The sequence below is a fragment of the Prosthecobacter sp. Pr1 genome, assembly GCF_057652315.1.
In genome coordinates this window covers 114486-229828 of record NZ_JBYFBS010000008.1, presented here as the reverse complement: position 1 = coordinate 229828, position 115343 = coordinate 114486, and the positions used below count along the sequence as shown (strand labels likewise).

The following is a 115343-nucleotide window of genomic DNA, read 5'->3' as shown; positions in this document are numbered from 1 at the left end:
GCGTCTGCGCCACATCCAGCGCCATCTCCTTCAGCGCCGCCCGCAGCACCGGCCGTGCGTCCGTGTCATTCAGAAACGTGTTCTCCGCGCTGATGCTCTTGCGCTCCTCGCTCAGGTCCAGTTCACGCTCATCATTCCCCAGCGCACGCTGCCGCAGCTTCGCCGCAAACGAACCCGCCACCGCCTCCAGTCCCTGCGTCGAGTCCTGCAGATCCCCGATCGTCCGCAGCCCCAGCGCCTCCAGTCCCTGCGCCGTCACCGGTCCCACCCCATGGATCGCGCTCACCGGCAGCGGTCGTAAAAACGCGATCTTGTCCCTGTCGAGAATCACCGTCAGCCCGTCCGGCTTTTGGAAATCACTCGCCAGCTTCGCCAGAAACTTGTTCGCGCTGATCCCCACACTCGCCGTCAGCCCGCACTCCTCGCGGATGCGCCGCTTGATCTCCGCCGCCATCGGCCGCGCCGCCTCGATCGCCGCATCCACCTCCAAATCAGGGTCCGCATGCGCGCTCACATCCAGGTACGCCTCATCCACAGACACCTGCTCGATCATCGGCGTAAACTCCTGCAAAATCTCCATGATCCGCGCCGACTCCGCCCGGTACACCTCCATGCGAGGCCGCACAAAGATCCCCGCCGGGCACAGCCGCCCCGCCGTCCGCGAAGGCATCGCCGAGCGCACCTTGAACTTCCGCGCCTCATAGCTCGCCGCACACACCACCCCCCGCTGATCCGGCGGCGACCCCACGATCACCGGCTTCCCCCGGTACTCCGGATTGTCCCGCTGCTCCACCGATGCAAAAAACGCATCCATGTCCATATGCATGATCACTCGTGGCATGGCCTTAACGTACGGCAGAAAATGGAGGTTGGATGTTCATTCAAGAGTCTCGCCCAGCATTCGCATTCAATGTCCAGCATTCAATGTTCGATGCCACAAGTCTCCTTCGCCCCACGCCATCGCAAACCCAGCGTACGTATTGTAGTCCCGCCTTTAGGCGGTTCCGGACGAGCGTCCCCAAACTCCCGCCACTCAGGCACATATCGCATTCACTGTTCACAGTTCGATGCCACAAGTCCTCTTCGCCCCACGCCATCGCAAACCCAGCGTACGTATTGTAGTCCCGCCTTCAGGCGGTTCCGGACGAACGTCCCCAAACTCCCGCCACTCAGGCACAAATGGAACTTTGCACCTGATGTCAGTCGATGGCGCAAATCACCACAGTTTTCCGGGCACCACCGCTCCCACACGCCCGATCTTCTTTACTGCGCGTGCAGCTTCAGATTCGCATACGCATCCTTCGTCTCCTCATAGCGGTACTCGTGGGCCTTCTCACCATCATGGGCCTGCCGCTGACCTTCAAAGATGATCTTGTCCTTGTCCGTCAAAGCTCCGCTCACCACAAACAGATCCTCCAGTTCCTCCAGCACCTTGATCTTCACCTGCTTGATCACGTCATCCTTGTCCACCGTGTAAATGTACTGCTCACCCCCGAGCTCAAACGTCGACTTCTGCGGCACCAGCAGCGCATGTTTCAGCGCCCGCTGCATGCGGATGTTGCCCGTCTCCCCGTGGCGCAGCAGACCCTTCGGATTCGGGAAGTCCGCGCGGAAGGGGATCGTGCCCGTCTTGTTGTTGAACTCACCCTCGATCACATTCACGCGCCCCTTTTGGTCAAAGAGCTTCCCGTTCGCCATCACCAGGCTCACCTTCTTGCTGTCCTCAGACTGCTCCGTGGAGGCATACTCCAGGTAGTCCGCCTCAGGCACATTGAAATAGATCCACATCTCGCTGTTGTCAGACAGCGTCGTCAGCAGGTCGCCCACCTCCACCAGGCTGCCGTTTCGCAGCCGCAGGCGGTCCATCAGTCCCGTAAATGGCGCCTTGATCGTCGTGAATCCCAGATGCGTCTGTGAAAGGTTCACCTCCGCCATCTTCTGGTCCAGCTTCGCCTTCGCCATCGTCAGCTCCTTGTCAGACACCACGTTGGTGTCCAGCAGCCGCTTCGTGTTTTCATACTCCACCCGCGCCACCTGCGCCTCCGCCTCCGTGCGTTTCACCACAGCACTGTACACCCGCGGCAGGATCGAGAACATCAGGTCCCCCTCCTTCACCAGCTGCCCCTCCTTCACGCTCACCACCTCCAGGTAGCCGCGCTCCAGCGCGCGGATCTCAATGTTCCGGCAGGACCGGATCTGGCACACATAGTCACGCGAGATCACCGTGTCCCGGACGATCGGCTTCGTCAGCACCAGCTGGGACTCCTCTGCCTCCTCACCCTCATGGTGCGCCTCCTTGTGGTCACAGCTGCTCAGCGTCATCGCCGCCAGCCCCGCACACACAAACGCCGCCCACCTCCCAGGCCGCAGTTCACGGGCCTTGCTGATCTCAGGAGAGTGAAACGAACTGAACACGGAAAGGTGGTCTCTGTAACTCATAAGGGGTTGTTAAAATACTAGGTGCGGAGGCTCCAAAGTAAAGCATCGCCATGCATGGAAATGAAAACAATACGTCCGTCATATTCGGCAAAGATAAGTCCGATTGTAAGTAGGATAACCCGCCTTGAAAAATAGGCTTGAAACCTATTTCATAAAACAGTCTTCCCCAGTGAACGTGCCTCCAATCCGCCTTCCGGCCTGCCGTTGAGAAGCCAGGGCAGAACAATGTCCGAAAATCAAGAGTAGGTAAGTTCATTACCATGGATAGCCCCCTGAAACCATGCCTTCCATCCCCTCAATCCGTCTCCCATTTTTCACCACCGCCGCCCGCTGTGCCCGGCACCACATCATGTCAGCACACACCCGCAATCTCGCACCATCGCTCCAAGACATCGCAAACCCAGCACACGTATGGTAGTCCCGCCTTTAGGCGGTTCTGGGCGAACGTCTCCAATGCCCCGCCACTCAGGTCACAACCATCGCTCCAAGGCATCGCAAACCCAGCACACGTATGGTAGTCCAGTCTTTAGGCGGTTCCGGGCGAACGTCCCCAATGCCCCGCCACTCAGGTCACAACCCTCGCTCCAAGACATCGCAAACCCAGCACACGTATGGTAGTCCCGCCTTTAGGCGGTTCTGGACAAACGTCTCCAATGCCCCGCCACTCAGGCGCCCATGGGATGCTGGATCTCAACTCAGTCCAAGGCGCAAACCTCTCAATCAACCTCTTCGCGTTACAGCCCCGCCTTCGCTGCTCCTCAGCCAGCCCCACCCACTCCTCTCCCTCCATCACCCCATCAACAATCCTGAAATCCCACCATCCTGTAAATCCTGTCCATCCACCCCGCCAACCACACCACGACCGCACACTCCATCACTCCATCACTCCATCACTCCATTCCCGCGCACTCCACCACTACTCCCCTTGATCTTCAAATGCGCGAACGCCTTCTTCGGCGCCTCAAACTCCGCCCCCTCCGCCTTCGCCCCGTCCTTCGCCTGGCTCAGTCCCGCAAACACGATCGTGTCATCCGCGCCCACCCCCTCGCTCACCACATACAAATTCTCCAGCTCCGCAGAAATCTGGATCTCCCGCTGCTGCATCACCTGATCCTTCCCCACCACAAACACATAATGGTGGCCACGTTTTTCAAACGTCGCCTTCTGCGGCACCAGCACCGCCTGCTTGATCATTTTCCACACGCGTACGATCCCGCTCTCACCATTCCTCAGCAGGCCCGTCGGATTCGCAAAATCCGCACGCATCGGCGTCAGGCCGCTCTGCTCATCCGCCTTTGCCTCCGCCACGTTCAGCCTCCCCGGCTGCTCAAAAATCTTCCCATTCGCCAGCACCAGCGTCACCTGCTTGTTCTCCCCCGACTGCGCCTGCGCCGCATACTCCCGGGACTCCGCCTCAGACACATTGAAAATCACCTGCATCTCGCTGTTGTCAGACAGCGTCGTCAGCACAGCACCCTGATCCACCAGGCTCCCTTCCGCCAGCAGCAGGCGGCCCATCAGTCCTGAAAACGGCGCTTTGATCGTGTTCACGTCCGCATCATTCTGCGCCACCTTCACCAGCGCCAGCTTCTCATCCCATTGGGCCTTCGCCTCGCTCAGTTCCTGCTCGGTGGCCTGCTGGTTCTTCAGCCGCTGCGCCGTGTTTTCAAAGACCGCCTTCGCCACCTGCTCCACAGCCTCCGCCCGGTTCAGCGCCGTCCGGGTGCTCCCCGGCACAATCTTGAACATCACATCCCCCGCGTTCACATGCTGGCCCTCCTTCAATTTCCCCAGCTCCAAGTACCCACGTCCCGTCGCCAGCACCTTGATGTTCTTGCACGAGTTGATCTGGCAGGCGTACTCACGCGAGATCGTGGTGTCCTGCTGCAGCGGGTGCGTCAGCACCATCACCGCCGCATGCCCGCCCTTTTTAGAATGGCACGCCCCCAGCGTGAACGCCGCCATCAAACACGCTCCCATCTGCAAAGCCCGCATGGCCGTCCGCACCCTCTGATCTTCACAAGTTCCAGTGAATTCAAACAACCTCACAACCGCGGAGCAGGACTCAAATCTCATAAGATCACGATGCTAGACACCCCGTTTTTAAAGTAAAGCCAAGCTAAATGGGTATATGTCCTAGACTGCATGGAACACCTCTGAAAACCAGCAAAGCTATGCAAATCGGATAGTGTAAATAGGCTCGTGGCCTATCTGCTGATAAGCAGTCGTACTTACTGGCGCGATCAGAAGCTGTCCCAACCAATCACACGAACTCCCGCACACCCGCGTTCAGCAAATCAAGGTGTCTCATAAAACACATTTCAGAATAGCGCCTGTCCACTTCTGATATGGACTGCGGTCGCGCAGTGAGGAACGAACGCAGCTGCCGCTTTCGCCGTCCTCGGTGACACACGCATACCACAAACCACCCGAAAGCGGCAGCCGACAATCCCTCACAAGCCCCGTCACCCCACGCCAGCCAATCGCCGCCGCACAGCGAGAAACAAACGCATCCACCGCCCATCCAGCATCCGCCATCCAGCATCCGCCATCCAGCATCCGCCATCCAGCATCCGCCATCCAGCATCCGCCATCCAGCATCCGCCATCCAGCATCCGCCATCCAGCCTACACCCCCACCATCTCCTCCGCTTCCTCCTCCTCGCCCGCCTCAGACGCCACCACCGGCGCAGGCAGTCCCAGCGGCCGGTTGCTGATCGCGCTCACGTCCATGCTCAGGTCCGCACCCTTCGGCTCACGTCCCGTCAGGCGGCAGAAATCATGATAACTCAGCACCTCAAACGTCCGGTCCAGATGCTCCACCACCACCGTCATGCTCTCCACCCAGTCGCCCGAGTTCAGGTAGTGCACATCCTCGATCATCTTGTCCGCCGGCGTGTGAATGTGCCCGCAGATGATCCCGTGGCAGCCCTTCCACTTCGCCAGCTTCTGCAGCTGCTCCTCGTAGCGCCCCACAAAGCTCACCGCGCCCTTCACCTTCATCTTCACCCACCGGCTCAGAGAGAAGGCCTCCTTGTTCCGCCAGCGCAGCCACGCGTTGTACATCCGGTTCAGGCGCAGCAGCAGCTCATAGCCCACCGCCCCCACCTTCGCCAGCCACACATGGTTCGTCGTCACATGGTCAAACCCGTCCCCGTGCACCACCAGGTAGCGCCCGTGCGGCGACTCATGAATGTGCTCCTCCACCAGCGACAGACCCGCCAGCTTGAACGGCAGAAACTTCTCCAAAATGTCATCGTGGTTCCCGCGCAGGTAGATCACCTCCGTGTCCTCCTTCTCCATTTTTTTGAGCACCGTCCGCACAAAGTGCGTGTGCTCCTGCGTCCAGCGCCCCGATCCGCTCAGCGCCCACGCATCGATGATGTCCCCGTTCAGCACCAGTTTCTCGCACTTGCAGTGCCGGATCAGATGCGCCGCCTGCACCGCCTTCGAGTCCGCCATGCCCAGATGCACATCGGACATGAACAGCGTCTTGATACGAAGTTTCGTTTTCATAGAAAGCAAAGAAGAGAAGGGGAGAGGTCAGGTTTCCGCCGCCACCATCCACCCCCGCTCAACACGCGGACTCACTGTGAATAGTAACGACCTTGTCACCAGACATCGCCCTTCACCGCCCGCTGCGAAACACACCAAGTAAAACGTTTTTGTCACGAGCCCAGCCCTCACGCCACCGCCTCACCCATTCACAGCTTCACATCCTCGGCATCTTGGACGCCTGCAGCGTGCGGTCCAGCTCCTGCATCCGCTTCACCTCCACCGTCGGCGCGCTCTCCGGCTGCGCCTGCCGGCTCTCAAACGCCCGCCACACCGACCACAGGCACGTCACAAACAGCCCCACCGCCATGATCGGCCCGCCATGATGGCGGATAAAGCGCGTCTGCCGGCGCCATTGGAGGAAGCACTGAAGTTCGTTATGTCGTGGCTTGAACATGCCCCATCATTGAGACGAGCCCCCTCTGCCTCAAACACTACCTCGTCACAATACTGTGACCACCCTGCCATCAGCAGTGATCAATCAGCTCAACAGGCTTGGCAGGCACCCGCTGACTTGTGGGTGATAGTCAGGCTGTGCCGGTTCTGTGACATGGAAGGCGGTTAAAAAAGGTGCGCCGTCCGTGGGTGTCGACAGCGCGAGGTCGGCAGGCATGGTGGTAGGACATGGTATTGCGGGGCGGTCTTGAGCGGCAGCGGACTCAAAACGGCGGATGCACCTCCAGGTCGGGCTTGGGGAAGAGGTTGTGTCGCAGGCTGGTGGTGGATTCCTCATCCAGGCCGGTGGTGCAGTCGTTGAGGTCCTTGATGGGCGTGCCGTCCGTGCGGTGCAGGCCGGTGAATGTGTAGATGTCCACCGTGCACCCCGCCTGGTGCAGCTGCGCGGCCCACAGGCCGGCGTTTTTGACACCGCCGCCGTCCGCATCGTTGTGGGGGTAGATGCGCACGCGGCGGCCGCGCATGAGCTCCAGCGCCGTGTCGTCGATCCGCGCGCCCGTGCCGCGTCCCAGCATGGCCACGGGCAGCACATCCCAGCGTTCCAGCTCATGCGCAAAGTGCAGCGCCGCCAGGTAGTCCGGCCCGCCCTCCACCAGCAGCAGCGTGCGGAATTGCGGCAGGCGGCGCAGCACCGCCGCGCCCAGCGGCCAGTCCTTGCGGGAGCCGCGCAGCGTGTGCGCCTTCCGCCGGCCCAGCGTGCCGCATTCTGTGAAGGGCATGCCATCCAGCCGCCGCGCCTCCACGCAGCGCTCCTCCGCATCCACCAGCAGCCAGCAGCGGTAGCCCTGCACGATGGCAAAGGTGAGCGTGCGCAGCGCCAGCGCCAGGGAAACAGCCTCCGGCGTGATGCTGCGCGACTCCGCCACCAGCAGCCGGTCCGCCTCCGTGCCGTTGTGCAGCGGCACGCGGAGGGGCTCCGGCTGCGGCGGCTCCTGCGGTGGCAGCAGCGCGGTGACCTTCTCCTTGAAGGACGTGCCGCGTGGGGAGCCCGCGTGCGGCGCGTGGCCGGGCCTGGAGGGCGACACCCCGGCCAGCTCCAGAAAGACCCGCAGCGCCTCCCCGGTGCTGATCTGCCGCGCCATGGCGATGAAGTCGATCACGTCCCCGTTCTGGCCGGTGCCGTAGTCCTTCCAGCGCTTCCCGTCCTTGGAAATGGAAAAGGAGGGGGGCTTGTCCTCGCGAAAGGGGGAGAGGCAAGTCTGTGCCGGCTGTCCCTCCAGCCCCAGCTTCCGCCACACCTCCGGGATGAGCAGGCGTTCCTTCAGGGCTGGTATGTCATGGTGGTTGGGTGGGCGTGTAGTCATAAAAGGGGAGGTTTGCAATGGTTGGCCATGGTTTGCGGTTGTTTGCAGTGGTTGGCCGGATCGTCCTCGTCCTCGATCACGGCGAGTCGCAGGCTGAGAGGCGTAGGCGATTGGAAAGGGGGAGGTCGGTGGGCGGCAGACCGCGCTGGGAGGAAGAAATCTACGGACGCGCACAACGCGTCCCTGCCACCCGGCGCGCCGCTCCGGGGTGGTAGGGAACCGCTGTGCGGGTCCGTGGTTTCGGGTCTGCCGCTTCGCAGGCGCTCAAAAAGGTGCGCCGTCCATGGGGCTTCCGACAGCGGCAGGGCAGGGGGCATGGTGGTGATCGAAAAACAGGAGTTGGCAGACGCTGGCAAAGCGGTGCAAGAGTGCTAGAGCATGGTGGTAACTGGTATTAGAAGACCGCAGCCATCCCGGTGGAATCGCTCAGGACGGGTGTGGCGGAAGCATCGGCAGCGGAGGAAGCCGCCGTGGCCGGCTTCCCATGCGTGCGCAGGGCCTCCATCACCTGCTCCAGGTCATAGCGCCGCGCATGGCGCACGCCGATGGAGGGGATGAAGCTGCCGCGGTTCCACTTCTTCAGCATGCGGCGGCTGATGCCCAGCGCCGCCATGAGCTGGGCGGAGGTGAGCAAGGCCGGTGGAAGTGAAGGCGGAGCCGGGGGCGCTGCGGCCGCCGTGGAAGGCGGCGCGGTGTGGGTTGCGGCAGCAGGGGCGCGAGTGACGGGCAGGTCGGAGGTCGTGTTCAGTGTCATGGTCAGGAAGATCAGGTTCTGGCATCCCCCGCACGGGCCGCAGGAGACCTGCGATCCGTTCGGGTGAATGGAAAAAGTCTTGGGTCCAGATTTTAAAAGTCAACGCGCTTTATGGAAAAAGATGAGGAAAGAGGCTGTGGCGTGGCAGGGTGTATATAAACGTGGTAGGACGTGGTAGTATTGAAATCACCTGCGCACACGCGCGGAAGCACCGGGAGGCGGGCGCGACGATCCCCGTATTTTCACCGCCCCAAGGACGGCGCACCTTTTTGAGCGCCTGAGACATCGCAGACCCATGATCACGGACCCGCACAGCGGTTCCCTACCACCCCGATGCACCGCGCCGGATGGTAGGGACGCGTTGTGCGCGTCCGTAGAATCCTTCGTCCCAGCACCACCTGCCACCTCACCGCCTTCCCCCTTTTCCAATGCTACCGCTCTCAACGCGTACGATTGCTCCACCGCTTGCGAATGCCGAGGGGCCCCGCATGTTCACCGCCGCAAGGACGGCGCACCTTTTTGAGCGCCTGAGACATCGCAGACCCATGATCACGGACCCGCACAGCGGTTCCCTACCACCCCGATGCGGCGCGCCGGATGGTAGGGACGCGTTGTGCGCGTCCGTAGAATCCTTCGTCCCAGCACCACCTGCCACCTCACCGCCTTCCCCCTTTTCCAAAACTCCCGCTCTCAACGCGTGCGAGTACTCCACCGCCCGCGAATGCCGACGATCCCCGTATTTTCAATGCCGCAAGGACGGCGCACCTTTTTGAGCGCCTGCGGAGCCGCAGACCCGAAACCACGGACCCGCACAGCGGTTCCCTACCACCCCGATGCGCCGCGCCGGATGGTAGGGACGCGCTGTGCGCGTCCGTAGAATCCTTCGTCTCAGCGTGTGCGGGTGAGGCACCGCCTTCCCCCTTTTCCAATGCTCCCTCATCTGGTGGCTGCGGCACGGAAGAATCGAGGACCCATTCTTCGCTAAAGCTTCGAAGGGCAAGCCGAGCAGGAGGGCGGAGCTCTCATGCGGTGGGCCTTCCCTGACCAATGCCGTCACACACCCTCCCTTGCCACCCGCCGCATTTCCGTCTAAGCGAAGGCATGGCCCTCAAAGCAATCATCTACAAAGCCAAGGTCTCCTTCTCCGACCTCGACGCCAACCGTTATGCCGACCACGAGCTCACCCTCGCGCGGCATCCGTCGGAGACGGAGGAGCGCATGATGATCCGGCTGCTGGCCTTCGTTCTCAATGCCCCGGAGAACAACGACCTCGGCAAGCTCGAGTTTGGCAAGGACATGTGGGAGGCGGATGAGCCCGCGCTCAGCCAGCATGATCTCACCGGCCTGCTCATGCACTGGATCGAGCTCGGCCAGCCCGACGAGAAAAAACTCGTGCGCCTCTGCGGCCGGTCCAAGAAGGTGAGCGTCTACAGCTTTGCCAGCAACGCCGCCACCTGGTGGGCCGCGCTCGCCGGAAAATTCACCCGCGTGAGCAACCTCACCGTCTGGCAGATCCCCGCTGCCGAGAGCGAGGCCCTCGGTGCCCTTGCGCAGCGCTCCATGGACCTCACCGTGACGCTGCAGGAAGGCATCCTGTTCGTCGGGGAAGGGGACCGCACCGTGGAGATCAAGATGGTGAGGCTGTGTGGTGCGGAGTAGGAGCTCCGTAGAGAAATCTTCCTCTTGCTCGACCCTGGAGTCATCGGAGGCTGAAGACATCTTCGAATCAACCGCAGAGGGGCAAAGGAGCAGAGGTGGCAGAGTTCAGATTCAATCTCTGCTCCCTCTGCCCCTCCGCACCTCTGCGGAAAATCGAACGTCTCCAGGCTGGCTGCTGAGAGGCTCGGCTGTCCTCGGCGAGAAGTTCAGATTCTAACCGCTGATGAGACGCTGACATGACGCTAATAATCCAGAATGTCGGACCTGAAGTTCCAAGCCTGAAAAAAGGAAGGCAGGGGCTCAGGAATCAGAGGGATCTACTGGATTCCTCATTCAAAAACCCTTTTCTGATTTGGATTTATCAGCGTCTGATTAGCGTCATATCAGCGGTTAAAAAATCTGTTCATCACACCGCCACATTCGTTTGTTGGACGCGCCCGGTTGAAAGCTTGGACTGAAACTGTTTGCCCCTCTCCCGTCACTGGCGCAGGGACAGCGCCCATGCTTTTCACCCGCTCCGCACTGCCCCGCATGCTGCGCCATTTCACCATGTTCCTCGCCCTCGCCACGGCGACGGCAGCCCTCGCGCAAGACCTCCGCCCCAGCAAAGAACTCGTCTCCGCCATCGACCGCCTCGTGGCCAAAACCGGCATCGAGGAAAGCAGCCCCGGCGTGGCCATCTGCATCCGCGTGCCTGGAAAGCTGCATTTCCAAAAAGGGTACGGTTTGGCCAGTGTGAAGGACGAGGCACCCATCACCCCCGCCACGCTGTTTGAGCTCGCCTCCTGCTCCAAGCCATTCACCGCCACCGCCCTGCTTATTCTGGTGGATCGTGGTATGCTCACGCTCGACGACGACGTGCGCGACCACCTCCCCGAACTGCCCGAATACAGCCGCGACAATCCCATCCTCATCCGCGATCTCCTCCAGCACACCTCCGGCCTCCCCGAGTACTTCGACTTTGATGATGAAGGCGTGCCCATGCGCCACAAGACCTACGCCGTGAACGAAGACTACCTCGGCATGTTCGCCAGGTTGAAGAAGGATTACCCCCTGCAGTTCCGCACCGGCAGCAGGTTTGAGTACACGAACAGCAACTACCTCCTGCTCGCCAGCATCGTGCAGCGCGTGGCCAAGAAGCCCTTCAGCGAATTCGTGCGTGATGAGATCTTCCTCCCCGCCGGCATGCAGCACACCTTCATCTGCCAGAGCCCCAAGTCCGTGCCGCAGACCGAGGACGATGACAAATACAACCGCGCCTTCGGCTACGAGTGGCGTGAGAAGAAGGAAACGTGGAAGCCCAGCTGGGGCACCCCGCCCGAGTGGCCGCAGAAAGTCATGGTCGTGGGAGACGGCGGCGTGTGGTCAAACCTCGAAGACATGGCCAGATGGGACGCCGCCGTGCGAGCCAAAAAATTCCTCAAACCCGCCACCTGGAAAGAAGCCCTCACGCCCGCCACCACCCGCAAAGGCAAGGCCTTCGACTACGGCCTGGGCTGGACCCTCTACACCGATGACGACGGCTCCGTGCATGCCTGCGGCCACGACGGCACCTGGGCCGGATTTGAGAACAGCTACTACCGCGACCTCGCCGGCAATCGCAGCACCATCATCCTGAGCAATCGCGACACCCTGGACACCGATGAGCTCTACCAGGCGCTCGATGCACTGGTGGACAAGCATGTGGAGGAGTGAGGGCCGGAGCACGTCTATTTCTCGTCCTCATAGAACAAGTCACCTTCCGCCCCTTCCGGCATGCGCGTCTCTGTGAAGTAAAGCACCTCGCCGCTGCGTGGCAGCGTGGTGGTGATGGAAGGCTGGGTCGAGCGTTCGCGAAAATTGGTAAACTCATCGCTGCGGACGCAGCGATACCTTCCGCGCACAAAGCGAGTCAGATGTCGCGTGTAGAAGCCGCCACCGCCGCGTCCCCAGATCTCCAGCTGCGGATGGCCTTCAAACGACGTCAGCCACCGCACGCTGACGCTTTGGTTGTAGAAGACCTGCTTCCATCCGCTCTTCTCATTCAGCACGGTGAAGTTCAGCATCGGCCCGCCGGAGCCGCCCATTTTGCGGATTTCCGGATCACCCGGCTCGCTGATGGAGATGCGAAAACCGCCCTCCGTCAGCGTGCAGGGACTCTCAAAGGGGAACTCACGCACCACCTTGGGCCACGGCTCCGTGGCCAGATCCGCACGTGCCGTGAGCACCGCCACCACCAGCCCGAGAAAGAGTGTTCGTCTCAAAGTCCTCATGCTGCATGATCATTCACAAATCCGTTCGCTTGTCATCACTCATGTTTGCTCACGGCATGGCATCGCACGAAGCGCGGAGCACTACACGCCGCAGCCGGAGATCGACGCCTCTGAGCCGCGAGCCCAGCATGTGGCATTCTGTGCAGCCGCGCAGCGGTGACAAAGATGCACCCACCCCCACGCTTCCTCATTGACGCCACCCCACGCCTCCCGCTAAAACGGTGCCATGAACACTCGCGCCTCGATCAGGTCCTGCATCGCTGTCGCATCGCTTCTCGCGTCCTGCGCCCCCATCCGCACGGAGACCGTCTCCGTCCATCACGCGCGCTCTTCACTGCTCAACAACACCGTGGACTTCGGCAGAGACGGCGGTGCGGTCCGCTGCGATCTGCTGCGCCGCATGGGCGTGGAATTGATGATCCACCGCGCCACCCGTGGCGGCACGAAGACGGATGCGGACTACGCCTGGCGCGAGCATGCCGCACGCGTGGCCGGGCTGAAGTGGGGCGCGTATCATTACGTGAACCGCGCCGGAAATCTGCAGGTGCAGCTGGACCGCTTCATTCGCGTGGTGGCCGCCACGGCGCATCGCCATGGCACGGCGGGGCATCCGGTGATGATGGTGCTGGACAACGAAGGGCAGGACCGCGTCTCGTGGTCGCAGCTCGCCTGGGGCGCGCAGCACGTGCGGGCGCGCACCGGCGCATGGCCGCTGCTCTACTGCAGCGTGCCACTTCCTGGTATGCCGGGCTTTGACCAGCAGGTGCGCGAGCTGCAGGCGCTCACTCCTCCGGAGCGCACGGTGCTCAAGGCCTGCGGCCTGTGGATCCCGCGCTACGGCGAGCAGTCGGCCATGCACATGACCTTCAGCGTGCCGCGCGTCTTTGGCACCTGGAGCTTCTGGCAGTACTGCGGGGACATCAGCGGCCATCCCAAGACCGCGCTGCTCGGCCCGGAATTCACCGGAGACGTGGGCGGCGCCTACACCCGTAGCGGCGGCCGCGCCACCCTGCGGCATTTCTGCGACCGCACCTTCTTCCACGGCTCCCACGCGGCGTTTGAGGAATTTTACCGCACGCATTCCTCGGCGGTGAGTGCGTGGCGGTGAGGGGCAGGGGGGATTTGGAAAGGGAGGATGTGAGATAATGCCAGTTCACGCTGGGACGAAGGATTCCACGGACGCGGCGCAGCCAAGCAGCGCGGCGCGTGAAGGCTGGCAGGGACGCGCTGCGCCCTAACGATCACCCACCACATGAACCAGCTTCCCGGTTTCGTTCATGTCGTGGAGATCGTGCCGCCCCCGCCAGAGGATTTCCATGCCTGGCGGCGGATCGTTCTTGCGATCCAGGCAGCCTCCCAGCCGCGACGTGCGACATCATTCCCAAAGGAGCTGCGCATCCTGGCGAAGAGTTGCCGCGTGTCCTACGAAGCTCGCAGAGCGAAGGAGGAAGCCTCAGCGAGGCTGCCCTGGTACCACCGCCCAAATCCGGAAAGCAAGCCCAAGGCTCCGCCACACGCCCCGCCGCATTAACCCATCACTGCGCAACCAGCAACCAGCATCCAGCAACCAGCATCCAGCATCCAGCATCAGTCCCCGCCAATGCAACATTAAGCCCTCCGCCTATTCAAAGTAGCGCCCAAGGCCACCGCTCCATAAGCCCGCCACACCCCGCAAAACCCCACACCCATTCCCCCCTCGCCAGCACATACGCTTTCCTTCGCCTCCTTCCGCAACGAATCCGTCACAATCATCTCCCCCCTCACACTCTGCGACGAGATCGTAACATGCTTGTCTTTGGCAGCGCTCCATTCCTGCCGTCACAGTCTCGTCACCCAAACATGAGCAGAATCCTGGTAGTCGATGATGAGAAGGATATTGTCGAACTCGTAAGCCTACACCTCCAGCGTGAAGGCCACGAGGTCGTCTCCGTGGGCAATGGCCTCGCAGTTCTCCCCATGGCCGTCAAGACCGCCCCCGACCTCATCGTCCTCGACATCATGCTCCCCGGCATCGATGGCGTCCAGGTCCACCGCCGCCTCCGCGCAGACACCCGCACGCGCCACATCCCCGTCATCATGCTCACTGCCCGTGCGCAGACGAATGACCGCATCGCCGGACTTGAGAGTGGCGCAGACGACTACCTCACCAAGCCCTTCAGCCCCCGCGAGCTCATGCTCCGCATCGGCGCCGTCCTCCGCCGTTCGCAAAAAGTCGTCATGCTCGCAGAGCAGCGCATCGGCGAGTTCCTCCTCGACCGCAAGAACATGTCCCTCTCCATCAGCGGCAAGCTCGTCGAGCTCACCATCACCGAGCTCAAGCTCATCACCACCCTCATGGCCAATCCGGACGTGATCCACTCCCGCAGCGAGCTCCTCAGCGCCGTCTGGGGTTACGCAGACGACACCCACTCCCGCACCCTCGACACCCACATCAAACGCCTCCGCGACAAACTCGGAGACCACGGCCGCCACATCGGCACCCTGCGCCGCCAGGGTTACCTCTTCCAAAGCGTCGTCCAAGAGCTCGCAGACGCAGACGCATGACCAGTGAGGTGATGACCGCCCCGGCTCAGCCAGGAATGAATGCACCGCGCGCGGACACCGCCTCCCCCATGTGCATGCAGGATGACTGCCGCCTCTTCGGCACCCTCCTCAATGAAGCCCCCCAGGGCATCCTCGTCGTCGATGACGCAGACACCATCGTCTTCGCCAATCTCGCCATGAGCGTCATGCTTCTCCCGCATTCCCTGGAGGAAGGCCGCCCCCTTGGCAACGCACCCAGCCTGGAGGCCATCACCCGCATCATCAAAGACGCCCGCAGCCGCCGCACCCGTGTGGAGGGGGAGCTTCGCCTCCCGCTCCCCCACTCCTACGCCGCCGAGTGGAGCCATGAGCGCCACTACCACCTCTCCGCCTCCCCCTGGAGCGAAGGCCCCCGCACCGGCATCTGGGTCATGGTCGAAGACCGCACCGAGCACGACACCATCGCCCAGACCCGTCAGGATTTCGTCACCAGCGCCGGGCACGAGCTCCGCACCCCGCTCTCCCTCATCCACGGTTACATCGAGACCCTGAAAAGCGGCATGATCAAAAACACCACCTCCTTGGTGCGCTGTCTCGATGTCATGGAAAAGCACTCCCGCCGCATGATGCGCATCATCGACGACATGCTCACCATCTCCCGGCTCGAAGGCCTCGAAGAACCCCTCAAGACCGAAACCTTCCTCGTCCGCGCCTGCGTGCATGATGCCATCGAGCATCTCACCCCCCTCATCGAAATCCGCCAGCCCGTCATCACCCTCGACTTCCCCCCCGACGGCGGCATCCTCAGCGGCGATCGCTTCTACTGGGATCAGATCTTTTCCAATCTCATCGAAAACGCCCTCAAAGAAAATCCCCGCACCGGCCTCCGCATCACCATCACCGGCCGCTGGACCCAGCACGAGTGCATCATCACCGTCACCGATGACGGCATCGGCATCCGCCCCGAAGACGTCCCCTACGCCTTCAAGCGCTTCTACCGCGGCGTCCAGGAGTCCAAAGGCACCGGCCTCGGCCTCTCCATCGTCAAACGCGCCGTCGAAGTCCACGGCGGCACCATCGACCTCGAAAGCCACCCCGGCCGCAGCACGTCATTCACCATCCGCGTACCCTTGCCCGGCTAAAGTATCGGGGCATTCCTGCCCCCCTCTTCCAGCTCGTCCTCGATCCTTCCGCTCCGCAAACACTCAGCCGCCCTGCGCCCGGAGTTTGCAGTGGTTGACGGTAGTTGACCGTTGTTTCCCAGACGCTCCGCTCACCCCTCTCTTCGTATTGTAGTACCGGCTTTAGCCGGTTCCGGTTTTGCCGGGGGATGTGACTTGGAGTCTTCGGTCTTGGGTTTGATTAGCTCCCTGATGTCAGTGCCGCCCGGCTCCTTTTTGAAATGGTCCAAAGCCATCTCCAGAGCATCATCAAAGTGACTCATTGGCTGCTCATGCACAGGAGCCATCCAAAAGTACTCAAAACAAAAACGGTATTTGGGGGCCAGATGCGCTTTCTGAATGGAATGAGGCGCCGGGAATCTGGGATCCACCCGAACGAGACGTACACCAGCCGGATAAATCTCCTGGTTTAACTTCTTCATTTCCTCAGTCTGCGGATTCTCAGCGATGTAGGCCTGACGCATCTTTTCAATCTCAGCTCCGCTGGGATGCTTCACATAAGTTTTGTAAATCTCCTCAAACAGGTCCCGGTGCTGAAAGCGGTAAAGCGCAATCAGTCGGATCCTGTCTGCGCAAACCGCGGGATTCAATCGGCCGCTCTCATTCCGTTTGAACTCCTTCTCGCCAATGGCCTCCATCAGTTCATCAAACCTCTGTCCGTGGTCCCGCCAATGTTCATCGCTCAGGAGGTTCTTCTGGTTCTTCAAGGTGAGATTCGTGATCTCCGAAACCTGAGGGTCATCCGCTCGGCATAGGATTCCGCACATGAGCATGACTGCTGTCACCATTGGTTTGATCATGGCTTTAAAAGGTTGGAATTTTTTCCACCGTTAACAGAATGATATGCTGTCCACGCTGGAGCCGCAATGCATTTATCTGCTCAGCAAATGATGGCTGTGAATGTCAGGCATGAACGGTTCCCCTCACTCCGAAGCCGCCCCAATAAAAATCGACTCCACCTTGCCCTCTTCAAAACCAAAGATCACCCCACCCACCGTCGACCCCGCGATAAACGTTTTCCCCGCCTCGCTCTCATCACCCCTCAGCTTCCCATAAGCCTTCGCCACCTCCTCTTCACTGCTCCCAATGTGGATGCCATGGGTCGTGCTCAGCTTGCACCGCTTCGTGGCCTTGATCATATAAACCGTCTGCACCCCGTCCTTCTTTTCAGCCGCCATCTGCAGCTCCACTCCCAGCTCCGGATAGTCCCACTGCTGCACATAGAGGCCCACGCCCTCCCAGTTTTCCATCTTGCCTTTGGCCGTGGCCTTCCCATAAGCCTTCACCACCTCGCTCGCCTTCATTTCAAAGCCCAGCTTCCCCAGCAGTTCCGTCTTCATCAGCTGAAAGCCAGCCTCCGTCTGCTCATCCGCAGTCGGCCGTTTCTCCTCCGCTTTCTCCGCACCCAAAACCAGCGGCGTCGCGACAGCCGCGAAGATGAACAAACTCAGAATGACAAAAGAGGATTTCATAGTCTTGGAGGCGCTTGAGGGCGCGTGCTTCTCTCAGCAGTGAAGATCGAAAGGGTTGCGTGCGCCAACTCTTTTTCAAGCCACCACTCATCTCACGATCCTCTGAAAACCGGTCTGTCTCCCAACCGGTGAAGCCGAAGCACTCGAAACCACTTACGGCACTTTTCAGATCCAGATGACAGGTGACAGAAAGCCCACGCTGGGACGAAGTCGTCCAGGGCCGCGCACACCTCATCCCCACCCTCCAGAGCAGCGCGTGCCGCAGGGCCGGTAGGGAACCGCTGTGCGGGTCCGAAGCTTCGGGTCTGCAGCTTCGCTGGCGCTCAAAAAGGTGCGCCGTCCTTGCACTTTGGCAAGGCAGGAGGGCAGGGCGTTTGCCGCGACGGTTTCCAAGTGTGATATTATGCCACCATCGTTGGAAACAGCCCAACCTCTCCGCTTGAGGGAGCATCAAGACTCCTTTTCAACTGCTGAGGGTATCATCAATGCACCGCCACCGCTGCGCACTCATTTTCCCGCTCCCTTGAGCCAGGCTTAAAGCTTCCGCGTCCCGCCCCTCACAGCGCCCGCATCAAAAACACCTTCTCCTCCTCCAGCAGCAGCGCCCCCGGAATCTTCTCCGCCAGCACAAATGCGCGGTCCGCCTTGCCCACCAGAGACAGCAGCCCCGCAGCCACCGCACGCGGGCCGGGGGACAGGCTCTCGCCACGGGGCAGGGAAGCCAGATGCTTCACCATCCCCTCACGATCTCCCATTCTGTAAGCGGACAGCGCCAGCAGCAGCGGCGGCGGGATCCGTTCCAGAGTCACACTCACCGCCGTCTTCGCCTCAGTCTCCGCCATCAGCGCCTTCACATCCACCGTCTCCATCTCCACCCCCAGCACCAGCCGCAGGTACACAAACCGGTCCGCAAACACCGCGCTGCTCGGGCTCAGCACATGCAGCCGGCGGGACACCTCCAGCAGCGTCTCCGTGTCCTTCGCACGCAGCGCCAGCTCCACGCTCTTTTGCAGGTTCTGCAGCGCCGCCTCGCTCGCATTGTTCTCCGCAGATCTCATCCCCGCCGCCTTGTACGCCTGGCAGGCCACATCCGCAAAATTCAGCTTCTCCGCCAGCCCCGCCGCCGCCTGCAGCGTCCCCACATCCCCCGCCTGCGCCGCATTGATCACCGTCCCCTGCAAAATGCGGCGGGACTCCCGCATGTCCGGCTGCACATGGCTCAGCACCTCCGCCATCGCCAGATCCAGCAGCGTCGCAGACACCGGCGGATTCGGTATCTTCAGCACCCCTTGCAGTTCCTCCCAGCGCTCCGCCTGAGACAGCGTCTGCACCAGGATCGGGTACAGCTCGCGCGACTGCGCCGCCAGCTCCTTCGGCACCAGCTTCAGCAGCTGATCATTCAACTTCTCCCGCATCAGCCAGTAGGCCATGTCCTCCAGCCGGCCGTTCTTGGTCTCAGTTAAGCGCCGCACCTCCGCCTCCGCCAGCTCCACACGCCTTTCCGGCTGCAGCCGCATCAGCGCAGACACCACCATCAGCCGCGCCCCCATCGCCTGCAGCGGGTGCTTTTCCTCCATCACCAGCAGCTGGTTCGCCTGCGGCAGCGTCAGCCCCGGGCTCCCCGCCAGTTGCAGGATCGCATCCATCCCCGTCTGCGTGCTCAGTTCAGCCAGCTGCCACAGCTGCTTCACCGCATGGTTTTGCACCTCCACATAGTGGCTCCCCATGTCAGACACCGCCGCCTTTATCTGCGTCTCAGGCGTCGCATCAGCCTTGCTCATCACCACCGCACGTTGCTCGATTTCCGCCGCCTCCTTCGTATGCCCCTCCGCGTTCAGAATGCTCGAAAGCAGCTCCAGCCCCGGCTGCTGCGTGCTCTGCTTCAGCGGCAGCTTCTCATAAACCTCACGCGCATCCTTCGTCTTCCCGCTGCTGATCAGCGCGCGCCCCAGTGTAAGCTCCTCCTCCGCCGTCAGCGGCCGCTTCACCTTCAGCCGCTGCAGATACTGCGCCAGTCCGCCAGGGTCAGAGCCCGTCGCTTTCAGAAAATCCACCATCGCCAGGATCACCTCCTCATCCTCAGGTGCCCGCTGCCGCGCCAGCGTCACCGCCTGGTGCGCCTTCACCCAGTCCTTCGCCGCCGTCGCCTCCCGTGCCTCCTTCGCATTCCGCCGCGCCAGCACCCCGCGCACCGCCGTCGCCAGCGGGTGCCAGGCAAACAAGCTCACGATCAGCAGCACAAACGCCCCGAGCACCAGCAGCGAAAACTTCCCGATCCGCTCCCTCGGCGGCATCTGGTCAGGGATCTTCTTCTGCGAATCGGAGTCAAATTGGAAAGCCATGGTCTCTAGGGGTGCGTGGGGGCTACATTACTCGCCCGGCTGGTCACTTCTACGTTTACGTTCATCATCCCCGCCATCGCCACCACCGTAGCCAATCACCTGCACCGTGATGAACGAAGGCTGGTCCTGTCCCATGGCCTGCTCCTCCTTGTCCTGCTTCGGCACCTGGTTGTTCGCCGCCGAAGTCCCCGCCGCCGCGCTCGAAGAAGCCGCCGCCAGCCCGCCCAGGCTCGGTGCCGCCACGGAAGGCGCCGCAGGCGTCCCCGCGCTCGTCCCACCCACGGCGATGTTCGCCGAATTCAGCACGATCGTCGCCGCGATGTTCAGATTCCCCGTCGCACGAATGCCCGCGTCACCCGCATCCACCGCACCGATCGGCGCGATCAAGTCCACATTCCCCGGAGCCACACCCGCCACCGTCGCCAGCACGCCGATGCCACCCCCCGTCGCCAGACCCGCAAGGTCCGTCGCCACGTTCGCGCTCTGCGGGTCAATCAGCACCCGCGTCGGCGGCGCGGACTGCACCGTCTTCGATGACGACCCCGCCGCGATGTCTCCCGTCGTGGACCAGATCATGATGTCGCCGCCCTTCAGGGTGAAAATACGCGAGATCCCGATGTCCACGCTCTTGCCTGCAAAGATGTTGATGCTCCCGCCCCCTTCCGTGATGATCCCCGGTGGTGCCAGCGTGCTGCCGATCGTTGTGGAGGCCAGTTGCAGCCCCCCTTGCGGCGCCAGAATGCTGATGTCCCCGCCGCTCCTCGTGCGGATGTCACGCGCCTGCGTCTGGATGCTCCCCTCGCTGGTCGTCGGGAACAGCTTCGCGATGGCCGCATAGCCTTCCGCATAAGTCCCCACGTTCGGACTGTCCGGATCATTGTGGTCACGCCCTGCATCACGCAGCGCCAGGTAGAAGACCGCCATCGCCAGTTGCTTCTGCTCGTCCGCCGTCAGCAGCGGATCATTCAGATTCACCGAAGCCACGCCCAGGATTTTCGCCAGCTCCGCCAGATAACGCGCACCCGTCGCCGTCGTGGAGATGTAAGTGATGAACGCCCCAAAGTCCGGTGTCCCACCGCCGATGCCCGCCGCCGCCGCCCCCATGCCCGCCCCCACGATCACATCCGATCCCGCAAATGGCAGATAAGGATTGCGCCCGTTGCCGATGCTCGTGATCCCCACGCCCGTTCCGTCCTTGTCGTTCGATCCCGTGCCCAGATTCAGATTCCGCCCCGCCAGCACCTGCAGTGTCCCCGGTCCGCTGATCTGGATGTCGCCCGATTTCGGCGTCTCGCGCGCGTTCGGCAGGTTGCCTTTCGCCACCGCCAGGGAGCGCAGCGCGGAGTTCGCATTGTAGGCCACGATGTCACGCCCGCTGGACACCACTGAGACGTCCGTGGTCTGGGTGTTCTGGATGTAGAAGGCAATGTCAGTGATGTCACGTTGCGCCAGGATTTGCGCCAGCTTTCCAGAGAACAGCGTCAGACCGGAGATGTCGCCCCCGGTTGCATAAACCAGCAGCGGGTTCGCGTCGTTCGCATGCAGAAGTCCTGCCGCATGCAGCGCCTGCTTCGTCTGGGTGGATGCATAGATCCCGGACGTCGATCCCGATTCGGCAAACAACGTGTCGATCGTCTGCAGAAAGGTGCTTCTCGTGGTTTGGGCAATGGGGTTGTTGACGGCAGTCGGCGCGGCCGGGTTGAAGTAGGTTTGATAATAGGCATACGGCGTCAGCACTCCGGGAATGGATGCCGGATTGGCATCCGAAAGGTTCACCGAGGCGGAAGTCCACACCGTGGTCTGGCTGTTGGAGATGATGCTTGTCGAGACGCCATTGGGCCGCAGGCCGTTCACCGCGCCCGCTGCCAGCAGTTCCAGGGTGCCCGTGGCCGACGGCGAGAGAGTGAGGGTGCCCGTCAGATTGATGTCTCCAGAGAAGGCCGCTGCCTTCAGGCTGCCAGGCATCAGTGTGGTCAGCGTGCTGAAGGGGTCCACGTTGGTTTCCGCCAGTCTCAGCCAGGGCTGGTAGTACGCCGCCGAGCTGGCGTTGAGCAGCAGCGAGTTACGCAGCCACAGGCTCAGCATGCTTTCCGGCGTGGTGGAGTCCGGCACCGTTGCGGCCTGCCGGATGGTGATGTCGCCCCCCAGCGAAGTCACGGCCACACTGCTGTCGGACGCATAGGTGGAGAAGTACGTCTTGTACCAATGTCTGTTGGTCACCCCTTGCGGCATCAGGAAGGTGTTTGCCACGGGGCCCAGCAGCACATCGCCACGCGCGCTGACTGTAAAACTGCTTTTGCCCACAAACAGGGTGGTGGGCAGCCAGGTGGCTTCAGGGTAGATGCTTGCCGCCGACCCCAGGAGGCCCAGAGAGGGGGAACGCGTCGAATTGGTGGTGATCTCTCCTCCTGCGCTCAAAGTGCCGGTGCCGCGCTCCACGTAGTAAACGCCGCCGTCAATGTTGCGGCCCGCCTGCACCACCACATCCCCGCCGCCAAGCTCCAGCAGAGTCGCCGCGCTGGGCGTCCCCCTCGCCGCACGGGCGTTGGTGGTCGCGTGCGCGCTCACATTCTGCACATCATGCCCTGCCTTCAGCGTCACATTGCCACCGCCCAGCGCGGCCACGCCGTCAAAGAAGTTGCTGAAGTTGATCCACCAGGTCGTGGACGAAGCCACGTCATTGACGGTCTGCACCGCGCCGTTGGAAACCCGCGTGGTTCCATAAATTCCCGCATCATTGACATACCCTCGGCGCATCAGCCAGTTGTTGGGCAGTTGACGCTGCGAATCCATGATCAGGTTGCCCTGCGAATCCTTCGTCAGATGGATGATGTCCCCCTGGGCTGACACATCCACATTCCCCCCCGCCATGCTGTATTGGGGGGCGTAGAGCTGCTGCACTGCGCCCAGCGAGGTCTGAGGCAGCGAGGTCACAGTGACGATGGGAAGCACAAAGTCACCTGCGGCGAACACCGTCGTCGCCGCCGCCACCGCCACCCCTGCGGTGTAGATGGTGGCAAACTGGTTCAAAAGCTGCACATCCCGTCCGGCGGCGATCTCAATGCTCCCCGTGCCCGTCCGGATCACCTGAAAGCGGTTGCTCGTCGTGGTGTCCGTCGTGGTGGAGGTGCTGTTGTTGGGATTGATGGCCAGCCGCGTCACGGCGCTCTCACCGGGTGACGAGTTGAGCCCGGAGCTGGTGGGAATGGCCTGTCCCGCATCTTTGCCCAGGAGCACAGATCCCGAGTTGGCTCCCAGGCTGCTCAGCGCCACGACTTCGCGGAAATTCGATGCCGAGAAATCCGCTCCCGCCGCCATGCGGTAGGACCACGACTGGTTGTTCAGCGGGCGCAGGCCGCTTTGTGCCATCAGCGTGGCCATCCACATCCGCTCGACGACAATGCCGGTGGTCGGCACCTGAAAGCCATCGCTCAGCGTGTTGTAGAATTCCAGATTGCCCGCCGCACGCAGCGTCAGCACGCCCGCCGCACTCTTGGGGCCATAGCGAAAGGTCGCAAGGTTCCAGTCCTCCGCAGCCGCCGAGGTGGCAGTTCCCAGCGTCAGATTGCCGGTGCGGTTGATGATCTCCGCCCCCGGCGCCAGCACATACACGGAGGACAGCCCTGCATTGTTCGCCAGCAGCCGGTTGGTGATGCTTGTATAAGTGGCCGAGGTGCTCCCGGACGCGCCCAGAAATGCCTGCGAATTCGTGTTGATGCTCGTCTGCGTTGCAGAGGAAATCGCCACGCTCGCTCCGCTTGCGCCCGTCAGATCATAGATGCGGTAACCTTCCACCGTAATGCTCGATGCGTCCACGATGCTGCCGTCCAGCGCGCCCACGAGAATGTCGTTGATGCTGCCGGACTGCGAGTTGTTCGTCGTGTTGATCTGCGGCGCACGGATGTGCAGCGTGCCGCTGAATTTCCCCTGAAACGCGCTCGATCCCACCACCGTGGCAGCACCCGCCACCTTGGAGGCCACCGAGAGGTCGATCAGCGTCCCTGCCAAAATCGTCACCTTGTCAGCGGCGTTCACACTGTTGGCGTTTGCCCCGCCCAGCACACTGCTGGTGCCGATGTAGCCATTGCGGTCCGTGCCGGATTCCAGCGTCACAGATCCTCCCTTGCCGGCACTGTTAAAGTCGGCCGCCGCCACGCTCAGCCGCGCCCCAAAGACCAGGCTCGTGCTCGCCGGCACGGCCGCCGTCACATCCTGGCTCAGGGTCACCTGATTGCCATTGATCGCGGTGACGTAGGTCCCTGCGGCAATGTTCGTACCGCTCACCGACTGCCCCACGGAGACTCCCGTCATGTTGCTCACCGTGATGCTGCGGCTGCTTCCCACCACACTGCCACCTGTCCCGCTCAGCGTGTTCAGCGTGAGGCTGCCATTGGCAGACAGTCTGATCGTGCCGCCCGTCGCCCCGGAGGCGTCGATGGCGCCATTCACCGTGATCGATCCCTGATCCGCTCCCAGATAGAATTCGTGCGCGGTCACCAGGCCCTCAATCGTCACATTCCCGCTGCGCACACGCACATCGCGCCTTTGCGTAAATGACCCCGCGTTGAGCTTGTCATTCAGCGCACTGAAGGAGGGCAGGGCGCTCACATCGATTTTGGCGGAGCCTGCCGTGCCTGCGATCCCCGCCTGTCCCGTCAGGGCTCCGTTCAGACTCACCTGCCCATGGACGGCGCTGGCGGTAAACGTCCCCCCGCTGCCGTAGGCCGCCGCTGCCACATTGATGCTCCCGAACGAGTTCAGCGTCACGTTGCCGTTGTCCGCTGTCAGGATCACCTGTCCCGCATCCGTGTAGCGTATCTGGTCAAAGAAATGCCTCACACTGCCGCCGGCGTCCAGCCTGCCGCTCACACTCACATCTCCCGTTCTGGCATGCAGGGAAATCTGGCCGCTGGGCAGCAGGATGGCCGTGCTGGCCGTCACGCTCGCTCCTTCAAACGTCACCTGCGCACCGAGTCCCAGGCTCGTCGGCGTCGCCAGCGGGCCCGTCGGCTGCGTCAGGCTCAGGCTCCCTCCCGCCACCAGCCTTTGCGTTGCGTTGCTGCCGCCGGTGATGAATGGCGTCACGGCGTTCAAGTCGCCCTGCGCGGTGAATGATCCCGCTCCCTGCATCAAGATGCCGCCGGAGGCATTCAGTGCCACCGTCGAAAACTGCGCCACCGCCAGCGCGTTCTGGCCGATCGTGATCGTCGCGGCCGTGATATTCAGCTCGCCTGACATCGTGCCCGCCGTGCCGGCCGTGCTGTTCGCACTGTTGTCCAGCAGGATGGCGGATGCCGTCAGGTTGATGCTGTCTGCGCCTTGGTTGAAGCCGCGAATTTCACCCGCATGCAGCGCCAGGGTTCCCGTGCTGGAAAAGGTGCCCGTGCCATACAGGTCGATGGAGGTGTAGCTCAGCAGCGAAAGCGCTGCGGTGTTTTGCAGGCCCGCCAGGGTGGTGCCACCCAGCACCAGGCTGCCGGTGGTCTGCAAAGCGCCGGGGGTGGTCAGCAGCACGGAGATTCGGCCGCTGTTCAAATTCACCGCCTGGGAGGTGAGGCTGGCGCTGTTGTCCAGCGCGGTCACATTGCTGGAGTCCAGCGTGATGCTCGCACCACTGATTCGCACGCCCGCCGCCACGTTCAGTTGCGGCAGTGCCGAGGTCGTCACCCCGGTGCGCAGCGTCTGCGCCGTGGCCACACCACTGACACGCACCAGCGAGCCATTGCCGCTCAGGTTCAGAGAATCAGCAGCGGTCTGGGTGCCGGTCTGCGTGATTGTCGCATTGATGGCCAGCGTGATCGTTTGCTTCGCTGCCAGGATGATTTCAGTGCCAGTCAGGGCCACCCCGGCATCCAATGTCACCTGGTTGCTGCGCGCATTGACGGTGCTCGTGCTGGTGCCAAAGGTTCGGTCCCCGCCGATCAGCAGGCTTTCCGCATTCCACCCGCTCAGCAGCGTGGCGTTCAGCACCAGCTTGCCGCTCTGTGCCGGCGCACCCGGTGCTGCCAGAATGATGTCCAGCGGGCTGCTGACGTCCACCCGCCCGCCACGTCCGCCCTGCATCCCGCTGGCTGAGACATTCCCGTCCAGCTGCATGTTTTGCTGGGCGCCGATCAGTGCATAGCCCGCGTCCAGCGCCGTGCGTGAAACCGGCAGGCTCAGGCCCTGCTGTGCGGCGGTGATAAAGGTTGTCGCCGAATAATCGGTGTACTCCGCACGTGCCTTCACCACGCTTTGCGGGGCGATCTCATACTGCTGGTACAGGCTGCCCGAGACCGATGGGTTCAGACTGTTGAAGACGTAGCCGCTCGTCATCACCGCCCCATCAGGCTTCACCAGCGCATCAGTCGCGGTTCCCGCACTCGGCGTGATCAGCAAGGCCCCCGGCAGCAGCGCATACCGCGCAGGCAGCAGGGTGTAGGTGCCCGCCGCCACCAGTGAGTTGCCCTTGAGGTAAATCTGGTCTCCCACTTTCAGGCTGTCATTCGCATAGCCCTTGTCTCCGCCCAGATTGCTGGCGTTCACACTCGACGTCGAATAGGGCGCGTAAGGCGCGGCCAATGAGCTGTAGCCCGGAATGATCGCAAAGACTCCGCTCGAAGCGAGGATGTCCTGCGTGCCGCCATTGCCTGACACCCATCGGTAGCCGTACAACCCGCCCCCGCCTCGAATGTCCAGCACCGATCCCGCCTCCGTGCTCACGTTCGTCGCAGACACTCGCACCGACTTGTCCGGCACGCCGATGCTCGTGATGTCCAGACCGGTGGGGTCGATCCACACGCTGCCATCCTTCACCAGACCATAGGGAATCTGCACCCCAAGACCCGTCTGCGGATCAATGGCTGAAACAGACGTCACGCTCCCGCTGCCAAGCGTGATCTGCTGCGTCACCGGCACGCTCACATTCGTCACCAGACCTTTGGGCGCCGTGCCTGTGCCATCCCAGCCGAGGGTGATGGTCCCAAACGGCGCGCGCAGCGTGCCCTCCTGCGTGATCGTCGCCGCATAAATGTTCAGCCTGCCACCGCCTGAAAGTGGGAACTCCGGAGTGCTGCCGGATGACGCAATCGTCACCGAACCATTGCCCCCGGCATGATTGTAGGCCGTGATGGTGAAGGTGGAGGCCGTCGTCGGATAAATCTGCCCCGCCGTGATCGTCAGATCACCCGCGATGTCGAAATACCCATTGCCGCGCAGCTCCTGCCGGGCTGTCAGGCTCGCCTGGCCGATGTTCTTCAGCGAAAGAAAGCCCGTCTCGATCAAATCAGCCACCACTTCGAGTCTTCCGCTGCCATGGCTCGGACCGAAGTAGCTCGGGCTGTTTCCCAGCCCTGGATTGGAAACAATGAACGGATTGACCAGCTCCTCGTCGCGGGTCGGCTCTCTCAAAGGTTTGCCCAGGGTCACATAGGCTGCGGTCAGACGCACCAGATCATTCGCTGCGATCACTCCGCCGTCCGCCACTTTCAAATAGCCCCTGGCTGTCACATCGACCGCGCCGCTGAACTGCACGTTGCCTTCCAGATTGAGTGAATCAAACCCGCCATTGAGAAACGAGTTCGCCCCAAAGTAGCCCTGGGCTGTGATGCCCGACCCCGAGGCGTTCACCAGTGATTTGCCCACCACATCCTGACCGCTGGCAAACACCGGCTGCGTGAATGCCCCCATGTCCTGGGCCACCATCAGCGTCGTGTCCTTGTCATCCCTCGCAAAACCCGGCAAGATAAACAGACCGGAGGTGACGGTCAGCACACCTCCCTGCGCGGTGCTGCCGCCGGCGTTCCCCACCAGCGTTGCATTCGAGAATAAAAACTCCCCGCCGTTCAGTTCAATCAGCCCTCCATTGCTGTCGACCCGGACCGCAACGGAGCTTGCCACCGAGTTCAGTCCGGAGACAGAATTCTGCGCCGCCACCTCCAGCCCGGCTTCCGCAGCCAGCAAATCCAGCACGCTGCTCGTGCCGGAGACATTCAGAACCGCCCCGGCATCCGCCACGATGTTTCCTTCCACCTTGATCGTTCCACCGGCATGCACCGTGCCCACCCGCCGGCCATAGATATCCGCCAGCAGCACCGTTTTGCCTGCGGTCGAGACACTGCTCGTGCTGCTCAAATGCACGGTCGCAAACGCCACGCTCGAATTCCCATTTTCAGGATAGTGGTTGGCTCCTTTGATCGTGACCGTGCCTCCTGGTACCACGATGCTCCCTCTCATCTCAACGGTCTGCCCGTGCAGCGTCACGCTCCCAAGCGCATCCGTTTCAATCAGCGCCCCTGCTCCCATCACGATGTTGCCACGCACCACGAGCTGGTTGTCCACAAAATTCGTCACCCCGGCCGCTTCGAAGTCCAGTGTCACTGGGTTGCGGTAGCCTTCTGGTTGCAGCAAATGCGTGAGCATGATCGCGCTCTTTCCGTTCTGCTGTTCAATGCTGGCCTGCAGGCTGCTCACCACCGGCCGGATCACCACGCCCGGCGTGATGAGAATGGCGGGCGCAAAGGTTTGCGCACCGGCAGGCGGCGTGATGTCTGAACCAAGTCCGAACAGCGTAAACTTGCTGAACCCGCCCTGGCTGAAAAAGCCTGCTTCCAGCAGCAGCGTGTTCGGGTAGGTCGCGCTGCCTCCCACCTGGATGGTCGGGGCTTTCAAGGCCAGCGCGCCGCCCGTGGAGCCAGAGTAGCCCTGCAGGGTGCCGTCAAGTGTGAGGTGCCCGCCCATCAGGGATCCGATCAACGGGTCATTTCCAGCCTGGATTGAAAGGCTGCCGCCTGCTCCATACGTGATCGCCTGGCTCGCTGTCAGTCCGCCTGAAACATCCACCAAACTCCCCGCCGCGAGTTCGGCTATGTAGCCTTGAATGCTGATGCTTCCACCCTGCGTCGTGCTGCGGTATTCGATCTCACCGCTCGCGTTCCTGGTGGCGACGAAATGTGGCACCGTCAGTGGTGCGGCTGCATCTCTCCGGTCGTTGATCACCAGCCCGGCGGTGCTGATCACCGCAGTGGCTCCCACCGTCACCTTGCCACGGGTGGCACTCACGGGTGGCACCACGGCATATGATCCCTGCGCTTTCAACAGCGCCGTCAGGTAGGGCGAGATGTTGTAGGCGATCAGTTCCAGTTTTCCACCCGGCGCAGACAGCGTTCCTTGGATGTTCACATTCGCTCCGTATAGCTGGATCGTACCACCCGCTGCGGCTGTCAGTGCCACATTGCTCGGCAGGGTGATGTCCCCGTCACCGTTGTTCACCAGCAGCGAGCCAAAGCCCTGCGTGGTCAGCAGCTCTGGCGAAAGATAAACCGTGTCCCGCCGGTCCTGCCGCAGCGCCAGCGGTGCTCCGCTGCCATTCAGCGCAAAGGCATCGGCTGCAGTCTGCGTGACTCCGCCGTTCCGAAACTCAATGGCGGGGGGCGTTGGAGAATAGGTGGGGAACAGCAATGGCGCCCGGCTCACCTGCTGCGTCTGGAATGCCAGGGAAAGGCTGCTCTGCTGCGGCGCTGTCTCCAGCTGCTGCGGGCCAATGATCGTGTTTCCCTTCAAACTGCCATCCAGGGCCATGGCTGCCGCGGCAATATCAAGGCTGCCTCCGTTGCCCCCGCTGCTGTATCCATTTTCATAATGGCTTGGCGTGGCAAATATCCCGGTCGTCGTCGCCGTGGTCCCCCAGCGCGTGTCTGTGACGGACGTGCTGCCCGTGTAGATGCCGGCATACGCCACGTTCGGATCTGCTTTGGCGATGTCCACCAGGTTTCCCCCCACGGCCAGCAGCGTGGTCGCCACCGTGCCCCCGCTGAAGTCCTCATAGCCGCCGGATACATTCACCTGCGCCCCCTGCTGCATCACCACCGAATCACCGGCTTTCATTGTCACCGTGCCCCCGGCGGTGGTCAGTTCCCCGACCGTCCGGTTGATGATGCCGAGGTAGCCTGTCAGGTTTGCCAGCGGCGTCCCCACCCACTTCGTGCCATCGCTCCGCACTCCCTGGTTGCGCAGATCGACGGTGATCGTTTCTCCCCGCAGGCTGCCATTGCGCTGCAGCGCCGAGTCCGCCAGCTCGTTGGCGCGCAGCGTGATCGTCAAAATGTATTTGGAAAGGTTCGTGGCCACCGCCGTTGACCCCGCGACATTGATCACCGCTCCCTGATCCATGTAAATCTGCCCGCTGGAGGCCACAAACTCCAGATCCGTGTTCCCTGGGGCCATCAGCAGATCCCAGATGCCCGCGCTGATGCTGACGTTGGCGTTGGGTGCCAGCACCACCGAGTTCTGCCCGAAGTAAACACTCAGCCCTTGGAAATTGATCTGCGATTTCAGCGCCAGCTCCGTTCCCACCACCGTTTCCGTGCTCGCCCATTCCGGCAGGATCTGCGTCACCGAACCGCTCCCCACGTTCACTTGTCCCGTCGAGTTCGCCGACTGGTACACAAACGGTCCGCCCAGCGTCGGGTCCGAGGAATTGTAGTTGATGTTCGGCACCGCGTTGTAGTTCGCCAGCAGGTCGATCCGTCCGTTCAGCGCCACCGAGGTGCTGCTGTCGATGAACCCGTTCTGGTTCACGACTTTGCCAGCAATCTCCACACTCCCGCGCGGCGCTTCGATCAGCCCCGCGTTCGTCGCCGTTCCTCCATAGCTGCCGACATCTCCCACATACACATCCAGCCCGCGCAGCGATGGATCCTCAGAACTGTGCGCGTCAAAGCCCACTTCCATCCCCGCCGCCAGGATCGTCTGCCCGTCCGGCGTGCTGATCGTCCCGTTGTTCGTCACATTCGGCCCCACCAGCACCACCCGCCCGCCGACATTCGCGGAAGACGTCGGCGCGGTGATCTGCGCCCCCGCCTGCACCGTCACGTTGCCGATTTTCCCAAACGCCGGCACCGAAGGCGGCGTGAAGGCCGGTGTCGGTCCCTTGGTGCCTGCTGGCTGTGCGTTGGCCGAAAAGAGGAACTGTGAATCCGGATTGTTCAGCAGCCCGCGTGTCACCAGGTTGTCATTCAGCGGCAGCGCGGAAGCCACCATCGCATGGGTGTTCACCTCGCTCGCTCCGCCGAAGATGATGCCGTTCTGATTGATGATGTACACCTGGCCCTGCGCCTCGATGGAGCCCAGGATCTGCGTCGGATTGCCCGACGGGTCCGTGATCTTGTTGAAGGCGATCCACGTCCCCGCATCCGCGCCGCCCGCGCTTTGGTCAAACTTCACCGTCGTGTCACTGCCCACGTTGAATGTGTTCCAGTTCAGCAGCGCCTGCTGCTGCGTCTGCTGGATCGTCACAATCGTGTGCGCGTTCTGCAGCGACTGCGTCGGCGCATTCGCCCCGGTCGGCGCACCATTGATGTCCAGCCCGCCCACGCCCAGACCATTGGGCACATCCGGCAGCGTCTGTCCGGGGAAGTTCGGGTTTGCTCCCGCATTCGTCGCTCCCGCTGCTGCGGCCCGCGCGGCCTCCTGCATGGCGTTCACCGCCTCCAGCGCCATCGAGTTGCGCGTCAGCATGTCCTGCGCGTTTGCATGCGCCTGCGCCGTCGCCGCTGCAGTGTCGATCGCATTCGCCGCTCCCGGCGCTGTCGCAGCAGGTGTTCCTCCGCTGCCACCACCACCCGTGGCGATCCCGATGTTCGTGCTCAGCATGTCCGCGATCAGCGGCGTCGGTGCCACACCAGTCAGAACAACGAGCACATGCACCAGCAGCACATGCGCGCAGGAGAACCGGTGCGGTTTCGAAAAGATAAGGGGGAAAAGCTTCATATCGGAGACATTCAAGGTTTCACGCCCGCGTCGTTTGACGGAGCATTTTGCAGTAGCTTAGACAGCGCGACCTCGTTGATGGCCACAGGGTGATTGTGCAACACTTCCGACACATACGCCTGCATGCTGGCGCTGCTCTTTTCATTGCGCATGCGCTGCGCCAGCTGCACGCGCACCTGGTCAAAGATCGGCGTAAACGGCTCTCGCACGTCCAGCACCTTGAGAATATGCCAGCCGTCCTTGAGCCGCACCGGGGCGGAAATCGCGTTCACCTTCAGCTGCGGCAGCTGCGCCAGAATCTCCGGCTGGATCTGCTGCTCCTTGAGCCAGCCGATCTCCCCGTCGCGTGATGCGCTCTCTTTCTCCTCGCTCATCTCACGCGCCACCTGCGCAAAGCTGGCCGGCTTCTCCTTCAGCCGTTGCTGCACCGCCTTCAGCTTCTTCTCCGCACCGGTTTCTTCGGCCACATAAATCTGCGCCAGCCGGAACGACCTCGGCACCGTCAGCGCCGCACGCCCGTTCTCATACGCCGTCCTCAGTTCCGCTTCGCTGGGGTACGACTCCGGCGGGCGGTTGAGCGCCTTCAAATAACTGTCCGCGATCGCGGCCTCACGCGTGCTCTTCAGCAGCGCCACCGTCCCCGGCTCCTCCTCCCATTTCTTTTCCAGCGCCTCCTTCAGGATCACCCGCTGCACCAGCATGGATCTCACCAGCTTGTTCAGCGTCGCAGTGTCACGTGCCAGCGCCTCCCGGTCCACACTGCCCAGCGTGCCAAAGGAGGCCAGCACCTCGCTCTGATGCAGCTCGATGTCTCCGATGCTTCCCACCACCGGGTCGCTTTCTTCTGCCATTATAAGGCTGTTCAAGCCGCAGCAAAGCAGCACGCAAGACCACAGGTTTGAGCGCATCTTTTTCATGTCAGCGTTTGGCGGGTGCCTGCACTTTGGCAGGGTCATCTTTCGGTGCAGGCTTCGCGGCGGTCTTCGGTGCCTCGTCAGGCTTGATCTTGCTGTCCACCAGCTTGTCACCATAGTCCTGCACCAGCGTCTCCAGCTTCACCCGCATGTTGCGTGTGAACGGCTCGCGCGCGGCGATGGCCGTGCCCAGTCCAAAGCCCTCATACTTCGACAGGATCTCGCTGCCCACCTTGAACAGCTCGTCATTCTTGCGCTGGTAATCCGCCAGCTTGCGGTCCTGCAAAATCACCCGTGCCGAAAGCTCCGCACGCTGCGCGTCCACTTTCATCGCCGCTTGCTTGAGCTTCTCATGCCCGGCCTTCCAGCTGGCCAGCGCCTCCTGCAGCTGCGCCTTCTCGCGCTCCTCCTCCATCACCTTCGCCTTCAGTTCCGCGATGGCTTTGGCATCGGCGTCCTTCTGCGCGTTGCTGTCCTTGGCCAGCTTCTTGAACTCCGCCTCCTGCTTCTTGACCTTCTCCTCCAGCTCCAGGTTCGCAGCCTGCAGCGTCGCGCGCTCAGCCTCCGTTTTCTGCTGCTGGATCATCACGTTGCGCAGCTGGTCGCGCATGCGTTTCAGCACGGCCATGGCTGGGTCCGCCTCCTCGGCGGCATGAGTGGCGCCGGTCATGAGGCCGGCAAAGGCGATGAGGGATGCAATGCGTTGCTTCATAAAATTAGAATCGGGCGGTGAGGTCAAACATGATCACGTCGGAGCGGAGCGCCGGTCCCGCGATCTGCGCGGCGGCCATGTAGGAGAGGTGGAGCGCGGTCTGTTTGGACAGCGCCAGCGCCGCGCTCAGCGTGTAGCCCTTCATGTTCGTGCCGCCGCCGCCGAAGTTCGAGTCCGTGAATCCGTCCACCACCGCGTCAGACTCCACGTAGCGGTAGCCGACGCCGAATGCCCAGTCGCCGCGTTCGTTGAACAGCGTGGTCGGCTTACCAAAGTTCACGCCCATGTACCACGCGGTGTCGCCGCCTTCCCAGTTGCCGGTGCCGCCGCTGCGGTTGTTCACCACCGGGTCAGCCCGGTTCAGATTGCGCATCGCAGTCTGGTCGAGCCCCACGTTTTTCACAAACTCGCCCAGCAGGGACACCTGCAGCGGCCTCATATGATTGAAGTCCAGACGTCCCGCCCAGGCGATCTGGCGGAACTTCGTGGCCAGGCCAAAGTATTGAAACTGCGCCACCGTGCCGTTCAAGTTGCCCCCGGGGGATGCTCCCGCTGTCGGTGTGATGTTGCGGATCTTCCGGTACGTGTTCCCCTTCTGCGCAAACAGCGGCCGGCTGTTGTCAGTGTCGCCAGCGTCGTTGACGGAGGCCGGGACGAACGGGCTGGAGAATCGACCTTCGATGTTTTCCCAGTCGTAATACGCGAGGCTCATTTTGCCCTCGATGTCATCGGTGACCTTGAACTCCACGCCAAACTGCGCGGCGAAGAGGTACTTGTCATAGCTCTGTCCCTTCGTGGTGCTGTTGTCAGGGAAGTTGAGCGCGCTGTTGAACACGGCAAACGCACCGCCGCTCAGCCACGTCTTGAAGTCGGGGTTCCACGTGCTCTTCAGCTTGAAGGCCGCGCCATCCAGCGCCACGTCTTCATCCCACATGATTTCACTGGACGTCATGAACAGGTTGTCAAACCGGCCCAGAAACATCGCCACATCCGTGTTCTCTGTCAGAGACGCCTCATACTTCACAAACGCGCGGTCCAGCCACAGCTGATACTTGGAAAAGTTGCCGCCCTGTCCGCCAGGCCCCGCTGCTGCCATCGCCTGATTGGTGGACACCGGCGTGTTCGTGCTGCCCGTCGCAAAGCGGATGCCGGCGGTGAATCCGTCCTGCAGGTCAATGTCAAAGCCCAGACGCATCCGCATCAGGTAGGTGTCACGGCTCTTGTCCACATTGAGCTGCGGCGGGATCAGGCCCAGGTTATCAACCCCGAAGTTAAACGGCTGCCCGCTGTTGATCGCGTTGAAGTTAGGGAAAGCTCCCGTCGTGCTGTCATTCCCCTTCGGAAAGTTAAAGCCCTGGTACATCGTGCGGATGTCCCCAAAGAGCTTGATCCGCTGCGTCCATTCCGGAGCGGAGTTCGGCGCCGCCCACTGCTGTTCGCGCGCCTGCGCAAAGACTTCTGTGCGCAACTGGTCGCGAATCTGCGCCTTCACAGATTCAGGGATGTACGTCACGCGCACCTCTTCAGCGTCCGGCTGCACCGGCGGCATCGCGGTTTGCGCGGCCACCGCTGCCTGCGTCTCCGCTAGGGCTTGCGCCTGCGCCTTCGCAAAGGCCGCATCCTCTTCCGCGCCCTTGATCAAATCAGACGCCTCACCATGCGTGAGGATGCCCTTTTGCACCAGTCGGTTGATCAGGTTCAGCGTCACATTTTGCGACGGCGTGTTCAGGATCGCCTGCGGAGCCGCAGCATTCGGGTCCGGCAGCACCGGCACCGCTTCGGCAGGATCGGCCGAGATCGGCGCTGGAGTGCTGGAGGAAACCGCCGTTGCAGCTCCCGTCGCAGGCGGGGCATTCTCAGCCAGCAGCGGCAGCGGTGCAGGCAGCGCAGGTTCCGCAGCAAACATCAACGATGGCTGCAATGCGGCGAGGAGGGAGGCGGTGAAACAGGCGTACGTTCTTCGCCAGACTTGTTTTGGAGTGAGCATGGAGCAGGGAGAAAAAGGGAGGGGGCTTCAGTTCGGTTTGCGTGCGGTGAGTCGCAGATTGATGGGCATTGGCATGTCGTCCGGCGGTGGCTCGTTGAGCACCAGTCCGTTGAAAACTTCGTTCTCGATCGCGGCGTCCACCTTGCTGTCGCCGGTGCTGCCCGTGAGCTTCACCCGCACGATGCGTCCGGTGTTGTCAGCCCAGATTTTGATCACGTTGGTAAATCCCGCGCGCTTCGTCACCGCGTTGTTGCGCAGCGCATCCGCCAGTCGGTTCTGCACCTGCCCGGCATAGGAGCCCCACTTGCTGCCGCCTTTGCCGCCGCCGCCGATCATCCCGCCGCCGCCACCACCGCCGCCGCCAAGGCCCAGCCCGCTGCCGTTGCCTCCGCCAATGGCCGTGCCCAGCGGTTCATCCGCTGGCTTGTCCATCGGTTTGTCCTCCGGCTTGTCCACGACCTCTTCAGGCGCCTGCTCGATCATCTTTTCCTCTTCCTTCTCCTCCGGCGGCGGCTCTTCCTTTTTTGGAGGCGGCGGCGGTGGGGGCGGCGGCGGAGGCATGGAGATCGAAATCATCTCCATCTTCTTCTTGGGCGAAGCCTTCGAAGGCTTGTGATTCATGAACAGGTAGCCACCGCCGGCAAGCGCCAGCCCGCCCAGAATCAGCAGCACGAGATACCGCCGGAAAAATCCGGGCTCCTCGTCGTTGATGTGATTGGATGCCATGGTGTGGTAGAAAAAACGTTGCTTACTTCTTCGCCTGCGTCGCCAGCCCGATGTTCGTGAAGCCCGCACGGCCCACCGCCGTCAGCACATCCATGATGGTCTGGTACTGCGTGCCGCTGTCGCCGCGCACGACGATGGGTGCGTCGGGCATGGAAGCCTTGATCGACTCCAGCTTGCTGGAAAGCTCATCAATCGTCACCGCCGTCGCGTTCAGCTTGATGTTCCCCTGGTTGTCCACCGTCACCGCCTGCATCTTCGGTCCTTCGATCGGCTTGGAGGTGGAAGGTCCGCCGCGCGGCAGGTTCACCTTCACCCCTTGCACCCCGGCGGTCGTCATGATGATGAAGATCAGCAGCAGCACCAGGTAGAGGTCCACCATCGGCGTGACGTTGATGTCATCGTAGGATTTGTTGTCGGCGTCCATGAGAGTGTGCGGTTACTCCTTGTAGTGTTCGGCCATCTTCGTGACGAACTCGTCGATGAAGGTCTCCATGTTCGAGACCACATCCTTGATCCGTGAGCTCAGGTAGCTGTAGATAAACAGCGCCGGAATGGCCACCGCCAGACCCGCCACCGTCGCCAGCAGCGCGCCCGCGATACCCGGTGCAATGGAGTTCACCTCCACCTCGCCGGATTTCGCAATGACGGCGAACGTGATCATCACCCCGATCACCGTTCCCAGCAGTCCCAGGTAAGGACCACCCGCGATGCCGATCGTCAGGAACACCAGCTTGCCATTGAGCTTCTGCACCTCGCGTACCATCCCGCCATGCAGCGTCGCCTTGATCGCCTGGATCGAGCGCCCGGAAAGTCCCATCGCCTTCGCCTCCTTCTTCTCCTGCGGATTGAAGGTCACCTGGCGGTAGGACTTCATGCGGTTGCTGATCTCTTCCGCACCCAGATGGTAGAGCTGGTACAGTGGCGACTGCTTCATCAGCTTCTGCATCTTGCCGCTCATCGTCCCGCCGATGTTCTTGATGCTCTCGTTGTCCTCCGTGTCGATGGCGGTCAGGTCAGACGAAATCTTCTCCCAGCGCTTCATGAACTCCTTCGAAGCCTTCTCAATCGTGTTCAGGTACATCACTTTGCCCGCCGCGATGATCCAGCCCATGATGGCCAGCACCGTGCAGAGGACGATCACCACCCAGCCGTCAAACGTCAGGTCCTTCGAGATGTCCGTGATCAGCGAGAGATGCTTCATGATCTCGCCCTCCTCCTCATGGTCGGAGGCCTCGTCCTCACCCACCGTGATCAGCTTGGCCGCGTCCGCCGTCGTTCCCTGGTTCACCGCCGCAAAGCGCACAAAGCCCGCAGGCCGCGCCGTCTTCGAAATCTGCAGTTCATCAATCTCACCCGTGTAACCCACGAAGCTCGCCGCCGCAGGAGACGTGTCCTTGTCGATCTCCACCGGACCCTTGAGCAGCGGCATCGCCGCCGTCAGTGCGCCATACGATTTGCCATCCACATACACCGTGATGGTTCCCGCATCCGCCACCGCGGCCACATGATGCCATGCACCCGCTGCAATAGGAGCCCCCACGCTGCTGCGCTGCTTGTTCAGCTCCACAAACGGAATGCCGTTGTCCAGGCCCAGGATGAAAGCGTTCGCGCCATCACGACGGCTCAGGATCACCGCATTCGGCTGCAGCGCGCTCGGCTTGATCCACGCAGACACCGTCAGCGGCGCACCCGGCGCCCATTCACCCAGCGGCGGGGCAGGGGCCTTGATCGCCGTCTGTCCAAACACACGCAGCCCGCCGCCGATCAGCGATCCAGCTGCCGGTGGGGGCGCACCTTCCGCATTCGCACCCGTGGCCGAAGAATCCGTGCCCGCCTTCGAAGCATCCGCAAAGTGGTACACCAGCGTCGTGTTCGCATCGTACGTTTCTTTCGCCGCCTCAGGCGCACCCGCCTCGGTGTTGCCGTAGTAGAGCCAGATGCTCGTCGCGCTCGCAGGCTTCAGGTCAGGCACCTGCACCCACACGTACGCTTCATTCAGCAAAGAGTCCCACTTTTCCACATGGTGCTTCAGCTCCGTCTTGTGGTCATCCGCCAGAAAGCGCAGATCGCTCCCGTCCTCCTTCGCAGACATGAAGCTGAACACCCCTTCGTGCAGCCGCACCAGCACCGCTGTCGTGCCGATGGGTTCCGCAATCGCCACGCCCTTGCCGGTCGTGTCGATGTCGATCTTTTTGCGTGTGGGCCACTTCGCATCCCACCAGTTTTCAGCGGCGGAAGCAAAGGAAGTCGTGAGCGCCAGGGCAAGCAGCAGAGAAGTCAGGATGCGTGGTTTGCGGGACATGAAGCGTGAGGAGGGGCTGTGCATTGAGAGAGTGAAAAAATGGGGTCGGCCTAGAAATCCATTCCCAGGCGGAAGAGCAGGAACAGGTCATGCGCCAGCGCGTTCGGCTGCGAGACCAGCGGCATCGCCAGATCCACCGATCCGGTGATGTGGTTCAAATAGCGGATGCGTGTGCCAAAGCCCGCGCTGGCCAGGTCATAGCTGCGCTTCTCCGCAGGCAGCGTCTTGTTGGTGTAAAGCTTGCCGCCTTCCAGGAAGGCATACACGCGCCACTGGTTCTCACGGTCCTTCGCCGTGCCCAGAAAGTTCGGACTGCGAAACTCCAGCGAACCAAAGATCCCCGAGTCACCCAGCCGCGTCGCGATCAGATACCCACGCGCCGTGCCGTACCCACCGCCCGAAGTCTGCTCCGTATTGATCAGCGCATCCGGCGTCGCCTGCCCCTGCACCCGTGTGTAAATCTGGAAACCCTGCGCCACATCATGCGTGTGGGAAAGATCCCCGCGGAAGTAGAAGAAGCTGTCCGTCGCCGCAAAGCGCCGCGCCGCAAACTGCGTCTGCGATCCGCCCATGCCCATCACATGCCACGTCAGCGCCGCGTTGAATTCCGTGAACGTGTTGTCCGTCACACGGCTCCCGCTGTAGGCCAGGTTGAAGGGGTAATACGCGATGGGGGAGGAAACCAGCGCACCGCCCGCGTTCACATCCTGCACAAAGTTTTTGTAGTCGATTCCAAAGCTGATGGAGTGAAAGTACCCCTGCTTCGCCGGCAGCGTCTTCATCAGGCGAAAGCCCACGATCTGCCCCTTGCCGATCACCGTCGTCCCGCCCAGCGCCGCGATGTTGCTGTCCTGAATCGTGCCCGTCAGCATCACGCTCAGGCCTTCCACACTGTGCACCGGCGCCTGGTAAAACGCCGAATACACCGCGCTGTCCGTCATCCGTTCCGGAGCCAGTTGAAAGCTCACGCCCAGCGTGTGGCCCATCTGCCACAGGTTGCTGTAGCTCAGCGAACCGCTCAGGCGCAGCGGCACCGTGTTCGCATTGTGCTGGTTGTTGATCTCCCAGCTCCCGTGCAGCGGCAGCTTGTCCTCCACATTCAGGTCGATGTCCACCGTCCCCGGCACCACACCCGCGCGCAGCTCAGGCGTGATCTTGCGGTCACGCCAGCGGTTCAGCGCCATGATGTCCTTGCTGATCTCATTGAAGTTCGGCACCGTGCCCTCCTTCATGGAGGGAGCCATCTCCTTGATCTTGCTCGGCAGGAAATACCGCGCGCCCTTCACCCGCAGGCGGCCCACAGGCGTTTCCACCACTTCCAGGTAGATCACACCACGCGCACCCGTCTGCTGCGGCACCTGCACGCCCACGCTCTGGTAGCCCTTCGCCTTGTAAACTTTCTCCAGCGCCATGCGCGCCGCCTCAATGTCCTGCTCCCCCCGGCCCGGCCCCATGAACGGATACACCGCCTCCTCGATCTCGATCGCCTTCAGGATCTTGTTCCCCCGCACCCGGTACTCCCGCACATACAGGTTTCCGAGCTGCGACAAAGCCGTCGGAGCAGCCGCAGGCATCGCCGTGGCGGCAGTCTGGGGGGGCGTTTGGGACTCACCTCGTGCAGGGCCAAAACCACTCAGACCCGCCCCGCACAGCAGGGCGCAAAACCCACGGGAGATCTCCCGAATGTTCAGGCTTGCGGTGCTTGGTTTGAAGCTGGATTGAAAGATTGGGGGCGGCATTGACGCAGTATTCAGGACGCCTCCTTTTTCGTTCGACCCAGCCCTCGCTCAAGCTTGCCGCTGTTACGAATGCGTCACAGTCTGCGCCCCTTTTTGCCCTCTTACGTAGGGCATCACGAGTTTCGGTGACAGTTTCGAAACACAACACATGCTTCAAGGTGCCGCTTTCGCAGCCGCAGCATTTTTAACGGCCTCAATCTGAGTGAGGATGAACAAGTCTCCGCCAAACATGGAGGAAAACTGTTCATCACTGTCCCGGCGCACCTGGTTCCACCGTGCCCGGTAGGCAGGACTGTCGGAAGGCGCATTGGTTTCGCTCACTGCTTGCGCGAAATCACTTTGCATCTGCTGGAGTGCCGCTGTTGCGACAGGGGAAAGTGTCGGGTCAGGCGTGGCTGCATTGAGCAGGCCCTGAGACGCCTGCTGCTGGGCCGTGGATTCTTGGGTGCCATACGTGAATGCGGCTGGGATGTCAGCAGCGGGGTTCCCCGCAGGCGTCGAATTCGTGAGGGCGGTCTCGGATGGTGCCGTGTTCGAAGAGCCGCCCTGCTGGTTCACCGCAGCGGCAGAGCCTTGACGTGCTTGCTCAGAGGACGCTTCTGGCGCGGTCAGTTTCGTCAGCAGTTGCTCGTACTCGGCCTGCAGCTTCATCTCCTCCGCCGCCGGCAGGCGGCCGCTGGTCGTGGCCATTGCTTTGCGTTTCTGTGCTTGGATTTCATTCAGCTCCCCGGCCACGATGTCACGTATCGTCGCCTCCGGGCAGCCCACCCCGCGAAGATTTTTCACATAAGTCGCGAAATCAGGCGTCTCCAGCTGGCTCCAGTGAAACGGCTTCGGCTGGGCCGTCTTGACCACCAGCGGGCGTGATTTGGCGGCTGCTGGCACCACCCTCGGAACGGCGGCAATCTGCGGCGTTTTGCCTGCCTGGACCCAGAGCGCCACTGCCGCACAGCCCAGCATGACGTTCAATGCCAGCGATCCTGCCATGAGCAGAGGGTGACGGAGCAGGGGAAAGTGGGGCATGAGATTTTGAGGAATAAAGAGTGAAACAAAAACTGGTGCTGACGGCATGCGTCAGCACCAGCGAGGTTTTTTTTGTCAGGCAGGCATTGCGAGAATGCCGGCAGTTTTAGTTGGCACCAGCACCGATGGTGGCACCGTCATTCTGGCGGTTCACATGCATCTGGGACACGCGCAGACCGGACGTGCCGAGCACAGAGGTGTTGTCGAGCTGGGTCGCCATGTTGTTCTTGAACTGGGTCTCGTCGCTGGTCAGGCCGCTGCGGGTGTAGAGGTGCAGGTAGCCCCAGGCGGAATAGCGGCCTTCGTAAATCAGGGCGGTGTTCGTGCCATCATAAGTCACGCCTTCATAGGCGAGGCGCACGGCCCCGTTGCCGACGGCGGTGTTCGCATCGGTGATGCCCAGCCAGGAAACCACGGTGACCGGAAGGCTGTTGGCGACTTCCGCGCCGGTTTCATCCAGCAGACTGATGGATGACGAGGTCATGCTCATGAAGTTACGAATGGTGCTGCCGCTCGTATAGCCGCCATTGCCAACGGTGGTGGACCCCACGCCATCACCGATGGGCCAGATCTGGGCTGAGACGATGCTGCCGGTGCCCACTGCACCGGTGGTGGTGAATTTCCACTGCTGCACCGGCGTGAAGGCACCGTACTTGGTCTCAGCCAGTGAAGTGATGCGGGTGCCGGAGCCGTTGTCACGGCCCGCCATGAGCACATAGTCCGTATCTGCGGCGTTGCCGGTGGCGAGGCTCTTCGGAACGTAGCCGTTGACGTAGAGCGTGCGCGCCAGTTGCTGTGTCATGTTGGTGAAGTTCGTGGTGCCTTTGTTGGCGACCCAGCAGAACGGAATGATCGCCAGCTTGTTGTCCACCAGCGCAGGGGAGGCTGTGGGGGTGGATGACTGGAACACATCGGAAAACGCAAAGTTGGCCTTGGCGAGTTGGGTTGGGCTCTGGCTGACGGCAATGTTGGCGTAGCCATTGCTGGCAGGCAGCGCGCTGGCCGGGATGAAGGTGAGGTCGAGCTGCTGAGCAACGTCCTTGACACCCGTGGCGGAGCCAGTCCAGCAGCACTGCACGGTGGTAATGCCGCTGATGCCGGTGGCCGTTCCCTGGATGGTGGAGAAGTCGGCGCCTTCGTAGCTGCCCTGCGTTTGCGCGGTTGCCACGGGATTGCCGTTGCTGTCAGGGAGGGCCCCGGTCGCGATTTTGCAGTTCGTTTCACCGCCCATCATGGCGATGATGCCCTTGTGGGCACCCGAACGGAAGGCGGTGGATCCGGTGAGGCGGATGGTCACGTCAGCAGAAGCCTGCTGGGCGAGGGCGAGGGCGAGCACGCCCACGGAGAGTTTAAAAAAAGATTTCATGAGTAAGTTAAAAAAGAGAAAGGTGTATGATTTGTGGAAATAGGGAGTGTCATCTCAAGCTTTCACGCTGCGACGGCGGCGGAGCAGCAGACCACCCAGGCCGACGGCGGCGAGAATTGCACGGCTGGGCTCAGGCACTGCTTCTGCCGCAGTGAAACCCACCACACCAGCACTGCTGATGGTGAAGGTGCCTTCATAGGAGCCCACGCCGACGGTTCCCGTCGGATTGGCACCTGTGTTGGTGTTCAGCACACGATAGAGGTCCAGTGCCGTGCCAGAGGCGCCATTGGCGAAGTTGCCTTCGATGGTGCCGCCGACTCGGAAGGAATCCGAACCGCTGTTGTTGGTCGACCAGCTTCCTGCATCCGTGGAGTTAAGAACCGCGCTGGTGGTGCCAGGGGCTGCGGCATAAGCGACCCCGAGGCCGAGAATGTCCGCCGTGGTGTCTGCTCGTCCCGCACTCCCGACAACCCAGGCCGTGGACTGCTGGGTCCCCGGGGTGATGGTGCTCTGCGCGGCTGAGAGGTAGTCCGTTCTGGCGGGGTCTCCGCCCACCGCAGCACTGATGGTGCTGTTGGTCCGGGCGCCGACAATACCCCAGGACAGATCAGAGCGCGTGGCCCAGTCCGAACCATAGGTGCTGACCAGCAGGGAGCCAATGTCCACCACGGAGGCGATGTTGGAGGTGGCGTCACGATAACCCGTGGCCAGACCGAGATCGACGATCAGGTTCGAAGTTGAGCCTGTGCCGCCAGTGGCACGGAAGCCGAGGAGGAGATCCCCGGCAACGAAGGTGGCAGCCTTGGACGGAATGGCTGCCGCTGAAATTCCAGCCACGACAAGCATGGTGAGGAAGTGTTTGGTTTTGATTAGCATTGGTATGTGTGGGTTTGTCGGTTGTTGTGAAATGATTGCTCCAAGTTTGAAAAAGAGCGCTCATCGCCTTTCGCCGACGAGCGTGCTGTAGCTAAGCGTTGAGTGTGAATCTAGCGGTTGAGGGTGACGATTTGGACACCGGTTCAGCAGTCTCACAGCACTCGTGATCGCTCGTGTCATCGAGGACGTCAGAGTGAAAATGAGAGGAGGAAAATGCTTCATGGCAGCAGTGTGCAAACGCCCCATGCGTTAAGGCGGCGCGGGCTGCGGAATCAGCGCTTTATTGTTAATGTTCTGTAACATTGCCACGGCTCGGGCCACGCATGGCAGTCACCCCCATCAAGGGGTGTTGACCGCGAGTTCACGTGCCAGCGCAGCCTGCAGCTTGGGGATGCTGGTCAATTCATGGTACCCGCTGGCAAGATGCCGGATGACGCCCGTTTTCCCGATCACCACCGTGCGTGGCGCATACTTCGTGAAGTAGCGTTCGTAAATTTGCCGGCCCGGATCAGGCACCAGCGGAAAGGTGAACTTGTTCTCGCCTCCGAGAATGACCAGTTCCTCCCGTGTGCTGCCCTTGCCGAAGCCGATGCCGATCAGTTGAAAATCATCTCTGTTCCGAAGCTTCTCGTACACCTCGCTCTGAAGGTGTTTCATCTCGGCGATGCACGGCGCCACCTGGGTGGAGAAAAAATACACCACCACCACTTTGCCCTTCAGCGCAGAGAGCGTCATCGTCCGGCCATCGGTTGTCTTGCCATTGAAGTCCGGGGCCGTCTCTCCCACCTGCACCAGGGTGTGCCTCTTCACATCCTCGTCCACATCGACATCCTCAGCGGCAGTTCCCCGGGAGAAAGTCAGGAACGCGAGCAACATCAGGCCGTACAGCATCGGGTGGAATGATTTCATAGGAAACCCCACGGATTCATGCATTCCCGCCAGACCTGTCAAAACTCACTCTGGAACAAAGATGTCACATTGAAGTCTTGGTCTGGAAGGCTTCGATGCCGGTGTATCTGCCACTTTTGCCACAATGCCGCCCAGACACGGATTCCATCTCCTCTTTCTGCTGGCTCACCTCGGAGTGATTCACGCAGAGGATCCCGCCGTGTTCACGCCCCCGCAGGCATACCCCGCATCACGTTATGAGGCCGGATGGAGCAAAAATCCATTCACCCTGAAAACCGTCGCGCCCATCGCCGCCCAGGATTCCTTTGCCAGAGATCTCGCCATCGGAGCCCACTACGGCGCGGCGGACAATCCCACCATCGTCGTCGTCAACACCAAGACCAACGAACGCATCATCCTGCGCAAAGACCTGCCCGCTCAGAGTGGCATGCACCTGAAGTCCTTTCATCTCTCCAGCAGCCGCAAGGAATGTCAGGTGGACGTGGTGCTCGGTTCGGAAGCCGCCATGCTCACTTACGATTCGAACTACCTCGCTCAAGTCTCCGCCGCTGAAACCAGCCGTATGGCTGCCGCAAAACCTGCTGGAAAGTCTGCGAACAAAACGCTCGTCATACCTTCGGTTCCTCTGCCAGGGACCAAGCCCGGCCCTGCTCCATCCTCCGCAGTGGTCGCCTCCCGCCAGTTTGCGCCGCCGCCGGTGTCAGAGCCTTCACCCTCCACCTCGGCCGCTCCCGCACGCGCTCGCTTTGCCTCTCCGCCGCCCCAGACACCGCAGTGACTCGGTTGCGCCGTTCCTGAACGTGAACACAAAGTTGACCTTCGCGATCACGCTCCCCCGGCTCCGATCCGGAAACTTCGCCCACGTTACCAGCACGATGTGTCCGCTCATAACCGCGTCACCGCCACAATCTCAAAATGGGGTCAGTGTGCAAATACTTGACAAAATATACCGTCCACCTTCCGCAGCAGTCCACCCTCGCAACGAAACTCTCGAAAACGACATTCAACGCTGCCACACTCCAGGACGAAGTAGATGGATGTGGAGTGGGGAGATAGCTCAATCCTGAGCTCAGCTATGGAAAAGGCTGAAAGGAACGGGTGCCTAAAACGTGAATACAAAGTTGATCTTCGCGATCACGCTCACACGGTCCCGATCCGGAAAGTTCGCCCACGTTTCCAGCACAATGTGCCGGCTCAGATCATACTTCGCTCCCACCGCCGTGATGACCCCATGCTGATTGCGCGTCTGCACCAGGTCCGCGTTCAGATTCAAACTCCGCTCAAAGACCTTCCACGTCCGGTCCACGCCGAAAAGACAGCTGTCCCCATGCGTCTGCAAACCGTAGCCCGCATGCACACGCAGCAGATGAAAATCATGCCACAGCATCGCGTAAGTAAAAGGATCGCCCGCACGTCGCGTGTCCGTCAGCGCCACACCGGCCACACCCAGCGCAAACATCCCGTCCTCCCACGGCTGAATCCGCGCCTTCGTCTGAAACACCAGCGGCCCCGAGTAGCCCGTCCCCAGTGCGCTGTCCAGACCCCACTCCACATGCAGCGGCTTGAAATCCCAGCCTGTCTTGAAGCCCGCCCAGTCCGAGGTTTTTCCCGGCCCGCTCGTGGCGAACTGGTTCGCCCCGCCAAAGCTGCTGAAGTACTGCGCCGCCACCGTCCGGTGCGGCACCGTGTCCGCCGTGGGAATGTTGTTCAGCCCCGTCGGTGTCCCAAACACTGTGCCAGCGGCAAGTATTAAAAATACCATAAAGTGGTATCCACAAGCACGAACGGAGGCGGCACGTGCCTCGTGCCTCCTCACTCCTTCAGTTCCGCAAAGTCTCAAAAAATTCATGGCTGCAGCCTCCTGTTCACTTCTTCTTGTTCTCATCCTGATGCCCGTCGCTGTACGCCTGGGCAGCCAGCGCAGGCACCGTCTTCGCCAGCGCCGCCTGATTCTGCCGGCCCGAGGCATAGGACTCAAACACCGCGCGGATCTCATCGCGCACCCGGCGGAAGACCTCCATCTGCTCCTCCTCCGTGCCCGTGGCATGCGCAGGATCATCAAAGCCCCAGTGGTGCCGGTTCACCTGGCCGGGAAACATCGGGCAGGCCTGATCCGCATTGCCGCACACCGTGATCACCGTTTCGATGTCCTGGTTGAGGAACTCATTCAGATGCTTCGAATGATGCCCCGAAATGTCGATGCCGATCTCCGCCATCGCCTTGATGCCAAGAGGATGCACATAGCCCGCAGGCTTGGAACCAGCGCTGGCCACCGTGTAGCCTTCGCCCAGCGCGCGGCGCAGGATGCCTTCAGCAAGGTGGGATCGGCAGGAGTTGCCCGTACAGAGAATGAGAATGGTGGGGTGTTTCATGGGGGTAGGATGAAGTGTTTAAAAAAGGAAAATCATTTGGCATCGGGCGCGCACCGGCCACCGCAGCAGCCGCTGTCACGCACGCCCATGCACAGCGGCACCGCCAGCAGCGCACCGAGCACCGGCGCGGCGAGATACAGCCACAGATGCTCCAGGTGCCCGGAGACCAGCGCAGGCGCCAGCGACCGCGCCGGATTCATCGACGCTCCGCAGGCCGGACCCGCAAACATCGCCTCCAGCGCAATGACACCACCGATCGCAATCCCTGCCGTGATGCCCTTTTCCTTGGCCCCGGTGGACACGCTCAAAATCGTCAGCATCAGCATCGCCGTCAGCACCAGTTCCAGCACAAAGCTCTGCATCTCAGATCCCGCCGGCAGCGTCGCTCCCAGCGTGGCATCCTGCGGATACAGCACCCGCAGCAGCAGGCTGGCAGCCAGCGCACCGCTGATCTGCGCACCCAGATACCCCGGCACCTCCCGCCACGCAAAGCGCCGCGCCACCGCAAACGCCAGCGTCACCGCAGGGTTCAAATGCGCGCCGCTCACATCACCATAAGTATAAATCATCGCCAGCACCACCAGCCCAAAGGTCAGCGCAATGCCCGCATGCCCGATGGCCCCGTGGCTCGCGGCATTGATGACGATGGCCCCCGTGCCCGCAAAGACGAGCGTGAACGTGCCGAGGAATTCAGCGAGGAGTTTTTTCATGGCAGTCTTTCAGCAGCATTTGGACCCCGGCGTGCAGCAGGAAGCCGCCGCCTCAATTTTCGGCGCAGGCGCACACTCACCCGGCAGGCAGATCCCGCGCGCCAGGCAGTCCGTGTGCTTCAGCCCCAGATGAAACGCCAGCGCGCCATCGATGACCTCCGCGCTCTCCACCGGAAACTGCGCCACCACGCCGTCCTCGTATTCAATCTCCACCGGCAGATTGTGGTGCGGCAGCACATCGTCCGCGCGGTCAAAGATCGCCGCCAGCTTGCCAGAGAGCAGCCGGTGGTCCACATCATCATGCACCCACGTCTGCAGCAGGCAGGTCTCCAGCGTGCGCCTTGTGCCTCCGCAGTCGATGAAGTTCTTCATCACATGGCCCACTTCCGTGACGTGATAGTGCGCGGGGATCATGCCGCCATCCGGCAGTACAAACAGCAGCGGCTTGTCAGCATGCGCGTTCAGGTGGGAGAGAAATTCGGTGATGTTCATGGTAGGAAAAAGCAGTTAGCAGCAGGGTTTGGTGGTGGCTTTCTTCGGCGCCAGCTGGTCCAGGCAGCGCAGGAAATCCCCCAGGCAGTCGCAGGCCAGACGATAATAAATGTTCAGCCCGCGCTTGTCAGACACCAGCACCCCGGCCTGGCGCATCATGCTCAGGTGCTTGGATACGGTGGACATGTCCGCGCCCACCAGGTCCTTCAGGTCGCACACGCACATCTCCCCGTCCATCAGCGCCTCCGCGATCAGCAGGCGCGACGGATGCGCCAGCGCCTTGATCACGGCGGCTCGTTTGCTGGAGACTGTCTTGCTTGCAGGCATTGGTATCAATTGGTTATTTGGCTAAATAACCAAATAGTAGCCCGGCGCAAGAACCTTTTGGTGACATGTGGCGCACATGCCCGGCCCATGGCTTGTTTTATCAAGCCTGACATCGTGAAGTGACACGCGAATGTCTGAAACTTCGAAAATCAAAAATCGATTGCTCGACAATCATCAATCCTCCGGCGTCAGAATGTTCTGGATGTGCGCGATTGACGATTGATGAGCAATGATTGTCGATTTTTGAAGTGCTGATGAAGAATCCCCCCTGATGTGCGGTTCTCAATAGCACGCTCCGTCCCCATGCCTCCGCTTGGCCTTTCCACCCGGAGGAAAATCGCCGCTTCCTCCTCACTTCCCACCCTTCGCCTCCGGCAGCGGCAGGATCTGCACCTTGATCTTCCCCCGCACATTGTTCAGCCACGCATTGTAAAAATCGGTCGCCTTCTGCTGCTTCAGCACCGCCGTGGCCTCCTGCCGCCGTTCCTCCGCCGTCTTGCTAAGCATGCGCTCTGCATCGAGTTTCACGATGATCCACGCACTGCCGATGTCCACCACCCCGCTGATTCCTCCGGGCTCCATGCCAGTGAGCGGCCCGGAGATCGCCGGGCTGAGCGCGATGGCGTTCATCCAGTCCATGGTGCCGCCGTCTGCGGCACGACTGTCGGCGGAATGTTTCTTGGCCAGCGCTTCAAAGTCCTGCCCCTCCTTGAGCTTCGCATGCACGTCATCCGCCAGCTTGCGCTGCTGCACCTCGCTCTGGCCGCCGGATTGTTTCAGGATGGAGAGCGTGTGCAGCTTCACCTGCCGCTCCGGTGGCGCGTTGTTCTTCTCCATCTGCCGGGCGATCTCCTCCTCCGTCGGCGCAGGAGCCATCCCCCGGATCTTCTGCTTCATGAGTGGCGCGACGAGGTTCTTTTCGCGTATCGCGCGATATTCCTCCAGCGTGTACCCGTCCTTGGCCAGCTGCATCAAAAAGCGCGGCTGGCTGCCTTTGAAACTGCGGGCCACGAACTGGCGCACGTCCTCGTCCATCTGCTCGGTGGTGACGTTGTTGCCCATGGCCTTGAAGGCCGCATGCAGCAGCGCCACCTCGATTTGGCTCTTGAGCGCCGCCTCCTCCAGCTCCGCCTCCGTGGCCCCTGATTTGGCTGCGGCGGCATTTTTGCGGAACAGCTCCAGCGCTACTTCCACCTCCTTGCGGATCACCTCCGTGCCACCCACCATTGCGGCCACCCGCGCCGCATCCACCGCCTTGCCATCACCGCCCTTCGGCGTCAGCTTTTCGCGCAGCAAGCCGGAGAGCGTTTCATCCCACATCCTGTCCATCGCTGCCGTCGTGGCAGTGGCCAGCGTGCGGTCCGGCTCACGGCGCAGCTCCTGCAAAAAAGACTCCATCATCGAGGTGAAGCCGATCTTCGTGCCAGCCTCCGCACCGCCAAACACCTCGCGCAGCAGATCAGTCTCCGGGCTCTGCCCGCCCGCCCGCACCTTCTCCAGCAGCTCCGCCATGGCCGTGCGCTTGCGCGCACTGCAGTTCTGCACCAGCAGTCCCCAGTCCTTGCGGAAATCTGCCGCCGTCATCTTGCTCAGCGCCAGTTCGCGGAACTCACCCGCAGACGCAGGCAGCGTCCAGTCCAGCAGAGAGGCCGCAAAGTAGCAGCCCACCGGCCCCAGCTCCGGGTCCTGCTGCACCTGCTGCAAAATGCGGCCGGTGTACTCATTCCGCCCCGCCGTGCTGTAGTACACCTCCCGCGCCAGCAGCCAGGGCCAGCTCCCCTCGCTCACCACGCTGTCCACGATCGCCAGGCCGATCTGCGCAATCATCGTGGTGCTGGTCCTCGTCGTGCGCGGCTTGTCAGGTGCGTCCGGCACGTGAAATCGGGCATCTTCTGTGCCGGTGAAGGCGCTGGAAAGCTGCGTCATCGAAATGTCCACCCCGCGCCCGAGGTCCCGTGCTGCGGTCGTGCGCCGCGCCACCTCCTCCGGCGTCAGCGCAGCCGTCTTGCCAAAGCCCGCGTTCAGAAAGCCCGCCGTCAGCCAGCCTGCCCAGGAGGCAAAGCCCTCCCCGGGCTCATAGCTGTTCGCCACGCCGGCGGTCTGCGCCTCCAGCTCCTGCGTGGCCTTGTCCCATGCCCCTTTGGCCGTGGTGAGGCTGAACCGGGAAAGTTCCGTATGATCCTTGTTCCACATTCCCTTGCCGTTCCCGAGCTCGCGCAGGCGACCCGTGGCCTCGTCGATGACGGCGCCGTACTTTCCCTGGCCGTCCGCCGTTTCCGTTTTCATCACCAGCACGCCATCCTTGTGCTCCCACTGATCCGCGTACTTCAGGCTGTTCAGCAGCGCAGCCGCCGGCTTCATCGTCAGTTCGAAGTCCAGCAGCCCGTTTCCCTCCTTCGTCCCCCATGCTCCGCCAAAGTTGACCTTGCCGGTCGTGCGGTTGTCCTTCGGTTCATCCGTCTCGATCCTCACAAACAGACTCGTCTTCAAGGTCCTTCCCAGCGGCTGCCGCAGCCACTGCCTGACTGCGCCGTCATGCGCCGAAAAGCAGGCGGTCACTTCCCCCGGAGTGTATCGCAGCGTGTAGCGGCGCGGATTTTTCCGGCCCTCTGCATCGTCAAGGACCGTCAGCGTCACCTGCAGTCCGCGCTGCGAATTGTAGATGATGACCATCTCTCCGCTGGGCTCCTTCTTGGATTGGAAGTACAGCGTCACCACCAGATCCTCGTTGCCGCTGCGCATCAGCTCATTGCACCAGTCCCGCGCCTTCAGCAGGGTTTCACACGTGGCGTTCAGCGGCTCGCCCAGCTTGGGCGCCTCGGGCATTTCCACCAGCTCCAGCTTCAGGTCCATCTCCGGCTGGTCCGTCTTGCGCGGAGTGGTCGTCACCTTGTAGGAGGTGTAGCGGGCACTGCTCAGCAGCCGGTCCTCGATCTCCTTCACCTGCCCGGACAAAAACGGCCGGCCTTTCTCCAGCCCCAGGTACTTCAGCAGCGCCGCCTCGGAGTCGCGCTTCAGCCCCGTGCAGGTGATCCCCGCCAGCACCGCCGCCGGTCCTTCCGAAAGAATATCCACGTGCAGGGCGGCGGTGTGCGCGGTGTCATCCAGCACGGTTTTGACCTCCACCTTGGCCTGCATCCGCCCCACCTTGGCAAGCTGCTTCACCACCATGGCCTGCAGATCAACGGGACGGCGTGCATCCAACGCGGCGGGCTTGCCAATCTCCCACGCGATCTCCTTCGAGTCAGCGTCCGCGACCTCGCTTCCCTTCGTCTTGATGGAAAGGCCCGGTGCATACGTCTCTGACACATCCACCAAAGTGGGCGGCGTCTTCTGCTCCTCCGGCTTGTCCTTCTTGCTGGAATCATCCGCCGCTTTCTTCTCCTTCGTGGTCAGTCTGGCGATGATCTGTGCCGCCGGCACCGACTCCGCCCCCGTCACCGTGACCGGCCCCGCCATGTAGCGCGGCCCTTCAGCGATCACGCACAGCAGCCGCTGCGGATCCGTCAGCCACCGCGTCTCGGTGATCTGCACCTGCGGAAACCCCGCACGCTGGTAGCCGCGCAGCAGCGCCGCCCGCGTGGCCTGCACATAGTCCGCCAGCGGGGCCTCCGGGTGTGCCGCCAGCAGCCAGTCCCCGTGCGTGCGCAGGCCCCGATGGAGATCCTCCGCCGTGAAGGTCTTGTTGCCCTCAAACAACATGCGACTCGCGCTGCCCAGCGCACCCACCTTGGCCGCATCCGCGCCAAAGAGTAAAACAGGCAGCAGCAGACAAAGAAGGAGAGCAGTGTGCGATTTCATGCGGACAGGCGGCTGGGGGTTGAACGCATGGCTTGGATTTATCTTCAATCAAAAGTCTGGATTTAAGAAAATCCTAGTCGAATCGCCACGCCTGAGTCAATCGGCATCCTGCTTGCCATGGCTAGGTGCAGGGCTGAGCATCGCTTTCATTATGGAGAGGTGGATTTTTCACCGGACGCCAGCCGCATGGAGTGTAAAGTGCCGCCGCCTGCACGCGGTCATTCGGTTTCGCGCTGGCGGGGGAAGCAGCAATGGCATGATTCACAAACTTGAACGATGGGCTTGGGCAGGCGGCGCTCTGCTGGCGGCAAACGCCGGCATGGTCAATGCCGTGGGCCTGAAAAGCTACGCCCACCAGGCCGTCACCCACGTCACCGGCAGCACCACGCTTTTCACCCTCGCCGTAGCGCACCATGACCTCGCGGCCGTGTCGGACCTCGGCATGGTGCTGCTCTCCTTTGTGGCCGGCGCTGCGCTCAGCGGCTTCATCGTGCAGAAAGATGCGCTCAAACTCGGGCGGCGTTACGGCGTGGCGCTCTTGATCGAAAGCCTGCTCCTCATGGTCGCCGCGTCCCTCATGCGCTCAAACAACGGCCTCGCCAGCTACTTTGCCTCCGCCGCCTGCGGCCTGCAAAACGCCATGGCCAGCACCTACAGCGGCGCCGTCCTGCGCACCACCCACGTCTCCGGCATGTTCACCGATCTCGGCGCCGCCTTCGGCCACTGGTTGCGCGGCCTCAGCGTGGATGCCAAACGCGTCCGGCTCTACGCCACCCTCGTCGGCTCCTTCATGCTCGGCGGCGTGCTCGGCACACTGCTCTTCGACGTTTACTCCTACAACACCCTCTACATCCCCGCCGCACTCACAGGCATGGCCGCCGCAGGCTACACCCTCTACGCCCACATGCGCCACGGGTGACTCACCGCGCCGTCTGCGTCACCGCCACCGTCGGCACGATCCAGAACTCCCGCTCGCTAGCCTCTCCACCCGCCTGCGCCATCACGAGCTTCATCAGCTTAGGATGCGTTCTACCATCAGACCAAAACGGTGCCCACTGCTGCGCATCAGCTTCAGCAGCAGCAGCGCCACTCGCACTGCGCCAGATCCCCAAACAGCACCACGCCGGTGTATCCTGACATGTCAGCATCAGCCGCAGCCCGCCTCCAGGCTGCCCTTGAGGAAAGGCCCTTCCTCCAGCAACCGCTGATGGGACCGCAGATAAGAGAGGATTAGAAAATGCGGAGCCGGAGGTTGGCCGCAAAGAATCGCAAAAAAACGGGGTAAAAAGGAATGAGGGGAAGGACCCATTGACGGTGGTTGGGGCGCGATGATGATGGCATGCATGCGTGAACCGGTTCCTTTTCTGACTCTATGACTCACACCTCCCGAGGCTGTCTGATTGCGCTCGCGCTTCTAGGTGCGGTGGTGCTGGCGTGGTTTTGGTCGGGTCGCCCGGCGGGATGGAAGGAGATGGCGAGGATGACGGGGGTGAAGGTTCCGGCGGGCGCGGTGATGAGCGCGGTGGAGCATCCGACGGAGGTGGTGTATCTTGGAACGATTGATTTGAAGTCGGATGCGGATGTGCAGGAGTTCATTCGGCTCAATGGTCTGACGCGGATGATTGAGCATGTGGCTCTGCATCCATGGGTCCATCTGGGAGATGTGGATTTGTCCAAGGAGCCGCATCCAGCCCCGATGATGCTGCTGGGGCACAGCAACCTCAATGCCTGGGAGTTCATTCTGGTTCCCGCCGCGCGACGCGTGAACTATGTGGTGCTTGTTCGCGATCATGCGGGTGATCTTCCGTTTGACGAGAGAGCGGAAGGCAGGACGTCGGGGAAGGACTGATTTTACACCGCCGAGTTGGGAACGCCGAGGAGAATGCCGGAGGAGGAGAACAGGGAGGGATGGCCGCAAAGAGGCGCAAGAAGGGTGCAAAAAGGGGGGCGGGTTCCGGAGGGCGCTGGGAGTGCGGGTGTGCTGCGTGAATGGCACGGATTATTTAACCGCTGATGGGACGCTAATAAGACGCTGATAAAAGAGGATCAGAAAATGGGGAGCCGGAGGTGGCTGTGGATTTGGTTGTTCTGGGTGAGGAGAGAGGGGGTGTTATTGGCAAAGGAATGAGGAGCAAAGGAATGAGGAGCAAAGGAATGGAGGAGGGGACGGAGGTGAAGGTGCCGGAATTTTAGCCGCTGAGATGAGGTTGATGAGGAAGGGGAGGAGGGGATGACGGTTTTTGAGCTGGTGTTGCTTAAGGATTGAGGGTGGCGTTTAAGTGTTTTTACCTGCTTGTTCTTTAGCTGGTCCCCGCTAATCTATGCCTTTCATATGAGCACGATCTGGGCATTCGACTTGGGCAAGGGGAGTATTGGCGAGGCGGTTTGGAATGTGGAGGAGAGGAAGTTCGACCATGTGGCTTCGCTGCTCATTCCGGCTGAATTTGCCTCGACGAAGGAGGCGGCGAGCCGCCGCCGCATGTTGCGTACGCGGCAGGCGCACAAGGCGCGTGAGGCGTGGCTGGATGAGGTGTGGAAAGCTGCGGGCTTGGAACCTCTGGTGGGACGCCGCGTGGGGAAGGTGGATGGGAAGTGGAAGCTCATCCGTGAAGGGGATGAAAGACTGGAGCGCGAGTTTCCGCCAAAGGGTGACGATACCTGCTACACCTCCTGCCTGCTGCGCATCAAGCTGCTGCGCGGTGAGAAACTGGAGCCATGGCAGATTTACAAGGCACTGCATTCGGCGATCCAGAAGCGGGGGTATGACCCGGACATTGCCTGGAAGACGCGCGAGAACCGACGCATGCGCAAGGAGGACAAGGATGATGACGATGCGGGCACGCTGAAGCGCATGCATGACTTTGAAACGGAGCTTGCCGTTATGTCTGCCGATCCTGAGCACCATCTGCCATGTTATTTTGATGCTTGGAAAATGGGGCTGTGGGATCCAAAGCAGCCGGATGAGCTGAAAGAGCGCATCGACCACCATGCGGAAAGCACGCGCAATCGCATCCTTCCGCGTCATTTGGTCGAGCGTGAAATTCGGCTCCTCGTGGAGGCGGCGGGACGACAGATTCCTGCGCTTGCCAACAAGGCATGGTATGTCCTTTATGGACCCGCAGGGAAGGCGTACGCCTCGTATTACAAAAGCGAGAGAGCGCAGTTCAAGCTGCGGGAAGGCAGCAACTCTGACTGGCAGGGCGTGCTGGGGCAGAAGATTCCACGTTTTGACAATCGCATCATTGAGAAATGCACCCTCATGCCGCGCTTCAATGTGTGCAAGGTGCGCAGCGACGAGCAGAAAGCCCATGGTGAGCGAGGAACGCTGCCGCAAGAGGTCACCTTCCTCATGAAACTCAAGAACATGCGTGTGCAGCGGGGCACCACGCTGCAAAGCGGCCTGACGGCGGCGGAGATCGGGCAGGTGTTTGATGCTTACAGGGAGAAGGGCTGGAAGCTAACTGAAACGCAGTGGCGGAAGTTTTGCTCGGGCATTGGGGCTGTTCCTGTGCCGCCGAGTTTGGATGTGGCTGCCCCCAAAATGGCCGGGCGCAGCCGCTTTTGCCGTCCGGCTTTGGAAATTTTGAAGCGCCTCGTTCTTTCAGGACAGACACCGCAGGTGTTCCATGCTGCGGAAGTGAAGCGACTCAATGGCAACACTGACCCACACAGGGGACTGGTGGAAGCGGATTTGAAATTCCTGCTCGACATGGGCGGCACTTGGGAAGGCATCTATGTGCCGAATCAAAAGCTGGAGGCGTTGTCACAGCGCACAGGTGATTCCTCTGCCGCCATCCTTGAACTGATCGGCTCACAGAACGATCCTATCGTCAGGCATCGCCTGGGGGCGTTCTGGAAACGCCTGCAATGGATGGAATCGCAGTTCGGTGAACCTGAGAAGATCGCCATCGAGTTTGTGAGGGAAGATTTCATGGGGGAGAAGGCGCTGATCGAATATCGGAGGTTTCTCAAAGACCGGGAGAAGCAACGCCAGCAAGCGCGCAGCGATGCTGAGGCGGCAGGGGCCACCGAGCGGAGTGCCGGACTGAAGATGGAGATGCTCCGCCTGCAAGGAGGCATCTGTCTCTACAAGGGCACACCACTCGTCGAGACCGCACTCGATGAATATGAGATTGACCACATCGTGCCGCGCAGCCAGGGCGGGCCGGATGCGGCGGTGAATTACATCCTCACGACGAAAACTGCCAATGACGAAAAGGGAAAGCGCACGCCATTCCAATGGCTGTCTGAGACTGATGGCTGGGATGCGTATGTGGGCCGTGTGAAGAGCCGGCAGACCGCTCTGCGGAATAAAAAGGTCAGGCTGCTGCTGCTGCCGGAGGCTCCTGAACTGGCGGATAAATACACCGCACTGGCGGAGACAGCCTGGATTGCCAAGCTGGCGCAGACATTGGCAGGCCTGCATTTCGGATGGAAAAACGGCAGTGATGAACGCGGGAAGCGCGTGACGATCATCTCTGGCGGGCTGACGGCGCGCATCCGCCGCAAGTACAAGCTGAACAGCCTCCTGGCCGCAGAAGGCGTGAGTGAAGAAGAGGCCGAGAAGAAGAACCGTGATGACGACCGGCATCATGCGCTGGACGCCATGGTGCTGGCTTTTATTCCAGGCTGGGCGCAGAATGAGAGCAAGGAGAAGTGGTTCCGTTTTCCTCCGCCTGTGGATGTGAATCCGCCCGGCTTTTTTGCCGCCCAGCTTGCCAGGGTGCAGCCAAGCAATGAGCACCTTTCTCCTCCCCGGCTGGAAGCCACGGCCTACGGCGAGCGTGTGATCAAGGGCTGTGCCTTTGCCGTAGGGCGGGAAAAGCTGGTTTCGCTGCTGCTCAAGGAAGCGAATGGCAAGGAATCCCTCAAGCCGGTGGACAAGGCGGAGACGCACAGGATCGTTGAAAAGGCCATCCGCAAGGAGGTAGAGGCATTCCTTGCTGCCAAGCCGAGGTTTACGGTGGAAGAATGGAAAGCGTGGTGTGCGAACTACCGCATCGGCGGGCGCGGACCGAAAGTCATCAAGGTGCTGATGACAAAAACGAAGGCGAATGCGACGGACGAGTACCATGACCTGTCCAAGGACGGCACGCGACAACTGCGGCGTGGGGAGATGCACCGGGGCTACTTTGTGTACTGGGAAGCCGCGCCGACCAGGAAGGAGCCGGATAAAAAACGTGCGGTGGTCAGGCCGGTGTATGCCTTTCAATCCGAAGCAGTCATTCAGCGTGAACTGCGCAGCATGGGCATCCAGGATGGTCAGTTCTTTGAATCAGGATGCACGGTGGAACTGTCTGCGGCTGTGGCGCATCCGAAGACGCCGCTTCTACCAGGGCGCTATTTGTTGAACAGCATTTGGTCCGATGGGCGTGCAGAGGTGACAAATCAAACGGGCCTTGTTTCAGAACCCATCAATCTTGGGAAAATGCTTCAGGCTGGTTTTAAACGTGCTGATTGAAAAGAACTTTATGAGCTACCACATCCTACACGTCTTCCAGCATGGTGCCATGCTGGGCAAAGAACGCGGGTTTGTCACCTGCAAGGCGGCGGAGGATGCGCAGCCACGACGGATGCCACTGGAGGATCTGCGGGCGGTGGTGATCGCGGCGCGTGGGGTGATGATGAGCTCAAACTTCATCAGCAGCGTGGTGGAGCAGGATGGGATCATCCTGCACTGCAACGAGAGCTACCAGCCCTGCGGTGTGACTGCGCCGCTGGCGCGGGTGATTGATGCGAAGGCGTTCATGAACCAGTGCACGAGGCCCCGCAGGCTGAATGAGAAGCTGTGGACGCGGATGCTGCGCGGCAAGACGGTGAACCAGACGAAGGTGCTGCACCGGTGGGACATCCGCAGCGCGCATCTGGAACGGGCGCTGGAGCAGAAGGACATTGATGAAGGGAACTGTGCGAAGCGGTACTGGCAGCTTTATTTTCCGAGCATCGGCTGGAGTGCCACGAGCCGGGACCGCAAGGAGAACACGGCGCCGAACCAGATGCTGAACTATGGCTACACGGTGCTGGCGGCGTTGTGTCACCGGTCGCTGATCGTGCATGGGCTGACGCCGAGCCTGGGTGTGCACCATACCACGCGCTACCAGAGTGACCCACTGGTGTATGACGTGATGGAGGCATTCCGACCGCTGGTGGACTGCCTGCTGGCGGAGTTCATGACGGAGCCTGAGCCGACGATGAAGCTCTGGTGCAAGAAGGTGGGGACGGAACTGCGGGAGCGCCGCGTGCAGCACGAGCGCTATTCGCTGAAACTGATGGACGCCATTGATGCCTGTGCGTCCAGCCTGACCCGGAGCTATGCCGCGATGGATGCGGAGGCCTTCTGGGTGCCGGAGCTGACGTGATGATGAGAGATGCGGCCGCTGTGGGCCGCATGAGAAGCCACACAGAAGTGCAGGCAAGAGTGCCTGCATCACTTGGAACCAGCATGAAACAAAGCCCTTTTCGCATGGGATGGATTCTCGTCATGTTTGACCTGCCGGTGATCACGGATCGTGAGCGCAAGGAGGCGACGCGCTTCCGCAACAATCTGCTGGATGAGGGCTATCTCATGATTCAGTTTTCCGTCTATGCTCGGCCCTGTGTGAGCCATGAGCATCTGGAAAAACACATGGCCAAGGTGCAGGCCTTTGTGCCGGAGGCAGGCAACGTACGAATGATGTTCATGACGGATGAGCAGTGGAAGAAAAGCGTGACAGTCATCGGCAGAAATTACCAGCAGGGACGGCGGGCGGTGGATCCTGACATTCCCAAGCAGATTGAGTTCTGGGAGTGACGAGAACGCTGCGTTTCCAAGTCGGGCTGCGATTTGAAAAAGAAGCACCCATCGGACGTGCCAGGCAGAGGTCCGATGGGTGCTTGATCAGTTAAGACTTCACCCCCCGGTGAGAAATGGCTCTGATCAATGGATGAATTTCAGGGCGGATTATGCTGAACCCCAAGGGATTCAGCAAGTCCTATTATAGCCAGCCTCACCGGGGGGTGAAGTCAAAACGTGTGGGGCTTTGGGCTGTCTCCGGAGGAAATTATAGCCAGCCTCACCGGGGGGTGAAGTCAAAACAGGTGCCGAAAAAGCCCGTGCTGCTCGCGCATTATAGCCAGCCTCACCGGGGGGTGAAGTCAAAACAGGTCTTTGTTGTTGAGGAATTGCTCGGATATTATAGCCAGCCTCACCGGGGGGTGAAGTCAAAACTCAGACAGCGTGCGGCTGATCTCGGCGCTGATTATAGCCAGCCTCACCGGGGGGTGAAGTCAAAACATAGATGAGGTTCAGTTTTTCTTCTCGGGTATTATAGCCAGCCTCACCGGGGGGTGAAGTCAAAACCAAAAGGGCAGTGGGCTTGTCGGCTGGTTTATTATAGCCAGCCTCACCGGGGGGTGAAGTCAAAACAGCACAATCACATGCTTCTCATCAAGGTCCATTATAGCCAGCCTCACCGGGGGGTGAAGTCAAAACGCAGACGTGTGCCGGGTGCTGGAGTTGGTTATTATAGCCAGCCTCACCGGGGGGTGAAGTCAAAACCGCAGCGCGGAGGGGTGGAGAGTGGACCGCATTATAGCCAGCCTCACCGGGGGGTGAAGTCAAAACGAGTTGATCAGCGACATGGAGGCGGACATGATTATAGCCAGCCTCACCGGGGGGTGAAGTCAAAACAGCGACATCGACGAAGCGACGGCGCATTTTATTATAGCCAGCCTCACCGGGGGGTGAAGTCAAAACCATTCATGCAGTGGGAGCATAGAGGACCGGATTATAGCCAGCCTCACCGGGGGGTGAAGTCAAAACGAGTCCAAGTCTCAAGCAGTATACCCATCGATTATAGCCAGCCTCACCGGGGGGTGAAGTCAAAACCATTCATGCAGTGGGAGCATAGAGGACCGGATTATAGCCAGCCTCACCGGGGGGTGAAGTCAAAACGAGTCCAAGTCTCAAGCAGTATACCCATCGATTATAGCCAGCCTCACCGGGGGGTGAAGTCAAAACGGTTGAGGTAGGCCGTAAATGCGTTGACGGATTATAGCCAGCCTCACCGGGGGGTGAAGTCAAAACCATAATGCGTTCGTGCTCGGTGGTCATTGCATTATAGCCAGCCTCACCGGGGGGTGAAGTCAAAACCATAATGACGTGCGCTATGCATCGCAGATTATTATAGCCAGCCTCACCGGGGGGTGAAGTCAAAACGGGGAGATCGTGGCGGAGCAGGGGATCGTGATTATAGCCAGCCTCACCGGGGGGTGAAGTCAAAACACGGGCTCAGTCACAGCGACAGGCACAGGCATTATAGCCAGCCTCACCGGGGGGTGAAGTCAAAACTTGTGGGCAGACCACACGCCGATGTCATAGATTATAGCCAGCCTCACCGGGGGGTGAAGTCAAAACAGCGTCACGAGCATGAAGGTCTTCGTCTGCATTATAGCCAGCCTCACCGGGGGGTGAAGTCAAAACGGGGCTTTCTTCTTGTCCTTGATCTTCCCCATTATAGCCAGCCTCACCGGGGGGTGAAGTCAAAACTCCTGCTGCAGGCTTTTAGAGGTCGCGGCAATTATAGCCAGCCTCACCGGGGGGTGAAGTCAAAACGATGTGGATGGATAAACGGCATGAATGTCTATTATAGCCAGCCTCACCGGGGGGTGAAGTCAAAACGGAGTTCATGGCTGCGCGCGGCTTCTTTGGATTATAGCCAGCCTCACCGGGGGGTGAAGTCAAAACTGGTGAGTTCGGCAGTCACGGCGGTAAGGCATTATAGCCAGCCTCACCGGGGGGTGAAGTCAAAACCGGCCCGTGCTGCAAAGCTCCACCACCAAAATTATAGCCAGCCTCACCGGGGGGTGAAGTCAAAACTTTGCCTGCTTCCACCAGAGCGATCTTGGCATTATAGCCAGCCTCACCGGGGGGTGAAGTCAAAACCAGCTTCTCACGGTCAAGAGTGAGCTTTTCATTATAGCCAGCCTCACCGGGGGGTGAAGTCAAAACATGCTGCGCATCGTGGCATTAAGAGCGCAAATTATAGCCAGCCTCACCGGGGGGTGAAGTCAAAACATGTTGAAGATTAGGCGTTGCGGAGTTGGGATTATAGCCAGCCTCACCGGGGGGTGAAGTCAAAACTGTGTGGGAGGTGAATGATCTGCCGGAGTGATTATAGCCAGCCTCACCGGGGGGTGAAGTCAAAACACCTTCCAGCGCCAGGTCAAAAAAGGTGAAATTATAGCCAGCCTCACCGGGGGGTGAAGTCAAAACGCACTGGCGCAAATGCCGTAGATGACGCAGATTATAGCCAGCCTCACCGGGGGGTGAAGTCAAAACGAATTTTTGCGCGCCGCGCCGGACTCCGCCATTATAGCCAGCCTCACCGGGGGGTGAAGTCAAAACGGGACTCGTCACATCACGACGGCTGACATCATTATAGCCAGCCTCACCGGGGGGTGAAGTCAAAACTGTCAGGACGTGCTGTTCGAGGACGTGCTGATTATAGCCAGCCTCACCGGGGGGTGAAGTCAAAACAGCTTATTCATTTGCTGAACAGTGCGTCAAATTATAGCCAGCCTCACCGGGGGGTGAAGTCAAAACACAGATCCAAGGTGACAGCATTCGTGATTGATTATAGCCAGCCTCACCGGGGGGTGAAGTCAAAACAATGCCCGTGGAAAGTCAGCACTAACCCGCATTATAGCCAGCCTCACCGGGGGGTGAAGTCAAAACGAGTATAATGGAGTGCATAAGCACCCATCCATTATAGCCAGCCTCACCGGGGGGTGAAGTCAAAACGCTCCGCCTAATGGCTTTCGCATGCCCAGCATTATAGCCAGCCTCACCGGGGGGTGAAGTCAAAACGCGGTGGGCTGGTGGGAGAGCCAGGCTTTGATTATAGCCAGCCTCACCGGGGGGTGAAGTCAAAACGCCTTCGGCAGAAAGTCCTTCAGTGTCGTCATTATAGCCAGCCTCACCGGGGGGGGGAGGCTGAACTGCACACGGGGGAATCCAGACCGGCGAAAGTCGGTACTACAATACGAAGTTGGGCGAACGAAGACTACGATGCTAATGCGGCGAGGACTTGGTCGAGGTGCTCGTCGGGTTTTACCTTTTCGAGGATGGTGGTGATGTGGCCGGTCTCGCTGATGATGAAGGTGCTGCGTTCGGTGCCCAGGTATTTTTTGCCGTAGAGGGTTTTTTCGACCCAGACGCCGTAGGCGTTGACGATGGTGTGGTCTGCGTCGGCGATGAGGGGGAAGGGGAGGGTGTACTTTTCGATGAACTTGGCGTGGCGCTTGAGGGGATCGGTGCTGATGCCGAAGAGGAGGGCTTTCTGGGTGATCTGGGACCAGGCGTCGCGGAGGGCGCAGGCTTGCTTGGTGCAGTCGGGGGTGTCGTCTTTGGGGTAGAAGTAGAGGACGACTTTTTGGCCGCGGAGGTGGCTGAGGGTGAGGGAGGTTTCAGACTTGTAAGTGCCTCCGATGACGGGGGCGGTGAAGTCGGGGGCGAGGGTGTGGAGGGCGGGTTTGGGCATGGGGGAACGGGAATTGATTGGCCGCAAAGAGGCGCAAAAATTGAGGCAAAAAAAGAAGAGGGGATTGGTGATTGTGGGGTGGGGGGAAGTCAATGGGGCAGAGGGGGGGCTCTTGCTTTTGTGTGAGTGGTGTATGAGTTGGCGGGACTGATGTGTGATGTGGTATTACGTGCTACAGTGTGGTTTTCTCATTGAGCAGCGGAGCAGGCTTGTCGTACCGATGGGGGCGTGGGGGGATGGGAGGGCGCTGGTCGACGGGCATGAGTGCCCATCGTACTTTTAGCTGAAGCCGAGGGCGTGGAGGATGGCCTGGGCGGCGGAGTAGAAGAGCCAGGCGTAGAAGGCCCAGGCGATGGCGATGAAGCCGATGATCATGGCGATGAGCATGAAGATGCCGGCATAGAAGTGGAGGGTGCTGCGCTTGACTTTGTCTTTGTGTCCGGCCTGCCAGGCGAGGAGGAGTTTCAAATTACGCGTGTTGGATTTGAAGAAGACGGAGGCAAACGCCCCGGCGCCGGGGATGAGGCCGATGGCGAAATTGATGCCCATATTCAGCGCCATGCGCAGGAAGACGGGAATGGGGATGCCGCTGCGGAGGGCATCGAGCAGGATGATGAAGCCTGCGCCTGAGGCGACGGTGTCGCCGACGGCGGGGATGAGGGCGAGGATGGGATCAAGCCCGAAACGGACGTTGGTGCCGGGGACGCGCATGAGCTCGTCGAGGTACTTGGAGAGGATGCGTGCAGCGGCGTTGTTGACGGGGTCTTTGCTGCTGGCGAGCTTGGCGGCGATGGGATTGATCTCCGGCGGCGTGGGCGGGAGGACGGAGTCCACTTGGATGTCACGTGCGGGGATCGGCATGAGAGGGGATACGCTGAAGGGGACGGTGGGGCAACGGGGGAATGAGGAATGGGGAACTCCGCCCGGAACGGGAAGGGGAGCGGGCCTTGAAAGCATTCTCTGCACCACAGGTGGCACCGGAATTCCGCACGGAAGGCCTGTTTGGCAGGGATCGGGGATCTATGAGATGGGCACTCGGCTCCCACCGCATTCAGCGCATGGGGCGGTTCACTCGCACAAGCTGCCCTGGGAGAGTGACTGCCTCGCGAATGCACTGATCGATTCTTTGCGCGAGCTCCTGGGGGGCGGGATCTGTGGTGCAAACGATAATGCCTGCGTGCTCTGCATTCGTGGAACGGTGCAGGCGCATGAAATGCAGGCGATTGAAGGTCAGCACCGCACGGCCTTCGCGCCTGGCGAACTCCAGCACTTCCTCGTCAGGAATGCGCTGGTTGGCACGTCCAGCGTCCAGGGAGGTCAGCTCATCATGGCCTAACGCGCGCAGGCATATGACGACGCGGTGGTCAAAGTTCTCGTTGGAGTAGAGTCGTGCAGGCACGGCGGATCAGGCTTCCTCGTTTTCGCGGATGGCGTTCTCGATTTCCACCTTGTTCGCAGTCACGTAGTCCCAGGCGCAGGTCAGATCGTTTCGCTTGAGGCTCGGATAGGCCTCCAGCAGTTGAGCCTCGGTCATCCCCAGCCGGCGTGACTGCTCCAGCGTCCAGACCGGAATGCGAGTGCTGGCGGTGCATGCATCACCCCCACAAACGGGGTGTGTTTTTTCAATGCCGGGTCCTGCCTCATGCACGCCGGGTGCACGATGCCCTGCTCCGCCATCGGCCATGACCAGCAGCACATGACTCCGCCCGGGCCGCAGCCAAGCCGGCAAAGGAGAGAGCAGCCGTACGCTTCCGTCGGCGCTGATCTCGATGTCGGTCTCCAGGGTGTTCATGGTGGATGAGTATCCTCAAGCGGCGAGCATGTGTCAATCCCTGCGAGATGGAGCAGCGCCAGACTGCATCAGGGCGCAGGCGACGAACTGAACCAGCTTCCTCCTTTACTCTTCGAGCTACGGAGGACACGAAAGCCGGGACTGCATTACGTGCGCTGGGTGAAGAGGGAGAACGACTGGCGAAAAAGCAGAACGGGCTTTCCTCCTTGCCTGGGTGGCGAAGGATGGGAAAGCCCGTGCTGGGAATGAGGACTGCCGAGCCGAGGTGCTACGATTTGCTTGGCAGATCGACGAGCATCTGCGCATTGCTTGGGTAGCGCTCCAGCAGCGAAATGACGCGCTGGATGGCCTCCACGGGCTTGTGGCCGGCGAGGCCGCGGCGCAGCATGTGGATCTTGTCGAGCTGGAAGGTCTGCAGCAGGAGCTCTTCACGGCGGGTGCCGGATTTGAAGATGTTCACGGCGGGGTAGACGAACTGCTCGGCGATCTTGCGATCGAGGACGAGCTCCATGTTGCCGGTGCCTTTGAACTCCTGGAAGATGAGGTCGTCCATGCGGGTGCCGGTTTCCACCAGGGCGGTGCCGAGGATGGTGAGGGAGCCTGCGGTGCGGGTATTGCGCGCAGCGGCGAAGAGACGACGTGGGATTTCCAACGCGCCGACGCCGACGCCACCGCTCATGACAGCACCGGATTTGGCGGTGTTGTTGAAGGCGCGGGCCATGCGGGTGAGGGAGTCCATGAGCATGAAGACGTGCTCGCCGCACTCGACGAGGCGCTTGGCGCGCTCGATGGCGAAGGTGCAGATGCGGGTGTGGTTCTTGACGTCCTGGTCGTTGTTGCTGGCGTAAATTTCGGCCTGCGGGAGGATGCGCTTGAACTCGGTGACTTCTTCGGGGCGCTCATCGACGAGGAGGATCATCAAGTGCACGCCGGGATGATTGGTGACCATGGCTTCGGCGATGTGCTGAAGGATGGTGGTCTTGCCGGCACGGGGTGCGGCGACGATGAGTCCGCGCTGGCCACGGCCGACCGGGGTCATCATGTCGATGACACGGGTGGTGAGGCGGTCCTTGGTGGTCTCAAGCTGGTAGCGCTTGTTGGGATTGATGGCTTTGAGTTCTTCGAAGAGAGGGAGATCCCGCATGGCGAGGGGATTGCGGCCATTGACCTCGGTGACTTCGGTGATCTGCGGGCCGCGTGCGCCTTTGCACTGGACGCCGACGATCTGCATGCCTTCGCGGAGGCCGTACTTGCGGACGAACTCGGGGGCGATGAAGGCATCCTGCGGATGCTGGGCGAAGGACATCTCCCGGCGGCGGAGGAAGCCGTAGCCTTTGGGGGACATTTCGAGAATGCCATTGGCGGGCTCTGGCGGGCCGAGGGGTTTTTCGGGCTCGGGCTCGTAATTGCGGCCGCCCTGGGGGCCCTGCTGGGGGTTGCCGTTGTCGCGCTCGCGTTCACGGTTTCCGCCGTTGTCGCGGTCGCGATTGCCACCGCCATCGCGGTTGCCATTGGGGTTGGGCGTGTAGGGGACGCCCGCGCGGCGCTGGGCGTCGCGCTCGGCACGGCGCTGCTTCCAGCGTTCGAACTTGGCTTTGCGGCGCTCCTTGGCGGTCATGGGGCGTGGCTGGCCGTTTTCACCGATGACGGTGTAGCGGGGCAGGCCGTTGGGCTCCGTGCCGGCATTGCTGCCTTCGGCTTCGTCGTCGCCATCAGAGTCTTCCGCGCCTTCGGCGTTGGCGGCGGGTGCGCCGGGGGCTGGGGCAGCGGCTTGAGGTGCAGCAGCAGGAGCGGAAGCTGCCACGGGTGCGGGGGCTTCAGCAACGGGTGCCGGGGCTGTTTCCTGGACGATGGCGGCAGGGGCTGCTTCGACGGGAGCAGGTGTGGGCGCTGCGGGGATTTCAAGATTGAGCTCAGGAGCTTCGGCGGCGTCGCCCTTTTTCTTGGCGGTCTTGCGTGCTGGGGCTTTGGCCTTGGGCTTGGCGGCGGCAGGGGCTGCTGCTGCTTCGATGACGACTTCCACTGCGGGCTCGGCGGCAGGTGCGGCTTTGGCTTTTGCTTTGGACGCTTTTTTCACAGCAGGAGGTGGCGCGGCTTCTTCCACAGCGACTTCCACGACGGGCTCGGCTTTGGCTTTGGTGGCGACTTTTTTGACCGCTGCTTTTTTGGCCGGGGCTTTGCGCTTGGTTTTGGGAGCTTCGAGCTCGGCGGTGGTTTCGTCAGACATAAACAGGAAAGGGGAGGGGATTAATCGAGCTGATCGGCAATGGCGTCGTCGATTTCAAAATTGGCGTGGATGTGCTGCGCGTCGTCGTAGTCGTCGAGGATGTCGTAGAGACGGATCAGGGATTTCGCGGTGTCCACATCACTGATGGTAACGGTGGTCTGCGGCTGATAGATGAGCTTTTGCGAAGTGGAGTTGAGGCCTTTTTCGCGGAGTGCGCCATTGACCTGGAAGAGCTGATCGGTGGCGGTGTAGACGATCCATTCGTCGCCGTCTTCGATGATGTCTTCGGCGCCGGCATCGAGGGCGATCTCCATGATCTGGTCTTCGGTGGCGGCCGCTTTGTCGAGGCGGATCTCGCCACGACGTGCGAACATGTAGGCCACACTGCCGGAGTCTGCGAAGGTGCCCTGGTTTTTGCCGAGGAGGACGCGGATGTCGTTGGCGCTGCGGTTGCGGTTGTCGGTGACGATTTCGATCATCATGGCCACGCCGCCGGGGGCGTAGGCTTCGTAGAGGATTTCTTCGATCTGCGCGCCGCCGAGCTCGCCGGTGCCTTTTTTGACGGCGCGGTCGATGTTGTCATTGGGCATGTTGGCCGCGCGTGCCGCCAGGACGGCGCTGCGCAGGCGTGCATTCATGTCAATGTTGCCACCGCCGTGCTTGGCGGCGAGGGTGATTTCCTTCGACAGCTTGCTGAAGGCATTGCCGCGCTTGGCATCCGTGATGGCTTTGCCACGCTTGATTTTGGACCATTTATTGTGGCCTGCCATGATGAAGAACGATGTCTGTGGGAATGCAGCGAACGGGTGCGGCCATGGCGATGACGGCGGCCTTCCGTGCGGTGTGGTTTGGGGGAATGTAGGGGGATAGCGGCCTTGCCGCGGTGAGTCTCTGCAGGAATGACGGCTACGCAGCGAGTGCGGAGTCGCGTTTCATCAGCGCGAGGGCCGGGGAAACTTCGGCAATCCTGCCGGGAACAACACCAAGTGTTCACCAAGTTGAGAGAACTTGGAACGGCGTGAAGTGTGTGGGATGTAGGGGCAGGATGCAAGATGTTTTTCGGCAGGGGGCGGGAAAAGTGGGGAGAGGGAGGGCTGGCCGCAAAAAGGCGCAAAAAAAGAAAAAGGCTGAGTGGGTGCTGGGGAGTGGTGATTTGGGGGGCTGTGATGCTTGAGCGTTGCCGGGGTGTGGCCTGCCGCTGCTGCCGGGGTCCGTGGGCGTAGTGAGAGGGGATGAAGAAACAGATGAGGGTGTCAATTTCGCTGACGACGGCTGCTGCGAGGGTGAGGACAATGCCCGGAAGAATGTGCGGCACCCTTGATTCCAGGGTGGAATATTTTGTCAATAATTTGCACCCTGACCCCATTTTGCAGCGGTTTCAATCCGCATTTTCCACCCTCTTGGTTTGTCGTGATGTGGTGTCAATCAGGCTGTCCAAAAAAGACGTGTCCGTGCTCGAACTCGCCGGATGCCGGATCCCTGTGGAAGTCGTAGTTGAAGCAGCCGTGAGGACAAGTCACATCAAAGAGTGCAGGGCGGTCAATGATGGTCAAGACTGCCGAGCACTTGGGGCAGACGGCCTCTGTCAGGTGCTCCTTACTGATGCGCCGGCAAAGAGCATCAACTGCCTCACCTAATGCCTTCTGGGCCTCCTGCCGGGCCTGAGTGGCAACAAGCAGCCTGCGGTGCCGGCGACGAGGGCCGAATATCTTAGCCGCCGTGTCATAGCTAATGTCGTCCTTAAAAGTGCCAAGAATCTCTGACCCCGCCAGAAAGCACAATTCAAGCCGATAGATGTCCTTCACGGCACTGTTTGGGCCGCAAAAACGTTCCTCGTCGTAACAGGGGGCAATGGTCCCGTGGATGTCATCTGCTGGAACAGGTAGCTGCGATGACAAATCCGCCATGATGAAACTCTCCAATCGAGACAACAAACCGTTGTCGATCATTCCACGGTGGTAGCTGGTTTGGACTTTCGGTTCTACGCGAATGCGCATGGGCACGTTAAAATTGGGTGAACTGCTGGGCGAGAAACAATTCTGCGGAGCGCGACAAAAACGTGTAAGACATGGCTTTTGCCCTCAAATTGGGGACATTCTGCAAATGATTGACGAAACCGCAGGGCGGTCATTCTGCGGGTGCTTCCGCCAGATCGAGGAACTCGATCAGTTCCTTGGGGGCTCGGGCTCGGACTTTTTTGCGGTCGAGGCGGCGGAGCTGCTGGCTGACGTTGGCGGCGGATTTCATGGCGAGTGCTTCGGCGAGCCATTCCTGGGTGACGGTGGTGCGGCGCCAGAGGAGATCGGCGAGGAGGAGCTTGCGGGGATCGGAGCCTTTGAGCTGGGCGACTTCGGCGGGCTTCATGCCGGCGGCTTTGAGGCCTTGCTTGAGCCAGGCTTCGGCCTGCTGCTGGCCGTGGGAGGCGACGTGGGGATCGGCGCGGTAGTTGCGGGATTTGGGGGTGTGCTTGGTGACGGCGGCGGCGGCGAGCTTGCGCATGGCGTCGCCAAAGGCCTGGGTGCCCCAGTACCAGCCGCGGCGGAGGTGGCTGCTGCGGGCATCGGCTTCCTCGGGGAGCGGGGGGACGCCGCAGCTGGCGAGTTCTTCGCTGAGGGCGCGGCGGTCGAGGCGCTTGATCATCTGGCGGCGGCCGGCGGCGTTGTCTTCGAGATTGAAGGCGCGGAGGCCGCTGGCGGCATCGAGCCACTTGGGGCGCTCTTTGGGCGGGAGGGCGTAGCCGCCGGCGAGGCTGCTCCAGCGGTAGTCGAGCACGCTTCTGCCGGCCTTGGGGCGGATGAGTTTGGCGCGGACGGGGTTGAGGTGGATGTAGTCGAGGAGGGTCTGGTAGTGGTAGGGGTCGGTGCCTTCGACGATGACGGCTTTGTAGCGATCGCCAAAGAGGCGGCCCCACTGGCTGTGCCGGACGTTGTAGCGGCGGGTGAGGGTGTTTTGCAGCCAGGACATGCCGGCGACGAGGTTGGGCTCGGGGGTCTGGAGGAAGAGGTGGTAGTGATTGCCCATGAGCACCCAGGCGTGGACGCGCCAGCCGGTCATCTCGCAGGCCTGACTGAGAGTGTGGAGGAAGAAGCGGCGGTCGGCGTCGTCATGGAAGATGGCTTCGCGACGGTTTCCCCGGGCCATGACGTGGTAGTAGGCGCCGGCGGACTGGATGCGGATGCTGCGTGGCATGGCGGGATTTTAGGGGGAAGGGGGCGATTTTGTCAAGAATTTGCACACTGACCCCATTTTGAGACGGAATGGTGGGCGAGGTTTGCGGTGTGCGGCGTTAGGGCTTGGCGAGGCCCTCGGGGAGCTGGGGGAGGCGTTCGAGCTCGGTGACTTCGTGGTAGAACCAGGGTTTGCTGTCCTTCACTTTGAAGATGATGGTCTTGCTGGCGTACTTGAGGCCGTCGTGCTCTTTCCAGTCGGTGAAGCGGTAGAAGTCGCCGCGCCAGTCGAGGCGGTGGAGGAGGGAGGTTTCTTTGTCGAAGTAGAAATCCATGTCGGGGGTGACGCTGCCGCTGACGCGGAGGCCGAAGCAGCTTTTGCCTTCGTCGGTGAGGTCGGGGATGACTTCGATCTTGGACTTTTCATCGACGAGGAGGTCCAGGGACCAGGCGCGGACGTCGTCCTTGGCGGGCTCGGTGCCGCGTTCCTTTTTGTTGATCCACCATTTGTCGGGCTGGGAGAGGATGGACTCGCGGATGGAGCGTTTTTTTCCTTCGGCGGGCTCGGGGGGGTTGCCGAAGTGGAAGATTTCTTTGATGCGGAAAATCTTGAGCAGCCGGTCTTTGCCGCCGACGGCGGTGAGGGCTTTTTCGACGAGGGGCTTTGGATCTGCGGTTTGGGCCTGGGCGAAGGTGGTGATGGAGAGGGCAACGAGCAGGCAGAGGAAGCGAGGGGGCATCATGGGGCGGGCTTGGTGGGAGCGTTGGTGGGGGCTCCAGGCGGCGAAGAGGCGGATCGTCTGCGTCTGCGCTGCCGGGGCTGGCTGTGGAACCAACGCGGTTGGTTTGCGGGTTTATTCCAGAGGGGAGTAAACAGTGTCAGTTTTTGCCGTGAGCGCCTGCGCCCCGGGGCTTTCGCTGGCGGGGGGGGGCTGAAGTCGGGCGCGGGTTCAGTGCGAATATGCGGGTGGTTATTTTTGTCAAGAATTTGCATCCTGACCCCATTTTGAAGGAGGCGGGGATGCCGAATAGCGGGCGTTCGTGGGTGTGGAAATTTTGTCAAGAATTTGCACACTGACCCCATTTTGAGGGGCGCGCGGAGGCGGGATTTGTGAAGGGGGGGCTTATTTGGCCTTCTTCTTGGTGCCTTTGGCCGGGGCTTTTTCGGGGGCGGGGGGCTCGGCGGGGGTGTCTTTGAACTTGAGGACGGTGGGGAGCTTGGGGGCGGGGCCGTCCCAGAGGTAGTGTTCGAGGCGGATCTTGGTGGCGCGGTCCCGCGCTTCGGTGGCGCGGTCTCCGGGGCGCTGGGCGATCTGCTCGGCAAGGCGGGCGGCGGCTTCCCACTGGCGGGAGGCTTCGAGGAGATCGACGCCGAAGAAGCCGGCTTTGGAGAACCAGACGTAGTCGGCGGGGCTGGCGGGCGGGGTCATGTCTGCGGCGCGGAGGACGTTGTAGCAGGCTTCGAGGGCTTCGGTGTCGTGCCTGGCGTCGTGGTGTACGGTGGCGAGGGTGAAGCCGGCGCGGGCTTTCCAGACGAAGGGGAGGGAGTGGTCGGTGAGGAAGGCGTCGAGGAGGTCTGCGGCGGCGTCGAGCTGGGCGGGGTCGGTCTTGCCGAGGAGGAGGAGGAGCTCGGCTTTTTCACAGATGATCATGAGGCGCTGGGCGGGATCGAGCGCTTTCATGGCGAGGACTTTGTCGAGGACGGTGAGTGCGGCGGCGTGGTTTCCCTGGAGGCGCTCTGAGAGGGCCTGCTGCCTGCGGGAGGCGACGGCGAGGGGGCCGTTTTTCTGGGCGAGCTCGTCCCAGATTTCGAGGGCGCGTTTGCGGCCGTCTTCGCTCATGACGGAGGTGGCGGACATGGCGGCGAAGTAGAGGGCGGTGTCTGCCTGCTCGGTGTCGGGATAATCATGGGCGATGATTTCGAATTCGGTGCGGGCATTGGCGAAGTCTTCGAGGCGGTAGTAGGCGCCGGCGATCTTCATGCGGACTTCGGGGAGGAGGGGGCTTTTGGGCCAGAGCTTGATGAAGTCGGCGCCCTGGGTGATGAGGGTTTTGAGATCGCCTGCGGCATCGCTGAGCCAGAGGCGGGTGTATTGGATGCGCTGCTGCTGCTGGGGCGGGAGCTGGCCGGGGGCGGTGGTGGCGTTGTCGAGTGCTTTGAGGGCATCGTCAATGCGGGGCGGGGTGGCGAGGAGGCACCATTCGGCGAGGGCGATGCACGCGTCTGAGAAGCGTGGGTGCTTGGGATAGGCGCGGATGAAGTTGCGCAGGGCGGCCTCGGCTTCGGGCTTGCGGGTGGAGGCGAGGAAGAGGGCTTTTTCGAGCTCGAGCATGGCGGCGGTGTCGGCGCTTTCGGGGCCGGTGGCGGCGGCGTTGGAGATGAGCTCCAGCTGGCTGAGGAGGCTGCGGTAGAGGGGGAAGTCGCTGGCGGTGATGGCGGCGACGGCGGCATTGAAGAGGGCGCGGCGGCGCTCGGTGAGGGTGGTGGCGACGTTGGCGGCGTCTTGAAACATCTGGAGGGCTTCGCGGGTCTCGCCGCGGCGGAAGTGGAGGCTGCCAAGGGCGAAGTCCACGGGGACGGAGGAGGTGTGGAATTTCTGGTGCCAGGCTTCGGCCAGGGCTTTGACGCGCTGGTCAATGTTTCGCCGGGCGTAGATCTCCATGGCCTGCTGCATGGCATCGCTGAGGCGGGGGTGATTGGGGTGAAGCTGGATGAGGGCTTCCAGCATGCTGACGGCTGCGTCATCGCGCTGCTGGGCGGCGAGCCACTGGGCGGTGAGGTAGATGGCGTGGCCGCGGAATTCGGCGGTGGCGGCGACGAGGAAGGGAGATGGGTCTGGCTGCTGCTGGGCGGTGTTTCCGGCGGAGATCCAGCGGAGGACGCCTTCGGGGATGGTGCCGGTGGTGGGGATGTCCTGATGGGCGCGGTTGAGGAGATCAAAGGCCTCGACCCAGAGGGGGCTGTGGGCGGTGGCATCGAGGAACTGGGTGAGCTGCTTCTGGGCTTCGGTGGCCCGGTGCTGCTGGAGGAGTGCCTCTACCTGGAGGAGCTGGGCAGCCTGGTGGATGCGCTCTCCGCCCTGGGGGGCGCTGAGCACGGACTGGAGCATTTCCTTGGCGGGGGTGATCTTTCCGCTTTGGAGCAGGGCGCGTGCGCGCAGAAAGCGGGTGGCGGCATCGTCTTTCTCCTCCGTCGCGGGGAGTCCGCTGGCGGGCTTGCCTTCGCTGATGTCGATCTCGCTTTGGAGGAGGCGTGCCTGATTTTGCAGGGCGGCATCGGTGGAGGTGAGCAGGGGGGCGAGGGCATCGCGGGCGGCGGCGTTTTCGCCGAGGGTGGCGAGGATCTGCGCGAGGAGCAGGGGCGTGCGCGGGTGCTGCTGGGGGGAGGTTTGCTCAGTGAGGACCTGGCGTGCGGCGCTGAGGTCTCCGGTGAGGACGAGGCCCTGGCCGCGCCAGAAGGGCTCGTCATCGAGGTCGTAAGTGTCTGTGAGGGCGAGGACGCGGGCGCCTTCGCTGGCACGGGTCCAGGCCTCGGCGGCGAAGGTGGCGAGCTGGCGCGTCTCCACGCGGGTCCAGCCTTTGAGCTTGAGGAGGCGCTCGGCCTTGACGGCGGCGACGCCGGGGAGTCCGTCTGCGAGAGCCTGCTGGGCGGAGACGTATTCCGCAGCCTCATTCAACCCGGCCGCGAAGTGGGCGGTGGGAACGGCGAGAAGGGCTGCGGCGAAAAGGAGACTCCGGGTTTTGGGCATGCTACAGCAGCCTATCTCAGCATTCGGCGCGGGGCAAAGAGGAATGCGGGTGCCGTTCGCGGGCTTGTGAGAGATGCATGGGGGACCTTCGAAAGCAGAAGTCGGAGGCGTTTGAAAAGGGGGAGAACGCCGAGTTCGCAGTCCGCGCTGGGACGAAGGATTCTACGGACGCGCACAGCGCATCCCTACCCTCCAGAGCATCGCGTGCCTCAGGGCTGGTAGGGAACCGCTGTGCGGGTCCGTGATTTCGGGTCTGTCACATCTCAGGCGCTCAAAAAGGTGCGCCGTCCTTGGCAATGTGGAAAGGCAGCGGTCGCGGGCCTCCGCCATGGTGTATTGCAGGTTTGAAATGCCACTATCGGTGGAAAACAGCCCTGCATCTCTGTCTCTCCGCTCGAGGCTTCAGCCAGACTCCTTTTTAGCTGCAGATGGCATCAGAACTGATCAAGCAGATACTTGATGAGATCCGTGGTGGTGACGATGCCGACGAGCTTGGTGCCGGAGACGATGGGGAGGGCGTGGAAGGTGCCGCCCGCAAGGAGTTCGGCGGCTTCGCGCACGGTGCCGGTTTCGGCGAGGGTGACGGGGCTTTTTTCCATGACCTGCTCCAAGGAGAGGGTGTGATCCAGCGTGGCGTCCACGGCACGTTCGTCGGTGTGGAAGGCGTCGCCAAAGCTGACGCGAAGGATGTCGGTCCAGGAGATGATGCCGACGAGCTGGTCGGCATTGACGACGGGGATGTGATGGACGCCGTGCTGGCGGACGAGGGCGCGGACTTTGGAGATGGGATCGCCGTGGTGGGCGGTGATCACATTGCGGGACATGAGGTGGGAGATGGGGTCGTTACGTTTCATGGTTGGTTGGTCATGAAACATGGCGGTGATGGGTGGGGGCTGCTCTGCGTGGGTTGGGAGTGGGTGGGCGGATGTTGTCCGGTGGATGCTGGATGCTGGGGCGCAGATGGATTGGGCTGCGATTGAGAGACTGGTGGCGCGCGTGAGGTGACTGGCCTGCGAAGAAGCAGCGGCTGCCGCTTTCGGGTATTGACTGGTAGGCGTGAGTCACCGGGGACGGCGAAAGCGGTAGCTGCTTTCGTTCCTCACTCCGCGACCGCAGTCCATATGTGGACGTGGCGGTGAGCTGTGGTGGAGGTCATCATGAGGGCATGGTGCAGCGTGGCTCCAGAACAGGACGGATAAGTCCGCTAGGGCTTATGGGGAGGCTTCTGCTGCAGCGGTGCTGTGAGCCACTCAGACCATCTCCACGACGACGGCGCTGGCGTTGTCTCGGCCGGATTCGGCGACGGCGTATTCGACGATGGTCTTGGCGTCGTCTTTGGCGAGCATGTCGGCGATGCGGTGGTCCCAGATGCCGTCGATGACGCCGTCGGTGCAGAAGAGGAAGCGATCGCCGGGCTCGCAGCCGACGGAGCCGATGTGGGGATCGATGTTCTGGCGGCCGGCGCCGAGGACCTGCATGAGGACGCTCTTGCGCGGGTGGGTGCGGGCCTGGCGCTCATTGAGCTCGCCTTTGCGCTGGAGCCAGCCGACGTAGCTGTGATCATGCGTGAGCTGCTTCATGGGGCCGCCTTTGGGCAGGTAGTAGATGCGGCTGTCGCCCACGTGGGCGAAGTGCAGCCAGCCGGGGGTGAACCAGCCGAGGCTGAGGGTCGCGCCCATGCCGCGGCATTCTTCGTAGTAGCGGCCGAGTTTGCTGAGCTCGGCGTGGATGCGGCTGATGAGCTCCTGCAACACATCGCCATGGCCGATGGAGAAGTGCTGGGCGGACTGCTTGAAGCTCTTCGGCAGAAGCTGGGTGATTTTTTCGGCGGCGATCTTGCTGGCGAATTCGCCGGACTTGGCGCCGCCCATGCCATCGCTCACGGCAAAGACGAAGTCGCCGCTGTCGAGGGTGGCTTCGCCGACTTTGCCGAGGTAGCGGACTTCGTGGGCGTCAAAGTTCAGACACAGGAAGGTGTCTTCGTTGTTGGTGCGGACACGTCCGGGGTGGGTCATGCCGGACCAGCGGAGGCGGGCGGGGGGTGGTTGGGTGGGGTTGGGATCGCTCATGCTGCAGGCTTCGGCGGCTCGTCGATGATGGTTGCGAGCTCGAAATCGATGAGGCAAAACCTGCCGTCGGAGTTGCGGTAGGTGATGTTGCGGGCAAAGGCGTCGTCATGGCGGACGCCGTAGTCGCGCTCCAGGGCGCCGAAGAGCTCCTTGATGCGCTTTTCGCTGATGTGGGTGACGATGGAGCCGCAGTTGGTGGTGACGATTTTCAGCTCTGCGGGGTCGGATTCCAGGAGGCGGGGGACGTAGTCGCAGCCGCGTGCTTCGAGGAGTTTGAGCACGCGGACTTCGTTTTCGAAGCGGTCCCGGGCGTTGTGCCCTTTGAACTGTTTGTACACCTTGCCGTCATAGCCGATGTGCACAATGGCGCGGGCGGTGTTTTTGGCTTCTTTCATTGGGGTGTTTGCGGTGGCACCTTCCGGCCTGTGGGCGGGATGTGCAATGGTAAAAGGGGAACGGAGGGCTGGCCGCAAAGGGGCGCAAAAAAGGCGGAAAAAACAGAGGCGGGAGGGGCCGGAGAGAGGCTATGGGTGGGGGTGACGGTGGAGAGCCTGAGATCAAGAAATGAGGGGTGGAGAAATGATGGGGGTTTGCTGATCTTTCGGAGGTCCTGAGGAGGCGGAGTGGGTGCAAAAAGTTGAAAAAACATCTCGCGTGTGGCATGAAACATGCTCATTTCGACGACGCTGCTGCTGGAGGAAAAGTTTCCGAAGGCCTTAGGCAAGACTCAATCCACACATTCAACCATGGCCAAATACAAACTCGAATATCTCTGGCTGGACGGTTATCAGCCTGTCCGCAACCTTCGTGGCAAAACTCAGATCAAGGAGTTCGCCAGCTTCCCGAAGCTGGAAGAACTGCCAGACTGGGGCTTTGACGGCTCCTCCACCCAACAGGCCCCTGGCGGCAGCTCTGACTGCGTGCTGAAGCCTGTGGCCGTGTACCCGGACAGCAGCCGCAAGAACGGCGTGCTCGTCATGTGCGAAGTTTACAATGCCGACGGCACCCCCCACGCCTCCAACGAGCGCGCCACGATTCTTGACGATCCGGACGCCTGGTTCGGCTTTGAGCAGGAATACTTCCTCTATCAGGACGGCCGCCCCCTGGGCTTCCCTGAGAACGGCTATCCTGCCCCGCAGGGCCCTTACTACACGGGCGTGGGCTACACGAACGTGGGCGACATCGCACGTCAGATCGTCGAGGAGCACCTTGACCTCTGCCTTGACGCTGGCATCAACCACGAAGGCATCAACGCCGAAGTGGCCAAGGGCCAGTGGGAATTCCAGATCTTCGGCAAAGGCTCCAAGACCTGCGCCGACCAGGTCTGGGTGGCCCGCTACATCCTGCAGCGTCTGTGTGAAAAGTATTGCGTGGACGTCGAGTACCACTGCAAGCCTCTCGGCGCCACCGACTGGAACGGTTCCGGCATGCACGCCAACTTCTCCACGAAGTACATGCGTGAAACCGGCGGCGAGCCCTATTTCCTCGCCCTCATGGCCCAGTTCGAGAAGAACTGCGCCGAGCACATCGCCGTGTATGGCCCTGACAATCACATGCGCCTGACCGGTCTGCATGAGACGCAGTCCATCGACCAGTTCTCCTGGGGCATCGCTGACCGTGGCGCGTCCATCCGCGTCCCGCACAGCTTCAAGAAAAACGGCTGGAAGGGCTACCTCGAAGACCGCCGTCCGAACAGCCAGGGCAATCCATACGCGATCGCCAGCCGCATTCTCAAGACGATCTCCGAAGTGCCGAAGCCTTAATAGGCTGCCGAGCTATCGATCCACGAACGCCGCCTGGAAACAGGCGGCGTTTTTTTGTGGGGGAATGGACGGGATGGGGGGAGTAGGAGGTATCATTGATTCTGGGTAGCGCGGCCAGACCGGCTAAAGCCGGGACTACAATACGTGCCTGGCTTGGCGCGATGGCTTGGGTGTGGCGGAGCGGCAGGATCAAGGACGAGTAGGAGAACGAGGACGAAGACGAGGAGTAAGAGGAAGAGGAGGATAAAAATCGTTTCACTTTTGACTTCTCGCGCTAGTTGAGACGTATCCCCAACCCCATGCCCACCGAACAAGACATCCGCACCGCCCTTGGCAACGTCCGCTACCCTGGATTCAGCCGTGACATCATTTCGTTTGGCCTTGTGAAAGGCATCCAGATTGAAGGGAAGAATGTGACCATCGACATCTCGGTGGCGACGCGTGACCCGAACATCCCGCGGCTCATCCATGAGCAGGCGATGGACGTGCTGAACAAGGTGGCGGGGATCGGCGAGGTGAAGCTGAACTTTGACATCAAGGACCCGCCGGGAGCGGGCGTGACGGCGTCTGAAAAGCTGGGCAAGTCGAGCATCCCCGGGGTCAAGAAAGTGATCGCCGTGGCGTCTGGCAAAGGCGGTGTGGGCAAGAGCACGGTGGCCTCGAATCTGGCCATCGCGATGAGCAAGAGCGGGCTGCGCGTGGGCCTGTGTGACTGCGATTTGTACGGGCCGAGCATTCCGCACATGTTTGGCACGGATGAGAGGCCCTATCAGAATGACGAGCAGCAGATCGTGCCGATTGAGAAGTATGGCGTGCAGCTCATCTCCATGGGCTTTTTGCTGGATGATGGCTCGCCGGTGATCGTGCGCGGGCCCATCGCCACACGATACACGCAGCAGTTTCTGCGGCAGGTGGCGTGGGACAATCTGGATGTGCTGGTGCTGGATCTGCCGCCGGGCACCGGGGACATTCAGCTGACGATCGTGCAGACGGTGTCGCTGGACGGGGCGGTGATCGTGACGACGCCGCAGGAGGTGGCGCTGATCGATGCGCGCAAGGCGGTGGGGATGTTTCAGAAGGTGAATGTGCCGATCCTGGGCATCATCGAAAACATGAGCTACTTCCTGTGCCCGAGCGACGGGCAGGTGTACCACATCTTTGGCAAAGGCGGCGGTGAACATGAGGCGAAGCGCCTGGGCGTGCCGCTGCTGGGGCAGATCCCCATCGAGATGCACGTGCGTGAGTGCGGCGACGAGGGGCACCCGATTGCGCTGGAGGATGCGGAGAAGTCGGCGTCTTCGAAGGCGTTCCGGGAGATTGCGGCGAAGCTGAAGTAGCTGGGCGGGACGGAGCGGAGTGGTCTGAAATGGACCACGGAATACACGGAAATCAGAGACTGGATTCCGGGGTTGGGGTGTTTTGTGTCTGCGTGGGTTGAGCCATGTTGTGAAGGGGGCGAATTTCAACCGCAGAGGATGGACGGACGCAGAGATGGGGACGTGAAGTGGGAGGGGGGGATTTGGAGTGCGGCTGCGCAACCCTGAAAGGGTGAAGCTGCCGCTTTCGAGTGTCTCGTGGCGGGCGTGTGCTGAACGGCTGGCGGAAGTTTGCCGGCTGCCGCTTTCGGGTGGGTGCAGGGAGGCGTGAGTCACCGAGGACGGCGAAAGCGGTAGCTGCGTTCGTTCCTCACTGCGCGACCGCAGTCCATATCAGAAGCGTGAGCTTGCAGCGTGAATTTGGACTGCGGTCGCGCAGATGCACGGCGCAAGCCTGCATCGGAGCTACCGCTTTCGAGCGTCTCGTGGCTTGCGTTAAGTAACTGGCCTGCGCGCGCCGGGGAGCGGGTGCTTCTGAAGAAGCTGCGGCATATCGCCAGCCGTCCGGCCTGCGAAAGCGGTAGCTGCGTTCGTTCCTCTCTTCGCGACCGCACTCCATATCAGAGGTGCGGGCTCAAAGAGACATGCTTTGTAGGATCAATCTCGCCTTATGTGAAAAAATTCCCCAAGATGCGGGAATGTCAGACGTGATGCCCGCCGAACACACCCTCATGAGCGAACCGCACGACCTCTTTCTTGAAACCCTGCAGCGCTACGAGCGGCCCCTCATCCGCTATGCGCATGGTTACACGGGGGATCTGGAGGATGCGCGGGACATCGTGCAGGACGTGTTTTTAAAACTGAGCCAGCACCTGGCCACTCTTGATCACGAGAGGCTCGCTCCCTGGCTCTTCACGGTCTGCCGCAACCGCGCCCTGGACCATCACCGCAAACATCAACGCCTCGTTGTTATGGAAACAGAAACACTCGATCTCGAAACCTCCGCTGATCCCGCGCCGAATGACGCGATGGAGCAGCGCGAGACGGCCACGGCGCTGCGTGAACTCATCGAAACCCTGCCGGTGCGACAGCGCGAGGCGGTGCGGCTGAAGTTCATCGCGGGGCTGGACTACCAGCAGATCAGCGCGGCGATGCAGACCAGCATCGGCAACGTGGGCTACCTGATCCACCACGGCGTGGCCGCGCTGAAGACGAAGTGGCAGGCGCATGACGCGCCGCCGGCGGCGAAACTGAAACACGCCATTGCTTAAAACTCCTTACCTATTTTTAGATCATGAAACCGGAACAAATCACCGCCTGGGCGCTGGATGAAGCCAGTGCCGAAGAACGCCAGCAGCTGGAGGCGGCGCTGCTGGAGAATCCGCAGGACAAAGAGAAGGCGGATGCCACGAAAGCTTTCTGCGACTTCCTGCTGAGCGAACTGCGCGATGACTCCCTGGCGCTGACCGACAAACAGCGCGAACGGCTCGTGGCGCAGGCCGCCAAGCCTCAGGCTGTGGAGCCATCGTCCCAAGTGCCCGCTGCAGGCGCGGCACAAACTCCTGCGGCCAGCGGGAAGCCGGGCAAGACCACTCGGTGGAACATCGGCGTCATCGTCCGCCTCTCCCTGGCCGCATGCGCGGTGCTGGGAGGGTTTTGGACGTGGCAGGCTTATTCCTCCAGAAAGAGCGAAACGCGTGCCGTCGCCGTCGTGGCGGAGAAGCCCATGGTCAAGGTGCAGCTGGCGCCGAAGCCGGAGGCGAAGAAGAAAGCAGGGCAGGGGCCAGAGGCGCGACTGCTGGCGGCCACACCGGTGAAGCCTGTGATCGTGGCGGAGCAGCCTGCGGCGAAACCGCTTTCGCCCATGCCGAAATCCGCACCTGTGTCCGCAGTGACTACGCTGGCCGTGAACAAGGACCAGCGTGCAATGAGCCCCGGCGATGTGGAGCGACTGAAGCGCGTGCAGGATGAGAACGCCTACGGCCTGAACTTCGGCGGAGGCTTGAAGATTGCCGATCCAGTCGGCCTCGTCGTGGCGGGGACGGGCGTGACTTCACAGAGGCTGGAGCCGGCCGCAGCAGCGGCTGCGCCAATGCTCACGAATGGCAGTGTTCAGCTTGCCGGCGCCGATGCCAGCATGCCGGTGGATACGGGCCGTCTGACCGTGAATGATGGCACCGCTTTCACGGTGGGGGGCGCGGTTTCTGGGGCTACGGCAACGGGCCAAAGTATCCTGAGCGGTATTCATGCGAGTGCGGGTAGCATGTTGGCCCTCGCGGGTACTGTGGATGTGAATGGATTCATTCAACTGCGTCGTGAGCCTGAAGGGCGCACGGGGCGTCTCACCCTTTTTATGAACCACTGGATCTCGCTCAAAGGCATTGTGATCGAGCCTTGGACATCCTACTTTTGGTCCATGGGTTGGAGCCCATCGGCATTCGATGCGAACTCGTTGGAGCTGGTTTCTCTCCCCGCAGGTGCTTCGCTGGCGGATTACCAGTCGAGCGTGGACGTGGGAAGTTTCAAGTGGTTTGCAGATGGTGGGGCCGCGCTGGTGTTGAAAACTGCGAACTCAAGCACTGGCAGCATTACGGCTCAGGCAGGCGCCTCGCTCACGATGAATGCGTTCCTGCATCAGTCTCATCGGTATGATTTTACTGCGGGCATGTGCATCGCCTTTCTCCGGAATGATTTATCCAATTTCAGGTACTCTGGACTCGTAAATTTATCATTCACACGGATGCCGTTGAATCCCTATGTGGATGCGAAGTCCCCGGGGGTCCTTTCTTTCGCTACCGCTGCCCAGTCGCACCTCATTGACCGGCCCAGTGTCGGTGACATCTCTGCGGCATTCGCGGATGCCTCCGTGGTGACTGACTTGCAGGCGGCGGTTTTCAATGTGCCTGCGTTGAGCAAGTCTTCCAGCGACGCGAGCACGGTGCTGGGCTCCGGGGCGGTGGTGGTGAATGGCGGTGCACTCAATTCTACTGGCAAGAAGCTGGCTGTGGACCTGATGGGTGCGCCGGTGGTCACGACGAAGTCTGGGACGCGGGCCACGATGGCGGTGACGCGTGAGTTTGTTTATGCGGGTGCGATGGAACTTCCGCGCAGGTCTTCCATCCAATTTGGCGGCGCATCGGCTGCTGCCCTGGCGAATGCGCCTGCTGATGGCGATGCCAGCGCGGCGCAGCCCGGCATGCTCGCCGGAGCGGGGACCATGATCGCCATTGGAAATGCGACGGCGGCTTCGCCCTCTACGGGCATGGGGACGAGTACGCTCACGGGTGGCACTACGGTTTCAAACCGGGCTGAACCTACGATGGCCGTTCGTAACATTACGGGAATACGGGAATACATGGCATCCAATAGATTTGTGGTTGGTGATACGACTGTGGCGGGGACGAATTCGCTGACGGTGGGGCAGGCCGTCTCAGGGACTGGATTGCCTGTGGGGACCACAACCGGCTCAACGTACGCCGGTGCTGCTGAATCCACGCCCTCTGCTGGGACCACCTTTGCGAGCGTCACGGCTGCCACGACGGGGAATACGGCTGCAGGACCTTCTCTGACCAAGAGCGGCGCGGGCACGCTGGATCTGCAGGGTGCATCGAACTACACGGGGTACACGACGTTCAGTGGCGGTGTCACGGTCAACACAGGCGGTGGCACGACGACTATCGGATCTTTGAGCCCGGCACCTGCCAAGGTGGGGGCGGTCACTTTTGCAAACGCTGCTCCAGCCGCCCCAAGGGAGGGTGAGACGCTGGGGGCGATTGTTTCCGGATCAGGAGCCATGACCAAAACGGGCGCGGGCGTGCTGGTCCTGGGTGGTGCCAATACCTACAGCGGCGGGACGACGATCAATGGCGGCACGTTGAATGTGTCCAATGGTGCGGCGATGCCGAGTCGCGATGCGTTTGCTCCGCTGATGGACGATCAAGGACAGATGAAGCGCAATGCTGGTGTGGTATTTAATAATAACGGCGGCGCTGTGGCAGGCGCAGCGCCTGCTGCTGCACTGGCTTCTCCTCCTGCGGGAGTCGTCGGCGGATCGTCAACGACGGCCCGCCAAGACGTCACGACCTTCACCACAAGCGCAGCGGGCGTGCAGAATCCCCAGGCAGCGGCGGTGGGTGGCAATGCGAGCTCTACCACGGCTGCGCCTGCCAGTCCGGCCACGTTTAACTCGACGGCTGCTGTTGCCATGGATCTGCCAATGGTGATGAATCCAACACAGGCGGCGGCAGCCTATGACCCCCAGAGGTCGAAGATGCTGGCCCAAGTGAGTGAATCATGGGAATCCAAAATGCCCGGGCAGGCGGGCAAGGTCGATCTGGGCAAGGATGTGAAGACGGATGCCTTCTATTTTGGGAACACTGCGATGCCTGAGGAGCGCAAACCCGAGCCGCAGATCCAGCCGGGCACCGGCGAGTCCTACACCCGCATCATCGAAAACGAACTCAAGGACGTGGCGCGTGAGCCGCTGTCCACGCTTTCCATCGATGTGGACACGGCGTCCTATGCGAACGTGCGGCGCTTTTTGAACCAGAACATGATCCCGCCGCCGGATGCGGTACGCATTGAGGAGCTGGTGAATTATTTCCCCACCGCCGAAGAAGGCCCGGCGCATGATGCGAAGGAACCCTTCGGTGTGCGCGTGGAGCTGGCTCCATGCCCCTGGCAGCCGGTGCACAGGCTGGCACGCATCGCCATCAAAGGCCGTGAGATGGACAAGGACCGCAAGGCCAGCAACCTGGTCTTCCTGGTGGATGTGTCAGGCTCCATGAATGAGCCTGCCAAGCTGCCGCTGGTGCAGCAGTCTCTGCGCATGCTCACGGAGCAGCTCGGAGAAGGGGACCGCGTGACGATGGTGGTCTATGCCGGCAGCAGCGGCGTCGTTTTGCCACCAACGAGCGGGGAGAAGAAGGAGGAGATCCTGGCGGCGATCAACCGGCTGCAGGCAGGTGGCAGCACGCACGGCAGCGCGGGCATCAAGCTGGCGTATGAGCAGGCCGTCGCGGGCTTCATCAAAGGCGGCGTGAACCGCGTGATCCTCTGCACAGACGGCGACTTCAATGTGGGCGTGAGCTCGCCGGAGGAGCTGGAAAAACTCATCAAGCACAAGGCGAAGAGCGGTGTGTTTCTCAGCGTGCTGGGCTTTGGCAGCGGCAATCTGAAGGACCGCACCATGGAAACGCTGGCCGACAAAGGCAACGGCAACTACGCCTACATCGACAGCCTGAGCGAGGCGCGCAAGGTGCTGGTGGAGCAGATGAGCGGCACGCTGGTGACCATCGCCAAAGACGTGAAAATCCAGGTGGAGTTCAATCCCGCGGCGGTGCGCAGCTATCGGCTGATCGGTTATGAAAACCGCCTGCTGGCGAAGGAGGATTTCAACGATGACACGAAGGATGCGGGAGAGATCGGCGCAGGTCACAGCGTGGTGGCCTTGTATGAGATCGTCCCAGCCAATCTGCCCGCTGGTGCGGAGGGCCGCCCGGCCGTGGACAGCTTGAAGTATCAGGCCCCCGCCATCTCACCTGCCCAGCTCGCCGAAGCGGCGAAGACCGGCGAGATGATGACCGTGAAGCTGCGCTACAAGGAGCCTGAGAGCGATCTGAGCAAGCTCATCGAAGTGCCGACGAAGGACGATGGCAGGACTCTGACCGCGAGCAGCGAGGAATACAAATTCAGCGCCGCCGTGGCGGGCTTTGGCCTGCTGCTGCGCGACTCTAGCTACAAAGGCTCGCTGAGCTGGGAGACCGTGCGCCGCCTGGCCCTGGATGGCAAAGGCGCAGACAAGCAGGGGTATCGCGGGGAGTTTCTGCAGTTGATTGACAAGGCGCGGGGGCTGAAAGGTGAAAAGTAAAAAGGGTAAGTGAAAAGGGTCAGAGCAGGCGCGGCGTAGAGGGCTGATGGGTCGAATGGGACCTGTCGGCCTTTTGCCTGGCGGGGTGAAGGGCGCTTTGCCCGGGAGAAATTCCCCGCAAGAAACTGCGCCGGGCGGTGTGGGTTTGGCGCCCTCTTGTATCACCTGCTGCGCCGGACTGTTGCCTTTGCTGGAACGCCCGTTGCAGGCCAGCGCTCCGAGCGCCGCCTGGATGATGGGAGGCTGAAGTGAAGCCAAGGATGATTCCCACGTGACCGGCTTACATGATGTGACAGCTCTGGTGATTCTCGCCGCCTCCCTTGCTCAGTGCGTTTTGCGCGCGGAGCATGTCTCTGACGGTGGTTTTGTCTACTTTGACTTCAGGTGACGATCCGCGTTTCATGGCGGCTTCAAGATTTGTAGTGTGTGCCTCGGCAACTGCATTGATTTTATTGTCCAATGCTTTCAAAAATTCATCGAGCTCTCTGACCTGCGAACACAGCTTGGCAAGATCGCTTTCATATTCCTTCATCATGCTTTGATATGATTCCAGCTCCTCCTTTGAGCATGGCTCTTTGGGCTTGTCGGGTTTGCTAAAATGCTCGTGAGTGTTTTTCCTGCCTTCGAGTTCTTCAAATGCTGCTCTCAACTCATCGTGAATGCTGGCGTAAGGTTTAGCGGAATCCTTGTGGTCGGCGGTTATTTTCTCTTCAACTCCGACCCCCAGAACCTTGTGCCGTCCCTTGTCGAGCTGCTCCAGCGGGCGCGCTGCATCAAACAGGTAATGAGTCTCCCCCTTGTAGCCAATGATGTTCGTGTCGTTGAACAGGCCTTTGTCATCGCAATGCTCAACCAAGGCCTTGTGAAACTCTCCCGCGCCGCTTCCGCACGCGAGGAGCTTGATCTTGGCTACATTTCCTGGAATTCCATCTTGCTCCATCTGATCCACGAGCCGCTGCACCGAGCAGCGCTGATCGGGGCGAGCATCCTTTTGGACAGCGGCGAGAAAATTCAGGTTTTTGTGCCCGTGCGCATACACCTGCACGGTGTCACTGGCTTTTACTTCATGACCATCCGGGACTCCGTGCTGCTTGATCAAAGGGGTTTTTCTCGCGGCATCCAGCAGGAGTCTTGCCTGACGTTGGGGGCCCAACGTATTAAACTGAGCAGCAAGCTGATCTGTTGTGAGGTTTTCGTCCCCCTCTGGAGCAAGTTTGGATGCGAGTCCCCTCAGTGAGACCTGTGCTTGATAAGCATCCACTTTTTCCCGCAGTCCCAGTCCACCGGCAGGGGGATCTTGATCAGGTGAGAAGGGCAGGTAGAAGATGGTTCGGGGCGTCTCTGCAGGAACGGCGGCCTTGGCAGCTTCCAACTGGTTCACAATGGCCTCATAGGTTAGTGGTTCTCCTGGGGGATCATTGTGATCGTTCAGATCATCATAAGTAATCATATTTATATTTAATTAAAAATTTTAAATAATTTAGAGATTATGCGTTATTGGCTGGGTGTGGTTACATTGCTGTATGAAATGAGATAGGCGGAATTCCGCGTTATGTGACACTCGTTTAATCAAGGAATAAGACTCACCTTGCCGTAGAATGGATATCCATTCACAGCATGGCGCTCTATCATGACCTGATTTCGGAAGGAGAGAAATTCCGCGCAAGAAACTGCGCCGGGTGGTGTAGTTTTGGCTGCCCCCATTTCCTGTTTTCCTTCTGCATGCTGCGCCGCGTTTTTGCTGTTTCGTTTCTTGGCTTTTCATTCTCTGCCGTCCCGTTTGCGCGGGGGGCGGATGCGGCGGCGCTGTGGTCGGGGAAGGTGCGGCGGATTCTGGATGAGAACTGCGTGAAGTGCCACGGGGTGCTGGAGCAGAAGGGCGGGCTGGAGCTGGACACGCCGGAGATGGTGATCAAAGGCGGTGAAGACGGTGCCGTGGTGTCGCCCGGCAAGCCGGAGGCGAGCGCGCTGTTTACGAGCTTGGAGAAGGGCGCGGACCCGCACATGCCGCCGAAGAAGCAGCTTAGCGATGTGGAGCGCGCGGCGGTGAAGGAATGGATCTCTGCGCTGCCTGCCACTCCGGTGGCTGCCGTGGAAAAGGCGCAGCCAAAAGTGGCGCGGCAGTTTGCCTCGGGTGAGGAGGCGATCTCGACGCTGATCGCTGAAGGCTGGGCGCGTGCTGGAGTGAAGCCTGCGGCTGCGGTGACGGATGCGGTGTGGTGCCGGCGTGTGTATCTGGATCTGGCGGGACGCATCCCCACGCAGGCGGAGCTGGCTGCGTTTGTCGCGGCACCGCAGCGGGATGCGCTGATCGACAAGCTGCTGGCGGCACCGGAGTATGCAGTGCGCATGCGGGAGCTGTGGGACAACTTTTTCATGGGCCGCCTCACACGCGGAAATCCGGATGGACGGCGCAAGGGCTCGGGCTGGTGGACTTTTCTTGAGAAGGCTTTCAAGGACAACCGCCCATGGAACGAAGTGGTGTACGATGTGCTCTGCGCACGGCCTGACCCGGCGCCGGACCGCAAGGGCGCGGCGTGGTTTTTGTTTGAGCGGAAGAACGATCACCAGAAGATCGCCGAGGCGGTGGCGCCGGTGGTGTACGGGACGAAGATCGACTGCGCGCAGTGCCATGACCATCCGCTGGCGCGTGAGATCAAGCAGGCGCACTACTGGGGTCTGGTGGCCGCGTTTAACCGCAGCAAGAACGTGGACGCCAGCACGGCCGTGGCGGAGAGCGCGGTGGGCGGCTTCATGAATTTCACCAATCTGAAAAAGGAGTCCCAGCCTGCTGTGGTGACGCTGCTGACCGGTCGCACGCTGCCGGAAGTGTGGCCCGGCGGTGAGACGAAGGAGAATGACGGGCCGGAGATGTATGAGGATGCGAAGGCTGCGGTGCGTGTGCCGAAGTACTCGCGGCGCGAGGCCTTTGCCGAAGCCGCCACGCAGGACAATCCGCTGCTGGCGCGCGCGTTTGTGAACCGCATGTGGGCGGCGCTCATCGGTCGCGGCATCGTGAATCCGCCGGATGAAATCAACGAGCGCAACACGCCGAGCCACCCGGAACTGCTGGAGTGGCTGGCGCAAGATTTTGCCTCGCACAAGTATGACACCCGCCGCGTGGTGCGGGAGATCGTGCGCAGTCGGGTGTATGCACTGGGGGCGTCTGATGCGGCACCGGAGCTGTTTGCGGGGATGGTGGAGCGACCGCTGACGGCGGAGCAGCTGGCACGCTCATGGCGCGTGGCGCTGGATCTGCCGCCGAATGACGATGAGTTTCGCCGTCAGGTGATCTCAGCGATGCCGGACGTGCTGCCCAAGGAGTACAACGCCACCTTCCAGCAGGCGCAGTTTCTCTCCGGATCTCCCACCATGAACGCGCTGCTGCAGGCCGCTCAGGGTGGAGTCATCAAGAAGCTGACGTCGCTACCAGATGCTACCACTCGCATACGTGAAGCCTTTCAGGCCGTGTACGGCCGCGCGCCGGATGCGGATGAGGCCACCCAGGCGGCGGCCTTTGTGAATGCGAATGCCGCGCACCCCGCAGATGCTACGCGGGATCTGCTGTGGGCGCTGCTCACCAGCGCGGAGTTTCTGGCGATGCCGTGAAGATGGGGCAGGGAAGAGATGGGAATAGGTCTGACAGGACCTATGGGGCCGAGGTGCGGGGCATGAAAGGCTGGGCAGGGTGAACGTCTCAGGCTTCAATGCGAAAGGAGTTCGTTCGGGATGGCGCTCCAGTCGGCCTGGCCGGGTGGTTTCCATTGAATGCGGGTTTCAGTGGTATGGCTTGCAAAGCCGATGCTGGTGACGGGGATCAGTCCGGGGGGCAGCTCAATGCTCGCCTCTTTGTTCACGCCGTCGCGAAACTTGCAGACGATCTGACCATTGATGACGAGCTCGTTGCGGTCAAAGCCGCTGTCCGTGCGGAATTCATACAGTCCTGGTTTTTCGATTTTGATGAAGCCGCTGACCACGGCATTTTCATCCACATTCTTGGTCCAGCTGGAGAGAGATTTCACCGTGTGCGGGGCACCGATGGGCTTGCCCAGATCGGCAATGGAGACGTAGCCATTGTAACCGTCCCCGGAAGACTGCGAGGGGTGACGGCGGTAGCGCACGATCTCCAGCCCCCGGGCTTTTTGCGTGGACTGGCCGATGGGTGGCGGGGCGGCGGACGGACTGGCGGTGGCAAGGAGTGACACAAGGGTTTTGAGCTCGGCGTTGATCTCGTTGGACTCCGCCAGATTGGCGGCGGCCATGGCCTGTTTGAGCGCCGGTTGAAGATCACGACCGTACTGCCGCTGCAAAGCGGTGACCGCCAAATCGTAGTGCACGCGGGCTTCATTGGCCTGGGAGGTTTTGAAGGGGCCGGCGGTCACGGGCAGGCTGTCGGCGGTGATTTTCTGGCGCACGGCAGTGATGGCGTTCGCATCGTCCAGATTGCCTGCCGTGAGCGCTGCTTTCACGGCTTGTTCCAGTTCGGCGGAGTATTTCAGGCGTGCGGCCTTCATGCCAGCCGTATAGGTGCTCTGCGCCGTCACTGCCGCAGGTGTGGTGAAGGCACGCTGGCCCGTCGGTGCGGCCGACGGCTCCGCCTGAGCGACGGCATGGATACAAGTGCAGGCAAGCAGGAGGCTGATGATGAGTGACTCTGTTCTCATGGGAGTGGTATTCAAGACTACAAGGAATGTTGTTGGCGTGGCAAGTGTTATTCCGGTGGTGGAGCGTGTGGTTTGCAGCGGCCAAACGGGCCAAACTGGACTCGTCCTTGCCTCGCCTGCTGCGCAGCCAGAAAAGAAGCTGCGCAGAGGAGAAATCGTTGCTAAAAATTCGCTGCGAAGGGTGTAGTTTCCTGCGCTCGAAACGCTCCCTTTTTACCTGATGAATCTCCGCGATCCCCACCCACGCTGCCCGACGCAAGAGCACACGCTGCATCGGCGGCTGTTTTTGAAGGGCCTGACGGGTGGTGCGCTGGCGAGTACAGCGAGCTTTACGGGGCTGTTTCAGAACCCGGTGTTTGCGGAAGAGACGAAGAAGGCGCAGAAGCATTGCATCCTGCTGTGGCTGTGCGGGGCGCCGAGCCAGTTTGAGACGTGGTATCCGAAGCCGGGCAGTCCGGGGAACGGGCCCTTTGGCAGCATGCCCACGAAGATTCCGGGCATCCATTTTTCTTCGCTCATGCCGAAGTGCGCGGGCATCGCGGACAAGCTGAATCTGGTGCGCAGCATGAAGACGAACCAGCCGGAGCACCTGCAGGCGATCAATCTGCTGCAGCGCGGCAGCCCGGAGCGTGCGGGTTTCACACGGCCGACGCTGGGCAGCAGTCTCGCGCAGGCCATGGGGCAGTTGGATTCGAAGCTGCCGAACTTCATCTTTCTCGATCCCGTGCCGGGAGGCAATGAATTCGAGGCCTTCAAGGCGGGCAACTGGTCTGGCTGGCTCGGCGCGGAGCATGCGCCGGTGCGGCTGGGCGGGGACTACACGCAGTTTTTGCAGAAGGAGGGCGAGGGCATCCCGCAGCATGACAAGGAATCGCGCGAGACCTTGCGCAAATTCCTCACCTCCAAGTATGAGCGGGATCGCGGCAGCGCGGTGGCGCGCAGCCAGAATGCGGCCTTTGAGCGCATGAAGGGCCTGAGCGCGAGCGCGGACCTCTTTGACGTGAACAAACTGCCGGCCAAGGACCGCGAGCGCTACGGCCCGGGAAGTTTCGCGCAGCATGCGCTGATGTCCCGCCACCTCGTTGAAAAAGGTGCGCCGTTTGTGATGGTAGCCAATGGTATGAACTGGGACAATCATGTGTTCAACCATGAGATCCATCAGATGCTCGTGCCGGAGCTGGACCATGTGGTTTTCAACCTGGTGAACGACCTCGAAGAGCGCGGGCTGCTGGATTCCACGCTGGTGATTGCGATGGGCGAGTTTGGCCGCAGTCCGTGGATGAATGCGGCGCGCGGTCGCGAGCACTACCCGAACGCCTGGAGCATGATGATGACCGGCTGCGGCCTGAAGCGCGGCGTGGTCACGGGCGCCACAGATGTGGACGGCGTGGACGTCATCGAAAAACCGTACAGCGAGCAGAATCTCTTCGCCACCATCTTCACGGCGCTGGGCATTGATCCGTATGCGGAGTATGACCTGCCCGGCATGCCCACCTTCCACCGCGTGGAAAACAAGGCGGAGCCGATCCGCGACATCCTCGCCTGAGACCGCCCATGAAACTCACCCGTACCAAACAATACGAGATGCCCTTTGCCGTCCTGGGACTGGCGACCACGCCGGATGGCGCGCTGGCCTACGCCGCCTGCATGGATGGCAGCGTGCATGCCGTGGAAACCGCGACCGGCAAAAAGGACCTCTTTGAAAAGAAACACAGCTCCTACGCCAGCGGCTGTGTGCTGCTGCCGGATGGCAAGACGCTCATTTCTGCCGGCTATGACGGCATGCTGCTGTGGCATGACGTGGCCACGCGCAAATGCATCCGCGAGGTGAAGGCGCATTCATTTTGGAGCTGGCAGCTCGCGCTCTCGCCCGATGGCACTCGGGTGGCCAGTGTGACGGGGCAGTACATCGCGGGGGGCTGGAAGTATGAGCCTGCGGCGGAGAGCGAGCCGAGTGTGCGCGTGTATGACACCGCCAGCGGTGCGCTGGTGGCGAGTTACAACCACACGCCGCCGGTGCTGAGCTGCGCATTCAGTCCGGACAGCAAACACCTCGCTGCGGCAAACATGATGGGCGAGGTGCGGGTGTGGGATGTGCAGGCGAAGGATGGCAAGCCGGTGTCGCAGTGGACGTCTCCGGATTTCACCTCCTGGGGCACCACCAAATCCCACCACTACTCCGGCGGCATCTACAGCCTCGTCTTTTCACCGGATGGCAATGCCCTGCTAGGTTGTGGTATGGGGCCGATGGGGGATCCGATGGCGGGCAACGGCAAAATGACCTGGCAGCGCTGGGACTGGCGCACGGGCAAGAAGATGGATCAGATCAAGGACGGTCAGCACGGCTCCGGTCTCATGGAGACGCTGGCGTTTCATCCTGATGGCCAGCACTTCCTCATGGCGGGCCGTCAGGCCCAGGGGACGTGGAATGCCGCGCTCTTCAGCGCGGCGGATGGCAGCCTGGTTTCATCCATGGACACCAAATCACGCATGACTCGCGCACGCTTCACCGCGGATGGGAAGAGCATGATCGCCACGGTGATCACCGGCCCCGGAAAAGTGAAGCCCGGGAAGTGGGAGGCCATGGGGCGGGTGCAGGTCTACAGTGTGGAGGTGTGAGGGGGGGGCGACGCGGCTGCGCAGCTGCTGGCTCCGGCCCTGTCTGATACCACGATTCCTTGAAACCAGGTCTGTGATCCAGCCGCCGCAGACCTGGGCGGGCTGCAGGTCGGCTGCAAGTGGGTGTGGGGAGGATGCGTCTGGATTTGGACTGCGGTTGCGCAGATGCACGACGCAGGCGTGCATCGGAGCCACCGCTTTCGCGGGGGTGTTGAAGGTTCTTCGGCCTCAGGCTGCCGTCCGGCTTGCGGAAAGCGGTGGCTGTGGTCGTTCCTCCCTTTGCAACCGCAGTCCAAATGGGTGGCTTTCGCGCTTCCCCCCCGGGAGCCTGCGACGCGCTGCGCATGACGGGCGGCACGGAGGGTTTTCAGCGTGGTGGGGGGCGGCGGCGCGGCCTTACTTTTGATTCAGGCAAAGTTGCAGCAGCGAGGTGAAGGGCGGAAGATTGGGGCCGAAGGCTTTGTGGAGATCTGCCATGGTGAAGCCTTTTTCATCGGACTCCCCGAAGGCGGGGAAATTCCGATCTGCGGGATCGGGTTTAAACACGACGAAGCCCACGCCATACTTTTTGATGCAGCGCAGCTTCATTCGACGGCGCGCTCTTTCGGACATGACGGCCTTGTCGATGGCACAAATCCAGTCGAACTGAAGGGGGGTCCAGAAGGGTTTGCCTTGAAGCTGGAGGGGGCCCGGCTTTCCAGGGGGGGGCGCTTTGGTGTACGACTTCAGGACTTTGGCGTCCACCTGGTTTTCCGCCTGGATCGCGCGCAGGTACTTGCCTTCCAGAGTGCGTGTGGTCAGGTCTTTGAATGCTGCGGCGTTTTTCCAGGAGGTGCATGAATCGAGCATGAGCAGCATGGCGAGCAGCAGCCCGGCGGTGGCGAGGCTGTTCATGCGGCTGGACCGGCGATCAAGGATTTGAGGGGTGTGCATGGAATTTTGGGGCTTGAATCCATACTACGCCCAAGCACAACATTTGCGAACTCACTTTTGCAGGCGGGTGCTGTGATGTGACGGGGGCGGACTGACAGGCAGGAGGCGCGAATCAGCCTGTGGATGGGGTGACCTGCCTGGGCAGCTTGGTGAGCCGGTAGCGCTGGATTTTGTACTGCAGGGCGCGGCGGCTGATGCCGAGGGCCTGCGCGGCTTCCTCGCGGTTGGAGGTGACTTTGAGCAGCGTCTGGCGAATGAGCTCGGCCTCGACCTGGGCGAGGGTCATGCCGGGCTGGATGGCGATGGCGTGCGGCTCGCGCCGGCCCTGGTGCATGGCCGGTGGCAGATCATCCAGGCCGATGGCGGCGTGCGGCACGGTGACGACGAGGCGCTCCACCAGATTGCGCAGCTGGCGGACGTTGCCGGGCCAGCGCAGGGTCTGAAAAAGGCTGAGCACCTCGGCTTTGAATTTTTTGGGCCGCCGACGGTGCTTGGTGCAGAAGTGGTCGGTGAAGGATTTCACGAGCGGGGCGATGTCCTCCGCACGCTCGCGCAGCGGGGGCATCGTCACGGAGACGATGTTGAGCCGGTAAAAAAGGTCTTCGCGAAAGGCGCCGCCGGTGACGGCCTCGGCTTCGAGATCTTTGTTGGTGGCGGCGATGATGCGGGCGTTGGCGCGCTCGATTTTATGACTGCCCACCGGGCGGTAGGTGCCGTCTTCGAGTACGCGGAGGAGGTCGCCCTGGCCTTTACGTGAGAGATCGCCGATCTCATCGAGAAACAAGGTGCCGCCCTGGGCGAGCTGGAAGCGGCCTTTGCGGTCGCTGACGGCTCCGGTGAAGGCACCGCGCACATGGCCGAAGAGCTCCGCCTCGATCAAGTTCTCAGGCAGCGCCGCGCAGTTCACGGCGATGAAGGGCTGCGATTTGCGGCGGCTCTTTTCATGAATGGCACGGGCGACGACCTCCTTGCCGGTGCCGCTCTCGCCGCCGATGAGCACGGTCACATCCGTGGGGGCGATCTGCTGGATGAGGCGGCTGATGTCCTTCATGGCGGCGCTGCTGCCGGCGAAGATGTCGGGGTCTGAGCGGCGGCGCAGGCGCTGCTTGATCTGCTGGTCTTCAGCCACAAGGGACTGATGATCCAGGGCCTTGCGGACGGACTCGGCGAGCTGCGCTGCGTTGACGGGCTTGGAGAGGTAGTCAAACGCGCCTTTGCGCATGGCCTCCACGGCGGTGTGGATGGTGCCTTTGTCGCTGAGGAAAATGAACTGCGTGTCCGGCGTGATGCCGCGTACTTTTTCCATGAGCGCGACGGCGTCGATGCGCTGCGCGTCGAAGGATTTGACCACGACATTGAAGAGCTCTCCGGCGGCGAGGTTCAGCGCATCGGTCTCATGCGAGGCGACGGAGACCCTGTAGCCGACTTTGGCCAGCACATCCCGGATGACGCGGGCGGAGGTGGCATCGCGATCGAGGACCAGGATGTGGATGTTGGCGAGTTCCATGCAGTCGGAACAACGTTGCACTGAGTCGTCGATGCAAGTGCAGAATTTGCACACAAGTGCGGCTGGTGGAAATCAACCTCAAACTGGCATGGCGCTGCAGGCCTTGAGTTACAAGGGCTGGAGCGTCTGCCGGGCCACATGGCCCCGGAAATGCAATCTCAGGGGATGTCATGCTCAAATCCTCCCCCCAACGCCCCTCCTCATCCCGCACCCCGTCTGACAACGAGCTTCTGCAATCGAAGAAGGACCAGGACTTCGACCTGATCTTCCCAGAGGCCATCGGCAGGCTGTCCGCCTGCCACTGGAGCCCGGTGCACGTGTGCCGCACGGCGGCGCAGCTTCTTGTCGTGCAGGCCGGCACGCGGGTGCTGGACATCGGCTGCGGTCCGGGGAAATTCTGCGTCATCGGCGCGATGACGACGCAGGGCCACTTCACGGGGGTGGAGCAGCGGGGGAAGCTGGTGCGAACCGCGCAGGAGGTGGTGAAAAAGCACCATGTGCCACGCGTGGAGATCGTGCATGGAAACATCCAGGACGTGAACTTCCGCGACTTTGAGGCGTTCTATCTCTTCAATCCGTTTGAGGAGAACATCATGCCCGCGCTGCGGATCGACTACGATGTGGAGCTGAAGCCGGAGCTTTACACGGAGTACTCCGCGCATGTGCAGCAGCAGCTTCTGCGGATGCCCATGGCGACACGGGTGGTGACTTACTGCAGCGACGGCCTGGAGATCCCCGACTGCTACGCCTGCGTGAAAACGGCCTTCACCGACAAGCTGAAGCTGTGGGTGAAGAAGCACCCGTCTCCGGACTACGCGCATGCCGCCGCGTTTTCTGCGGATGATCGCAGCATCCCGGTGGGAGTGGAGGAGCACGCCTGCGCATGAATTCCGCCCTGGCGTGGCTGGAGGTCCTGCGCCGTCCTCTCGACGAATCCTCCTCCACGTATGCCCTCCATTTTGACAACCCCACCCACCCCGACCAGCCCATGAAAACCACCGCCACGCTCATCGAAGACCTCTGCCAGCTCAGCGAGCTGGATGCCGCCAAACGCCGCCTGGAGCCCAACAGCCCGCGCTGCAAAGAGCTGAGGCTGGAGGCCGAGAGCGTGCGCGAGCGCCTGCCCACGGCGATCCTGCACCATTACGATCTGCGGATTTCCAAAGGCAAGCGCGGAGCGGCCCGGATGCGGAACAACACCTGCGGCGGCTGCCATCTCTCGCTGCCCAGCGGCCAGCTTTCGGATCTGCGCCGTGAGGATGCGTCTCTGCAAGTCTGCGGCTACTGCAGCATCTTCATTCTGCCGGAGATCGCCCCGCAGCCTGAGGCCGCCGCCGCGCCTGTGGTGGAGGAGCCCGTGGCCGTGAAGAAGCCGCGCAAGAGCAAGGCCAAGGCTCTGGCTGAAGAGGTGCCTGGAGAATGAGGCTTTAGATGGTGTTTAAAGACCTTGGCGTGGCGTCATGCCGCAGCAGGGAGAAAGCTCGCGAGAGCGTTTTGGAGTGCTCCAGCCCTCTGGAGCTTTGCGCAGGCCGATGGACGCTCGAAAGCGCCGGAGGACCGGCGCACTCCAAAACGCAAAGCGCCAGCGCGGCCAGGGTGTTTCAAACACGGCCCGGCATCCTGCCGGAAGAACCGGTGGGAAATGCCAGTGGATGGTAGGGCGGGGGCTACGCCTGATGCTCCAGGTACTTGATCACGGCCTCGGTGCGGGAGCGGACGTGGAGCTTGGAGTAAACGGCCTTGATGTACTCGCGCACGGTCTCGTAGCTGATGCCGAGGTCATGGGCGAGTTCTTTGGGGACCATGCCCTGGGCCAGGCGTTCCAGGACCTGGCTTTCGCGCGGGGTGAGGCAGGGGATGTCCTTTTTCTGCGGCGTGGCCGGAGTCTGGAAGGATTTGATGAGCAGGCGTGCGATGTCCTGGCTGAGCGGCGCACCGCCCTCACTGGCCTGGCGGATGCCGGCGGCGATTTCGTTGGGCTTGGCGGACTTGAGCAGGTAGCCATTTGCACCGGCACGGAGTGCTTCGAAGACTTTGGCCGGATCGTCATGGATGGTGAGCACGACGAAGGCGGTCTCGATCAGGCGCGGTGAAAGCTGGCGGATGAGTTCGATGCCGGAGATTTTGGGCAGTTCGAGATCGACGATGACCACATGCGGCCGGCTGTCGATGATGGGCTTCACGGCTTCCTCCGCCGAGGCCCAGGCTCCGTCGAACTCAAAACCATGAGCAGGCTTCTGGATGAGCTTTTTCATGAAGAGCCGCAAGGTGGGGTCATCCTCCACGACAGCGACACGAAGGGGCTTCAAGGCGGGGGAGTCGCTGAGGGATTCGGACATTGCAGGAATTAACGGCGGAGATGCCGGGGTGGGCAAGGTGAATTGGTGTGCAACCATTGGTAACCAATACTTAGGAATTGGTGTATATCCCGAGGTGCAAATATTTTGCAATAGCCCGAGGCTGGCTAGCTCAGGCACAGCATGAGCTTCCTGAGCTCCGGGGCGGCGGACGCGACGGATTGCTTCAACTGCGCGGTGAGGACAGGCTGGCTGGCGCGGAGGTTCTTCTCGGCGGTTTGCTCCAGCTCGCGGCTGAGCGTGTGGATGGATGAGAGACCAAAGAGAGAGCTGGTGCCTTTCAGCGAGTGGGCCGTGCGACGCAGCGCAGCCTGATCGTCGGTGCCTGCGAGTTTTTCGAGCTCATTGATGCGCTCAGGCGTGTCTTTGAACCAGTTTTCGATGAGTTCGAGGGCGTTCTCGGTGCTCAGATCCTCCACCAGCTGCTGGATGGCCTCCCGTGCAGCGGATGTCTCTTCAGCGGACCACTGCGGAGTTGCTGGAGTTTTTGCGAAAACCTGGACCTGCTGCAGGGCTTCAAGAAGCGGCCGGGTTCGCAGGGGTTTGGAGACGTAGTCATCCATGCCGACGGCAAGGCAGCGCTCGCGCTCGCCTGCCTGCACATTCGCAGTCATGGCGATGATGCGGCAGCGCGGGCGTTTCCAGTGCGGGCTGGCTTCGAGCTGGCGAATGGCACGCGTGGCCTCGTAGCCATCCATGTTGGGCATGTGGCAGTCCATGAGGATGCCGTCATAAACACCGCTGGCAAAGCGCTCCACGGCCACTTCACCATCGCTGGCCACTTCGGCAGGGTAGCCGTTCTTTTCGAGCATCATCATCGCCATGCGCGCATTGACCTCATTGTCTTCGACGAGGAGAAGGCGCGGCTTGATGCCGCCGATGGTTGCCTGAGGGGCTGTTTCTGCACGCACTTCCGGCTCTTCCTGCACCGGCATCTTCTGGTTTTCGACCACGCGCAAAGGCAGCCGGATCCAGAAGCGCGAGCCTCTGTGGCGTTTGCTCTCCACGCCGATGCTGCCGCCCATGAGCTCCACCAGGCGCTTGCAGATGGCGAGTCCGAGGCCGGTGCCGCCAAAGCGCCGCGTGGTGGAGCTGTCCACCTGCGTGAATGGCTGGAAGAGCTGGCCCTGCTGCTCCTCCGTCATGCCGATGCCGGTGTCGGTGACGCTGATTTCCAAATTCGGGGCGCCGGTGGCTGTGGCGTTTAAGCGGCTCACCTGAATGCGGATGCTGCCTTCATCGGTGAACTTGATGCCGTTGCCCACGAGGTTCATGAGGATCTGCCGCAGCCTGCCGGGATCTCCCATGAAGCAGTCCGGCACGTCTGAGCCGATGCGTACAATCAGGTCGATGGAACGAGAGGCCGCCTTGTGCTGGAGAAGATCCACGACACCGCTGATGACGGAATCGAGACCGAAGGCTTCCTCCACGAGATCCAGCTTGCGGGCTTCGATCTTGGAGAAGTCGAGGATGTCCTCGATGATGGTCATGAGTGAATCACCGCTGTGGCGCACGGCATCGACCATCTCGCGCTGCTTGTCTGCAAGCTCGGTGTCGAGCAGCAGGGAAGTCATGCCGATGATGCCGTTCATGGGCGTGCGGATCTCATGGCTCATGGTGGCCAGGAAGTCGCTCTTCGCCTGGCTGGCGGCCTCGGCTTTTTCCTTGGCGATCTTGAGCTCGCTCTGGGTTCGTTTGAGTTCCGTGATGTCTGACTGCACGGCAATGAAGCGCACGATGGTGCCCTCCTTGTTCTTGATCGGGGTGACATGAAACTCCACCCAGTAAGGTGAGCCCGACTTGGTGTAGTTCAGCAGTTGCGCCTGAAAGGACTCCCCCTGGCGGAGTTTTTCCCCAATCAAGGCCACCGTTTCACGATCCGTCTCAGGCCCCTGCAAGACGTCGCCGGGCTTGCGCCCGATCACCTCGCCGAGGGTGTAGCCCGTGCGTTTCACAAAGGCGTCGTTGACCCATTCCAAGCGGCCGGAAGCATCCGTGATGACGACGAGGTTGTCGGTGAAGCTGGCCACGAGAGAAAGCTTCTCCAGCTCCTGCTGATTGCGCCTCTGCTTGGTCACGTCATGCATGGAGCCAATGATCCCGGAGCCGTTCAGTGCGGAGACGGCGATCTCCATGCAGACCACCACGCTGTCGAAACGCCGCATGTGGATGGCAGGGCGGGCGGGGCCGGAGGCAACGCCGCCCTCGATGATCTTCGTCAGCAGGGGCTGGTCATCCACCACCACGTAGTCACGCAGGAGCGTTCCGGTGGACGCCGCGACTGAGTAGCCCAGGGTGTCCGTCCAGGCTTTGTTCATGAAGACCAGCCTGCCATCGCCATCCGTCTCAAACACGATTTCAGAGAGGCATTCCACCCGCCGCCGCATGCGTTGCTCAGACTCGATCAGAGCCTCGGTGAGGCGGTAGGTCGCCTCCACGTGGATGTCTGTCAGCAATGTGGAATGTTCGTTCATGGACGAGTCGCTTGCGCAGCAGACTTGGACCTTCTGTTTTCTACGCCGCCAGGGCTGCGGCCATCAGACCGGAGAGCGGCATCTCTTCCTTCAGCTTTTCGTTGGTCGCCACTTCGCCATAAAGCGGAAACACATAACGGCAGAAGAAGTCCTGCTCCACCGGCGTGCGCGCTGAAGTGCAGTCGGAGAGGATCGTCACCTTGTAGCCGCGCTCGTAGCCCGCGCGTCCGGTGGAGTCAATGCAGAGGGAGGTGACCATGCCGGCCACGAGGATGTTCTTGATCTTGCGCTCCTTGAGGACGTCTTCGAGGTTCGTCGAGGAGAAGGCGTTGAAGCCCACCTTGCCGGAGACGTAGGTGATGCGGTCGCCATAGGCCAGGAGTTCGGGGATCGTTTCAGCCCCGAAGGAACCTTCTTTGAAGGCGCCCACCTGCTTGATGGTGTCCAGGATGCCCACGGAGTTTGCCAGCGCCCGGTAATCCGGTTTCAGGATGATCGGCGTGGAGATGATGGTGAGCTTCGAAAGCGCGTAGTGATTCAAGAGATCAAGCGTGTGAGCGAGCGTGCGGTCCACGCGGTCCGCCTCCTCCACCACGCCGCGAAGAATGCCATTGGCGGCGAAGTAATCGTTTTGATAACCCACAAGAATGAGTGCGGTAGATTCAAGGTCGAGCATACGGATGGAATGTTGGAGTGTTGGTTGTTGATGGATCTGAGGGGTGCGTTGTGAAGCGCCTTCATTGTTCGCCGCCAGCCACGCCGAAGCATCATCCTCAGTTGAGGGGGAGTGTGTGGGGGCGTGCGCAGACTCCTCGTGGACGCTGGGCGGCGAAAACACTTCTCGCATACCTCCGGCATGCGTCTCTGAATGGAGATGGGGTCATCGCGGGGTCCGGTGGTTCCCGCTGCACCGCTGCGCGTTTTCGCTCCACCCCCGGCTAATTTCTCTGCTCCCTCCGGGAGCCCACACTACTGCAAACCTGCGATGAGCTTCTTGAGCTCCGGCACGGCGCAGCCAAAGAGTTGCTTCAGCTTGGCGATGAGGGCGGACTGCCCGGCGCGGTGATTGTTTTCGGCGGTTTGCTCGATCTCACGGCAGAGCGTGTGGATGGAGGTGAGGCCGAAGAGGGAGCTGCTGCCTTTCAAGGAATGCGCGGTGCGGCGCAGCGTGGGCTGATCGTCGCTGCCGGCGAGTTTTTCGAGTTCGAGGATGCGCACAGGGGTGTCGGTGAACCAGTTTTCGATGAGTTCGACGGCGTCTGCTGTGCTGAGTTCCTCCGATAGTTGCTGGAGGGCCTCATGTGCGGAGGTCGTGTCTTCAGCGGACCACTTGGGAGGCTCAATGTTTTCCTCGGCTTCGGCGAGTACTTGCACGCGGTTCAGGGCTTCGATGAGCGCCTTGGCGCGCAGCGGCTTGGAGACGTAGTCATCCATGCCGGCGGCCAGGCAGCGCTCGCGCTCACCGGTCTGCACATTCGCGGTCATGGCGATGATGCGGCAGCGCGGGCGTTTCCAGAGCGGGCTGGCTTCGAGCTGGCGAATGGCACGCGTGGCCTCGTAGCCATCCATGTTGGGCATGTGGCAGTCCATGAGGATGCCGTCATAGACGCCGCTGGCAAAGCGCTCCACGGCCTCTTCGCCATCCCGTGCGACTTCGCCCGGGTAGCCGTTTTTTTCGAGCATCATCATGGCCATGCGCGCATTGACCTCATTGTCTTCCACGAGGAGAAGGCGCGGCTTGATGCCGCTGGCGGTTGATTGTGGGACGATCTCATCACGCACGCCCACGTCGTACCTTGGAATCATCCTCTGGCTTTCAACGACACGCAGGGGAAGCCGCACCCAAAAGCGCGATCCTTCCATGTGCTTGCTTTCCACGCCGATGGTGCCGCCCATGAGCTCCACCAGACGCTTGCTGATGGTGAGGCCGAGGCCCGTGCCGCCGAAGCGCCGCTTGCTGGAGCTGTCCACCTGCGTGAAGGCCTGGAAGAGCTGGCTCTGCTGCTCCTCCGTCATGCCGATGCCGGTGTCCGTGACGCTGATTTCGAGATTGGTCGTGCCGGGGGCTATGCAGTTGAGAGTTCTCACCTGGATGCGGATGCTGCCTTCATCGGTGAACTTGATGCCATTGCCCACGAGGTTCATGAGGATCTGCCGTAATCTACCAGGATCTCCCATGAAGGAGGCCGGCACGTTGGGGGCGATTCTGACAATCAAGTCGATGGAGCGGGAGGCGGCCTTGTGCTGGAGAAGATCCACGACACCGCTGATGACGGAATCCAAACGGAAGGCTTCCTCCACAAGGTCGAGCTTGCGGGCCTCGATCTTGGAGAAGTCGAGGATGTCCTCGATGATGGTCATGAGGGCGTCACCGCTGTGGCGCACGGCATCCACCATCTCGCGCTGCTTGTCTGCAAGCTCGGTGTCCAGCAGCAGAGAAGTCATGCCGATGATGCCGTTCATGGGCGTGCGGATCTCATGGCTCATGGTGGCCAGGAAGTCGCTCTTGGCCTGGCTGGCGGCTTCGGCGATCTCCTTGGCCTTGAGCATTTCCTGAGCCGCGTGCTTTTTCTCGGTGATGTCTGAACCGATGCCGAGATAGCCGATGACCTTGCCATGCATGTCAAACAGCGGGGTGACGCTGAGCAGCGCGGGAAAGCGCGAGCCGTCCTTGCGGACGTACGTCCACTCACACTCATCAGGTATGCCGAGACGTGGTTTGGCGATGAAGGTTTCAAAGCCCGCTTTTACTTCACAGCCAAGCTCGGCGCTGAGAGCCGCAGCGCGTGCGGCGATCTCTTCAGGAAGATGGAAGATGCCCGGAGACTGCAATCCGATGACCTCGGCGGCGGAGTAGCCCAGTTGTTTCTCGGCGGCCTGATTGAAGGTGACGATGGTGCCTTCCGGCGTGGCGGAAATGATGGTGTAGGCGGCGCCATCGAGGACGGCCTTCTGAAAGGCATTGGAGCGCCAGAGCTGATCTTCGGAGCTTTTGCGCACCATGAACTGACCCATCTGGTTGCCGATGCCTGCGAGAGCCTGCAGCAGCTGTTCGTCAGGATCGACGGCTTCACTGGCAAACAGCTCCACGACACCCAAAATTTCCCCGTCAGCGATGATGGGAAAGGCGAGGGATGCGCGCAGCTGACAGCTGAGTGCGCAGGCCACACGCGGATGGTCCGGACTTTGCTCGAAATCACCACACCACTGGCTTTGCTGCGTTTCCAGGACGTGGCCGGGTGTGTGCAAGCCTGTGCCAAAGCGCAGCTTGTTGCTCAGCGTGATGAAGGGGGAGATGTCCCTCAAGGGATCATGCCAGAGTTCGGCGAGACGCAGAGCTTTGACATCCACCTCAAGCATCCAGAGCAATCCGGCGGTCCAGCCGAGCTGCTGGCAGATCATTTGAATCACTTTGGCAGAGACCTGACGCACCGTGCCAGGCTCAGAAAGAATGATGCTGGCGGAGTACTCCAGCTTGCGGCGTTTGTCATCACGCTTGCGCTGGGTCACATCGCTCTCGATGGCCATGTAATTGACCACTTCACCAGCTTCATTTCGGATGGGCTGAATCTCGAGTGAGGTCCAGTAGCTGCGGCCGGAGCGGTGGTAGTTGAGGATCTCGGTCCGGATGCTTTTGTGTTCCTTCAAGGACTGGCTGATCAAGCGTACGGTGGCGGGGTTGGTGCCGGGCCCTTGGAGAAAGGAGCCGGGCTTGCGCCCCATGACCTCTGCCAGCTCCCAGCCGGTGATGCGGGTGAAGCCTTCATTGACCCACTCGATGCGGCCCTGGGCATCGGTGACGATGACGGCGTTGTCAGTGCGAGAGGCAAGGAGGGCAAGCTTGCGCGAGTTGGCCTCCTGCTCGCGCAGCAGGGCGCGCTGCTCGGTGAGGCGCTTGTTGAGCTTGATCTGATCTTCAGATGCCATGCGCTGCGACTGCAGCACCTGGAGGAGATCGAGCGTCTGATCATGCACGGCAAAATCACCCATCGTCAGGCCGAGCGTTTCGACATTCTCAGGGTCCGTGAGCCAGGGGTTGGCAAGCATGATGCCGTGGCGCGGCTCACTGAGAATAATGACCTGACCACGCAGCATGCACTGGCTGTGGCGGCACATCAGCAGAAGCAGCCGGTCCGGCCGGGACCTGGCGACTTCATCGCTGAACTCGCCGGCCGGACGTTGGGTCAAAAACAGATCCTGCAACCGCGCGCCTGGAGCCGCCTGAGGACACACTTTCAGCAGGGACGGCCCTGCTTCCACGATGCGGTCGTTTTCATCCCACGCGAAGTAGAAGGGGAAGGCGCGCAGGAACTCCTCATTCGGAATCCTGCCGATGATGCTGGTCCCGCTGCTGCTCATGCTTCAGGGAGAGTCCAGTTCAAGGCAAAGATGTCGTGGTCGGCACCTGCGGTCTTCAGTGCCACGGTGGTGATGGTGGCGGGTGTGTTGTAAAGCTGGCCAAGGCCCTGCACGATGCCCACGACAAAGTCCGTGAGCCCCGGGCGGTGGGTGAAGTAGTGCAGGGTCATGGAGGTGTCCGTGACGTCGCGGCACTCAAAGCGCGGTGGCTCCAGATTGGGGTAGATCATCTGCACGCGCGTGTGGAGGTTGGGCAGATTGACGAGGAACTCCTTCAATGTGGCGCCGCCGGAGCGCATCATGACGCCATAGCCGTGCGTGGCCGTTTTCAGCACCCAATGCTCACCAAAGGCGATCAGCACATCGCGGACGGTGACGCCCAGCACTTCGGAAGACGCGCCCACGAGCTGGTAAGTGATCTCGTCCGAATAGCCCTCATGGCTGATAAATACTTCAATATCAACGCCTGCCTTTTGCTTGATGTGCTGCCAGCGCTCCTCCCCGTAATTGGAGATGACGAGGTCTTCGATGGCTTTGTTGACGAGTCCGTACATGAATGAAAGTGAGGGTGATGGTGGGGAAGGGACAATGAACTTCGAGGAACTTTGGTGCAGCCCCTGTTTTCCAGCACCCTCCTCATTTGGGGGGGGATGAGGGGGGTGCTGGCACAAAATTGAGGGGGAGTTTTTTTTTCGTGCAATGGCGCGGGCATGCTGGCATACCATGAAGAAGAATTCACCCGTAGCTGACTGCGCCGCATGTCCTTTTCCTCTTCCTCTGCCGAGACACCGAGATCCAGCTCAGCAGGAGCGCCGCTGGGGTGGGAGCCGCCGGCGCCGGAGGAACTGCAGGAGATGCTGCCGCAGTATGAGATCACGGCCTTGATCGGGCGGGGCGGCATGGGGGCGGTGTACCGGGGCAGGCAGATGACTTTGGACCGCCCGGTGGCCATCAAGATTTTGCCGCCGGGGCTGGATGAGGCGGATGCGACCTACAGCGAGCGTTTTCGCAATGAGGCACTGGCCATGGCCAAGCTGAACCACCCGGGCATCGTGGCCGTGTATGACTTTGGCAGCACTAGCAATGGCATGCTGTACATCGTGCTGGAATTCGTGGATGGCACGGATGTGGCGCAGATGATGGCCAGGCAGGGGCGGCTGCCTGCGGCGCATGCCATGTCCATCACCGCGCATGTGTGCGATGCGCTGAAATACGCGCATGAGCGCGGCATTGTGCATCGGGACATCAAGCCGGCGAACATCATGGTCGGCTATGACGGCGTGGTGAAGGTGGCGGACTTTGGCCTGGCCAAGATGAGCAAGGCTGGAGAGAGCACGGGCATGACGCAGAGCGGCCTGGCCATGGGGACGATGCACTACATCGCCCCGGAGGCGCTGACGCTGGGCTCTTCGGTGGATCATCGCGCGGACATCTATGCGATGGGCGTGATGCTCTACCACATGCTTACCGGCGCGCTGCCGCAGGGGATGTTCAAGCTGCCGTCGCAGCAGGTGCCGGGGCTGGACCCGCGGTATGACGGCATCATCAGTCGTGCCCTGCGCAACGACCGCGAGCTGCGCTACCAGACCGTGGTGGAACTGCGAAGGGATCTGGACGCGATCATCGCGCAGCCGGTGGCAAAGGTGGAGGCGAATGCCCGCAAAGCACCCGCTGCGCTGAACACGATGGAGCGCCCCCAACGACCCGAAGGGCAGCCGTATCGCCCGCCGCAGTGGCAGGCTCCGCCGCCGCCGGGCAGGAATCTTAATCTAGGATTCTGGCTGCCGGTGCTGGGCGTGGTGGCGGCGCTGGTGGGCTTTGTCTTCTGGTCTGAGCAGGGGAAAGCCAAGGTGAAGCCCACGGTGGAAGCTGCGGCAGGAAAGGCTGCGGCAGGCACCGAGACCGAGGTGCCGAAACCCGTCTTTACCAACAGCCTGGGCATGCAGTTCATACCCGTGGCGGGCACGCAGGTGCTGATGTGCATTCACGAGACGCGCAATCAGGATTACAAGGCCTATGCAGCGGCGGTGAAGGGCGTGAACCCTTCGCCGATCTACTCGGACAAATCAGCGGTGGATCAGGAGGCCGACCACCCGATTCGCAATGTGAGGTACCTGGATGCCGTCGGCTTCTGCGAGTGGCTGAGCAACAAGGAGGCGCGGAAGTACCGTCTGCCAACCGATGAAGAGTGGAGCCTGGCCATGGGCATCGGCCCGGCGGAAAAGCGTGCGGCTGGCGACACACCGGAAACGCTGACCCGCAGGCCCATTCAAGAGTTTCCCTGGGGCAGCACTCAGTGGCCGCCGCCGCCAGGTTTTGGCAACTACGGGGACACCGCGTGGAAGGCGGTCTTTCCGAACCAGCCCCACTTCATTGAAGGCTACACGGATGGCTTTCCCACCACGGCCCCGGTGATGAGTTTTCCACCCAACCAGCAGGGGCTCTATGACATGAGCGGGAACGTCACCGAGTGGGTGCAGGACTGGTGGAATGCCGAGCAGAAGGACCGCACCTATCGCGGTGGCGGCTACAGCAACCGCGAGCCGAGAGACCTGCAGCCCTCCGCACGCGGGCACCATGCTCCTTCTGCAAGATACAGCAACGGCAACCAGGGCTTCCGCTGCGTGGTTGAGAGGGAGAATGTGAAGAGCCCTCGATTTTGACGAGATGGAGACAGGGCAGGGAATGGTCTTTTGCGGCAGGTGCTGGTAGGATTATTCGGCCTTGGGGTGTGTCGGGGCCTCTTTGCCTCGGCGCATGTCGATGTTGAAGTGGCCGCCGATCTGGCCACGAAAATGATGAGGGCCCACCATGGCCAGGGATTCGGTGCCGTATTGATCCCAGCGCAGCACGAGCAAGGGGGTGCCGCCTTCGGCGGTGAGCGTCCACCTGGCGGTGCTGCCCTGCTGCGCGGTGGTGGCGGTGCCGTCGGCATGGAGGGTGAGGATGTCCGTCCAATGCGGGTGCGTGACGCGCCAGTCGCCCACGATGGTCCAGCGCGTGTAAACGTCCCCGTCCACGGCGGCTTGTCCGAGTCCGGGGGAGACTTTGGCTTCAGCTGCGCTGACAGCGCCGGTCTGGGCGACGAGGCAGCAGGCCGAAACTGCCAAAGCTGCGCAGGTAAGATGGAGTCTGTTCATGAGGTGCGAGGGGAACTGGGTTGCAGGTGTGAGCCTATTAAACAACGCGCTTCGAAGCAATGCTTAAAAAAGTGGAGTGCCGATGCCGTCGCTTTCCTGGGACTCCGGCCCCCGGCTCATGAAAGCTCCGGACGGAGAGCGGCAATCAAACAAATGGCACCCCGCTTTCACGGGGTGCCATTCGAAGGCAGGCTGGCTCAGCCACGTTGCATAAGCCGCTGCTCTGAGTTTGAGATACTACCGGATGTAGCCGCCGCCCTGCATGGGGAGGGAGCTGCCGTAGGCGCGGTGGTCGCCGCCGTAGTAGTACTGACCGTTGTAATTGTACCGGTTGGTGTAGGTGCGGCCTTGGTAGTTATAATTGCCGTTTTGATACTGGCCGCCGGAGTAGTAGCGGCCGTTGTACAGGTAGGCGTTGCCAGAGTAGTTGGTGGGCAGCGTGGTGTAGGTGCGGTAGCCGCTGTTCTGCTGGATGTAGGCGTTGTTTTGCACGGGGATGGTGCTGCCGTAGGAGCGGTGGTTGCCGCCGTAGTAGTACTGGCCGTTGTAATAGTAACGGTTGCTGTAGGGGCGGCCCTGGTAGTTGTATCTGCCGGTTTGATACTGGCCGCCCGAGTAGTAACGCCCGTCGACGAGATAGGCGTTGCCCGAGTAGTTCTGGGGCAGGGTGGTGTAGGTGTTGTAGCCGCTGCTGACGTAGCCGGGGCCGTTGCCATTGTATCCACCGGAGAACTGCGGATCCACGCAGGAGATCAGCGAGAAGGTGAGGAGTGCGGTTGGGAGAAGCAGTGCTTTCTTGAGGTGGGCGGGTTTCATGGACGAAGCTTGGGACAGAAGCCGGGAAGATGAAATGAGGTGTGTACCCCATAGGCGTCAGGCATTCCTCAAGGGGGCGCTGCATTGTCACTTCCTCTCCAATTGGTGAGGCCAAAATCCGGGCAGGGGACGATAGGAGATGGGGTGAACAGCCCATTTCGCAGCGCGAGGTCCTGCGTTTAGATCCAACCATGAACAAGCTCACCACCATCCTTGTCGCTGTGGATTTTTCCACGGGATCACGCACGGCCTATGAGCAGGCGGTGCGCATCGCGGCGCTGCATGGGGCGAAGGTTCATGTGCTGCATGTGGTGGACTCTGCTGCGGTGGCGGCACTGGCGGAAAGCCGGGAGGAACCCTTTGAAAATCACGCCCGGGTGGCCACGGAAGGGGCGGGTGCAGCGCTGACCCACTGGCTGGAGCAGTCTCCCGCAGCGGCCAATTGTGAAGTCACCATCGCGCTGGGCACGCCGCTGCATGAGATTTTGGAGCATGCGCGCACGCTGAAGGCGGACCTGCTGGTGGCGGGCATCGCCGGGGCAGGGGACATGCCGGCAGGTGCGGGATCCATCTCCAGCAAGCTGGCGCGCAAGGTGCAGACGCCGGTGCTGCTGGTGCGCGCGAATCATCCGCAGGCGTTTCGCAAGATCGTGGCCTGCATTGATTTCTCGGAAAATTCGCGCGCCGTGGTGGAGCAGGCGCACAGCCTGGCGCGCATGGACGGCGCCACGGTGGACTTTGTGCATGTGTGGCAGGAGCCCTGGGTGGCCATGGCTTACCCCACGCCCTTTGCAGATCCGGGCGGCCCGGCGATGGTTTACACGCCGGAGGAGCGTGAGGCCTGCATCCAGCGGCTGCGCGCTGATCTGCACGAGTTTGTGGGCGTTGCATCGCAGGGCATTGAATCCACCGAAGTGCTGCAGGAGTCATCGAGCCATGGCAACGGCATCGCCACGCATGCGCAGGAGGCGCAGGCGGACCTTATCATCATGGGCGGCAAGGGGCGCACCAATCTGCGCTACGTGCTGCTGGGTTCCACTGCGGAGCGGCTGCTGACGCGGCTGCCCTGCTCCCTTCTTGTGGTGAAACTTCCCGTGTAAAACATCTAACTTTATGAAAACCATCGTTGCCTTGGTCGATCTCTCCGACCTGACCTTCAAAGTACTCAAGCAGGCGCACGCGCTTGCCACCGCCTTTCACAGTGAGGTGATCATCCTGCACGTGCTGGCCAAGGTGCCCGTCGTCGTGGATGTGGGCATTGCCTCGCCCGTGGTGATGCAGGATCCCTCCCCCGAAGTGCTCCACCAGCAGACTGAGCAGCTCTTTGAAATGCGCGATTCGCTGATCAAATTTGGCGTGAAGGCCAGCGTGGATCAGCTGGCAGACTCCAGCGTGGCCGGGGTGCTGGCGGAGACGCGGCGGCGCAATGCTGACCTGATCATTCTCGGCTCCCACCGCCACAGCACGTTCTACCACCTGCTGGTGGGCAATGTGGCGGCCGACGTCCTGAAAGGGGCGCACTGCCCGGTCCTGGTGGTGCCGAGCGATGAGGATGTGGCGGAGAAGAAGTGAGTGAGAAGAAGTGACCGCGTCCTCCACGTGGCATCTCTGAAATCACCGGCCATGCAGCCTGCCGGGCGGTCCGGCTATTTCTTGCCCTGGGGCGGCACGTAGGTCTGGCCGTCGTAGCTGCCGCCCACCATGCCCTGCACGGACTTGAGCTGGTCGTTCATGGAGTTGTTCAGGGCGTCGCCGCTGGTCTGGGAGGCATCCAGGGCGCGGCTGGGGAGGGAGGTGGCCTCTTCCACCGGCGCTGCGGGTGCGGGCTTGGGGGCGGGATCGAGGGTCTCTTTGATGAGCCACACGCCGCCGCCCAGGGCGATGAGGATGAGGAAAAACGAGGTGCTGGAGGAGGAATCGCTCACAATGCTTGTTTGAACGCCTGGACCTGCGTAAAGATTGCGGTTTCCAAGGCGAAAAATGGCGTAAGTTCCTCTCTGGCCTAATTTCCTCCTGTGTTTGCTCGTTCCCTCCATGAACTCTCGCATGCCCGACCCACACGTACAGGATGAAGCCGCCGTGCTGGTCAGGCGGGCGTTGGACCAGCATGAAAGCACCCTTATCGCCTACACAGCCAGCATCCTCGGTGGAGACATCGAGCGTGCGCGTGATGTCGTGCAGGACGCCATGCTCCGGCTCTACCTCTCCGAGCCGGACCGTGTGCGTGACAATCTCAAGTCCTGGCTCTTCACCGTGTGCCGAAACCGTGCCTTCGACATCCTGCGCAAGGAGCAGCGGCTGGATCTGGGCAACGACGAGGTCATCGACGCCGCGACGGATCACGAGCCTGACCCTTCCCAGAGCGCGGGCATGCACGAGCTCTATGCGCACATCTGGAGCTGCGTGGACCGCCTGCGGCCCAACCAGCGCGAGGTCGTACGGCTCAAATTTCAACACGACTGCTCCTATCAGGAAATCGCTGGCATCACCGGACTCAGCGTCGGGAATGTCGGCTTCATCATGCACCATGCGATCAAGAAACTCCGCGAACTGATGAGCACGGACATCAGCGAGGAATACACCCCCACCCATTCATGAATCCCCAGGACAATCCCCACTTCACCGCCTACGCCCTCGGAGAACTCAGCGCCGAGGAGGCGCGCGAACTCCACGAAGTGCTGGCCACCACGCCCTCTGCCGCTCACGAGCTGGAGCAGATCGAGGCCGTCACCGACGCCTTGCGCCAGGGCGCGCCCATTTCCCTCTCACGTCTGACGCATGAGCAGCGTCACGCGGTGCTGCATCCGGCCAACATGCCACGGCGCATCCAGCCGATGCTGCCACGCCAGCCGGTGAAGCGTTCACGTCAGGTCTTCTGGCCGGTGATGGGCGCAGTGGTCAAGGTGGCGGCTGTCGTCACGTTGAGCGGCGCGGCCTTCCTGGCGGGCTGGATGTATGGCCCTGAGGTGAAATCTGCCGCGCAGATGGCCGGCACGACGCCCAAGGGCGATGCGCCTGCTGAGAAAGAGCTGAAGCCTCAGGCCCTGCCTGAGAAAGCCGCACCCGCACCGATGGTCGCGGCCAAGTCTGAACCCAAGGCAACCACGCCCGCTGTACCCACTCCCGTGGAGAAAAGGCTGGTGGCCGAGGTCAAGCCCGCTCCTGCACCCACACCTGCGGTGAAGCAAGCGGTGGTGGCCAATGCCGCGCCGGTGAAGGAGCCGCCTGCCGCCCCTGTGGTGACTCCCAATCTGGGGTTCACGCTCCCCGCCGGACACGGCACGTTTGTGAGCACGACGAAGCAGGCGGTGGATCAGTTCAGCCTGCATCCCGGGCACATCAAGCCGCTGCCGCCCAAACTCAAGGGGCAGGCTTTTGCATCCCCGCAGCTCACGCCGAACAAGCCCGAGCCCAAGCCGGAGCGTGCGTCTGATCTTTTCATTCACTCCTGGAAGGCTGAAGTGGCCTCGTGCCCGTGGAATCCGGCGAACCGGCTGCTGCGCCTCGTGATCCAACTGCCCGCAGATCAGGCGGCGGTGCTGGGTGCAGACGCCAGCTTCCCCCTGCAGGTGACCTTTGATAAGGCGAATGTGAAGCAGTTCCGCATGCTGTGTGAGCGGCATCTCGCGGCCACCGAACTGCGCACTGCGGGCACGCATGTGCTGTGGTATGAGTTTCAGCCGAATGGCAGCGGTGAGATCCCGCGCGACAGCAGCCGTCAGGTGGCCACCGTGATGCTGCCAAACGCACGCTTCACCTCCCAGGCCGTGGGCCCCTTTGACAGCAGCAAGCTTCAGGTCATGGACCGTGGGTACTCCCTGCAAAATGCGCGTGAGGATTTTGTCTTTGAAACCTCCGTGGTGGGTTTTGGCCTGCTGCTGCGGGGTGCGGAGCAGCTGGGCGCGCTGAATCATGAGCTGGTGCTCAATCTGGCCCATCAGTCCAAAGGCGCAGACAGCAACGGCGAGCGCGGGCGGTTTATCCGCTTGGTGCAGGATGCGAAGCAGGCGGCCGGGCTGTAGGGATTTATTTGGAGTGCGGCTGCGACGGGCTGCCGTTCCCGTGGGGTTTGCAAGGCGTTGGAGCTGCCGCTTTCGAGCGTCTCGTGGCGGGCGCGGGGTGCTGCGGCCCGCGAAGAATCACCGGCTGCCGCATTCGGGTATTTGATGGTATGCGTGCGCCGTGCGGCACGGCGAAAGCGGTGGCTGCGTTCGTTCCTCACTCCGCGACCGCAGTCCATATGGGAGGGCGGGCATGCGGAGTTTTTGGAGTGCGGCACGCGAAGCTGCCGCTTTCGAGCGTCTCGTGGTAGGCGTGGGGTGCTGCGGCCTGCGAAGAATCACCGGCTGCCGCATTCGGGTATTTGATGGTATGCGTGCGCCGTCCGTCCCGGCGAAAGCGGTAGCTGCGTTCGTTCCTTACTCCGCGACCGCAGTCCATATGGGAGGGCGGGCATGCGCGAGCTGGCCGGGCTGATTCGGTGGCGCTTGGGAGCAAGCGTGGCGGGTCTTCCGGTCCAGCCTCCGGCACGGCACCTCACGCTCCCTGCAGCAGCTTCCCGCTGAAGCGGGTGCCAGGCGGGGCAAAGAGCTTGTGGCCCAGCGCGAGGTAGCTTTCGCGCAGGTGGTCGCGGTGCTCGTTGATCACGTGCAGCCAGGGACTGCGCCGCACGGTGAAGGCGGGCTCTGAGGCGAGATTGCACAGGTCCTGATCGCGGCCCAGGATGTGGCCGAGGCGTCGGGCGCGCCGGATGCGGCGCTCCGCACCGCGCAGATGCGAGAGCACCAGCGTTTGAAAATAGAGATCCTTCACGCGGTGCCGCCAGCGGTGCAGGGTGCGCTTGTCCTTGGTCTCACAGGCCTGCTTCATGAGCTGGCGGCCTTTGCGGTAGCAGCGGGCGTGCTCTTCGAGAACCTGCTCTTCGGAGAGCGACTGGATGCAGGTGCTGTCGATGAGCTGGCCCACGGCGTAAAGCTGATGATGAAGATCCGAGGCAGGCGGGGCTTTGAGCGGCTGGCCGTGGAGCTGTGGGCGGTGCTTGGGCGCGAGATGGAAACGGCGCGTGAGCTTGTCGATGAGCTTGCTCTGCACCACGTACTCGCGATTGCCGGCGCAGGCGTTTTTCACGGCGCGCAGGTGCTGCCGCATGGCCTGCAGCGTGTGTTTTTCGATGCCGGGATTGGCCAGGCGGAGCAGGGCCATCATCTTCTTCACACGCAGGCGCAGCTGGTGCGTGGCGCTCTCTTCATGGATGGAGATTCTGAGCACATCCTCCTGCGCACGCTCGCAGAGCTGATGCAGCAAACGCTTCAACTTCCGGCCCGAAAGGCCCTCGGAGTCATGGCGTAGTCTCATGAGAGGGTATTCAGCCGTGAATCAGGGCGGACAGCAAGAAAGAGTTTTTCACATTCGTCAGCCAGCGCTGGCAACAACTCCGCCAAACCTGCGATTTGTCTGATGGACTCCAAGCAGTCGAGCCAGTGGGATTGTCGTCACATTGGGCATTTTTCCGGCCCACCGGGGGGGAGATGGTGAAAACTTTCGTTGATTCGTGTGCCTCCGATGCCAGCGTGCATCCGTAACCTTTTTCCTAACCCCAATACTCCCCACCATGGCCAGCGAAGCAGTCCTCACCCTCACCGAAGCAAATTTTGAATCTGAAGTCACCTCTTCCACCGTGCCGGTGCTCGTGGATTTCTGGGCTGAATGGTGCGGTCCATGCCGCATGCTGGGACCGATCCTGGATGACCTGGCCAAGGAGCAGGGCGACAAGGTGAAGATCGGCAAGGTGAACGTGGACGAGTCCCCGAACCTGGCCACTCAGTTCAGCGTGCGCTCCATCCCGATGATGGTGTTCTTCAAGGACGGCAAGGCCGTGGAAACCGTCGTGGGCGTGCAGTCCAAGGACGCCCTGACCAAGCGCCTTGCCGCGCTGGCGTGAGTGATGCTTGACTGAATCCTTTTGAAGCAGCCGCTGGATTGATTCCGGCGGCTGTTTTTTTGTGTCCGCACTGGGACGAAAGATTCCAGGGACGCGACACAGCGCGTCCCTACCAGCGCTGCCGTGGCTCAGGGGAAGGTAGGGAACCGCTGCGCCGGGTCCGTGATTTCGGGTCTGTCGCGTCGCAGGCGTTCAAAAAGGTTCGCCGTCCTCGCAGCTTTCGACAGCACAAGTCAGAGGCGTTTTGAAAGGGAAAACGCCTTCAGTCCGCACCCCACGCGAGAACAAAGGAATCTACGGACGCGACACAGCGCGTCCCTACCAGCCTTTCGCCACCGCAAGGGAAGGTAGGGAACCGCTGCGCCGAGTCCGAAGCTTCGGGTCTGTCGCGTCGCAGGCGCTCAAAATGGTCCGCCGTCCTTGAAGCTGTGAGCAGCACGTCTTTCCCCCCCCGACGGCATGGCACTCCTTGAATGGCAAAGACACCGCCTAGCTTCCCAGAACTCACCCCCCCCCCGCGCCGGCGCTTTCACCTGACCGAACCAACCCCATAAAAAAGCCGCCCCATGCAGCAGGGCGGCTTTCTTATGAATGGGGAACTCAGAGCCGGCGGCCGGGACTACTCGTCGCCGAAGGAAATGCCGATGGCACGTGAAGCGCGGACGATTTCGCTGTCTTTGCTGACGAGGCGGAGCTGATGCACGGCTTCCTCGATGGGCACGTCTCCCACCTGATACTGCTGGTAGCTGACCATGCGGCCAAAGCTGCCCTGGGCGATGAGATCGACGGCCTTGGCTCCGAAGCGGACGCCGAGGATGCGATCCAGCGCCGTGGGGGCGCCACCGCGCTGAAGATGGCCGAGCGTGCAGGAGCGCGTTTCCTTGCCAGTGTCTTTTTCGATCTGCCGGGCCACGTATTCGCCGATGCCACCCAGGCGGTCTTCGCCCTTGGCACCGACTTTTTCCTTGGTGAGGAGTTCGCCGGTTTCCATGCGTGCGCCTTCAGCGACGACGACCAGGGTGCTGTGGCGGCCTGCGGCATCGCGTTTGCGGATGGCCTTGGCCACGTGATTGAGATGGAAGGGGATTTCTGGCAGCAGGATGACGTCCGCGCCGCCGGCCATGCCGCCGTACAGGGCGATCCAGCCTGCGTGGCGTCCCATGACTTCCAGCACGATGACGCGCTTGTGGCTTTCTGCGGTGGTGTGCAGGCGGTCGAGGGCATCCACGACGGTGGCCACGGCGGAATCAAAGCCGAAGGAGGTGGCGGTGGCTTGAATGTCGTTGTCGATGGTCTTCGGCACGCCGATGATCGGAATGCCCATCTGGTACAACTGCAGGCCGGTGGTGAGGCTGCCGTCCCCACCGACGACGATCAGCGCGCCGACTTCGAGGTGGCGCAGCGTGTTCTTGGCTTTCTCGACGATTTCGACGGGCACCTGAGAGACATTGCCCTCGCCGACCTTGGCGACGAAGTGGCCTTTGTTGGTGGTGCCGAGAATGGTGCCACCGAGCTTCATGATGCCGATGGTTTTTTCCGGATTGAGCATCATGTAGTCGCCCGGAGGGAGGAGACCTTCGAAGCCGTCACGGAAGCCCACGACTTCCCAGCCGAGGGTGGTGGCGGCGCCGACGACGCCGTGGATGACTGCATTGAGTCCGGGGCAGTCGCCGCCGCTGTTGAGAATGCCGATGCGCATAAGATTAAAAGGGGGAAAGAGGGAAAGGGGATGGGGTATTAACGGGACGGAAAAGACTCCGTGAAAATTCAGAATTGATCCAGCATCTGGCGCTTGTCCGTGATGGGACGGCCTGCGGCCAGCCAGCGGTCATAGGCGGCCCAGCCCTGGTGCAGCAGCGTGCGTGCCTCATCAAAGGGGCTGGCTGAACCGAGCACGACGACGACCATGCGGTGACGGTAGATGAGGCTGGAGTTGTCCGCCTGCACCTGCACCGTCGGGGACTTCTCAGCGGAGATGACCACGCAGCCGCCGGAGCGCGGGGTGTTGCCGGTTTTGATGCCGTCGATGCGATCTACGCCGAGGAGTTGATTGGTGTTGCTAAGCGCCATGGTGAGCTGCTGACCACCGCGGTAGATGGTGATGCTGCGGCTGGTCTGATT

General features: G+C 61.5%; 84 protein-coding genes and 1 CRISPR repeat array (2 of these 85 cut by a window edge). Of the genes, 27 read left to right on the top strand and 57 right to left on the bottom strand.

The window, feature by feature from the left end; genetic code table 11:
• From dinB to AC24GY_RS15360, 7 genes are all read right to left on the bottom strand, one after another.
• A protein-coding gene (gene dinB, locus AC24GY_RS15390; RefSeq protein ID WP_487684657.1) for a DNA polymerase IV crosses the window boundary here: on the bottom strand, window positions 1-841 show its 5' portion. The gene continues 242 nt to the left of window position 1, outside the view; the window shows 841 of its 1083 coding nt (coding positions 1-841); the start codon lies at window positions 839-841; the stop codon falls past the left edge of the window.
• Between the two features lie 422 nt (window positions 842-1263).
• Window positions 1264-2439, bottom strand: coding sequence for an efflux RND transporter periplasmic adaptor subunit (locus tag AC24GY_RS15385; protein WP_487684654.1), 1176 nt, complete (start codon window positions 2437-2439; stop codon window positions 1264-1266).
• 882 nt (window positions 2440-3321) lie between these two features.
• Window positions 3322-4434, bottom strand: a complete 1113-nt coding sequence (locus AC24GY_RS15380; protein WP_487684651.1) for an efflux RND transporter periplasmic adaptor subunit — start codon at window positions 4432-4434, stop codon at window positions 3322-3324.
• 632 nt (window positions 4435-5066) lie between these two features.
• Window positions 5067-5954 carry a UDP-2,3-diacylglucosamine diphosphatase gene (locus tag AC24GY_RS15375; protein ID WP_487684648.1) on the bottom strand — a complete coding sequence of 296 codons (888 nt, stop codon included), beginning with the start codon at window positions 5952-5954 and terminating at the stop codon, window positions 5067-5069.
• Window positions 5955-6150: 196 nt separating this feature from the next.
• Entirely contained in the window at window positions 6151-6390 is a 240-nt protein-coding gene (locus AC24GY_RS15370; protein WP_422320547.1) for a hypothetical protein, read from the bottom strand.
• A 262-nt stretch (window positions 6391-6652) separates the two neighbouring features.
• A complete protein-coding gene (locus AC24GY_RS15365; RefSeq protein WP_487684645.1) occupies window positions 6653-7753 on the bottom strand; it encodes a CHC2 zinc finger domain-containing protein in 1101 nt (366 codons plus the stop codon).
• Between the two features lie 394 nt (window positions 7754-8147).
• Complete coding sequence (locus AC24GY_RS15360; protein ID WP_487684642.1) at window positions 8148-8507, bottom strand: hypothetical protein; 360 nt, start codon at window positions 8505-8507, stop codon at window positions 8148-8150.
• A gap of 1101 nt (window positions 8508-9608) precedes the next feature.
• On the opposite strand from AC24GY_RS15360, the gene AC24GY_RS15355 reads away from it, so the two are divergent.
• Together AC24GY_RS15355 and AC24GY_RS15350 are read left to right on the top strand one after the other, a co-directional pair.
• On the top strand, window positions 9609-10166 hold the full coding sequence (locus tag AC24GY_RS15355) for a YaeQ family protein (protein WP_487684639.1): 558 nt from the start codon (window positions 9609-9611) through the stop codon (window positions 10164-10166).
• A gap of 501 nt (window positions 10167-10667) precedes the next feature.
• Window positions 10668-11861 (top strand): serine hydrolase domain-containing protein, encoded by a 1194-nt coding sequence (locus AC24GY_RS15350; RefSeq protein ID WP_487684637.1) that lies wholly within the window; start codon window positions 10668-10670, stop codon window positions 11859-11861.
• A 14-nt stretch (window positions 11862-11875) separates the two neighbouring features.
• On the opposite strand, the gene AC24GY_RS15345 is transcribed toward AC24GY_RS15350, so the two are convergent.
• Window positions 11876-12409, bottom strand: coding sequence for a hypothetical protein (locus AC24GY_RS15345; protein WP_487684635.1), 534 nt, complete (start codon window positions 12407-12409; stop codon window positions 11876-11878).
• Between the two features lie 235 nt (window positions 12410-12644).
• Here AC24GY_RS15345 and AC24GY_RS15340 point away from each other — a divergent pair, with 235 nt between their 5' ends.
• From AC24GY_RS15340 to AC24GY_RS15325, 4 genes are all read left to right on the top strand, one after another.
• Window positions 12645-13526 carry a GH25 family lysozyme gene (locus AC24GY_RS15340; protein WP_487684633.1) on the top strand — a complete coding sequence of 294 codons (882 nt, stop codon included), beginning with the start codon at window positions 12645-12647 and terminating at the stop codon, window positions 13524-13526.
• A gap of 144 nt (window positions 13527-13670) precedes the next feature.
• A complete protein-coding gene (locus AC24GY_RS15335; protein ID WP_487684630.1) occupies window positions 13671-13949 on the top strand; it encodes a hypothetical protein in 279 nt (92 codons plus the stop codon).
• A 308-nt stretch (window positions 13950-14257) separates the two neighbouring features.
• Window positions 14258-14962, top strand: a complete 705-nt coding sequence (locus tag AC24GY_RS15330) for a response regulator transcription factor (protein WP_461526352.1) — start codon at window positions 14258-14260, stop codon at window positions 14960-14962.
• A 35-nt stretch (window positions 14963-14997) separates the two neighbouring features.
• Window positions 14998-16083, top strand: coding sequence for a sensor histidine kinase (locus AC24GY_RS15325; RefSeq protein WP_487684626.1), 1086 nt, complete (start codon window positions 14998-15000; stop codon window positions 16081-16083).
• A 131-nt stretch (window positions 16084-16214) separates the two neighbouring features.
• On the opposite strand, the gene AC24GY_RS15320 is transcribed toward AC24GY_RS15325, so the two are convergent.
• The 15 genes from AC24GY_RS15320 to AC24GY_RS15250 form a co-directional block, all read right to left on the bottom strand.
• Window positions 16215-16922: a hypothetical protein gene (locus AC24GY_RS15320; protein WP_487684623.1), complete on the bottom strand. Its 708-nt coding sequence runs from the start codon at window positions 16920-16922 to the stop codon at window positions 16215-16217.
• Window positions 16923-17045: 123 nt separating this feature from the next.
• A complete protein-coding gene (locus tag AC24GY_RS15315; protein WP_487684620.1) occupies window positions 17046-17594 on the bottom strand; it encodes a hypothetical protein in 549 nt (182 codons plus the stop codon).
• Window positions 17595-18151: 557 nt separating this feature from the next.
• Window positions 18152-19936 carry a hypothetical protein gene (locus AC24GY_RS15310; RefSeq protein ID WP_487684617.1) on the bottom strand — a complete coding sequence of 595 codons (1785 nt, stop codon included), beginning with the start codon at window positions 19934-19936 and terminating at the stop codon, window positions 18152-18154.
• A 27-nt stretch (window positions 19937-19963) separates the two neighbouring features.
• Complete coding sequence (locus AC24GY_RS15305) at window positions 19964-31684, bottom strand: filamentous haemagglutinin family protein (protein ID WP_487684614.1); 11721 nt, start codon at window positions 31682-31684, stop codon at window positions 19964-19966.
• An 11-nt stretch (window positions 31685-31695) separates the two neighbouring features.
• Complete coding sequence (locus tag AC24GY_RS15300; RefSeq protein ID WP_422320876.1) at window positions 31696-32535, bottom strand: peptidylprolyl isomerase; 840 nt, start codon at window positions 32533-32535, stop codon at window positions 31696-31698.
• A gap of 67 nt (window positions 32536-32602) precedes the next feature.
• Window positions 32603-33310, bottom strand: a complete 708-nt coding sequence (locus tag AC24GY_RS15295) for a hypothetical protein (RefSeq protein ID WP_422320875.1) — start codon at window positions 33308-33310, stop codon at window positions 32603-32605.
• Window positions 33311-33314: 4 nt separating this feature from the next.
• Complete coding sequence (locus AC24GY_RS15290) at window positions 33315-35297, bottom strand: putative porin (protein WP_487684610.1); 1983 nt, start codon at window positions 35295-35297, stop codon at window positions 33315-33317.
• A 27-nt stretch (window positions 35298-35324) separates the two neighbouring features.
• Window positions 35325-36023 (bottom strand): TonB C-terminal domain-containing protein, encoded by a 699-nt coding sequence (locus AC24GY_RS15285; RefSeq protein ID WP_487684607.1) that lies wholly within the window; start codon window positions 36021-36023, stop codon window positions 35325-35327.
• 22 nt (window positions 36024-36045) lie between these two features.
• Window positions 36046-36447 carry an ExbD/TolR family protein gene (locus AC24GY_RS15280; RefSeq protein WP_422320637.1) on the bottom strand — a complete coding sequence of 134 codons (402 nt, stop codon included), beginning with the start codon at window positions 36445-36447 and terminating at the stop codon, window positions 36046-36048.
• A 12-nt stretch (window positions 36448-36459) separates the two neighbouring features.
• Window positions 36460-38325: a DUF2341 domain-containing protein gene (locus AC24GY_RS15275; RefSeq protein WP_487684603.1), complete on the bottom strand. Its 1866-nt coding sequence runs from the start codon at window positions 38323-38325 to the stop codon at window positions 36460-36462.
• Window positions 38326-38375: 50 nt separating this feature from the next.
• Window positions 38376-40064: a ShlB/FhaC/HecB family hemolysin secretion/activation protein gene (locus tag AC24GY_RS15270; RefSeq protein ID WP_487684600.1), complete on the bottom strand. Its 1689-nt coding sequence runs from the start codon at window positions 40062-40064 to the stop codon at window positions 38376-38378.
• 153 nt (window positions 40065-40217) lie between these two features.
• Window positions 40218-41087, bottom strand: a complete 870-nt coding sequence (locus AC24GY_RS15265) for a hypothetical protein (RefSeq protein ID WP_487684597.1) — start codon at window positions 41085-41087, stop codon at window positions 40218-40220.
• A 106-nt stretch (window positions 41088-41193) separates the two neighbouring features.
• Window positions 41194-42453, bottom strand: a complete 1260-nt coding sequence (locus AC24GY_RS15260; protein WP_422320633.1) for a hypothetical protein — start codon at window positions 42451-42453, stop codon at window positions 41194-41196.
• A 54-nt stretch (window positions 42454-42507) separates the two neighbouring features.
• The gene (locus tag AC24GY_RS15255) at window positions 42508-43329 is read right to left on the bottom strand and encodes a PEP-CTERM sorting domain-containing protein (RefSeq protein WP_422320632.1); all 822 of its coding nucleotides are present in this window, start codon (window positions 43327-43329) and stop codon (window positions 42508-42510) included.
• 339 nt (window positions 43330-43668) lie between these two features.
• On the bottom strand, window positions 43669-44238 hold the full coding sequence (locus AC24GY_RS15250) for a peroxiredoxin family protein (RefSeq protein ID WP_422320631.1): 570 nt from the start codon (window positions 44236-44238) through the stop codon (window positions 43669-43671).
• A gap of 124 nt (window positions 44239-44362) precedes the next feature.
• Between AC24GY_RS15250 and AC24GY_RS15245 the strand changes: the two genes are divergently transcribed.
• Complete coding sequence (locus AC24GY_RS15245) at window positions 44363-45016, top strand: hypothetical protein (protein ID WP_487684593.1); 654 nt, start codon at window positions 44363-44365, stop codon at window positions 45014-45016.
• 324 nt (window positions 45017-45340) lie between these two features.
• Here AC24GY_RS15245 and AC24GY_RS15240 read toward each other — a convergent pair whose 3' ends face one another.
• The 6 genes from AC24GY_RS15240 to AC24GY_RS15215 all read right to left on the bottom strand — a co-directional run bounded on the left by AC24GY_RS15240 (window position 45341) and on the right by AC24GY_RS15215 (window position 51940).
• Window positions 45341-46000, bottom strand: coding sequence for a hypothetical protein (locus tag AC24GY_RS15240; protein WP_487684590.1), 660 nt, complete (start codon window positions 45998-46000; stop codon window positions 45341-45343).
• A gap of 103 nt (window positions 46001-46103) precedes the next feature.
• Window positions 46104-46610, bottom strand: coding sequence for an arsenate reductase ArsC (locus tag AC24GY_RS15235; RefSeq protein WP_422316560.1), 507 nt, complete (start codon window positions 46608-46610; stop codon window positions 46104-46106).
• 32 nt (window positions 46611-46642) lie between these two features.
• Window positions 46643-47320, bottom strand: a complete 678-nt coding sequence (locus AC24GY_RS15230; RefSeq protein ID WP_487684586.1) for an MIP/aquaporin family protein — start codon at window positions 47318-47320, stop codon at window positions 46643-46645.
• Between the two features lie 9 nt (window positions 47321-47329).
• Window positions 47330-47812, bottom strand: a complete 483-nt coding sequence (locus AC24GY_RS15225; protein WP_487684583.1) for a DUF6428 family protein — start codon at window positions 47810-47812, stop codon at window positions 47330-47332.
• Between the two features lie 15 nt (window positions 47813-47827).
• Window positions 47828-48139, bottom strand: coding sequence for an ArsR/SmtB family transcription factor (locus AC24GY_RS15220; protein WP_397384972.1), 312 nt, complete (start codon window positions 48137-48139; stop codon window positions 47828-47830).
• Window positions 48140-48490: 351 nt separating this feature from the next.
• Complete coding sequence (locus tag AC24GY_RS15215; RefSeq protein ID WP_487684580.1) at window positions 48491-51940, bottom strand: peptidylprolyl isomerase; 3450 nt, start codon at window positions 51938-51940, stop codon at window positions 48491-48493.
• A 256-nt stretch (window positions 51941-52196) separates the two neighbouring features.
• Here AC24GY_RS15215 and AC24GY_RS15210 point away from each other — a divergent pair, with 256 nt between their 5' ends.
• The 5 genes from AC24GY_RS15210 (at window position 52197) to cas2 (ending at window position 58730) form a co-directional block, all read left to right on the top strand.
• A complete protein-coding gene (locus AC24GY_RS15210) occupies window positions 52197-52859 on the top strand; it encodes a YoaK family protein (protein WP_422320677.1) in 663 nt (220 codons plus the stop codon).
• A gap of 453 nt (window positions 52860-53312) precedes the next feature.
• Complete coding sequence (locus AC24GY_RS15205; RefSeq protein WP_487684577.1) at window positions 53313-53789, top strand: hypothetical protein; 477 nt, start codon at window positions 53313-53315, stop codon at window positions 53787-53789.
• Between the two features lie 483 nt (window positions 53790-54272).
• Window positions 54273-57401: a type II CRISPR RNA-guided endonuclease Cas9d gene (gene cas9d / locus AC24GY_RS15200; RefSeq protein WP_487684574.1), complete on the top strand. Its 3129-nt coding sequence runs from the start codon at window positions 54273-54275 to the stop codon at window positions 57399-57401.
• Window positions 57402-57411: 10 nt separating this feature from the next.
• Window positions 57412-58299, top strand: a complete 888-nt coding sequence (gene cas1 / locus AC24GY_RS15195; RefSeq protein WP_487684571.1) for a type II CRISPR-associated endonuclease Cas1 — start codon at window positions 57412-57414, stop codon at window positions 58297-58299.
• Window positions 58300-58382: 83 nt separating this feature from the next.
• Window positions 58383-58730, top strand: coding sequence for a CRISPR-associated endonuclease Cas2 (cas2, locus tag AC24GY_RS15190; RefSeq protein ID WP_487684568.1), 348 nt, complete (start codon window positions 58383-58385; stop codon window positions 58728-58730).
• A gap of 183 nt (window positions 58731-58913) precedes the next feature.
• Window positions 58914-61919: a CRISPR direct-repeat array (repeat unit 36 nt; unit sequence ATTATAGCCAGCCTCACCGGGGGGTGAAGTCAAAAC).
• Window positions 61920-61983: 64 nt separating this feature from the next.
• Here cas2 and AC24GY_RS15185 read toward each other — a convergent pair.
• From AC24GY_RS15185 to AC24GY_RS15125, 13 genes are all read right to left on the bottom strand, one after another.
• The gene (locus tag AC24GY_RS15185; protein WP_487684565.1) at window positions 61984-62460 is read right to left on the bottom strand and encodes a peroxiredoxin; all 477 of its coding nucleotides are present in this window, start codon (window positions 62458-62460) and stop codon (window positions 61984-61986) included.
• A gap of 279 nt (window positions 62461-62739) precedes the next feature.
• A complete protein-coding gene (locus AC24GY_RS15180; RefSeq protein WP_487684562.1) occupies window positions 62740-63321 on the bottom strand; it encodes a DUF4112 domain-containing protein in 582 nt (193 codons plus the stop codon).
• A 190-nt stretch (window positions 63322-63511) separates the two neighbouring features.
• The gene (locus AC24GY_RS15175; RefSeq protein WP_487684559.1) at window positions 63512-63859 is read right to left on the bottom strand and encodes a DUF5615 family PIN-like protein; all 348 of its coding nucleotides are present in this window, start codon (window positions 63857-63859) and stop codon (window positions 63512-63514) included.
• Between the two features lie 6 nt (window positions 63860-63865).
• A complete protein-coding gene (locus AC24GY_RS15170; protein ID WP_487684557.1) occupies window positions 63866-64252 on the bottom strand; it encodes a DUF433 domain-containing protein in 387 nt (128 codons plus the stop codon).
• Window positions 64253-64520: 268 nt separating this feature from the next.
• Complete coding sequence (gene rho, locus AC24GY_RS15165; protein ID WP_487684554.1) at window positions 64521-66479, bottom strand: transcription termination factor Rho; 1959 nt, start codon at window positions 66477-66479, stop codon at window positions 64521-64523.
• 20 nt (window positions 66480-66499) lie between these two features.
• On the bottom strand, window positions 66500-67249 hold the full coding sequence (locus AC24GY_RS15160; RefSeq protein ID WP_487684551.1) for a YebC/PmpR family DNA-binding transcriptional regulator: 750 nt from the start codon (window positions 67247-67249) through the stop codon (window positions 66500-66502).
• A gap of 651 nt (window positions 67250-67900) precedes the next feature.
• Window positions 67901-68476, bottom strand: a complete 576-nt coding sequence (locus tag AC24GY_RS15155) for a glycosyltransferase family protein (protein ID WP_487684548.1) — start codon at window positions 68474-68476, stop codon at window positions 67901-67903.
• Between the two features lie 130 nt (window positions 68477-68606).
• Window positions 68607-69668, bottom strand: coding sequence for a transposase (locus AC24GY_RS15150; protein ID WP_487684545.1), 1062 nt, complete (start codon window positions 69666-69668; stop codon window positions 68607-68609).
• Window positions 69669-69765: 97 nt separating this feature from the next.
• Window positions 69766-70389 (bottom strand): hypothetical protein, encoded by a 624-nt coding sequence (locus AC24GY_RS15145; protein WP_487684542.1) that lies wholly within the window; start codon window positions 70387-70389, stop codon window positions 69766-69768.
• A gap of 381 nt (window positions 70390-70770) precedes the next feature.
• Window positions 70771-73395, bottom strand: a complete 2625-nt coding sequence (gene bamD, locus AC24GY_RS15140) for an outer membrane protein assembly factor BamD (protein ID WP_487684539.1) — start codon at window positions 73393-73395, stop codon at window positions 70771-70773.
• Between the two features lie 434 nt (window positions 73396-73829).
• A complete protein-coding gene (locus tag AC24GY_RS15135) occupies window positions 73830-74249 on the bottom strand; it encodes a CBS domain-containing protein (RefSeq protein ID WP_487684536.1) in 420 nt (139 codons plus the stop codon).
• Window positions 74250-74645: 396 nt separating this feature from the next.
• Window positions 74646-75464, bottom strand: coding sequence for a PP2C family protein-serine/threonine phosphatase (locus AC24GY_RS15130; RefSeq protein WP_487684532.1), 819 nt, complete (start codon window positions 75462-75464; stop codon window positions 74646-74648).
• Window positions 75461-75859, bottom strand: a complete 399-nt coding sequence (locus tag AC24GY_RS15125) for a BUD32 family EKC/KEOPS complex subunit (protein ID WP_487684529.1) — start codon at window positions 75857-75859, stop codon at window positions 75461-75463. Before AC24GY_RS15125 ends, AC24GY_RS15130 begins: the two co-directional genes overlap by 4 nt.
• 351 nt (window positions 75860-76210) lie before the next feature.
• On the opposite strand from AC24GY_RS15125, the gene AC24GY_RS15120 reads away from it, so the two are divergent.
• The 4 genes from AC24GY_RS15120 to AC24GY_RS15105 all read left to right on the top strand — a co-directional run bounded on the left by AC24GY_RS15120 (window position 76211) and on the right by AC24GY_RS15105 (window position 84412).
• Window positions 76211-77227, top strand: coding sequence for a glutamine synthetase beta-grasp domain-containing protein (locus tag AC24GY_RS15120; protein WP_422321187.1), 1017 nt, complete (start codon window positions 76211-76213; stop codon window positions 77225-77227).
• Window positions 77228-77526: 299 nt separating this feature from the next.
• On the top strand, window positions 77527-78564 hold the full coding sequence (locus AC24GY_RS15115; protein WP_487684526.1) for an Mrp/NBP35 family ATP-binding protein: 1038 nt from the start codon (window positions 77527-77529) through the stop codon (window positions 78562-78564).
• Between the two features lie 689 nt (window positions 78565-79253).
• The gene (locus tag AC24GY_RS15110) at window positions 79254-79814 is read left to right on the top strand and encodes an RNA polymerase sigma factor (protein ID WP_487684523.1); all 561 of its coding nucleotides are present in this window, start codon (window positions 79254-79256) and stop codon (window positions 79812-79814) included.
• 23 nt (window positions 79815-79837) lie between these two features.
• The gene (locus tag AC24GY_RS15105) at window positions 79838-84412 is read left to right on the top strand and encodes a YfbK domain-containing protein (RefSeq protein WP_487684520.1); all 4575 of its coding nucleotides are present in this window, start codon (window positions 79838-79840) and stop codon (window positions 84410-84412) included.
• Window positions 84413-84692: 280 nt separating this feature from the next.
• On the opposite strand, the gene AC24GY_RS15100 is transcribed toward AC24GY_RS15105, so the two are convergent.
• Complete coding sequence (locus AC24GY_RS15100) at window positions 84693-85862, bottom strand: hypothetical protein (protein WP_487684517.1); 1170 nt, start codon at window positions 85860-85862, stop codon at window positions 84693-84695.
• Between the two features lie 272 nt (window positions 85863-86134).
• Here AC24GY_RS15100 and AC24GY_RS15095 point away from each other — a divergent pair, with 272 nt between their 5' ends.
• Window positions 86135-88021: a DUF1549 domain-containing protein gene (locus AC24GY_RS15095; RefSeq protein WP_487684514.1), complete on the top strand. Its 1887-nt coding sequence runs from the start codon at window positions 86135-86137 to the stop codon at window positions 88019-88021.
• Between the two features lie 95 nt (window positions 88022-88116).
• Here AC24GY_RS15095 and AC24GY_RS15090 read toward each other — a convergent pair whose 3' ends face one another.
• The gene (locus AC24GY_RS15090) at window positions 88117-89076 is read right to left on the bottom strand and encodes a hypothetical protein (protein ID WP_487684512.1); all 960 of its coding nucleotides are present in this window, start codon (window positions 89074-89076) and stop codon (window positions 88117-88119) included.
• 220 nt (window positions 89077-89296) lie between these two features.
• Here AC24GY_RS15090 and AC24GY_RS15085 point away from each other — a divergent pair, with 220 nt between their 5' ends.
• The gene (locus AC24GY_RS15085; protein WP_487684510.1) at window positions 89297-90622 is read left to right on the top strand and encodes a DUF1501 domain-containing protein; all 1326 of its coding nucleotides are present in this window, start codon (window positions 89297-89299) and stop codon (window positions 90620-90622) included.
• 8 nt (window positions 90623-90630) lie between these two features.
• On the top strand, window positions 90631-91695 hold the full coding sequence (locus AC24GY_RS15080; RefSeq protein ID WP_487684507.1) for a WD40 repeat domain-containing protein: 1065 nt from the start codon (window positions 90631-90633) through the stop codon (window positions 91693-91695).
• A 396-nt stretch (window positions 91696-92091) separates the two neighbouring features.
• Here AC24GY_RS15080 and AC24GY_RS15075 read toward each other — a convergent pair whose 3' ends face one another.
• Window positions 92092-92628 (bottom strand): hypothetical protein, encoded by a 537-nt coding sequence (locus AC24GY_RS15075; RefSeq protein ID WP_422316745.1) that lies wholly within the window; start codon window positions 92626-92628, stop codon window positions 92092-92094.
• A 112-nt stretch (window positions 92629-92740) separates the two neighbouring features.
• Window positions 92741-94135, bottom strand: coding sequence for a sigma-54-dependent transcriptional regulator (locus AC24GY_RS15070; protein ID WP_487684502.1), 1395 nt, complete (start codon window positions 94133-94135; stop codon window positions 92741-92743).
• Window positions 94136-94305: 170 nt separating this feature from the next.
• Between AC24GY_RS15070 and AC24GY_RS15065 the strand changes: the two genes are divergently transcribed.
• Both AC24GY_RS15065 and AC24GY_RS15060 read left to right on the top strand, forming a co-directional pair.
• Window positions 94306-95022 carry a methyltransferase domain-containing protein gene (locus AC24GY_RS15065; protein WP_422316741.1) on the top strand — a complete coding sequence of 239 codons (717 nt, stop codon included), beginning with the start codon at window positions 94306-94308 and terminating at the stop codon, window positions 95020-95022.
• On the top strand, window positions 95019-95558 hold the full coding sequence (locus AC24GY_RS15060) for a zinc ribbon domain-containing protein (RefSeq protein WP_487684499.1): 540 nt from the start codon (window positions 95019-95021) through the stop codon (window positions 95556-95558). Before AC24GY_RS15065 ends, AC24GY_RS15060 begins: the two co-directional genes overlap by 4 nt.
• Window positions 95559-95802: 244 nt before the next feature.
• Here AC24GY_RS15060 and AC24GY_RS15055 read toward each other — a convergent pair whose 3' ends face one another.
• From AC24GY_RS15055 to AC24GY_RS15035, 5 genes are all read right to left on the bottom strand, one after another.
• On the bottom strand, window positions 95803-96474 hold the full coding sequence (locus tag AC24GY_RS15055; RefSeq protein ID WP_487684496.1) for a response regulator: 672 nt from the start codon (window positions 96472-96474) through the stop codon (window positions 95803-95805).
• 125 nt (window positions 96475-96599) lie between these two features.
• Window positions 96600-98966 (bottom strand): ATP-binding protein, encoded by a 2367-nt coding sequence (locus AC24GY_RS15050; RefSeq protein ID WP_487684493.1) that lies wholly within the window; start codon window positions 98964-98966, stop codon window positions 96600-96602.
• 40 nt (window positions 98967-99006) lie between these two features.
• The gene (locus tag AC24GY_RS15045) at window positions 99007-99642 is read right to left on the bottom strand and encodes a cysteine hydrolase family protein (protein WP_487684490.1); all 636 of its coding nucleotides are present in this window, start codon (window positions 99640-99642) and stop codon (window positions 99007-99009) included.
• Window positions 99643-99935: 293 nt separating this feature from the next.
• Complete coding sequence (locus AC24GY_RS15040) at window positions 99936-103325, bottom strand: PAS domain S-box protein (protein ID WP_487684487.1); 3390 nt, start codon at window positions 103323-103325, stop codon at window positions 99936-99938.
• Complete coding sequence (locus tag AC24GY_RS15035; protein WP_487684484.1) at window positions 103322-103879, bottom strand: heme NO-binding domain-containing protein; 558 nt, start codon at window positions 103877-103879, stop codon at window positions 103322-103324. The genes AC24GY_RS15040 and AC24GY_RS15035 overlap by 4 nt, the downstream gene beginning before the upstream one ends.
• A gap of 204 nt (window positions 103880-104083) precedes the next feature.
• Between AC24GY_RS15035 and AC24GY_RS15030 the strand changes: the two genes are divergently transcribed.
• On the top strand, window positions 104084-105988 hold the full coding sequence (locus AC24GY_RS15030) for a bifunctional serine/threonine-protein kinase/formylglycine-generating enzyme family protein (protein ID WP_487684482.1): 1905 nt from the start codon (window positions 104084-104086) through the stop codon (window positions 105986-105988).
• 51 nt (window positions 105989-106039) lie between these two features.
• Here the strand turns inward: AC24GY_RS15030 and AC24GY_RS15025 are convergent, their stop codons facing one another.
• Window positions 106040-106465, bottom strand: coding sequence for a hypothetical protein (locus tag AC24GY_RS15025; RefSeq protein WP_487684479.1), 426 nt, complete (start codon window positions 106463-106465; stop codon window positions 106040-106042).
• Window positions 106466-106702: 237 nt separating this feature from the next.
• Window positions 106703-107281: a hypothetical protein gene (locus tag AC24GY_RS15020; protein WP_487684476.1), complete on the bottom strand. Its 579-nt coding sequence runs from the start codon at window positions 107279-107281 to the stop codon at window positions 106703-106705.
• A 191-nt stretch (window positions 107282-107472) separates the two neighbouring features.
• Between AC24GY_RS15020 and AC24GY_RS15015 the strand changes: the two genes are divergently transcribed.
• On the top strand, window positions 107473-108381 hold the full coding sequence (locus tag AC24GY_RS15015; RefSeq protein ID WP_487684473.1) for a universal stress protein: 909 nt from the start codon (window positions 107473-107475) through the stop codon (window positions 108379-108381).
• 13 nt (window positions 108382-108394) lie between these two features.
• On the top strand, window positions 108395-108853 hold the full coding sequence (locus AC24GY_RS15010; protein WP_422321956.1) for a universal stress protein: 459 nt from the start codon (window positions 108395-108397) through the stop codon (window positions 108851-108853).
• Window positions 108854-108927: 74 nt separating this feature from the next.
• On the opposite strand, the gene AC24GY_RS15005 is transcribed toward AC24GY_RS15010, so the two are convergent.
• On the bottom strand, window positions 108928-109206 hold the full coding sequence (locus tag AC24GY_RS15005; protein WP_487684469.1) for a hypothetical protein: 279 nt from the start codon (window positions 109204-109206) through the stop codon (window positions 108928-108930).
• Window positions 109207-109327: 121 nt separating this feature from the next.
• On the opposite strand from AC24GY_RS15005, the gene AC24GY_RS15000 reads away from it, so the two are divergent.
• Both AC24GY_RS15000 and AC24GY_RS14995 read left to right on the top strand, forming a co-directional pair.
• Complete coding sequence (locus tag AC24GY_RS15000; RefSeq protein ID WP_422321958.1) at window positions 109328-109879, top strand: RNA polymerase sigma factor; 552 nt, start codon at window positions 109328-109330, stop codon at window positions 109877-109879.
• Window positions 109876-111303 carry a YfbK domain-containing protein gene (locus tag AC24GY_RS14995; protein ID WP_487684465.1) on the top strand — a complete coding sequence of 476 codons (1428 nt, stop codon included), beginning with the start codon at window positions 109876-109878 and terminating at the stop codon, window positions 111301-111303. Before AC24GY_RS15000 ends, AC24GY_RS14995 begins: the two co-directional genes overlap by 4 nt.
• A gap of 514 nt (window positions 111304-111817) precedes the next feature.
• Here the strand turns inward: AC24GY_RS14995 and AC24GY_RS14990 are convergent.
• Window positions 111818-112636 (bottom strand): CHAD domain-containing protein, encoded by an 819-nt coding sequence (locus AC24GY_RS14990; protein WP_487684462.1) that lies wholly within the window; start codon window positions 112634-112636, stop codon window positions 111818-111820.
• 256 nt (window positions 112637-112892) lie between these two features.
• Here AC24GY_RS14990 and trxA point away from each other — a divergent pair, with 256 nt between their 5' ends.
• Window positions 112893-113222, top strand: coding sequence for a thioredoxin (gene trxA, locus AC24GY_RS14985; RefSeq protein WP_397383109.1), 330 nt, complete (start codon window positions 112893-112895; stop codon window positions 113220-113222).
• 619 nt (window positions 113223-113841) lie between these two features.
• Here the strand turns inward: trxA and AC24GY_RS14980 are convergent.
• Both AC24GY_RS14980 and AC24GY_RS14975 read right to left on the bottom strand, forming a co-directional pair.
• On the bottom strand, window positions 113842-114921 hold the full coding sequence (locus AC24GY_RS14980; protein WP_422321961.1) for a 6-phosphofructokinase: 1080 nt from the start codon (window positions 114919-114921) through the stop codon (window positions 113842-113844).
• Between the two features lie 68 nt (window positions 114922-114989).
• Window positions 114990-115343, bottom strand: the final stretch of a protein-coding gene (locus AC24GY_RS14975; RefSeq protein WP_422321962.1) for a D-alanyl-D-alanine carboxypeptidase family protein. The gene runs 615 nt beyond the window's last position; 354 of the gene's 969 nt are visible here — the last part of the coding sequence; the start codon falls outside the window, past its right edge; its stop codon occupies window positions 114990-114992.

Coding starts and splice junctions, on each gene's coding strand:
- AC24GY_RS15355 (WP_487684639.1), top strand. CDS start 9,609: ATGGCCCTCAAAGCAATCATCTACAAAGCCAAGGTCTCCTTCTCCGAC.
- AC24GY_RS15365 (WP_487684645.1), bottom strand. CDS start 7,753: ATGACTACACGCCCACCCAACCACCATGACATACCAGCCCTGAAGGAA.
- AC24GY_RS15270 (WP_487684600.1), bottom strand. CDS start 40,064: ATGCCGCCCCCAATCTTTCAATCCAGCTTCAAACCAAGCACCGCAAGC.
- AC24GY_RS15280 (WP_422320637.1), bottom strand. CDS start 36,447: ATGGACGCCGACAACAAATCCTACGATGACATCAACGTCACGCCGATG.
- AC24GY_RS15150 (WP_487684545.1), bottom strand. CDS start 69,668: ATGCCACGCAGCATCCGCATCCAGTCCGCCGGCGCCTACTACCACGTC.
- AC24GY_RS15310 (WP_487684617.1), bottom strand. CDS start 19,936: ATGGCTTTCCAATTTGACTCCGATTCGCAGAAGAAGATCCCTGACCAG.
- cas9d (WP_487684574.1), top strand. CDS start 54,273: ATGAGCACGATCTGGGCATTCGACTTGGGCAAGGGGAGTATTGGCGAG.
- AC24GY_RS15130 (WP_487684532.1), bottom strand. CDS start 75,464: ATGAGCGATCCCAACCCCACCCAACCACCCCCCGCCCGCCTCCGCTGG.
- AC24GY_RS15170 (WP_487684557.1), bottom strand. CDS start 64,252: ATGAACACCCTGGAGACCGACATCGAGATCAGCGCCGACGGAAGCGTA.
- AC24GY_RS15020 (WP_487684476.1), bottom strand. CDS start 107,281: ATGAAACCCGCCCACCTCAAGAAAGCACTGCTTCTCCCAACCGCACTC.
- AC24GY_RS15115 (WP_487684526.1), top strand. CDS start 77,527: ATGCCCACCGAACAAGACATCCGCACCGCCCTTGGCAACGTCCGCTAC.
- AC24GY_RS15180 (WP_487684562.1), bottom strand. CDS start 63,321: ATGCCGATCCCCGCACGTGACATCCAAGTGGACTCCGTCCTCCCGCCC.
- rho (WP_487684554.1), bottom strand. CDS start 66,479: ATGTCTGACGAAACCACCGCCGAGCTCGAAGCTCCCAAAACCAAGCGC.
- AC24GY_RS15380 (WP_487684651.1), bottom strand. CDS start 4,434: ATGCGGGCTTTGCAGATGGGAGCGTGTTTGATGGCGGCGTTCACGCTG.
- AC24GY_RS15285 (WP_487684607.1), bottom strand. CDS start 36,023: ATGGCATCCAATCACATCAACGACGAGGAGCCCGGATTTTTCCGGCGG.
- AC24GY_RS15110 (WP_487684523.1), top strand. CDS start 79,254: ATGCCCGCCGAACACACCCTCATGAGCGAACCGCACGACCTCTTTCTT.
- AC24GY_RS14980 (WP_422321961.1), bottom strand. CDS start 114,921: ATGCGCATCGGCATTCTCAACAGCGGCGGCGACTGCCCCGGACTCAAT.
- AC24GY_RS15230 (WP_487684586.1), bottom strand. CDS start 47,320: ATGAAAAAACTCCTCGCTGAATTCCTCGGCACGTTCACGCTCGTCTTT.
- AC24GY_RS14995 (WP_487684465.1), top strand. CDS start 109,876: ATGAATCCCCAGGACAATCCCCACTTCACCGCCTACGCCCTCGGAGAA.
- AC24GY_RS15205 (WP_487684577.1), top strand. CDS start 53,313: ATGACTCACACCTCCCGAGGCTGTCTGATTGCGCTCGCGCTTCTAGGT.
- AC24GY_RS15145 (WP_487684542.1), bottom strand. CDS start 70,389: ATGATGCCCCCTCGCTTCCTCTGCCTGCTCGTTGCCCTCTCCATCACC.
- AC24GY_RS15215 (WP_487684580.1), bottom strand. CDS start 51,940: ATGAAATCGCACACTGCTCTCCTTCTTTGTCTGCTGCTGCCTGTTTTA.
- AC24GY_RS15330 (WP_461526352.1), top strand. CDS start 14,258: ATGAGCAGAATCCTGGTAGTCGATGATGAGAAGGATATTGTCGAACTC.
- AC24GY_RS15000 (WP_422321958.1), top strand. CDS start 109,328: ATGCCCGACCCACACGTACAGGATGAAGCCGCCGTGCTGGTCAGGCGG.
- AC24GY_RS15340 (WP_487684633.1), top strand. CDS start 12,645: ATGAACACTCGCGCCTCGATCAGGTCCTGCATCGCTGTCGCATCGCTT.
- AC24GY_RS15160 (WP_487684551.1), bottom strand. CDS start 67,249: ATGGCAGGCCACAATAAATGGTCCAAAATCAAGCGTGGCAAAGCCATC.
- AC24GY_RS15060 (WP_487684499.1), top strand. CDS start 95,019: ATGAATTCCGCCCTGGCGTGGCTGGAGGTCCTGCGCCGTCCTCTCGAC.
- AC24GY_RS15135 (WP_487684536.1), bottom strand. CDS start 74,249: ATGAAACGTAACGACCCCATCTCCCACCTCATGTCCCGCAATGTGATC.
- AC24GY_RS15080 (WP_487684507.1), top strand. CDS start 90,631: ATGAAACTCACCCGTACCAAACAATACGAGATGCCCTTTGCCGTCCTG.
- cas2 (WP_487684568.1), top strand. CDS start 58,383: ATGAAACAAAGCCCTTTTCGCATGGGATGGATTCTCGTCATGTTTGAC.
- AC24GY_RS15385 (WP_487684654.1), bottom strand. CDS start 2,439: ATGAGTTACAGAGACCACCTTTCCGTGTTCAGTTCGTTTCACTCTCCT.
- AC24GY_RS15220 (WP_397384972.1), bottom strand. CDS start 48,139: ATGCCTGCAAGCAAGACAGTCTCCAGCAAACGAGCCGCCGTGATCAAG.
- AC24GY_RS15290 (WP_487684610.1), bottom strand. CDS start 35,297: ATGCTCACTCCAAAACAAGTCTGGCGAAGAACGTACGCCTGTTTCACC.
- AC24GY_RS15370 (WP_422320547.1), bottom strand. CDS start 6,390: ATGTTCAAGCCACGACATAACGAACTTCAGTGCTTCCTCCAATGGCGC.
- AC24GY_RS15325 (WP_487684626.1), top strand. CDS start 14,998: ATGAATGCACCGCGCGCGGACACCGCCTCCCCCATGTGCATGCAGGAT.
- AC24GY_RS15075 (WP_422316745.1), bottom strand. CDS start 92,628: ATGCACACCCCTCAAATCCTTGATCGCCGGTCCAGCCGCATGAACAGC.
- AC24GY_RS15185 (WP_487684565.1), bottom strand. CDS start 62,460: ATGCCCAAACCCGCCCTCCACACCCTCGCCCCCGACTTCACCGCCCCC.
- AC24GY_RS15265 (WP_487684597.1), bottom strand. CDS start 41,087: ATGCCCCACTTTCCCCTGCTCCGTCACCCTCTGCTCATGGCAGGATCG.
- AC24GY_RS15250 (WP_422320631.1), bottom strand. CDS start 44,238: ATGAAATCATTCCACCCGATGCTGTACGGCCTGATGTTGCTCGCGTTC.
- AC24GY_RS15055 (WP_487684496.1), bottom strand. CDS start 96,474: ATGTCCGAATCCCTCAGCGACTCCCCCGCCTTGAAGCCCCTTCGTGTC.
- AC24GY_RS15030 (WP_487684482.1), top strand. CDS start 104,084: ATGTCCTTTTCCTCTTCCTCTGCCGAGACACCGAGATCCAGCTCAGCA.
- AC24GY_RS15295 (WP_422320875.1), bottom strand. CDS start 33,310: ATGAAGCAACGCATTGCATCCCTCATCGCCTTTGCCGGCCTCATGACC.
- AC24GY_RS15235 (WP_422316560.1), bottom strand. CDS start 46,610: ATGAAACACCCCACCATTCTCATTCTCTGTACGGGCAACTCCTGCCGA.
- cas1 (WP_487684571.1), top strand. CDS start 57,412: ATGAGCTACCACATCCTACACGTCTTCCAGCATGGTGCCATGCTGGGC.
- AC24GY_RS15025 (WP_487684479.1), bottom strand. CDS start 106,465: ATGAACAGACTCCATCTTACCTGCGCAGCTTTGGCAGTTTCGGCCTGC.
- AC24GY_RS15260 (WP_422320633.1), bottom strand. CDS start 42,453: ATGAAATCTTTTTTTAAACTCTCCGTGGGCGTGCTCGCCCTCGCCCTC.
- AC24GY_RS15255 (WP_422320632.1), bottom strand. CDS start 43,329: ATGCTAATCAAAACCAAACACTTCCTCACCATGCTTGTCGTGGCTGGA.
- AC24GY_RS15305 (WP_487684614.1), bottom strand. CDS start 31,684: ATGAAGCTTTTCCCCCTTATCTTTTCGAAACCGCACCGGTTCTCCTGC.
- AC24GY_RS15015 (WP_487684473.1), top strand. CDS start 107,473: ATGAACAAGCTCACCACCATCCTTGTCGCTGTGGATTTTTCCACGGGA.
- AC24GY_RS15035 (WP_487684484.1), bottom strand. CDS start 103,879: ATGTACGGACTCGTCAACAAAGCCATCGAAGACCTCGTCATCTCCAAT.
- AC24GY_RS15240 (WP_487684590.1), bottom strand. CDS start 46,000: ATGGTATTTTTAATACTTGCCGCTGGCACAGTGTTTGGGACACCGACG.
- AC24GY_RS15070 (WP_487684502.1), bottom strand. CDS start 94,135: ATGGAACTCGCCAACATCCACATCCTGGTCCTCGATCGCGATGCCACC.
- AC24GY_RS15040 (WP_487684487.1), bottom strand. CDS start 103,325: ATGAGCAGCAGCGGGACCAGCATCATCGGCAGGATTCCGAATGAGGAG.
- AC24GY_RS15085 (WP_487684510.1), top strand. CDS start 89,297: ATGAATCTCCGCGATCCCCACCCACGCTGCCCGACGCAAGAGCACACG.
- AC24GY_RS15050 (WP_487684493.1), bottom strand. CDS start 98,966: ATGAACGAACATTCCACATTGCTGACAGACATCCACGTGGAGGCGACC.
- AC24GY_RS15300 (WP_422320876.1), bottom strand. CDS start 32,535: ATGGCAGAAGAAAGCGACCCGGTGGTGGGAAGCATCGGAGACATCGAG.
- AC24GY_RS15225 (WP_487684583.1), bottom strand. CDS start 47,812: ATGAACATCACCGAATTTCTCTCCCACCTGAACGCGCATGCTGACAAG.
- AC24GY_RS15375 (WP_487684648.1), bottom strand. CDS start 5,954: ATGAAAACGAAACTTCGTATCAAGACGCTGTTCATGTCCGATGTGCAT.
- AC24GY_RS15335 (WP_487684630.1), top strand. CDS start 13,671: ATGAACCAGCTTCCCGGTTTCGTTCATGTCGTGGAGATCGTGCCGCCC.
- AC24GY_RS15275 (WP_487684603.1), bottom strand. CDS start 38,325: ATGTCCCGCAAACCACGCATCCTGACTTCTCTGCTGCTTGCCCTGGCG.
- trxA (WP_397383109.1), top strand. CDS start 112,893: ATGGCCAGCGAAGCAGTCCTCACCCTCACCGAAGCAAATTTTGAATCT.
- AC24GY_RS15010 (WP_422321956.1), top strand. CDS start 108,395: ATGAAAACCATCGTTGCCTTGGTCGATCTCTCCGACCTGACCTTCAAA.
- AC24GY_RS15045 (WP_487684490.1), bottom strand. CDS start 99,642: ATGCTCGACCTTGAATCTACCGCACTCATTCTTGTGGGTTATCAAAAC.
- AC24GY_RS14990 (WP_487684462.1), bottom strand. CDS start 112,636: ATGAGACTACGCCATGACTCCGAGGGCCTTTCGGGCCGGAAGTTGAAG.
- AC24GY_RS15315 (WP_487684620.1), bottom strand. CDS start 17,594: ATGAAATCCTCTTTTGTCATTCTGAGTTTGTTCATCTTCGCGGCTGTC.
- AC24GY_RS15155 (WP_487684548.1), bottom strand. CDS start 68,476: ATGCGCATTCGCGTAGAACCGAAAGTCCAAACCAGCTACCACCGTGGA.
- AC24GY_RS15360 (WP_487684642.1), bottom strand. CDS start 8,507: ATGACACTGAACACGACCTCCGACCTGCCCGTCACTCGCGCCCCTGCT.
- AC24GY_RS15100 (WP_487684517.1), bottom strand. CDS start 85,862: ATGATTACTTATGATGATCTGAACGATCACAATGATCCCCCAGGAGAA.
- bamD (WP_487684539.1), bottom strand. CDS start 73,395: ATGCCCAAAACCCGGAGTCTCCTTTTCGCCGCAGCCCTTCTCGCCGTT.
- AC24GY_RS15125 (WP_487684529.1), bottom strand. CDS start 75,859: ATGAAAGAAGCCAAAAACACCGCCCGCGCCATTGTGCACATCGGCTAT.
- AC24GY_RS15210 (WP_422320677.1), top strand. CDS start 52,197: ATGATTCACAAACTTGAACGATGGGCTTGGGCAGGCGGCGCTCTGCTG.
- AC24GY_RS15090 (WP_487684512.1), bottom strand. CDS start 89,076: ATGAGAACAGAGTCACTCATCATCAGCCTCCTGCTTGCCTGCACTTGT.
- AC24GY_RS15095 (WP_487684514.1), top strand. CDS start 86,135: ATGCTGCGCCGCGTTTTTGCTGTTTCGTTTCTTGGCTTTTCATTCTCT.
- AC24GY_RS15350 (WP_487684637.1), top strand. CDS start 10,668: ATGCTTTTCACCCGCTCCGCACTGCCCCGCATGCTGCGCCATTTCACC.
- AC24GY_RS15120 (WP_422321187.1), top strand. CDS start 76,211: ATGGCCAAATACAAACTCGAATATCTCTGGCTGGACGGTTATCAGCCT.
- AC24GY_RS15245 (WP_487684593.1), top strand. CDS start 44,363: ATGCCGCCCAGACACGGATTCCATCTCCTCTTTCTGCTGGCTCACCTC.
- AC24GY_RS15320 (WP_487684623.1), bottom strand. CDS start 16,922: ATGATCAAACCAATGGTGACAGCAGTCATGCTCATGTGCGGAATCCTA.
- AC24GY_RS15065 (WP_422316741.1), top strand. CDS start 94,306: ATGCTCAAATCCTCCCCCCAACGCCCCTCCTCATCCCGCACCCCGTCT.
- AC24GY_RS15105 (WP_487684520.1), top strand. CDS start 79,838: ATGAAACCGGAACAAATCACCGCCTGGGCGCTGGATGAAGCCAGTGCC.